This window comes from Flavobacterium sp. HJJ, assembly GCF_015351475.1.
GTDB classification, from domain to species: Bacteria; Bacteroidota; Bacteroidia; order Flavobacteriales; family Flavobacteriaceae; genus Flavobacterium; species Flavobacterium marginilacus.
Genome location: NZ_JADKPR010000013.1, coordinates 1 through 115,343 on the forward strand (window position 1 = coordinate 1; position 115,343 = coordinate 115,343).

105 protein-coding genes and 1 pseudogene are annotated in these 115,343 nt (G+C 34.3%); 56 read left to right on the plus strand and 50 right to left on the minus strand.

Annotated features, from left to right (window positions below; genetic code table 11):
* Positions 1-185 (minus strand): annotated as a pseudogene (locus tag IRZ80_RS21015) (hypothetical protein); the annotation flags it as partial.
* Positions 186-285: 100 nt separating this feature from the next.
* Between IRZ80_RS21015 and IRZ80_RS11490 the strand changes: the two are divergent.
* The 8 genes from IRZ80_RS11490 to IRZ80_RS11525 all read left to right on the plus strand — a co-directional run bounded on the left by IRZ80_RS11490 (position 286) and on the right by IRZ80_RS11525 (position 9,377).
* On the plus strand, positions 286-1,116 hold the full coding sequence (locus IRZ80_RS11490; protein WP_194641708.1) for a 1,4-dihydroxy-2-naphthoyl-CoA synthase: 831 nt from the start codon (positions 286-288) through the stop codon (positions 1,114-1,116).
* Positions 1,117-1,221: 105 nt separating this feature from the next.
* Positions 1,222-1,737: a PH domain-containing protein gene (locus IRZ80_RS11495; protein ID WP_194641709.1), complete on the plus strand. Its 516-nt coding sequence runs from the start codon at positions 1,222-1,224 to the stop codon at positions 1,735-1,737.
* Positions 1,737-3,254, plus strand: coding sequence for a PH domain-containing protein (locus tag IRZ80_RS11500; RefSeq protein ID WP_194641710.1), 1,518 nt, complete (start codon positions 1,737-1,739; stop codon positions 3,252-3,254). Before IRZ80_RS11495 ends, IRZ80_RS11500 begins: the two co-directional genes overlap by 1 nt.
* 74 nt (positions 3,255-3,328) lie before the next feature.
* Positions 3,329-4,291 carry a 1,4-dihydroxy-2-naphthoate octaprenyltransferase gene (menA, locus tag IRZ80_RS11505; RefSeq protein ID WP_194641711.1) on the plus strand — a complete coding sequence of 321 codons (963 nt, stop codon included), beginning with the start codon at positions 3,329-3,331 and terminating at the stop codon, positions 4,289-4,291.
* 72 nt (positions 4,292-4,363) lie between these two features.
* Positions 4,364-5,041, plus strand: a complete 678-nt coding sequence (locus tag IRZ80_RS11510) for a metal-dependent hydrolase (RefSeq protein WP_194641712.1) — start codon at positions 4,364-4,366, stop codon at positions 5,039-5,041.
* A gap of 145 nt (positions 5,042-5,186) precedes the next feature.
* Positions 5,187-6,389, plus strand: a complete 1,203-nt coding sequence (locus tag IRZ80_RS11515) for a tetratricopeptide repeat protein (protein WP_194641713.1) — start codon at positions 5,187-5,189, stop codon at positions 6,387-6,389.
* A 37-nt stretch (positions 6,390-6,426) separates the two neighbouring features.
* Entirely contained in the window at positions 6,427-8,229 is a 1,803-nt protein-coding gene (locus IRZ80_RS11520; protein WP_194641714.1) for a DUF4365 domain-containing protein, read from the plus strand.
* Positions 8,230-8,324: 95 nt separating this feature from the next.
* Complete coding sequence (locus tag IRZ80_RS11525; RefSeq protein WP_194641715.1) at positions 8,325-9,377, plus strand: o-succinylbenzoate synthase; 1,053 nt, start codon at positions 8,325-8,327, stop codon at positions 9,375-9,377.
* Between the two features lie 75 nt (positions 9,378-9,452).
* Here IRZ80_RS11525 and IRZ80_RS11530 read toward each other — a convergent pair whose 3' ends face one another.
* Together IRZ80_RS11530 and IRZ80_RS11535 are read right to left on the minus strand one after the other, a co-directional pair.
* Positions 9,453-10,010 carry an acetate uptake transporter gene (locus IRZ80_RS11530; protein WP_194641716.1) on the minus strand — a complete coding sequence of 186 codons (558 nt, stop codon included), beginning with the start codon at positions 10,008-10,010 and terminating at the stop codon, positions 9,453-9,455.
* A gap of 121 nt (positions 10,011-10,131) precedes the next feature.
* Positions 10,132-10,584 carry a DNA polymerase III subunit gamma/tau gene (locus IRZ80_RS11535; protein WP_228520888.1) on the minus strand — a complete coding sequence of 151 codons (453 nt, stop codon included), beginning with the start codon at positions 10,582-10,584 and terminating at the stop codon, positions 10,132-10,134.
* On the opposite strand from IRZ80_RS11535, the gene IRZ80_RS11540 reads away from it, so the two are divergent.
* Complete coding sequence (locus IRZ80_RS11540; RefSeq protein WP_194641717.1) at positions 10,559-10,711, plus strand: hypothetical protein; 153 nt, start codon at positions 10,559-10,561, stop codon at positions 10,709-10,711. The two genes, IRZ80_RS11535 and IRZ80_RS11540, sit on opposite strands and share 26 nt — an antisense overlap.
* Positions 10,712-10,790: 79 nt before the next feature.
* Here IRZ80_RS11540 and dnaX read toward each other — a convergent pair whose 3' ends face one another.
* On the minus strand, positions 10,791-11,876 hold the full coding sequence (gene dnaX, locus IRZ80_RS11545) for a DNA polymerase III subunit gamma/tau (RefSeq protein ID WP_194641718.1): 1,086 nt from the start codon (positions 11,874-11,876) through the stop codon (positions 10,791-10,793).
* Between the two features lie 177 nt (positions 11,877-12,053).
* Here dnaX and IRZ80_RS11550 point away from each other — a divergent pair, with 177 nt between their 5' ends.
* The 7 genes from IRZ80_RS11550 to IRZ80_RS11580 all read left to right on the plus strand — a co-directional run bounded on the left by IRZ80_RS11550 (position 12,054) and on the right by IRZ80_RS11580 (position 17,768).
* Positions 12,054-13,187 (plus strand): NAD(P)/FAD-dependent oxidoreductase, encoded by a 1,134-nt coding sequence (locus IRZ80_RS11550; protein WP_194641719.1) that lies wholly within the window; start codon positions 12,054-12,056, stop codon positions 13,185-13,187.
* 46 nt (positions 13,188-13,233) lie between these two features.
* Positions 13,234-13,944 carry a methyltransferase domain-containing protein gene (locus IRZ80_RS11555; protein WP_194641720.1) on the plus strand — a complete coding sequence of 237 codons (711 nt, stop codon included), beginning with the start codon at positions 13,234-13,236 and terminating at the stop codon, positions 13,942-13,944.
* A gap of 35 nt (positions 13,945-13,979) precedes the next feature.
* Entirely contained in the window at positions 13,980-15,032 is a 1,053-nt protein-coding gene (locus IRZ80_RS11560; protein WP_194641721.1) for a type III polyketide synthase, read from the plus strand.
* A 44-nt stretch (positions 15,033-15,076) separates the two neighbouring features.
* On the plus strand, positions 15,077-15,514 hold the full coding sequence (locus tag IRZ80_RS11565) for a 3-hydroxyacyl-ACP dehydratase FabZ family protein (protein WP_194641722.1): 438 nt from the start codon (positions 15,077-15,079) through the stop codon (positions 15,512-15,514).
* A 199-nt stretch (positions 15,515-15,713) separates the two neighbouring features.
* Complete coding sequence (locus IRZ80_RS11570; RefSeq protein WP_194641723.1) at positions 15,714-16,988, plus strand: beta-ketoacyl-[acyl-carrier-protein] synthase family protein; 1,275 nt, start codon at positions 15,714-15,716, stop codon at positions 16,986-16,988.
* Positions 16,989-17,031: 43 nt separating this feature from the next.
* On the plus strand, positions 17,032-17,286 hold the full coding sequence (locus tag IRZ80_RS11575; RefSeq protein WP_194641724.1) for an acyl carrier protein: 255 nt from the start codon (positions 17,032-17,034) through the stop codon (positions 17,284-17,286).
* The gene (locus IRZ80_RS11580; protein ID WP_194641725.1) at positions 17,283-17,768 is read left to right on the plus strand and encodes a 4'-phosphopantetheinyl transferase superfamily protein; all 486 of its coding nucleotides are present in this window, start codon (positions 17,283-17,285) and stop codon (positions 17,766-17,768) included. Before IRZ80_RS11575 ends, IRZ80_RS11580 begins: the two co-directional genes overlap by 4 nt.
* 13 nt (positions 17,769-17,781) lie before the next feature.
* Here the strand turns inward: IRZ80_RS11580 and IRZ80_RS11585 are convergent, their stop codons facing one another.
* Complete coding sequence (locus IRZ80_RS11585) at positions 17,782-18,378, minus strand: 3'-5' exonuclease (protein ID WP_194641726.1); 597 nt, start codon at positions 18,376-18,378, stop codon at positions 17,782-17,784.
* A 3-nt stretch (positions 18,379-18,381) separates the two neighbouring features.
* Positions 18,382-20,298, minus strand: a complete 1,917-nt coding sequence (locus tag IRZ80_RS11590) for a DUF294 nucleotidyltransferase-like domain-containing protein (protein ID WP_194641727.1) — start codon at positions 20,296-20,298, stop codon at positions 18,382-18,384.
* 176 nt (positions 20,299-20,474) lie between these two features.
* On the opposite strand from IRZ80_RS11590, the gene IRZ80_RS11595 reads away from it, so the two are divergent.
* Positions 20,475-20,981 (plus strand): DUF2911 domain-containing protein, encoded by a 507-nt coding sequence (locus tag IRZ80_RS11595; protein WP_194641728.1) that lies wholly within the window; start codon positions 20,475-20,477, stop codon positions 20,979-20,981.
* A 259-nt stretch (positions 20,982-21,240) separates the two neighbouring features.
* Here the strand turns inward: IRZ80_RS11595 and IRZ80_RS11600 are convergent, their stop codons facing one another.
* Positions 21,241-22,143 carry a carbohydrate kinase family protein gene (locus IRZ80_RS11600; RefSeq protein WP_194641729.1) on the minus strand — a complete coding sequence of 301 codons (903 nt, stop codon included), beginning with the start codon at positions 22,141-22,143 and terminating at the stop codon, positions 21,241-21,243.
* 146 nt (positions 22,144-22,289) lie between these two features.
* Between IRZ80_RS11600 and IRZ80_RS11605 the strand changes: the two genes are divergently transcribed.
* A complete protein-coding gene (locus IRZ80_RS11605) occupies positions 22,290-23,519 on the plus strand; it encodes a multidrug effflux MFS transporter (protein ID WP_194641730.1) in 1,230 nt (409 codons plus the stop codon).
* Positions 23,520-23,640: 121 nt separating this feature from the next.
* Positions 23,641-24,945: a rhamnogalacturonan acetylesterase gene (locus IRZ80_RS11610; RefSeq protein WP_194641731.1), complete on the plus strand. Its 1,305-nt coding sequence runs from the start codon at positions 23,641-23,643 to the stop codon at positions 24,943-24,945.
* Positions 24,946-25,363: 418 nt separating this feature from the next.
* Here IRZ80_RS11610 and IRZ80_RS11615 read toward each other — a convergent pair whose 3' ends face one another.
* The 15 genes from IRZ80_RS11615 to IRZ80_RS11685 form a co-directional block, all read right to left on the minus strand.
* Positions 25,364-26,044 (minus strand): ATP-binding cassette domain-containing protein, encoded by a 681-nt coding sequence (locus IRZ80_RS11615; RefSeq protein WP_194641732.1) that lies wholly within the window; start codon positions 26,042-26,044, stop codon positions 25,364-25,366.
* The gene (locus IRZ80_RS11620) at positions 26,041-26,958 is read right to left on the minus strand and encodes an ABC transporter permease (protein ID WP_194641733.1); all 918 of its coding nucleotides are present in this window, start codon (positions 26,956-26,958) and stop codon (positions 26,041-26,043) included. The genes IRZ80_RS11615 and IRZ80_RS11620 overlap by 4 nt, the downstream gene beginning before the upstream one ends.
* Before the next feature lie 44 nt (positions 26,959-27,002).
* A complete protein-coding gene (locus IRZ80_RS11625) occupies positions 27,003-28,133 on the minus strand; it encodes a hypothetical protein (RefSeq protein ID WP_194641734.1) in 1,131 nt (376 codons plus the stop codon).
* 157 nt (positions 28,134-28,290) lie between these two features.
* Positions 28,291-29,511, minus strand: coding sequence for an immunity 26/phosphotriesterase HocA family protein (locus IRZ80_RS11630; protein ID WP_194641735.1), 1,221 nt, complete (start codon positions 29,509-29,511; stop codon positions 28,291-28,293).
* Between the two features lie 697 nt (positions 29,512-30,208).
* Positions 30,209-31,270, minus strand: a complete 1,062-nt coding sequence (locus tag IRZ80_RS11635; protein ID WP_194641736.1) for a TIR domain-containing protein — start codon at positions 31,268-31,270, stop codon at positions 30,209-30,211.
* Between the two features lie 173 nt (positions 31,271-31,443).
* The gene (locus IRZ80_RS11640) at positions 31,444-32,775 is read right to left on the minus strand and encodes a hypothetical protein (RefSeq protein ID WP_194641737.1); all 1,332 of its coding nucleotides are present in this window, start codon (positions 32,773-32,775) and stop codon (positions 31,444-31,446) included.
* A gap of 211 nt (positions 32,776-32,986) precedes the next feature.
* Entirely contained in the window at positions 32,987-34,075 is a 1,089-nt protein-coding gene (locus IRZ80_RS11645; RefSeq protein ID WP_194641738.1) for a PIN domain-containing protein, read from the minus strand.
* Positions 34,076-34,111: 36 nt separating this feature from the next.
* Positions 34,112-34,264: a hypothetical protein gene (locus tag IRZ80_RS11650; RefSeq protein ID WP_194641739.1), complete on the minus strand. Its 153-nt coding sequence runs from the start codon at positions 34,262-34,264 to the stop codon at positions 34,112-34,114.
* Between the two features lie 464 nt (positions 34,265-34,728).
* Positions 34,729-35,499, minus strand: coding sequence for a hypothetical protein (locus IRZ80_RS11655; protein WP_194641740.1), 771 nt, complete (start codon positions 35,497-35,499; stop codon positions 34,729-34,731).
* 220 nt (positions 35,500-35,719) lie between these two features.
* The gene (locus tag IRZ80_RS11660) at positions 35,720-36,259 is read right to left on the minus strand and encodes a DUF3575 domain-containing protein (protein ID WP_194641741.1); all 540 of its coding nucleotides are present in this window, start codon (positions 36,257-36,259) and stop codon (positions 35,720-35,722) included.
* A 166-nt stretch (positions 36,260-36,425) separates the two neighbouring features.
* Positions 36,426-36,578 (minus strand): hypothetical protein, encoded by a 153-nt coding sequence (locus tag IRZ80_RS11665; protein ID WP_194641739.1) that lies wholly within the window; start codon positions 36,576-36,578, stop codon positions 36,426-36,428.
* A gap of 729 nt (positions 36,579-37,307) precedes the next feature.
* Positions 37,308-38,579, minus strand: a complete 1,272-nt coding sequence (locus IRZ80_RS11670) for an NAD(P)/FAD-dependent oxidoreductase (protein ID WP_194641742.1) — start codon at positions 38,577-38,579, stop codon at positions 37,308-37,310.
* Between the two features lie 165 nt (positions 38,580-38,744).
* Positions 38,745-40,079: a DEAD/DEAH box helicase gene (locus IRZ80_RS11675; RefSeq protein ID WP_194641743.1), complete on the minus strand. Its 1,335-nt coding sequence runs from the start codon at positions 40,077-40,079 to the stop codon at positions 38,745-38,747.
* Between the two features lie 90 nt (positions 40,080-40,169).
* Positions 40,170-41,708 carry a DEAD/DEAH box helicase gene (locus tag IRZ80_RS11680; RefSeq protein WP_194641744.1) on the minus strand — a complete coding sequence of 513 codons (1,539 nt, stop codon included), beginning with the start codon at positions 41,706-41,708 and terminating at the stop codon, positions 40,170-40,172.
* A 109-nt stretch (positions 41,709-41,817) separates the two neighbouring features.
* Positions 41,818-42,345, minus strand: coding sequence for a DUF6155 family protein (locus tag IRZ80_RS11685; RefSeq protein WP_194641745.1), 528 nt, complete (start codon positions 42,343-42,345; stop codon positions 41,818-41,820).
* Positions 42,346-42,458: 113 nt separating this feature from the next.
* On the opposite strand from IRZ80_RS11685, the gene IRZ80_RS11690 reads away from it, so the two are divergent.
* Positions 42,459-42,743, plus strand: a complete 285-nt coding sequence (locus tag IRZ80_RS11690; RefSeq protein ID WP_194641746.1) for a DUF3817 domain-containing protein — start codon at positions 42,459-42,461, stop codon at positions 42,741-42,743.
* Between the two features lie 300 nt (positions 42,744-43,043).
* Positions 43,044-44,306, plus strand: a complete 1,263-nt coding sequence (locus IRZ80_RS11695) for a mechanosensitive ion channel family protein (RefSeq protein ID WP_194641747.1) — start codon at positions 43,044-43,046, stop codon at positions 44,304-44,306.
* 89 nt (positions 44,307-44,395) lie between these two features.
* Here IRZ80_RS11695 and IRZ80_RS11700 read toward each other — a convergent pair whose 3' ends face one another.
* On the minus strand, positions 44,396-44,785 hold the full coding sequence (locus tag IRZ80_RS11700; RefSeq protein WP_194641748.1) for an acyl-CoA thioesterase: 390 nt from the start codon (positions 44,783-44,785) through the stop codon (positions 44,396-44,398).
* A 70-nt stretch (positions 44,786-44,855) separates the two neighbouring features.
* Here IRZ80_RS11700 and IRZ80_RS11705 point away from each other — a divergent pair, with 70 nt between their 5' ends.
* From IRZ80_RS11705 to IRZ80_RS11755, 11 genes are all read left to right on the plus strand, one after another.
* Positions 44,856-45,254, plus strand: a complete 399-nt coding sequence (locus IRZ80_RS11705) for a glyoxalase (RefSeq protein WP_194641749.1) — start codon at positions 44,856-44,858, stop codon at positions 45,252-45,254.
* Between the two features lie 478 nt (positions 45,255-45,732).
* On the plus strand, positions 45,733-46,290 hold the full coding sequence (locus IRZ80_RS11710; RefSeq protein ID WP_194641750.1) for a gluconate 2-dehydrogenase subunit 3 family protein: 558 nt from the start codon (positions 45,733-45,735) through the stop codon (positions 46,288-46,290).
* A 47-nt stretch (positions 46,291-46,337) separates the two neighbouring features.
* Entirely contained in the window at positions 46,338-48,041 is a 1,704-nt protein-coding gene (locus tag IRZ80_RS11715) for a GMC oxidoreductase (RefSeq protein WP_194641751.1), read from the plus strand.
* A 19-nt stretch (positions 48,042-48,060) separates the two neighbouring features.
* Positions 48,061-49,215 (plus strand): Gfo/Idh/MocA family protein, encoded by a 1,155-nt coding sequence (locus tag IRZ80_RS11720; RefSeq protein WP_228520889.1) that lies wholly within the window; start codon positions 48,061-48,063, stop codon positions 49,213-49,215.
* 10 nt (positions 49,216-49,225) lie between these two features.
* Positions 49,226-50,278 (plus strand): sugar phosphate isomerase/epimerase family protein, encoded by a 1,053-nt coding sequence (locus IRZ80_RS11725; RefSeq protein ID WP_194641752.1) that lies wholly within the window; start codon positions 49,226-49,228, stop codon positions 50,276-50,278.
* A gap of 19 nt (positions 50,279-50,297) precedes the next feature.
* The gene (locus tag IRZ80_RS11730; protein ID WP_194641753.1) at positions 50,298-50,660 is read left to right on the plus strand and encodes a c-type cytochrome; all 363 of its coding nucleotides are present in this window, start codon (positions 50,298-50,300) and stop codon (positions 50,658-50,660) included.
* 17 nt (positions 50,661-50,677) lie between these two features.
* Complete coding sequence (locus tag IRZ80_RS11735; protein ID WP_194641754.1) at positions 50,678-52,141, plus strand: Gfo/Idh/MocA family protein; 1,464 nt, start codon at positions 50,678-50,680, stop codon at positions 52,139-52,141.
* A 27-nt stretch (positions 52,142-52,168) separates the two neighbouring features.
* Positions 52,169-52,879, plus strand: coding sequence for a DUF1080 domain-containing protein (locus IRZ80_RS11740; protein ID WP_194641755.1), 711 nt, complete (start codon positions 52,169-52,171; stop codon positions 52,877-52,879).
* Between the two features lie 36 nt (positions 52,880-52,915).
* Positions 52,916-54,145 (plus strand): nucleoside permease, encoded by a 1,230-nt coding sequence (locus tag IRZ80_RS11745; protein WP_194641756.1) that lies wholly within the window; start codon positions 52,916-52,918, stop codon positions 54,143-54,145.
* Positions 54,146-54,165: 20 nt separating this feature from the next.
* Positions 54,166-55,056: a hydroxypyruvate isomerase family protein gene (locus IRZ80_RS11750; RefSeq protein ID WP_194641757.1), complete on the plus strand. Its 891-nt coding sequence runs from the start codon at positions 54,166-54,168 to the stop codon at positions 55,054-55,056.
* A gap of 16 nt (positions 55,057-55,072) precedes the next feature.
* Complete coding sequence (locus IRZ80_RS11755) at positions 55,073-55,945, plus strand: sugar phosphate isomerase/epimerase family protein (RefSeq protein ID WP_194641758.1); 873 nt, start codon at positions 55,073-55,075, stop codon at positions 55,943-55,945.
* Between the two features lie 134 nt (positions 55,946-56,079).
* Here the strand turns inward: IRZ80_RS11755 and IRZ80_RS11760 are convergent, their stop codons facing one another.
* The 11 genes from IRZ80_RS11760 to pckA all read right to left on the minus strand — a co-directional run bounded on the left by IRZ80_RS11760 (position 56,080) and on the right by pckA (position 67,819).
* Entirely contained in the window at positions 56,080-57,732 is a 1,653-nt protein-coding gene (locus IRZ80_RS11760) for a M1 family metallopeptidase (protein ID WP_194641759.1), read from the minus strand.
* Between the two features lie 274 nt (positions 57,733-58,006).
* Positions 58,007-58,603, minus strand: coding sequence for a bifunctional phosphoribosyl-AMP cyclohydrolase/phosphoribosyl-ATP diphosphatase HisIE (gene hisIE / locus IRZ80_RS11765; protein ID WP_194641760.1), 597 nt, complete (start codon positions 58,601-58,603; stop codon positions 58,007-58,009).
* Positions 58,604-58,632: 29 nt separating this feature from the next.
* Positions 58,633-59,388: an imidazole glycerol phosphate synthase subunit HisF gene (gene hisF, locus IRZ80_RS11770; RefSeq protein ID WP_194641761.1), complete on the minus strand. Its 756-nt coding sequence runs from the start codon at positions 59,386-59,388 to the stop codon at positions 58,633-58,635.
* Positions 59,389-59,482: 94 nt separating this feature from the next.
* A complete protein-coding gene (gene hisA / locus IRZ80_RS11775; RefSeq protein WP_194641762.1) occupies positions 59,483-60,205 on the minus strand; it encodes a 1-(5-phosphoribosyl)-5-[(5-phosphoribosylamino)methylideneamino]imidazole-4-carboxamide isomerase in 723 nt (240 codons plus the stop codon).
* 77 nt (positions 60,206-60,282) lie between these two features.
* Complete coding sequence (gene hisH, locus IRZ80_RS11780) at positions 60,283-60,864, minus strand: imidazole glycerol phosphate synthase subunit HisH (RefSeq protein WP_194641763.1); 582 nt, start codon at positions 60,862-60,864, stop codon at positions 60,283-60,285.
* A 5-nt stretch (positions 60,865-60,869) separates the two neighbouring features.
* A complete protein-coding gene (locus tag IRZ80_RS11785; RefSeq protein ID WP_194641764.1) occupies positions 60,870-61,217 on the minus strand; it encodes a nuclear transport factor 2 family protein in 348 nt (115 codons plus the stop codon).
* An 11-nt stretch (positions 61,218-61,228) separates the two neighbouring features.
* Positions 61,229-62,365: a bifunctional histidinol-phosphatase/imidazoleglycerol-phosphate dehydratase HisB gene (hisB, locus tag IRZ80_RS11790; RefSeq protein WP_194641765.1), complete on the minus strand. Its 1,137-nt coding sequence runs from the start codon at positions 62,363-62,365 to the stop codon at positions 61,229-61,231.
* Between the two features lie 55 nt (positions 62,366-62,420).
* The gene (hisC, locus tag IRZ80_RS11795) at positions 62,421-63,461 is read right to left on the minus strand and encodes a histidinol-phosphate transaminase (RefSeq protein WP_194641766.1); all 1,041 of its coding nucleotides are present in this window, start codon (positions 63,459-63,461) and stop codon (positions 62,421-62,423) included.
* Positions 63,462-63,562: 101 nt separating this feature from the next.
* The gene (gene hisD / locus IRZ80_RS11800) at positions 63,563-64,846 is read right to left on the minus strand and encodes a histidinol dehydrogenase (protein ID WP_194641767.1); all 1,284 of its coding nucleotides are present in this window, start codon (positions 64,844-64,846) and stop codon (positions 63,563-63,565) included.
* A 96-nt stretch (positions 64,847-64,942) separates the two neighbouring features.
* A complete protein-coding gene (hisG, locus tag IRZ80_RS11805) occupies positions 64,943-65,800 on the minus strand; it encodes an ATP phosphoribosyltransferase (RefSeq protein WP_194641768.1) in 858 nt (285 codons plus the stop codon).
* 399 nt (positions 65,801-66,199) lie between these two features.
* Positions 66,200-67,819: a phosphoenolpyruvate carboxykinase (ATP) gene (pckA, locus tag IRZ80_RS11810; RefSeq protein WP_194641769.1), complete on the minus strand. Its 1,620-nt coding sequence runs from the start codon at positions 67,817-67,819 to the stop codon at positions 66,200-66,202.
* 280 nt (positions 67,820-68,099) lie between these two features.
* Here pckA and IRZ80_RS11815 point away from each other — a divergent pair, with 280 nt between their 5' ends.
* Positions 68,100-69,800, plus strand: coding sequence for a putative transporter (locus IRZ80_RS11815; RefSeq protein WP_194641770.1), 1,701 nt, complete (start codon positions 68,100-68,102; stop codon positions 69,798-69,800).
* 117 nt (positions 69,801-69,917) lie between these two features.
* Here the strand turns inward: IRZ80_RS11815 and IRZ80_RS11820 are convergent, their stop codons facing one another.
* Entirely contained in the window at positions 69,918-71,894 is a 1,977-nt protein-coding gene (locus IRZ80_RS11820) for a thiamine pyrophosphate-dependent enzyme (protein WP_194641771.1), read from the minus strand.
* Positions 71,895-72,066: 172 nt separating this feature from the next.
* Between IRZ80_RS11820 and IRZ80_RS11825 the strand changes: the two genes are divergently transcribed.
* From IRZ80_RS11825 to IRZ80_RS11850, 6 genes are all read left to right on the plus strand, one after another.
* Complete coding sequence (locus tag IRZ80_RS11825) at positions 72,067-73,017, plus strand: isopenicillin N synthase family dioxygenase (protein ID WP_194641772.1); 951 nt, start codon at positions 72,067-72,069, stop codon at positions 73,015-73,017.
* A gap of 76 nt (positions 73,018-73,093) precedes the next feature.
* Complete coding sequence (locus IRZ80_RS11830; RefSeq protein WP_194641773.1) at positions 73,094-73,423, plus strand: translation initiation factor; 330 nt, start codon at positions 73,094-73,096, stop codon at positions 73,421-73,423.
* A 136-nt stretch (positions 73,424-73,559) separates the two neighbouring features.
* Positions 73,560-74,432, plus strand: a complete 873-nt coding sequence (locus tag IRZ80_RS11835) for a nucleoside phosphorylase (protein ID WP_194641774.1) — start codon at positions 73,560-73,562, stop codon at positions 74,430-74,432.
* A gap of 3 nt (positions 74,433-74,435) precedes the next feature.
* The gene (locus tag IRZ80_RS11840) at positions 74,436-74,906 is read left to right on the plus strand and encodes a DUF4265 domain-containing protein (RefSeq protein WP_194641775.1); all 471 of its coding nucleotides are present in this window, start codon (positions 74,436-74,438) and stop codon (positions 74,904-74,906) included.
* A 122-nt stretch (positions 74,907-75,028) separates the two neighbouring features.
* Complete coding sequence (locus IRZ80_RS11845) at positions 75,029-76,153, plus strand: SDR family oxidoreductase (RefSeq protein ID WP_194641776.1); 1,125 nt, start codon at positions 75,029-75,031, stop codon at positions 76,151-76,153.
* A gap of 139 nt (positions 76,154-76,292) precedes the next feature.
* A complete protein-coding gene (locus tag IRZ80_RS11850; RefSeq protein ID WP_194641777.1) occupies positions 76,293-77,225 on the plus strand; it encodes a transglutaminase in 933 nt (310 codons plus the stop codon).
* A gap of 174 nt (positions 77,226-77,399) precedes the next feature.
* On the opposite strand, the gene ung is transcribed toward IRZ80_RS11850, so the two are convergent.
* From ung to IRZ80_RS11865, 3 genes are read right to left on the minus strand one after another with little or no spacing between them, the layout of a single operon-like run.
* Positions 77,400-78,071, minus strand: coding sequence for a uracil-DNA glycosylase (gene ung / locus IRZ80_RS11855; RefSeq protein WP_194641778.1), 672 nt, complete (start codon positions 78,069-78,071; stop codon positions 77,400-77,402).
* Between the two features lie 2 nt (positions 78,072-78,073).
* Entirely contained in the window at positions 78,074-78,439 is a 366-nt protein-coding gene (locus IRZ80_RS11860; protein WP_194641779.1) for a DUF86 domain-containing protein, read from the minus strand.
* The gene (locus IRZ80_RS11865; RefSeq protein ID WP_194641780.1) at positions 78,432-78,722 is read right to left on the minus strand and encodes a nucleotidyltransferase family protein; all 291 of its coding nucleotides are present in this window, start codon (positions 78,720-78,722) and stop codon (positions 78,432-78,434) included. Before IRZ80_RS11865 ends, IRZ80_RS11860 begins: the two co-directional genes overlap by 8 nt.
* Positions 78,723-78,807: 85 nt before the next feature.
* Here IRZ80_RS11865 and IRZ80_RS11870 point away from each other — a divergent pair, with 85 nt between their 5' ends.
* Both IRZ80_RS11870 and IRZ80_RS11875 read left to right on the plus strand, forming a co-directional pair.
* Complete coding sequence (locus IRZ80_RS11870) at positions 78,808-80,973, plus strand: endonuclease MutS2 (protein WP_194641781.1); 2,166 nt, start codon at positions 78,808-78,810, stop codon at positions 80,971-80,973.
* Positions 80,974-81,040: 67 nt separating this feature from the next.
* Entirely contained in the window at positions 81,041-81,457 is a 417-nt protein-coding gene (locus tag IRZ80_RS11875; protein WP_194641823.1) for a thiol-disulfide oxidoreductase DCC family protein, read from the plus strand.
* Positions 81,458-81,786: 329 nt separating this feature from the next.
* Here IRZ80_RS11875 and ettA read toward each other — a convergent pair whose 3' ends face one another.
* The 5 genes from ettA to holA form a co-directional block, all read right to left on the minus strand.
* A complete protein-coding gene (ettA, locus tag IRZ80_RS11880; RefSeq protein ID WP_194641782.1) occupies positions 81,787-83,478 on the minus strand; it encodes an energy-dependent translational throttle protein EttA in 1,692 nt (563 codons plus the stop codon).
* A gap of 179 nt (positions 83,479-83,657) precedes the next feature.
* On the minus strand, positions 83,658-85,454 hold the full coding sequence (locus IRZ80_RS11885; protein ID WP_194641783.1) for a cytochrome-c peroxidase: 1,797 nt from the start codon (positions 85,452-85,454) through the stop codon (positions 83,658-83,660).
* An 82-nt stretch (positions 85,455-85,536) separates the two neighbouring features.
* Complete coding sequence (locus tag IRZ80_RS11890; protein ID WP_194641784.1) at positions 85,537-87,021, minus strand: alkaline phosphatase PhoX; 1,485 nt, start codon at positions 87,019-87,021, stop codon at positions 85,537-85,539.
* Positions 87,022-87,267: 246 nt separating this feature from the next.
* Positions 87,268-87,450, minus strand: a complete 183-nt coding sequence (locus IRZ80_RS11895) for a CAL67264 family membrane protein (protein WP_194641785.1) — start codon at positions 87,448-87,450, stop codon at positions 87,268-87,270.
* 50 nt (positions 87,451-87,500) lie between these two features.
* Positions 87,501-88,505, minus strand: coding sequence for a DNA polymerase III subunit delta (holA, locus tag IRZ80_RS11900; protein WP_194641786.1), 1,005 nt, complete (start codon positions 88,503-88,505; stop codon positions 87,501-87,503).
* Between the two features lie 141 nt (positions 88,506-88,646).
* On the opposite strand from holA, the gene IRZ80_RS11905 reads away from it, so the two are divergent.
* The 3 genes from IRZ80_RS11905 (at position 88,647) to IRZ80_RS11915 (ending at position 91,129) form a co-directional block, all read left to right on the plus strand.
* The gene (locus IRZ80_RS11905) at positions 88,647-89,102 is read left to right on the plus strand and encodes a type I restriction enzyme HsdR N-terminal domain-containing protein (protein WP_194641787.1); all 456 of its coding nucleotides are present in this window, start codon (positions 88,647-88,649) and stop codon (positions 89,100-89,102) included.
* Between the two features lie 111 nt (positions 89,103-89,213).
* Positions 89,214-90,206: a glycosyltransferase family 2 protein gene (locus IRZ80_RS11910; RefSeq protein WP_194641788.1), complete on the plus strand. Its 993-nt coding sequence runs from the start codon at positions 89,214-89,216 to the stop codon at positions 90,204-90,206.
* Between the two features lie 71 nt (positions 90,207-90,277).
* Positions 90,278-91,129, plus strand: coding sequence for a flagellar motor protein MotB (locus tag IRZ80_RS11915; RefSeq protein ID WP_194641789.1), 852 nt, complete (start codon positions 90,278-90,280; stop codon positions 91,127-91,129).
* Between the two features lie 106 nt (positions 91,130-91,235).
* Here the strand turns inward: IRZ80_RS11915 and IRZ80_RS11920 are convergent, their stop codons facing one another.
* From IRZ80_RS11920 to IRZ80_RS11930, 3 genes are all read right to left on the minus strand, one after another.
* Positions 91,236-91,856, minus strand: coding sequence for an L-threonylcarbamoyladenylate synthase (locus IRZ80_RS11920; RefSeq protein ID WP_194641790.1), 621 nt, complete (start codon positions 91,854-91,856; stop codon positions 91,236-91,238).
* Between the two features lie 90 nt (positions 91,857-91,946).
* Positions 91,947-94,283: an ATP-dependent helicase gene (locus IRZ80_RS11925; protein WP_194641791.1), complete on the minus strand. Its 2,337-nt coding sequence runs from the start codon at positions 94,281-94,283 to the stop codon at positions 91,947-91,949.
* Positions 94,284-94,569: 286 nt separating this feature from the next.
* Positions 94,570-94,854: a DUF1801 domain-containing protein gene (locus IRZ80_RS11930; RefSeq protein ID WP_194641792.1), complete on the minus strand. Its 285-nt coding sequence runs from the start codon at positions 94,852-94,854 to the stop codon at positions 94,570-94,572.
* Positions 94,855-95,310: 456 nt separating this feature from the next.
* Between IRZ80_RS11930 and IRZ80_RS11935 the strand changes: the two genes are divergently transcribed.
* Both IRZ80_RS11935 and IRZ80_RS11940 read left to right on the plus strand, forming a co-directional pair.
* Positions 95,311-95,793: a hypothetical protein gene (locus tag IRZ80_RS11935; protein ID WP_194641793.1), complete on the plus strand. Its 483-nt coding sequence runs from the start codon at positions 95,311-95,313 to the stop codon at positions 95,791-95,793.
* Between the two features lie 197 nt (positions 95,794-95,990).
* Positions 95,991-96,680, plus strand: a complete 690-nt coding sequence (locus IRZ80_RS11940) for an HNH endonuclease signature motif containing protein (RefSeq protein ID WP_228520890.1) — start codon at positions 95,991-95,993, stop codon at positions 96,678-96,680.
* A 39-nt stretch (positions 96,681-96,719) separates the two neighbouring features.
* Here IRZ80_RS11940 and IRZ80_RS11945 read toward each other — a convergent pair whose 3' ends face one another.
* Positions 96,720-97,487 (minus strand): sulfite exporter TauE/SafE family protein, encoded by a 768-nt coding sequence (locus IRZ80_RS11945; RefSeq protein WP_194641795.1) that lies wholly within the window; start codon positions 97,485-97,487, stop codon positions 96,720-96,722.
* Positions 97,488-97,618: 131 nt separating this feature from the next.
* Here IRZ80_RS11945 and IRZ80_RS11950 point away from each other — a divergent pair, with 131 nt between their 5' ends.
* Positions 97,619-98,140, plus strand: a complete 522-nt coding sequence (locus IRZ80_RS11950) for a hypothetical protein (protein ID WP_194641796.1) — start codon at positions 97,619-97,621, stop codon at positions 98,138-98,140.
* Positions 98,141-98,220: 80 nt separating this feature from the next.
* Here IRZ80_RS11950 and IRZ80_RS11955 read toward each other — a convergent pair whose 3' ends face one another.
* Positions 98,221-100,284, minus strand: a complete 2,064-nt coding sequence (locus IRZ80_RS11955; RefSeq protein ID WP_194641797.1) for a M1 family metallopeptidase — start codon at positions 100,282-100,284, stop codon at positions 98,221-98,223.
* Between the two features lie 103 nt (positions 100,285-100,387).
* On the opposite strand from IRZ80_RS11955, the gene IRZ80_RS11960 reads away from it, so the two are divergent.
* Positions 100,388-101,119: a diphthine--ammonia ligase gene (locus IRZ80_RS11960; protein ID WP_194641798.1), complete on the plus strand. Its 732-nt coding sequence runs from the start codon at positions 100,388-100,390 to the stop codon at positions 101,117-101,119.
* 153 nt (positions 101,120-101,272) lie between these two features.
* On the opposite strand, the gene IRZ80_RS11965 is transcribed toward IRZ80_RS11960, so the two are convergent.
* Together IRZ80_RS11965 and IRZ80_RS11970 are read right to left on the minus strand one after the other, a co-directional pair.
* Positions 101,273-101,713: a hypothetical protein gene (locus IRZ80_RS11965; RefSeq protein WP_194641799.1), complete on the minus strand. Its 441-nt coding sequence runs from the start codon at positions 101,711-101,713 to the stop codon at positions 101,273-101,275.
* An 84-nt stretch (positions 101,714-101,797) separates the two neighbouring features.
* Entirely contained in the window at positions 101,798-102,343 is a 546-nt protein-coding gene (locus tag IRZ80_RS11970) for a DUF1697 domain-containing protein (RefSeq protein ID WP_194641800.1), read from the minus strand.
* A gap of 220 nt (positions 102,344-102,563) precedes the next feature.
* Between IRZ80_RS11970 and recG the strand changes: the two genes are divergently transcribed.
* From recG to IRZ80_RS12010, 8 genes are all read left to right on the plus strand, one after another.
* The gene (recG, locus tag IRZ80_RS11975; protein ID WP_194641801.1) at positions 102,564-104,672 is read left to right on the plus strand and encodes an ATP-dependent DNA helicase RecG; all 2,109 of its coding nucleotides are present in this window, start codon (positions 102,564-102,566) and stop codon (positions 104,670-104,672) included.
* A 416-nt stretch (positions 104,673-105,088) separates the two neighbouring features.
* The gene (locus IRZ80_RS11980) at positions 105,089-106,147 is read left to right on the plus strand and encodes an efflux RND transporter periplasmic adaptor subunit (RefSeq protein ID WP_194641802.1); all 1,059 of its coding nucleotides are present in this window, start codon (positions 105,089-105,091) and stop codon (positions 106,145-106,147) included.
* A 94-nt stretch (positions 106,148-106,241) separates the two neighbouring features.
* On the plus strand, positions 106,242-109,340 hold the full coding sequence (locus IRZ80_RS11985; protein ID WP_194641803.1) for an efflux RND transporter permease subunit: 3,099 nt from the start codon (positions 106,242-106,244) through the stop codon (positions 109,338-109,340).
* Between the two features lie 71 nt (positions 109,341-109,411).
* Positions 109,412-110,722 carry a TolC family protein gene (locus IRZ80_RS11990; RefSeq protein ID WP_194641804.1) on the plus strand — a complete coding sequence of 437 codons (1,311 nt, stop codon included), beginning with the start codon at positions 109,412-109,414 and terminating at the stop codon, positions 110,720-110,722.
* A gap of 24 nt (positions 110,723-110,746) precedes the next feature.
* Positions 110,747-111,610 carry a bestrophin family protein gene (locus IRZ80_RS11995; protein ID WP_194641805.1) on the plus strand — a complete coding sequence of 288 codons (864 nt, stop codon included), beginning with the start codon at positions 110,747-110,749 and terminating at the stop codon, positions 111,608-111,610.
* 190 nt (positions 111,611-111,800) lie between these two features.
* On the plus strand, positions 111,801-114,221 hold the full coding sequence (gene pheT / locus IRZ80_RS12000; RefSeq protein WP_194641806.1) for a phenylalanine--tRNA ligase subunit beta: 2,421 nt from the start codon (positions 111,801-111,803) through the stop codon (positions 114,219-114,221).
* A gap of 174 nt (positions 114,222-114,395) precedes the next feature.
* Positions 114,396-114,920 carry an ExbD/TolR family protein gene (locus tag IRZ80_RS12005; RefSeq protein ID WP_228520891.1) on the plus strand — a complete coding sequence of 175 codons (525 nt, stop codon included), beginning with the start codon at positions 114,396-114,398 and terminating at the stop codon, positions 114,918-114,920.
* Positions 114,921-115,014: 94 nt separating this feature from the next.
* Complete coding sequence (locus IRZ80_RS12010) at positions 115,015-115,218, plus strand: hypothetical protein (RefSeq protein ID WP_194641807.1); 204 nt, start codon at positions 115,015-115,017, stop codon at positions 115,216-115,218.
* Positions 115,219-115,343 lie beyond the last annotated feature (125 nt).

Below are 115,343 nucleotides of genomic sequence, written 5' to 3' on the forward strand. Positions count from 1 at the left end.
CCATTATCTGAAATTTGGATGAAGGTTCTTTTTTCTTTGATTTCTGCCGAAATTGTAATAATAATCTGAAGAGGAAGAAATCTATCTTTCTTAACTCCTCTAAACTGACTTCTAAATGCTTTTATTTTGGCATTAAAAGATTCTCGCTCAAATATTGTTTTTAGTATTTCAAATGATGAATGCATATAAAAATTTAGTTTAATAACGAGGAGTTGAGCGTGTTTTTGCTTTAAAATTGAAAAAAAATGCCTTATTTTTACACTAAATAATTAAAATATATACAGAATGGATTGGATAACCGCCAGAGAATTTGAAGATATAACTTATAAAAAATGCAATGGTGTTGCGCGAATTGCATTTAACAGACCTAATGTACGCAACGCTTTTAGACCAAAAACGACATCTGAATTATATCAAGCTTTTTATGATGCACAAGAGGATACTTCGATAGGAGTGGTTTTGCTTTCTGCTGAAGGACCTTCGACTAAGGATGGAGTGTACTCGTTTTGCAGCGGTGGGGATCAAAATGCCCGTGGACACCAAGGTTATGTGGGAGATGACGGGCAGCATCGTTTGAATATTCTTGAAGTTCAGCGATTGATTCGTTTTATGCCGAAAGTGGTTATTGCGGTCGTTCCTGGTTGGGCAGTTGGCGGAGGTCATAGTTTACATGTGGTTTGTGATATGACTTTGGCGAGTAAAGAGCATGCTGTTTTTAAACAGACAGATGCTGATGTTACAAGTTTTGACGGGGGATATGGATCTGCTTATCTTGCCAAAATGGTTGGACAGAAAAAAGCCCGTGAAATTTTCTTCTTGGGTCGCAATTATTCTGCTCAAGAGGCTTTTGAAATGGGTATGGTCAATGCCGTTATTCCTCACGATGAATTGGAAGAAACTGCTTATCAGTGGGCCCAGGAGGTATTGGCTAAATCGCCAACATCGATTAAAATGCTGAAATTTGCTATGAATCTTACTGATGATGGTATGGTAGGGCAACAAGTTTTTGCTGGTGAAGCGACGAGACTTGCATATATGACGGAAGAAGCCAAAGAAGGAAGAAACGCGTTTCTTGAAAAGCGTAAACCAAATTTTGAAAAAAAATGGCTGCCGTAAATAAAGCTTCTAAGTTACTGAGATTCTAAACTGCTAAGTTTTAAATGGTTTCAGGTTTTAAGTTAAATCTTAAACTTAAAACCTGAAATTTGAAATAATTATAAAATGGAAAATTTCACAAACGAAACAATAGATACGACCCAATTGCCAAAATATGAGGAAGTTGAATTCTCGGTTTTACATCCTGATTATTGGAAAGTGATTTTAATATCGCTTGCCACATTCTTCTTGATTGTTGGAATAGGAGGAGGGATTTTATTGTTTTTTGATAATGAATTAACTCCATTTATTCTTGAATTATGTATTCTTTACATGGTTTTATTGGTTATCGTGATTTTCTTTTCGAGATTGAGTTTTAAGAAAAAAGGTTTTGCTTTTAGAAATCACGATGTATTATTCAGACACGGAATAATTGCTACTAATACTCTTGTAATTCCTTATAACAGAGTGCAGCATGTATCTTTACATGAAGGCTTGATTTCTCGTTTTTTTGGTTTGGCTAAAGTCGAAATCTTTACTGCAGGAGGCAGTTCAAGTGATATAATGATACCTGGAATTGCAAAAGAACAGGCCGAGAACATCAAACAGCTGTTGATGGGTAAAATTCAAAAACAATTATAATGAGTGCCGATTTTAATCAGCCGCAACGACAGTCCATTGTGGGGATTTTGGTACTATTTTTCTATTCCCTTCAGGAATACGCCAAGGCTTTATGGCCGATTTTGGTCATTTGGATTTTTAAATTCAATGAAATTAACAAAGGCTATTTGTTTGGAGGTACTTTGGCTATTTTTATCATTATTGGAATCATTTCCTATTTAAAATATTTAAATTTTACTTTTTATATCGATCAGGATAGTGACGAATTTATTATTACCGAAGGTGTTTTTAATAAAACTAAAACAGCTATTCAGCTTTTTAAAATTCAGCAGGTAAATATTAACCAATCCTTGATCCAAAGATTGGCTGGTGTTTTTGAATTGGCAGTTGATACCGCTGGTTCCAATAAAAAGGAAGGAAATATAAAAGCCATTTCACATGCATTAGCTTTAGACTTAAAGGCTCGTTTATTAGAAAATGATAAAAAAAGCACAGTTAATGCAAACGCTCATATAGATTCTGATGAATTTTTTGCAGAAAAAATAGCTGATGCAGAAATTCCTTTTATGAAAATCAGTTTTTTGAGTTTGCTGAAAATCGGAATTACGTCTAATTATGTAAAAAGCTTTTTTATATTGTTGGCATTTTTTATTTCGCTTTTTGATCACATCAAGCAAATTACAGGAAGAGATATTTTACATGATGAAAATATAGAGGATTATGTTGATGCCAATCAAATTGCTGCAGTATTTTTGATTTTATTTATTCTTTTCTTTTTGACAGTTATCGTTATTAATTTAGTTAAAACCATTTTTACTTTTTTTGATTATAAAATTGCAAGACAAAAAGGTTCGTTGTTACTTTCTTATGGGCTGTTAAATACTAAAATAACGATCATAAAGCCTGAAAAAGTGCAGATTACAAGTGTTACTCAGAATTTTTTTCAAAAGAAAATGGATATTTTACATCTGAAAATAAAACAGGCCACGGGAGGGGAAAAAGAAGACCACAAACAGCATATTGAAATTCCAGGCTGTAATAAATTAGAGAAAGACGAAATTCTGAAATTATTATTTAAAAAAATCCCTGAAAAAGGAGTGATGCTAAAGCCTAATTTTAGAAAGCTTGGTTTTTCTGTTTTTCTGACGATCGGATTACCGTTGTTAGGTTACTATTTTGTTAGAGATTTGATAATAGAGGAATTGCCGAATATTGATTATTTTGTTATGCTATATGTTATTTTTGTTGGGATTATTCAGTTTTTTATATTCAGAAACAACCGGCTTTATATCAATGATGACTTTATAATCCATCAGAGCGGTGCATGGGATATTACCAATAAAATTATTTTACCTCATAAAATTCAGGCGATTACAACTTCACAGTTGTTTTGGCACAAAAATATCAATATAGGATCCTTAACTTTGCATACCGCAGGTGGAAATATTAGTTTTCATTTGGGTAATTTTACGGCAATAAAACAATACGTCAATCTTTGGCTTTACGAAATGGAAACTTCCGACAGTAATTGGATGTAAAAAGAAGAAGTTAGAAAATAGAAGTTAGAAAATGGTTTTAAATTTTTAAAACTCTTAACATTTAAACAACAAAAATGAAACACTGGATTGAAGCAGCAAGATTAAGAACATTACCATTATCCGTATCCGGAATTATAGTGGGAAGTATGTATGCACAGGCAAACCCAACTAATGAGATACTGACTCCAAGTGAAGTTTTCAACTGGAAAATATTTGCGTTTGCATTATTAACAACTTTGGGGCTGCAGGTGCTTTCCAATTTTGCTAATGACTACGGTGACGGTGTAAAAGGGACCGACAATGAAGACAGAGTAGGGCCAAAACGTGCTATTCAAAGCGGTGTAATCACTCCGCAGGCAATGAAAAAAGCTTTGGTGATTACTTCAGTGCTTACATTATTTTCGGCCATATTCTTGATTTACTTAGCTTTTGGAGAGAGTAATCTTGTGTATTCTTTGTTTTACTTGGTATTAGGAATTTTGGCTATAGCTTCTGCAATTCGTTATACTGTCGGAAGTTCTGCTTACGGATATCGTGGCTATGGAGATATATTTGTCTTTGTTTTCTTTGGTTTGGTAAGTACGCTTGGAGTTAATTTTTTGTATTCAAAACAATTAGACGCCATTTTAATTTTGCCTGCAATCGCTGTCGGATTGTTGAGCGTAGCAGTTTTGAATCTGAACAATATGCGTGATCAGGCATCGGATGCTAAATCAGGAAAAAACACAGTCGTGGTGAAAATTGGTTCTGAAAAAGCTAAAAAATACCATTATTTCTTAATCATTACCGCTATGGTTTCGGTAATTGCTTTTGCTGTTCTGAGTAATTTCCGTTTTGATCAATACTTGTTTTTATTGGCATATATTCCGCTGACAAAGCATTTAATCACAGTTTCTAAAAATCAAGACCCAAAACTGCTTGATCCAGAATTGAAAAAAGTAGCTTTGAGTACCTTTTTACTTTCTATATTATTGTCTTTATCAATGATTTCGCTGATTTCGGACATCATTGTGAATGTTTTCTTAGGAGGAAGATAAGAGACAATGTCAAAAATCAATTACAATTTCAAAAAAAGCACTCGTTAGTCTAACAATCATAAGCTAAAAAAAATGAAAATAACATTCTACGGTCACGCCTCTTTGGGAATTGAAGTAAGTGGCAGGAAAATTATCGTTGACCCTTATATTTCGGCAAATCCAAAAGCTTCACATATTGATATTAATACCCTGGAGGCCGATTTTATTCTGTTGACTCATGCACACGGCGATCATATACTCGACGTCGAAGCTATTGCCAAAAGAACCAATGCCGTAATTATTTCCAATGCTGAAATCGCAGGATATTACGGTAAAAAAGGATTTCAATCACACCCAATGAATCATGGCGGAAGCTGGAATTTCGATTTCGGAAAAGTAAAATATGTCAGCGCAATTCATTCCAGTTCATTTCCTGATGGAAGTAACGGTGGAAATCCTGGCGGTTTTGTAATCGAAGGCGAGCACAAAAACATCTATATTGCAGGCGATACAGCCTTAACTATGGACATGAAACTTATCCCAATGCGGACTAAACTTGATTTAGCAATTTTTCCTATCGGCGACAATTTCACTATGGATGTTGATGATGCCATAATCGCCTCCGATTTTGTAGACTGCGATAAGATCCTAGGTATTCATTATGATACCTTTGGCTATATCGAAATCAATCACGAAGAAGCTATCAAAAAGTTTTTTGACAAAGGAAAAGACTTGATGCTTCTTGAAATAGGCGATTTCATTGAATTGTAATTTAGAGCTATTTCCAGCTGTCCACTATATCTGTTGTCCCGAATCCCGGGACAACAGGATGCCGTTTCCATCTGGGCTAGGGCATTTCAGATTTCAAGAGCATTTTGAAATTGTTCAATTTTAAATCTTTCAATCATTTTTTATAATGACCAAAAAACTTCTTTTATTCATAACATTTCTTTCTGGAGTAAATATATTTGCGCAACAAGACGGTTATTGGGATAAAGACCGATCCACAACCAAGGAAATCAACGTTTCAGCAAGAGACCGAATCGTTATTAAAACCGAGGATTTGCCTTTGGGAACCACCGAAATTGTCTATAGAATAACACTTTTGGACGAAAATCAGCAGCTGGCCAGCAGTTTGGTTTCGGTGCTAAAATCAATTCCCGATCCAACAGGAATCAGTCAGGGGTCAGCGGGTGCTGTTTTTGTGCTGTCTAAAATATCAGGAGACGATAAATGTACTTACGCTATTTTTTCTACCGATAAATTGGCTGCAGATTACAAAGATTCTGGGAAAACACTAGAGTCATGCTTAGTTCAGGATGAACCCGTAAGCAAAGATGCCAAAAGACTTTCGATTGATAAATCAAGCTGTCTAAGTGATACTTCATCTGCTTTATGGTTTGGTTTCGAAAGTAAAAATTGGATTATGAAGCAAAAAATCGTTTTGGAAGTTGTGCCTTGGGTCGATAAAAAATTAAGCCGTGGATGGAGCGTAGATAATCGAAAAATGATTATCGACCAATGCAAAACCTCCAATATGGCTCAAAAAATGACCAATTCGGATAACTTTTGTGTATGTGTTTTAGATAAAATCCAATCCAAGTATAGATATCAGGAGTTTCAAAAATTATTGGCAGTAGAACGCTCCAAAGTTTTTAAAGATGCAGGGGATTCCTGTTTTGGCGAAAAAAGCACTTCCAGCGCTGTTTATTCTGATCTGCGTAAAGAAGCCTCGCTTTTGATAAAAAAGGGCAAATACGGTGATGCAATTGCGAAATTAAGTATAATTATCGATGATAGTAAAGGAATGGTTTTAGATTATAGCGCTATCGGAAATAGTTACCTGATGACCAAACAATACGGAAAAGCATTAAAATACCTGCTGGATGGCGAAAAACTGGACAATACTGAATTATTGGTTCAATTGAATCTTGCTCACGCATACCTGCTGAACGATAATTACAAAGAAGCTAAAAAAATCTACAAGAAATACCAAAGTCAAAACGTAACTGACAGCTTGAGCTGGATTCAAAAAACCGAAGACGATTTTAAGGCTTTCCAAAAAGCCGGAATTAAGAATGAGGATTTTGAGAGAGTTTTGAAGTTGATTAGAGAATAGTGGATGTTAGTCTTTGTAATTTAAAAAAAAATGTAAAATGAAAAACAGTAGACCTATTCAAACTGATTCACAAAGTCTGGGAGATATTGGTGAAACAACTGTACAATTAATTTTGCGAAAATATAAATGGACGGCAGATATAATTAAAAGTGATTTTGGAGAAGATATTGATTGTAATATCTTCATTGATAACTCACGTACAAATTATCATTTAAGATGTCAAGTTAAATCTACAAAAAAAGATAGTGAATATGTAAAGGAGTTAAAAAATGGAAATTATAGTGTTTCTATTGATTCAAATATTTTAAGAGCATGGCTAACAAGTTTTTTTCCTGTGTTTTTAATTGTATATGAAGAAGAATCTGATGAATGTTATTGGTGTAATCCTGTAAATCAAATTCTTCAAAAACCTTCCAAATTAGAAAAAGAAAAACCGTCAATTCACATATCAATAGAAAATAAATTTGATTTATCGTCAAAACAGTTAATATTGGATGAAGTTAAAAATTTCTATAGAAAAATTCAACGCTTAGATGAATCATATATTGAATGTGAAATTCTTCCAGTTTTAATGCCAAACTATAAAATAATTCCATTTCATAATTTTTCAAATTTTTTATATAAGGATACTGAATTAAAATCAAAAATATCAGGTAATTTAATTGAATTATTACCTTCATGGATCTCAGTTTTGAGAAAAATTGAACCTACCAATATTTTAACTTTTATAAAATTACAATCCTCAAATACTGATATTAATGATTTTTTAAATAAATTAAAATCAAAATTGTCAAAATTTGAATATGAGATTAGAGATAACGAATGGATTTCGTTTATTATAAGCCCAATAAAAATTCAGTCAACAAATTCTTCATGGTCGAATGAAATAACTTATTGGACTTCATATTCTAAAATCAATTCAAAAATTGTTAATGACTTTGAATTTAACTTTATAATGCCAGATAAATTTATATCACAAAATAGTAGAAGAGCGAGAAGTTGGGATTATTTTCATTTTGTATGTCCAAAAAAAGATATTTCTATGCAATTTTTTGGAACTCATGAAATTACTCAAACTATAAAAATGATGGATAAAATCCATGATAACAATATAAAAGGCCAAATTGTATTTTGGGAATGTTTTAATGAAGATATAAAACTGATATATGATTTAATCATTGATTTAGAATTGAAAATACAGATTATTGAAGAAAAAGAAAATAAAAGTATTATCGCAATAACAACAGTAATGTTTGAGCCTTTTATTGGAATGTACAGTATGCCAATGGATTGGGATAGTTTTGAAAGTGGAAGCGTTAAAAATAAATTAATCAAGAATGATTTAATCGAACTTTTACCCGGAGAAGAGTATAAAAAAGAAATTCCAGAATACATTAATAACGCATTAAATGTCTATTCAAAAAGAGATTATAAAAATGTAATGATAACTGAAATCGAATATATTTCTGGTTTTCCATTGATTTTAAGCGAAAGAATGATTCAAGTATCAAGATTCCAAATGATTCATCCAAGTAAAATTGAAAATATTGAAAAACGATTAAAAGATATTATTCCACTTAGTATAAAGGATTTTTATATTGAATTTGGGATTAAAGATGATTCTATGTGGAAAATTCCAATTTATGAATTAATAATTTCTTGGACTCCAGAAATATTTGAATCTTCAAAAGATTCTTATATAAGATATGAAAAGGATATTGTTGAAATTTTCAATTCGATTTTACCAACAAATAGAAAAGATAAAATGGATCTTAAAGACACCTATGAGATTTTACATATAGCAGGAGAAATTGGATTTGAAAATATTGAGAGTCAATAGCTATAAAGAATTGATTTGATACCTTTTGTATTTATGATGATTTAATAAATCCCAAAATTGGAACTAATTTGTTTACAATTACAAAAATCTAGATTATGATCGCATTCTACCACAAATACATCCTAAACTTCAAACGCCCATCAGGTACTTCCCGCGGTGTGTTAAACGAAAAAGAAACCTGGTTTATCGTTTTGGAAGAAAACGGCAAAAAAGGAATAGGCGAGTGCGGCATCCTAAGAGGTTTGAGTATTGACGACCGTCCCGATTATGAAGAAAAATTACGATGGGTTTGCAATAATATTCAACTTGGGAAAGATAAGCTTTGGGAAGCATTGTTAGAATTTCCATCAATACAGTTTGGAATCGAAATGGCGTTTCTGTCTTTGGAAAGTCAAAATCCTTTTTTACTATTTCCTTCAGACTTTACAAACGGTACAAAATCAATCGAAATAAACGGCTTGGTTTGGATGGGAGAAGAGGCTTTTATGAAGCAGCAGATTGAGGAAAAATTAGCAGATGGTTTTCGTTGTATAAAACTCAAAATTGGAGCCATAGATTTTGATAAAGAACTGCAGTTATTGCGGTATATTCGGGAGCATTTCACAATGGAACAAATCGAAATAAGAGTCGATGCAAACGGTGCTTTTGATTCAAATGAAGCTTTATTTAAATTGAATCAATTGTCTGGTTTTAAATTGCATAGTATTGAACAGCCGATTAAAAAAAACAACACTGACAGTATGTCAGAGCTGTGTAAATCTACTCCTTTTCCTATTGCTTTGGATGAAGAATTGATCGGCGTTTTTACGTTAGCCGAAAAAGAAGATTTACTGCTAAAAATCAAACCTCAATACATCATTTTAAAGCCTAGTTTTGTGGGTGGTTTTCGTGGTACGCAAGAATGGATTTTATTAGCTGAAAAACACAATATCGGCTGGTGGATTACATCGGCTTTGGAAAGTAATATTGGGTTGAATGCAATCGCGCAATGGACATTTACACTTAATAATCCGATGCCTCAGGGTTTAGGAACAGGAGCGTTGTACACTAATAATTTTGATTGTCCTCTGACGGTTTCTCAAGGGCAGTTGTGGTACAGTAATGAACTGGATTGGAATTTGGATATAAACAAAACTTTTGGTTCTTAAATTTGATCTGTATAAAACACAAAAGGCTCGAAACATATTTTAGTTTCGAGCCTTTTGTATGTAAAAAGATTGAAATTAATAAGGTAAAACTCTTTTGTTTTTAACTTCTTCCAAAAGTTCAGCAACAGCTAAGTAAAAAGCACTGCTTCCGCAGATTACACCAATTCCTCCAGCGATTGGAGCTAAGGATTCATTACCGGTGATTTTTTCTATGGCTAAAACAAAAAACAAAATGGTCAAAGATAAGAACACAAATTGCTGTACTTTACTGCCACCCCAAGTTCCCCACCACATAAAAGCGGTGAAAATCCCCCAAAGCGTTAGATAACAGCCAAAAAAAGGAGCAGGAGTTGTGCCTGCCATTTCAAATCCTGTATTTGGAAAAAGCCAAATGCCAACTAGAGTGAGCCAAAAGAAACCGTAAGAGGTGAAAGCGGTACCGGCAAAGGTTTTACCGTTTTTGTATGATAGTATTCCTGCAATTATTTGGGCTAGACCGCCATAAAAAATTCCCATTGAAATAATTACGGCACTTACTGGGAAAAATCCCAAATTGTGAATGTTTAATAAAATTGTGGTCATTCCGAAACCCAAAAGCCCTAAAGGCGCAGGATTAGCTAATTTGTTTTCCATTTTTTAGTTTTTTTAATAGTTAGAAAAGTCTAATATAACGTTATAGTGCGTTACATGCTACTACAAAAATAACATTTTATGGTATTAAATTTTCATTTGTGTAAGAAATACATATGTTTTTTTAGGCATCTAAATCCAGGCCAAAAGTAGTCCGTAATAATTCGATATTCGGGTTTATTTCCAAAAGACGGTTGTAGCGGTCCTGATCAGTAAAGCTTCTTTTTATCTCTATGCTTTCATTTACATTTACTTCGATAGTTATGTCGTGATTGTGTAAATGTCCCCGCAAATGCCCTAAAAGACCAATCATTTCTTTTTCAAAATCTAATTTAGATCCTTCATTGGGTAGTTCAAAGGTGATTTTTGTGCCGTTTAATTTTGGGTCGTTAATAAGTAATAACGATTCCATAATTTTATAGCCTTTGCTTCCAAGTCGTTCGGCATATTTTGTCCATTGCAGAAGCATTTCTGTTTCAGTAAATGACTCCGTAGGAAGTATGGTGTTGTCTTCCTTTACAAATCCTTTTAAGTTTTCTTCTAAAGCTTTTTTGGCTCGGATACTGGAAAGGGACAAAGCTGAAAATTTCGCTTCGTTATTTGAAGGAGCTGCAGCAGCAGGATTTGAAGTCTTAGGTTTTTCTTCTGTTGAAGTAACAGGTTTGGCAATTTCAGTATTTGAAACTGTTTTTGCACTTTCTTGAACAGCTGGAATCTGATTTTTGTTATTTGAAATTTCTGCTATCGAATAATCTGCAGTTTTTCTAAAATAAGCAGGCGGAATTATAAATTGCTCAACTTTTTTTTTTCTCCATCATAAGTGATAGAGGCAAGCTGCATCAAACAAAGTTCGACAAGTAATCGCTGATTTTGACTGGCTTTGTATTTTAAATCGCAGTCATTTGCAATATCGATTCCTTTTAACAAAAAGTCCTGACTGCATTTTTGAGCCTGAATTCCGTACATTTTCTGTGCCTGCTCACCAACTTCCAGCAAAATAAGAGTAGAAGGAGTTTTGCTTACCAATAAATCTCTAAAATGAGTGGCTAATCCAGAAACAAAATGATGTGCGTCAAAGCCTTTGGCAAGAATATCATTAAAAGCTATTAATAAATCTGGAATTTTATTTTCCAGAAGTAAATCGGTAATTGTAACGTAGGTTTCGTAATCTAAAACATTTAAATTCTCGGTTACGGCCTGACGGGTTAAATTGTTTCCGCAAAAAGAAACTACTCGGTCAAAAATGGACAAAGCATCACGCATCGCACCATCTGCCTTTTGTGCAATAATATGCAGTGCATCATCTTCAAAAGCTACACCTTGACTCGAAGCTACATCGGCAAGATGTTCCTTGGCGTCTTTTACGGTAATTCTTTTGAAATCAAATATTTGGCAGCGGGATAATATCGTTGGGATAATCTTGTGTTTTTCAGTGGTAGCCAATATAAAAATGGCATGTTTTGGCGGTTCTTCCAATGTTTTCAGGAAAGCATTAAAAGCCGCAGAAGATAACATGTGCACCTCGTCAATGATATATACTTTGTATTGTCCGGTTTGTGGCGGGATACGAACCTGATCGATCAAATTACGAATATCATCAACAGAATTGTTTGAAGCGGCATCGAGTTCGAACACATTAAATGCAAAATCTTCATTCGGATCATCATATCCTGGCTGATTTATTTTTCGAGCCAAAATACGGGCACAAGTTGTTTTTCCAACACCACGAGGTCCTGTGAATAAAAGGGCAGAAGCTAAGTGATTGCTTTCTATGGCATTGAGCAGCGTATTGGTAATCGCTTTTTGCCCCACTACATCTTTAAATGTCTGAGGACGGTATTTACGGGCCGATACTACAAATTGTTCCATGCTTTTCTTTATTCGAAAGCAAATATAGGATTTGAAAATTCAAAAAGCAAGTTCCAAAATTTTAATTTTCTACAGTTTTAATTTCTGCTTAAATGAGATGATTTATTCTTTATTTATGATCAGATTTGTGTATTTTCACAATACTTTATCATTATGATTTTATAAATCGTCTTATATATGGATGTATCCAAAGGAATAACAATTGTTGGAGGAGGATTGGCAGGGCTTACAGCTGCGATTCATTTGTCTAAAATTGGGCTGAAAGTTATTTTGATTGAAAAAAATGAATATCCAAAGCATAAAGTCTGCGGAGAGTATATCTCCAATGAAATCGTACCTTATTTAGATTGGCTTTCTCTGGATATATCCGAATTAAATCCTACACAGATTTCAAAATTAGAATTTTCAACTGCTGATGGTAAAATGATTCATTGTGATCTGCCTCTTGGCGGATTTGGTGTCAGCCGTTATGCTTTGGATGCTTTTCTGTATCAAAAAGCAGTTCAGAACGGCTGTGAAATTATTCAGGATAATGTAGATGCTATTGTTTTTGAGAATGATGTTTTTACTGTTTATACTTCGAATAACAGAAAATTTGTTTCAGGAATCGTAATTGGTGCTTATGGAAAACGATCCAATATTGATCAAAAATTGAAGCGTGAATTTGTTGGCAAAAAATCCGATTGGCTGGCCGTAAAAGCTCATTATTCGGTTGGGTTTCCAGATGATTTAGTCGGTCTGCACAATTTTGAAGGAGGGTATTGCGGAGTTTCAAAAGTAGAAAATAATGTTGTGAATATTTGTTATTTAGCCAGTTATGCTTCTTTTAAAAAATATAAAAATATAGAAGATTTTCAAAGTCAAATAGTTGTGAAAAATCCGCATTTAAAAGAGATTTTTGAAACAAGTAAAATGCTTTTCGAAACTCCGCTAACAATCAGTCAAGTATCATTTGATAAAAAAAAACTGATAGAGAGTCATATACTGATGATTGGAGATACTGCGGGCTTGATTCATCCTTTGTGCGGAAATGGTATGGCGATGGCGATTCATAGTGCTAAAATTCTTTCTGAATTGATAGAAAAAAGGTGTAATAATGAAATAAAATCCAGAGAAAAATTAGAAAATAGTTATTTGTGCGAATGGAATTCTAATTTTAAAAATAGATTAAGGATGGGGCGTTTTTTAGCATTTATTCTTCAAAAACATAAGGCGAGTGTTTTTTTGATGAAAATAATGATTAAATTCCCAAAGTTATTGCCAATTATAATAAAACGGACACATGGTCAGTTAGTAACTATGAATGATTAGTAAGATATGGTTTTCAAATTGTAATTCTGAATTAATAAAATGTCTCATGTTTGTAAAAACCAGATATAGAACAGATGATCCTGAAATAATGGATGATTTTAATTTGAAAGGTGATGTCTTGAAAGTGGCATTGGATAAAATTGCCCAGATAAATCAGCTTTTGGGAGGAAATTCACTGACTTTGAAAGGGGTTGTAAGATTGCTTGAAAAGACATCTGACTCAGATTTGATTACTATTATGGATGTTGGCTGCGGTAATGGTGACATGCTTCGGAAATTGGCAGATTTTGGTTTTGAAAACAATCTGAATTTAAAACTAATTGGTATTGATGCGAATGAGTTTACTGTAAATTATGCAGCTGATCTGTCTCGAAATTATTCAAATATCTCGTATAAAAAATTAGATGTTTTAGATGAATTTTTCAAAGAAATAAAGTGTGATATATTGCTGTGTACCTTAACATTACATCATTTTAAAAATAGTGAAATTGTTAAATTACTGATTTCTTTTTATGCAAATTCCAAGTTAGGTTTTGTTATTAATGATCTGCATAGAAGTTCTATGGCGTATCGATTGTTTCAGCTGATTTGTTTTGTGTTTAATCTGAGTGAAATGCCTCGAAAAGATGGTTTGACTTCTATTTTACGAGGATTTAAAAAGGATGAGCTGATTGCGTTTTCAGAAAATTTGAAATTTAAAAAATACAGTATTCAGTGGAAATGGGCGTTTAGATATCAGTGGATAGTTGAAAAATAGAATGTTTTAATTCGGTTATAATATTAAAAGAAATAATGAGTGTCAAAATAAAATGTGTTACCAAACAGTTACCGAAGTTTTCGAGGACTACTGAAGAAATTCTTCCATTTTTAGATGTTTGGTTAGATGGGCAGGAGGAGCGTTTTATTCGAAAAGTGAAGAAGATTTTTGAGGGAGCCGAAGTAGATAAACGATATTCTATAATGGATCCGACTGCGGTTTTTGAAAAAACTTCTTTTGAAGAAAAAAATGATGTTTATATCAGGGAAGTAATTGATTTAGGGGAAAAAGTTTTGGATAAAGCTTTGAAAAAAGCAAAATGGCAGCCCGAAGAACTGGATTTTATTATAACTGTGAGCTGTACAGGAATCATGATTCCGTCATTAGATGCTTATTTGATTAATAGTTTGAAATTACGGCAGGATATTGTGCGTCTGCCGGTTACCGAAATGGGTTGTGCCGCAGGTATTTCTGGAATTATTTATGCAAAGAATTTTCTCAAAGCGAATCCTGGTAAGAAAGCAGCGGTTATTGCAGTTGAAAGCCCAACAGCAACATTTCAATTGAATGATTTTTCAATGGCAAATATTGTAAGTGCTGCTATTTTTGGAGATGGTGCGGCCTGTGTACTGCTTTCTTCGGCTGAAGAGGATGAAGGAGTTGAAATTTTGGACGAGGAGATGTATCATTTTTATGATAAAATAGATATGATGGGATTTAAGCTTACTAATTCTGGGCTTCAGATGATTTTAGATATTGAAGTTCCAGAAACAATTGCTTCTCATTTTGATGCTATTGTGCATCCGTTTTTGCATAAAAATAATTTAAAAATCGAAGCAATTGATCATTTAATTTTTCATCCGGGAGGAAAAAAAATTATACAGATTGTTGAACAGCTGTTTTCTGGTCATGGAAAAAACATTGATGATACCAAAGAAGTTTTAAAGCTGTATGGAAACATGTCAAGTGCGACTGTATTGTATGTTTTAGAGCGCTTCATGGATAAAAAACCTGAAAAAGGCTCTAAAGGGTTGATGTTGAGTTTTGGACCCGGATTTTCGGCTCAAAGAGTGTTGCTGCAGTTTTAGAATCATAAAAGAGTTTTGATTTTTGATTTTTTAGGATGAAATTAATGGAAAAAAAAGATATAATCTCCAAGTTACCGTATTCCAAACCTTTTCTTTTTGTAGATGAAATCATAAGAATTGATGAAAATGGAGTAGAGGGTGAATTTACTTTTGATGAAAATCTTGATTTTTACAAAGGTCATTTTAAAGGTAAGCCGATCACACCAGGAGTGATTTTAACTGAGGTTATGGCGCAGATAGGGGTTGTTTGCCTGGGGATATTTTTGTTAAATAAAAACACGAGTAAAATATCGTCAATTGGTTTAACATCAGTTAATATTGATTTTATAAAGCCAGTTTTTCCTAATGAAAAAGTAACTGTCATTTCAGAAAAAATCTATTTCAGATTTGGAAAATTAAAATGTAAAGTCAGTATGAAGAATGTAAAAGGCGACATAGTCTGCAGTGGTGAAATAGCCGGTATGATAATTCAGCAGGAATAAAATAAAAAAATGACTAATCAGTCATTGGGTAATTCTTATTTAAAATTTTATGACTGTCCGCAAATAATACTATTTTCATTACTGTTTTTTTTTAAAAGTCTGTGTAAATCTTTTTAATCTGTGGCTAATTTGATTTGTTTGGTATTAGTTAAGGATAGTATAAAATTTTACAGATATTGTAATTGATATGTTGATTTAAATGAAAAAACGCGTTGTCATAACAGGTATGGGGGTGGCTGCTCCAAATGGAGTTGGTCTTGATGCGTTTCAGTATGCAGTAAAAAATGGAATTTCGGGAATAAAACATTTTGAAGAATTAGAGAGATTGAAATTTTCTTGTCAGATTGCTGGAATGCCGGACGTTTCTACAGAATTAGCATTACAGTATTTTACAGAACTGGAGCTTAAGAATTTTAATTCTTCTGGTATTTTATATGGGGTTATCGCTGGAATTGATGCTTGGAAAGATGCTGGTTTATCAATAGAAAGGCTTGACGAACCCGATTGGGACAGCGGAACAATTTTTGGATCAGGAACCTCCGGAATTGATAAATTCAGAGAAAGTATTTATAAAATTGATGATTTTAAAGTTAGAAATCTAGGAAGTACTTCTGTAATTCAAACTATGAATAGTGGCGTCAGTGCTTATTTAGCTGGAAAATTAGGTTTAGGAAACATTGTTACTACTAATTCTTCTGCTTGTACAACAGGAACCGAAAGTATTATTTTGGGATATGAACGTATACAGTCAGGACAGGCAAAACGGATTTTGGCAGGAAGTACAAGTGATTCTGGACCCTACATTTGGGGAGGATTTGACGCCATGCGGGTATGTACGTATAAACATAATAATTCTCCGGAAACAGGTTCAAGACCCATGTCTGCAAGTGCTTCGGGATTTGTTCCGGCAAGCGGTGCGGGGGCATTGATTTTGGAAGATATGGAAACTGCTTTAAAACGCGGCGCGAGAATATATGCTGAAGTGTTAGGCGGAGCACTCAATTCTGGAGGGCAAAGAGGTTTAGGGACATTAACTGCGCCAAATCCTGCTGCTGTTCAAAGATGTATTCAAAGTGCGATGTTAAGTGCAGGAATTACTGGGCAAGAGGTTGATGCTGTGAACGGTCACCTTACTGCAACAGCCAAAGACAGTCTGGAGATTTTAAATTGGAGTACGGCATTAAACAGAAAAGGAATTGATTTTCCTTATATAAATTCATTGAAATCAACTGTAGGACATTGTTTGTCAGCAGCCGGAAGTATTGAAAGTGTTGCCGCTGTTTTGCAATTGTATCAAGGATTTGTTTTTCCAAATCGGAATTGTGAAGACTTGCATCCTGAAATTGAAACAGTTATTGATGCTTCGAAAGTTCCTTTAAAACTGGTTGAAATCGATTTGAATGTTATTTTAAAGGCTAGTTTTGGTTTCGGAGATGTTAATGGATGCGTTGTTTTTAAAAAATATATATCTTAGTAGTCTTGATATTAAAAATTTAATGTTATAAAAAAGTAAATTTATGGATAGAGAAGAAACATTAGAAAAGTTGAAAAATATAATAAAGCCTTATGTTCAAGATCAAGAAGCTTTTGAATCTCTTTCTGAAGAAACAGATTTTATAAATGATTTAAAAATAAATTCGGCTAATCTGGTTGATGTCATTTTGGATATTGAAGAAAAATTTGATATCATAATTGATAACGAATCGATGAAACAAATGGTGAATGTAAAAGAAGCTATCGGTATTATTGAAATGGAGCTGTTAAAAGAATGATTGGGAATGACATAATAGATCTGGACTTAGCCCGGAAGGAAAGTAATTGGAAAAGAAAAGGTTTTTTGGAAAAAGTATTTTCTTTGGAAGAGCAGATTATGATTCATAATGATTCCAATCCAGAATTAATGGTTTGGAATTTATGGAGCAGAAAAGAAGCTGCATATAAAATTTATAACCGCTGTACGGGGATTAGAGGCTATTTTCCGTCGTTATTGCAGTGTTTTTATGAAAATCAGAATTCAGGAAAGGTTGTTATTGAGGATTTTGTTTTTTATACCCAAACAGAAATTACAGAAAACAGCATTTATTCTATTGCAGTTTCTGATACTGCCGATTTTGACAGAATAAAATCTTTGGAAACATTGGAAAATGTAAAAAAGGCTAATGGAATTCCTTATTTTATGGATATAACTGCAGAAACAAAACGGCCGGTTTCTATAACGCATCATGGCCGTTTCAAAAAGATAATTTCGCTGTAGGGTTTATTGGATATTATTTAATACCTAATCTTTTCTTCAATTTCAAAAACAATAAAGCAATAGTATAGGCATCTTCCGAAGGTGAATTGCGATAGTTTTTTGGCAGTTTAAAAATTTCTGACAATTCATCTAATGAAAACTGTTTGTCATTGATGTCAATTAATTTTCGATACATGACATCGATATCTAAGGCTTCGTTCTTTAATCGGCCACAGCCTGAACGAATCAATGCACTGTTAATCATGTCAACATCAAAATCAACATGATGGCCTATTAAAACAGCATTTCCGATGTAGTCAATAAAAGCATGAATCGCTTCAGGTTCGCTTAATTTTTTCATTTTACTTTCAAGAATAAATTCATTTGAAAGTCCGTTATCATGAAAAAATTTGTATTGAAGTAAAATAGATTCAAAGCTGTCGCCAATGTGGATTCTGTTATTAATTATAGCAAATGATCCAATAGACAGAATCACATCTTTTTCGGGGTTTAAACCTGAAGTTTCAGTAGTAAATACGACATACCGCTTTGATTTTTGGTTAAACTTTTCGAGATAAGTTTTCCAAAATTCAGGGTATTCTTTATTTATATTTTTTAGCCAGTCAAGCATCTTTTATGAAAATTGCGTTAGTTTGAAATTACTTTTAATTAATTCTTCGAGTTCTTTCATTGGGGCTAAAGCATTCTTTAATTTTTCTTTTTCTAGTTTCGTTAGTTCGCTAATATTGATATATTGACCTGAATTTTCATTTTTTAGGCCTTCATCAACTCTGAATTTTGACAGAACTAAAAATGCTTCTGCGCAATTGAGATAAATATCGGAGTTTTCGGGGTCAATGATTGCTAATTGTTTAAAACGAAGATAAGTATTGTTTAGTCCTTTGATATTAAAATGCAATGCAAACAATCTTGCACCATCAATCAAAGGCATTAAAGCTTTTGTTTTTATGTCGAACTTGTCTTTGTGAGGTTCGTCTTCTTCTAGAGCAAATTTCTTGAAAAAAGTAAGAGGCGAATTTTTTCTTAAGGCATCATTCCCCAGAAAGTCAAAAAATAAGGAGTTATGTTCCTGATTTTTATCGATTACATTTTCTATCGCTTCGAATATCTTTTTCTCACCAAAAATCAGTTCTAAATCAAAGAAAATACTGCTCAGATCGTTGCTGTTCTCACCTGGAGTATTCATCCAGCTGTCATATTGTTTAGTCCAGTCTGTTAATGATTTACACCAAAGCATATTGCTTGCCATATGGCCGTTTGGACACAATTCGTAGCCTACTTTTTCGAGTACAGCAGTTGTTTTTTTACTTAATTTCAAAAAGTAATCCCTAACGTCTCTGTATCTGTCTGGAGTGACATCTTCAAATATTAATATACTGTCTTGGTCTGTAAGTAATAATTGTTCTTTTCTTCCTTGGCTTCCTATGCTTAGCCATACAAATCGTGCCAGCGGAGAGCCTAATTCTAGGATAGATAATTCGACTGCCCTTTTTAAAATGGCTAAATTTATTTCGCTCGCAATATTGTTTATGTTGGAAAGAGGAATGTTCTTGTGAATTGAATTTTGAATTAGTTCAGTCAGTCGCTCTCTAATTTGTTTTAAATCCTTAGGATTTGAAGCACGCTTGATTTCTTTGATTAAAACACCAGGATTATTGGCTTGCGCAATAATTAAATCATGTTCTGAAATCATGCCTTTTACTGCTGATTTATCGGTTCCGTCCAAAGTAACACATAAATGCGTTACATTGTTTTTTAACATCACAAGCTGTGCTTCAGCGAGTGAGATATTTTCAACAACAGTTACTACTGGAGAGGACATAATTGCTCTCATAGTCACCGTCAGCGGAAATTGTCCTGTAGCAATTTTAGAACACATGTCGGTATGAGTAACAATTCCGATAGGTAAGCTGCTGTCACAAATAATAACGCTTGTTGACAGGTTTGCAGTCATTAAGAGCGCAACATCTTTAGCGATATCATGAATTGAAGCTATAAGCGGCGATCTGTTGTAAGTCAGCGACTGAAAATACTGCATTTCCGACTTTTGATCTATATAAAATACATTATCACTGGCCAGTTTACCTCTTAAGTTTTCTTTTTCTTTAGGATTCCAGGTATTGTTGGCAAAACTTTCCAAAAGGAAGTTCAGCACATCTGGATTATTTGCAACAAAAGGTCTAAATGCAGCAATAGGAATAGCGTATATGATACTTTCTTCACGAGATTTTGAAGTCATCATATAATTGTTCTTGGCAAAAAAAGGTCTCAATCCAAAAACATCTCCAACGTGACATTTATTTAGAAGTGTTTCTTCGGCATCTGCAATAACAGACAGATGAATTGTGCCTGAGGCTACAACATAGAAACAATCGTGCAGTTTGTCATTTATCTGGAATAAAGTTTCATTTTTTTCCAGATTTAAAACACGAATATTTGTTGCTATTACTGATAATTCCTGAAAAGTCAAGTTGTCAAAAGGAGGGTATTCCTTTAAAAAATCAGCTATATTTTCTGCAATTGTATTCATAGTTTCGTTCTAAAAGTAAGGCTTGTAAAAATAATAAAAAATGGCTTCAAAACGAAGATATAAAATTGTTAAGTGTTTAAATTTCAGAATTGTTAAATTTATCACAAAATACTATGCGATAGTATGGTATTGGCTGCAATTATTTAATTTTAAATTAAAATCATTAAAAAAGTATTATGAAAGCCTTAAAAAATCAATTTGTTGTATTAATTGCGTTATTTACTGCAGCATTTGCAAACGCACAAGAAAAGCCTAAAAGTCCGGCAGAAACTGTAACCGGAAAAATAAAAGAAGCCACAATTACCATCAATTATGGAAGTCCATCTGTGAGAGCAAGAAAAATATGGGGAGAATTAGTACCATTTGATGCTGTCTGGCGTGCTGGTGCAAATGATGCTACAACATTTGAAACAGATAAAGATATTACTATTGAAGGGGCAAAACTTCCAGCTGGAAAATATTCCTTTTTTGTAATTCCAAATGAAAAAGAATGTACAATCATTTTTAATAAAGAAGCTAAACAATGGGGAGCTTATAAATATGATGAAAAGAAAGATCAGCTTCGTGTAAAAGTGAAACCAAAAACAGCAAATTCAAGCGTTGAAAAATTAGTGTATACGATTAATTCAAATGACGTGGTATTGAGCTGGGATACATGGAATATTGGATTTAATGTGAAGTAATTTCTAAAATAAATTTTAAGAAAGTTTTATAATCATCGCTAGCAATGGCGATGTTTTTTTTTGAACTCTCATTAGTATTGTTCGGGAAAGAGGCAGAGTTTTATAAGGATTATAATTACAGTTTGTTTTTGAATCTAAATTAGAATTTGATGTAGGTCAAAGTATAAAGGCATGGGTTTATAAAAATTCTATTTTACATAATATAAATTATAGTTCAAAAATATATGCTGGTGATTTTGGCTAGAAATGGCTGTTAACCTTACTGTTTGGTGTTTTTGTGTAAAAAATCATTTATTTCAGACAGTGTTATTACAGGATTAGCTCCTTCGCTTTGTGCAGCAATAGATCCAACAGCACATGCAAAATCTACAGCATGCTGCGGATTATTTTCATTAAGCAGTTTAAAAATTAATGAAGCCAAAAATGAATCTCCTGAACCAACAGTATCGACAACATTTACTTTGAATCCATGATTACGGTAAAATTTATTTTCAAAATATAAAATTGCTCCATGAGCTCCCAAAGTCACGCAAACAGTTTTTGTATTGGTTTTTTCAGCAATAAATTTAATATTCTGTTCCAAAGAATTTTTATCTGAATTTAAAGCTGCGCAGATTTCATTTAATTCATCATCATTAAGTTTCAGTAAATCAGATTCAAGTGCTAAATTTATTATAGTTTTTATGTTATAATATGGCGCTCTTAAATTGACATCAAAAATTTTATATTTAGCAGCGTTTAAAAGCTGTTTTAGTGTATTTTCAGAAACGGAATCTCTCGAGGATAAACTTCCGTAGACAAAGAAATCCGCATTTTTGACCATGAGTATATTCTCAGCTGTTAATTCAATTTTGTCCCAGGAAGACGGATAATTGATATTGTAAGAAGCATTTCCTTTGTCATTTAAAATTACATCGACCAATCCTGTGGGATAATTGTTTTTTACCTGTATTGCTTCAGTATTAATGCCGGCATTTTTGAGATAATTAAGCAATGTTTTTCCATCTTCATCGTTTCCAATTCCGCTGATTACAGCAATATCTTCGCCCAAAGAGCTTAGTCTTGAGGCAGCATTCAGCGGTGCTCCGCCAATTTTTTTCTGGTGCGGAAAAACATCAAAAAGAATTTCTCCGAAACAAACACCTTTTAGTTTATTTTTCATTTTTTGAGTTAAAAGATTGAATCTGATCTGTTTAAATTTTAAAGTTAAAGATACTAAAGATACGCTGAATATTACAGTTCAAAGCAAAGTACAATTATTACATAAGAGATTTCAAAATACTATCTTTGCAAAAGACAAAAAAGATTATGACAAAAGGAAAATATATTCAGCTGATACTGATTTTGGGTTCTATGACGGCTCTTGGGCCATTTTCGATTGATATGTATTTGCCTAGTTTTTCGGGCATTGCCAAAGATCTTCACACTTCGGTAACTTTGGTTTCAGAATCACTTTCCAGTTATTTTATCGGAATTTCATTTGGACAGCTGCTTTATGGACCGTTATTGGATCGTTTTGGCCGAAAAAAACCTTTGTTTATAGGACTGTTGGTGTATATTCTGGCTTCTTTGGGCTGTGCTGTGGTGGCTGATATTCATGTGTTTATCGGGCTTCGCTTTATTCAGGCTGTTGGGAGCTGTGCGGCTACAGTTGCAGCGGTTGCCATGGTTCGGGATTTGTTTCCAGTAAAGGAAATACCAAATGTTTTGTCTAAATTAATGCTGGTTCTTGGGCTTTCGCCAATGCTGGCACCAACCATTGGAAGTTATGTAACCACTTATTATGGCTGGCATCCAATTTTTTATATCTTAATGTTCCTAGGAACTTTTGTACTGATTGCATCACAATTGGGTCTGCCGGACAGCCATAAACCAGATCCAGATATTTCGCTGAAACCCAAACCAATCATTGCTAATTTTGTATCAATCATCAAAGTGCCACAGTTTTATACATATGCATTGACGGGATCTATTGCATTCTCTGGATTGTTCACTTATGTTGCCGCTTCTCCAATTTTGTTTATGGATATTTTAAAAGTTGATGCCACGGTTTACGGATGGATTTTTGCTTTTATGTCGGTTAGTTTTATTGGTTCCAGCCAATTGAATTCCATATTACTGCGAAGATTTTCTAGTGAGCAGATGATTTTTGGAGCTTTGACCGTCCAAATAACGATCAGTGTTATCTTTTTGATTTTGGCAATAAATGATGATCTGGGATTGTATGGAACAATGACACTGCTGTTTCTATTTTTGGCCTGTTTGGGGATTTCTAATCCCAATACTGCAGGATTGACCCTCGCTCCTTTTGCCAAAAATACTGGAAGTGCTTCAGCATTGATGGGTGCGACTCAATTAGGAATTGGTGCTTTGTCATCGTTTGCAGTTGGGATTTTTGTAAAAGATTCTATGGTTCCGATGGTTGCAATTATGACCTGCACCACGATTCTTGCTTTTATTGTTTTAAATATTGGCAAAAGAAGAATTAAAGAAACCATTGTGAATACTGGTGATGATGAGATTGTGATTGGGCATTAAAATCCTATTAATATTTTTTCAGAACTTCGAAAAAAGGACTATCAAATTTCATAAAAATAACAGCAATCATTGTACATTAGCAATCAGTTTATATCGAATAATTTTTTAAGAAACACACATTATGAAACACTTTAAAAGCATTTTTTTATTTCTATGCATAACCCACTTTTTCATTGCTAATGCCCAAGAAAACGCCCCTATTAAAGAATTTAATTTTGGTGCAAATACTGATAAAAAAACTGGTACAGTCATAAATAAAACTGTTGCTTATACTAAAGCTGCTGGATACGGATTTGATTTACAAACTGATAAAAATGTGGTGTTTGACGAAAAATCAATATCGGCTAAGAGTCCGTTCTATTTTTCAATGAAACTGCCAGAAGGTAATTATAGTGTGGAGGTTGTTTTGGGTGGCAGTAACAGCGGTATTACAACTGTGAAGGCCGAGTCCAGAAGACTGATGCTGCGGGAAATTAAAACCGCTGCTAATGAAACTAAAACAATGCGTTTTATGGTCAATGTCCGAACTGCGAAATTTGATATAAACAATACCATTACTCTTAAACCTGCTGAAATTAAAGGACTGAACTGGGATGAGAAATTGACTTTGGAGTTTTTGGGGACATCCATTGTTCAAAGCATCAAAGTTACCCCAGTTTCCAAAATTACAACAATTTATATGGCCGGAGATTCTACTGTTATGGAACATGATCTGGAGCCGTGGGCATCCTGGCCGCAGTTTTTTCAAAATTACCTGACGACAGATGTCGTGATTGCTAATTATGCTTATTCAGGCTTGACGCTCAGGTCTTTTGAATCCACATATCGGTTAGAAAAAATTTTCTACTTAATGGAACCAGGTGATTATCTTTTTATTGAGTTTGGCCACAATGACGAAAAAGCAACTGGAGACGGAAAAGCAGCTTCGGGAGTGTATACCGCTTTATTAAAAGATATTATTGTAAAAACCAGAAATAAAGGAGGTTCTCCAATATTGGTAACTCCAATACAAAGACGTATTTTTAATCCAAATGGGACATTAAAGCCTACTCACGGTGAGTTTCCAGATGCAATGCGAAAAGTGGCTCAAGAGATGCAGGTTCCTTTGATAGATGTTACTAAAATGACAACTTCTTTATACCAAAGCTGGGGTAATGAACTTTCAAAAAAGGCCTTCGTTCATTATCCAGAGAACACCTTTCTCGGACAAATAAGTGCTTTGGCTGATAATACCCATTTTAATAGTTTTGGTGCCAATGAAGTGGCTCGATGTATCGTACAGAATATTAAAAATGCAGGTTTGGATCTTGCTAAAAAAATAAAACCTACAGTTCCTCATTATATTTTTAAAAACCCAGGCAAACCAAGTGATTGGACGGTGCCAATGAGCGCCCGAATTGGAATTGACAAGCCTGATGGGGAGTAAAAATTTAGGTTGCTAAGAATCGCTTTATTAGTTCTGTTATTACAGTGTATAATCCAATTAACAGAATAAATAAAATGCCATACAGTCTATAGTCAGTAAAGAAATTGAAATAATATTCACCATCTTCTTCTGCCTTTTTTTTGTTATAGATTATCCATTTTACTGTAAAGAAAAAGATAATTAAAAATACAATTACATAAATTACTAATGCTGCTGTACTTTCATTTTTAATATATATAGCCGATAGAATCAATTGATGTTTTTTGTATAAAATATTTTATAGAACGTTCCAGTGCTTAGCCTAGGTTGTGAGCTTCGGAACTGATTGTTTTCTGTTAAAGATAAAACTTATTGCAAAACTTAAACGTGAATTTACCACAAAATTAGCAATATTGCCAAGTCTTTTACCAGCCGTTTTTTATTTTAAGTTTAATTTTTCTATTTTATTTCCAATTGTAAATGCTTTCATTTCACTTTCTAAATTGCTAAATTCATCTTTTAAAACGCTCTTAATAATTTCCCCATTTTTCAATAAAAATATTTCATCGCAAGTGTCGTTTAGTGTCGAAAAAATATGAGAAGAAATTATAATTGATTTCCCCATTTCTTTCAATTTTTGAATTATTTCGGTAATTAATATATTACTATGAATATCAACACCATTAAAAGGCTCGTCTAAAATGAATAATTTATTTTCCTGCAATAATATTGCTGTAAATGCAAGTTTTTTTCTCATTCCCGTCGAGTATTTTACTACATATTCATTCAATGGTAAATCAAAAATATTTTTTTCATTTAAATCGGTATTTGTTACATTTCTAGCATTGCTTAATAATTGAATATACTCATTACCTGTTATTTTTGAAAAGAAATAAGGTTCTGTTTGTAAATAGCCCAGAAAATCTTTAGGTTTTCCATATTCACAATTGATTACTCCGTTATGTTTTTCTAATCCGGCAATGCATTTGAACAATGTAGTTTTTCCTGCCCCATTTTCGCCAACAATTCCATAAACTTTTCCTTTTTCAAAGTTTATGTTAATGTTTTTCAAGACTACTTTAGAACCGTATGATTTTGACAAGTTTTCAATGCTGATCATTGTAATATTTCTTTTAATTTTTTCGTTGTTTGAATGTATAAATAAGGAATAATTAGCAATAATAATGGAGGAAGCCACAATGTTAAAGCAAATATAATTCCAAATCTAATATTTAATTTTTCAGGAAAAACGGAATATTTTGCTAACATAGTTGTGAAAATAAATAAATATCCTAAAAATTGAAAACCTAATATTATATCAATTTTTGTATAGAAAAATAGAGATAAACTTATAATTATTGGTAAGCATAAAATGGTTGAATATTGGATGATGTTTTTTAATTTATACCTTATAAATTCTTTTGGAGTCAAAGAAAATATCCAAACATAAAATTCATTTTCTGAATTTGTATAATAATTAAGACAAGAAAGTAAAGTCAGAATTAATGAAAAAATACCCAAATTAAAATTATTAACACTAATTGACATAAATGTCAAAAAATAAGCAAAGAAATAGATGAAATAATTTGACCTAAATCCTACTATAAACTCAAACGGATACTTATAAAAAGGAGTTGGTAATGTAAAGCTTGATTTGTTTTTTAAATCTATTAGAGAAAAAAGACAAGTCGAAATAAAAAGCAAAATCGAGCTCAAATATTTTTCTTGAAATAACAAAAAGGCTATAAATACTATTGAAACAATTATGTTTTCGATTATTCTTATTTTAATATACTCTGTTTTAGAATAACAAAGTTTCAAGAAATTGTTTCTGTTTATTTCGTTCAATTTTAGTACTAAACTTAAAGCCAATACAATATAGATATATTCAGCAAATTGAGTTTTTTCAAATAATTTCAACGAAATACCAATACATGCAAAAAGACCAACAACATATCCAATTACTGGTTCAATTCCCCATTCGGTTAATTGCCTGTTTATCATTTTGAATTGTAAGATAAAATATTCTTTCATTATTTTGGTGCGCTAAAATGGTTTGGAGCGTTCTGGTGTCGTAGTTATTCTTTCCTCTGAATTACAGTTCCTCCAAACCTCGCTTCTTGTGCAAAATATTCTTTGCCGTCAATAATACATTCATATTCATTTTTAGTGTCGTCAACTAAATTTCCATTCTTATCTAATTTATCTTTCGTAGCACATTCTCTGCAAATATACTTAGGATATCGTCCGTAATAACTTACTTCTTTGTAGCAATTGTAACAATATTGTTTTAACTCTGTTCTTTTATATTCATTACTCCAAACGCTATTTTCCCACTCATTTATTTTGTTGTATTCTGCATAAGTAAAGCTATGGTCTTTACGCAAATTATTAAAAAAAGAAATGATATATTTCGCCAGAATAAGTGGTTTTTCTGAGATACTTTGATGATGTCTGTACTTTAAAAACCATTTTTCATTTTTCAAAAAGTCGTCCCAAAATGAGTCCATACTATGATATGTTTTACATAGATTGAATATGTGTGAAGACCAAGCACCATATTGATTAGGAAGTTTTCCGCCAACAAAAAGATTAAATACGTTGTTCTCAAAAGCTAATTTGTATGTATTGTTTTCGTCAAAATAACCAATTATTACATCATTGTCGTTCAATTTCTTCAACTCTTGTTCATAGAATTTCTCTAATGTAGGTTTCGCATCTAAAATTCTTTTCTGCTCATCTCTTTCTTTAATTTCGCGATACATACTTTCGAGTAAGTTTTCTCTTTTTTCTTGTCTAAAAGCAATTCCTGTTGAAGTACTTCTATGTCCTATTTCTAGATACTCGAGTTCTTCATAAATAGAATCTGTATTATTTTCAGGTTCGTGTATTCTTTGGGTTATAAGTCTAAATTTTTTATCGTCTGAAACAAAAATAACCTTTTCGTAACTAAAATATTTTTTCCAACTCATTGGCTTAAGAATTTCTAATTTCTTTAAGTCAACTACAAATTGTTTTGATGGTATGCTTCTTATACGTCCAAGGTCTTTCCAATTGTTTTTATCTTCGTCAATCACACTTACGATTAATAACCCTGATTCAAAGTCGATAAATTTTTGGGATAATTTCCATCCTTTTTCAGGTACTAATTCAAAATCTCCAAATTCACATTTTCTAGTTCGAAATAATTTACTTTTTATGATTTTCATTGTTCACTTTATATGGATAGCTCCAAAGGTGCGAAGAGCTAAAGGGTGATGATTTGCGAACTGTCGAGTACGTAATCTATATGTTCAGTGGTTTATGAGGTGTACTCCGTCCCTTTAGGAGCGGAGCCGTCTACTCGATTAGGTGGCGTTTTTTTATTTATTTTACTTTTTCTAATATTTTTACAGTTTCCTCTGTATCAGTTATTTTGCAATTTTCTTCGTAAGTTAAACTTGAATCTAATCCAAATTCAGCCATAATTTCTTTTCTCAACATGTCATTTTTTGGATTTCTTAAATCAAATTCAGTTTTGTAATATGGTTCTCGATTAAAGTCAAAAATATTATTATTTTTTATTGTTTCAACTATATCAACTTTCCAATAACTTGTGCTAAATCCACAAGAATAATAACCGTAAGGATTGTGCATAAATCTTGAAGTACTATTTTCTGGTAAAAATATATTTTCACCGCTTATGTATTTATTGAATTTAGCTATAGGAAGTTCTCTATTAATTAAACCCCATTGTAAAAAAACATTTGTATCGCCAAATCTTATGCTTCTGCCATAAGATATTGGATATTCGAATTCTTTTTCTTCTAGTTTTTTATGACCAATTATTTCATATTCTCCGTAATGTAAATGGTTGTCCATCATAAAATCTGAAGGCAAAGCCTTTAGATTTTCTAATAATTTTATGTCAATGTTCTTTTCTAACGATATGTAGGGGTATAATTTTACCAAAACAGGCATTCCCATTAATAAATTTAGACCGTGATTTTTCTCTAATAAGTTACTTTTTCTTAATTTATTGATGTCAAGTAAAATTCGTCCAAATCCATAATTTTTTCTGTCAATTTTGTATGCAAAAAAATCACCTGATTTATATTTTACGTTTTTCTTTTTAGCATTTTTAAACTTGCTGATTTCTTGCAAATGATTTTCATCAGAGTTTTTTATGAAATCTTCAACCCAAAAACTAAATTTATTTTCTTCTTTTTGCGTTTTGTCTTCCCAATTGCTAGAGTAAAAAGTTGTTTTTGTAGTATGATTTCCAATTAATAAATATCCAAAAGAGGTTAATGAAAAATATACTCCAATAGGTGTTTTTGATGATAGAACTGATGCAGTTAATTTTTGTTCTTTTCCTTTACTTGTTTTTGGCAATATGATTTCTCTATTCTTTGTTAGTTCATCATATTGGAATTCTACATATTGATTTTGGGTAGAAATTAGATGTTTCTTTATTGTATTATCCTCAAAATATAAAATACTCGGTTGACGGTAAGTATCGCCTTTTAATATTACTTTTTCCCAATTTGGTTTTACTTTATCAAGTCCTAAATATTCTCTTTCTGTATTTGATAATTCAAAATTCATTTATTTGTTTGTTTTTTTCTGTCAAAATTCTAACTAACGTTTTATTAATATTCAATAAATCAAATGTTTGCAAAACTTTTTTTCTTATTAATTCCTTTCATTTTTCCGCTTTTCCGCCGTTAGCTTACGGGGTCAGGGCGGGAGTCTAGGGGGAATACCACCTAACGTTTTGCTAGTAGGAGATGGTCGGGCTAAATAAAGTAATTATTTTCGGATTTGCCAAATCACTCCAAATACAAAACCATTTTTCCATTAAGCTTATTGCCCAAATCCGTTGTAGTAGCGGTGTGTGCCCTGCATAAGCAGGACACACGCTGTAGTGTTTGATAAAAATTCGAAAATACAAATTTTGGATTAGAAAACAAATCCTACAGCGTGTATTTTTCCAGAGGGTGCAAGTCCCTTGTGGGCGGATTGAAACCCCGAACCTGTGGCAACGAGTTGCGAATAGATACCGCACAGGTCTCACAAACAAGGAAGGACTGAACGCAAATCCCCTAGAAATTCGATTAGGAAAGTTTACTTAGCCTAATCTTAAAGTAAATTATGTATAGCCCAAAAGGTGTAAAGAGCTAAAGGGTGATGATTTGCGAACCGTCGAGTACGTAATCTATATGTTCAGTGGTGTATGAGGTGTACTCCGTTCCGTTTGGGGCGGAGCCGTCTACTCGATTACCAGCTGGCTTATATTCTTAATCTAACTGAAATATAAATTTAAGTCTAAAACATCTTTCCAAAATATTTTATTTGAAATGGATAAAGGTGCATCATAATCATCTTCATATTGTTCGTAGAATTCAGAAGATAAATCTTTTGATATGAATAATTCGAGTTTATTGAGTAATATTTCAATTTTCTGCATCTTTTGAGTTTTACTAAAAACAGCTTCTAATTCTTCATTTATATAATCGTTAGCTAATGCCTCGTCTACTTCTTCACTATATGCTAAAGCTTTAATAGTAATATCTTTATTTGAAAAAGTTTTGAAAATGATTCCTATTATGATTGGATGGAAGTCAGAAAGTGCATCACACACTTTTTGTGTTAAATCTTCAAACTCTTCGTATTCACTTGTGTTTGCATACTTTTTTACAATTTCTTTTACATCGCTTTTATCTTTAGCTTTTTTTAAATCTTCGATAAAACTTTCTAACTCATTTTTCTCTTCGATTAACTTTGTTAACGTAGTTTCCAATTCATTTTTCTCTTCGATTAAGTCATCAAATTCTGCCCTATCTAAAGGCTTTTTAAAAGGATTAGCTTTTAAAAAAGCCTTTGTTTTCAAAACAAATTCTTTTTTTTTGGCTGTCCATCTATCACTCTTTATTAAGCTGTTTGGTATTTCAAGAGTTTCTTGCAGTAAATCTTTAATTCTGTCTAAACTTTTTTCGTCTAACAATTTTTCAATTTGGATTGGTTCTTGGATTACTCCAACTGTCTTATAATTTATTGGTTCTATTATAAGAGGAATTACTTTGGCAGATGTGACCCATCCAGCTCCCATTTCATTCATACAGACTTCACTCTCTTTATAGTTAGGAGATATAAAGAGAAAATTAATTTTAGCATTCTGCAAAGCACTTAAAATTGAGTCTCTCCAATCTGTTCCTGATTTTATTTTAGTTCCATCACTACTTGAAGAAAAAATTCGATTAATCGGTACGCTTAATCCACCTACTAATATTAAGTCTATAAAATCATCAACTATTTGTTTATCTTTTCCCGAGTGGCTTATAAATATGTCTTGATTTTGTTGCATTTTCTATGATTTTTTTGGTGCTTGCTGGTAACGGATTGCGGCTTGGCGAAGTGGCGGATTTAAAAGCACAAAGTTTCAATTTAGCACAAATGTTGATTAGAAATCCGAATGTTCAATTTAGCACCGAACCCGCCATTTTGCCAAACCGATGTTACCTGCTGTGCTTCTTTCAATTAGTAAGGTAGATTAACTTTATAAATTACTCTCATTTTGTCTCCAACTGTTATAACATTGTCAAAACGAATTAAATTTCCGTAATTATTTTGTCCTATGATGTCGATAGTTTTAAAGTCTGCTGTTTGTGCTTGAATACGCCAAAATTTAGTGTCCTTCGGTAATTCAATAATTATATTTTTCTCGTATTCAATACAAATATCAGGTATTGTAATGTCTTCACTACCCACTTCTTTAAATTCTTGAATTGTCGCACCATAGTAATATGTACAAGGATAGCCCCACGCTTCAAATTTTGCTTTTAATAGTTTCCCATTTTCTAGAATATCAAGCGAATTGAAGTTTGTCCAAGGACATCCTTGTCCAGATGCACTCTGACTATTTGCCACTTTGGTAATAAATCTTTGGTTGTCAGGAAGTCTATGAGGTTGCTCATAGGTGTAGTGTATAATTGGTTTTTTTTCTTGATGATGATTTGGTGTTGTATAATTGTATTGAGAAAATGGAACTATCGTTACCCAGTCTAATTTTGGTGACGTGTAGCTCAAATGGACTGAACATATCTGTCTTGGTAGTATTGTTATTGTAATGGGTAAATTAAAGTCTTTCACTACCCAATTTTTGAATATTAACCCTTTTTTGGTTTTTGTTTCAATCGTGGCGATAACTTTAATCTGAGAATTTTTCCCATTTATGGTTTTGTTATTAATTGTCGAATAGGATATAACAATTTCGCTTTCACTTGCAGACAATTTGTTTTCAGAAAAATTAGTTATTATGTCCCCGTTTATTTTTAGTGTTTTTATTCTTGATTCATATTTGTCTGAATTGAAACCAAAGCCAATACCCATTACTTTCATTCGATAGTCTGCTTGCTCTTGTTTAAGTTGAGTGATGCCGTCAACCCGTTGAACAAAAAAACTACTCTTTGCCCAAGGTGCAATGTCTCCTACAATTTTTTTGACATCTATGACCATTGCATCTTTAAGTTCAAAGGTTGAATTAGTCATTTTTTCTGCTGTAAGCCTAAATGATTCAATTTGATTAAGAAGTTTTTGATTTTCGCTGCTCAATTTACTAAACGTCTTATCAAGGTCTTTTTCCAATAGAAGATTTAGATTTTTTGCTGTCACATCAAGCTCGTTGGCTGTCTTTGCAATTAAGGCATTGCCAGTATTATTAGCGTTGCTCATTAATTGGTTTGATGTAACTTCAAACTGTTTGAGTATATTCTTTACATACTCTCCACCAGCAATTACTCCGATAATTTCAGTCTGAGAATAGCTTGTCGTTGCTAATAGTAGCAGAAATGGTAAAATTATTTTTTTCATACTTTTTGCTATTTGTGTTGTTATTATTTGTTGATTGTCGTTCTTGTGTCGTTTGTTGTCCAGCATAGCAGGTAACGTTCCCTTGCTACAATAGGTTTGGGGTTAAATTAAGCATTATTTTCGGATTTGCCTAAACTTCCCAAATACAAGACCATTTTCAAATTAAGCCAATTGCCCAAATCTCTTGTAGCAAGTGTTAGCCGTAGTGATTTTATAAAGTAAACATTTCGTTTTCTGCTTCATCAGCAATGTCAGATTCAGTCGGAATACTTGTATAAGTACAATTTATCGAAACATCTGCGTCTTCAGGTTTTTCTCCATCTTCAAAATATGTTTCTAATGATATTTCTGCTGTTTGTGTACTTTGCATTTCAATCTCTCTTGTTGCTTTTTGAATGAAATAATATTTATCATCTTCTTTGTCATAACTACTAAATGTGTAATCATCATATGTAACTTGTGCTGTAAACGTTATATCATAATCTAATTGAAAAATATATTCTCCTGAAGATGAATTTTCTTCAACTAACAATGCATCATAAAGAATTGTTTCTTCTATTTTAACATCAGATATTTCAATTTCAAATCCGATTTCATCCGATATTTTTTCAATAAATGCGTCATTAATTTTCTCAATTATATTTTTGCTATTAATATCGAATATTTCAGTAATCCATAAGGTTTCATCAGTTTGGTATTGCTTATTAATCTTATCAAGCATTATTTTTATGTTTGGAATTGTAATAATCTCGCTTGAAACATAACTTTTAAAATCTGGGTCATCACTTATTAAATAAATTTGCTCATTTTCTTTTTTACACCAATTTTCAATAGCCGATAATACAATTGCATCTGGAAATTCATATTTCTTTTTCCCTAAACTAAAAGGAGGTTTTTGATTAAAGTAATTATTTACAACATCAGTTATATTAGCAAGTTCGAATGCTATAAACTTAACTTTTCCCTCTATTATAAAATTTTCTAATTCAATCGAAAGTTCATCAAAATTTAAATTAATTTCTAATTTTGGTAAATCGATATATGGTTTGAAATTTTGTAAATTTTTTAAAATCTTACCTTTATTAGAAATAGTTTTTTTGAAATTATTAATCTCTTGTTGAGCATTTAATAAATTTTCTTTAATGTTACTTTGAATTTCATTTTTTGTTATTTCAGTCAAATATATATTGACAGTTTCTGAATTTCCAAATTCAGCCAAACGCTGTAAATTTTTATTTTGAAAAAAGTTATTCGAAACAAAAACTTGCGTATCTATAAAAATATTTCTTGTTTTAAGCATTTTGTTTTTTTTATCATTACGGCTAACGTGTTGCTACTACAGCGGGTTTGGGATTAAATTAAGACCATTTTTCGGATTTGCCAAATCATTCAGATACAAAACCATTATTCCATTAAGCCGATTGCCCAAATCCGTTGTAGTAGCTGTTACAGGAGGGTTTTTCTTTAGCACGATTTTTCTCTTTAGCATTTTCTATTCCAATTTTTTAAGCTTCGGTTTTACGTTTTAGTTCGGAAGTTATGTTTGATAAATTCCAATTGTTGGGAAATAAGGAGCAGAGATTAATTTTTGGCTTTCAAGATTACGTTTCAAATGTCAGCGTTAGTTTGGCAGATTAAGTTTTTCACTCCTCAGTTTATCAATTCCTATTTTCACGTTTCTGCTTTTCGGCGTAAGTTTGGCAGATTCCAATTTTTCAAATTCGGCGTTCTGTCTGCGTTCTGTTTTTTACGTTTCTGCTTTGATTTCTATTGAAAATGAAAGCGTTAATTCGGCACGAATTGGCTGTAAACTCTCCTGTAACGTTTGGCTAGTAGGCGATGGGCGGGGTTAAGTAAGCGTAATCTTTAGGTTAATCACTATTTTCCAAGTACAAAACTATTTTTAAATTAAGCCTAATTCCCGACTATTGCTTACTAGCTGTTGTAAGCAGTTTATTTGAATTTTTCAATTCCTTCTTTACTTTTAGCTTTCAGATATTCTACCAAATCATAACACTCTTTTTTGAATTCAGACCATTCATAAACTCTATCTAGAACCTTAAGTTTAAATTTTAAATAAGTTGTGTTTTTTAATTCCTCTTCTGTTATTTCCATTTTTTTTTGATGCTCTTGCTTTATACATTCTTTAATAGCAATTTCACGATTTTCCTCCATTTGCTGTTCGTAATCCCTTTCATTATCTATCTCAAAAGTCATTTCTATCTTAAATGCACTGGGTATACTTACAATCTGAAAATTAGAAATATTCCTTTCTGATAGTTTGTTTTTTTCTAATTCTGATAATTTCAATCTTTCAAACAATTTGTTTTGTTTAGGAGGAATTGGAGTGAAAGTCGTTTCAGTATTAAAATAATTATTAATATTCCTTACTTCAATTAAATCAGGATGAAAATTCCCTTCTTTTTGATTTAAAGTTCTTATGGTATTTACAGATTTAGAAAACTCACTTTCTTTAAGGAAATTTTGAATTTCTAAATACCATTCTTCAAAATGAATATGTTTATTTTTAAAACATTTTTGCATAACAAAAGTTACACTTCTAATTGAATTTATAAATGCATTGAATTCATATTTGAAATGTTGTGAATTATTTTTTCTTTTACTTATATCACCATCTAATTCTTTCCAAAATTCTTCCATTCTTTTGAGATGATATACAGATTCCAACCATTTATCTAGAAGTAATATTTCTTGTTCACTCATTTTGTCTTTAAATTGCTTACAACGTTCCCTTGCTACAAGAGGTTTGTGGTTAAATTAAGCCTTATTTTCGGATTTGCCTAAACATCCCAAGTACAAGACCATTTTCAAATTAAGCCAAATGCCCAAATCTCTTGTAGCAAGTGTTAGCGGTTCGGCAGTTTATGTTTTATGTATGTCCATTCCAATTTATTCCAATTGTCTTTTCCAAGTTTAATTATTTTTAAAATCTATAACCCAAATTAAAACCTAATCTCACAACTTGCGTGTGGTCAGTCTTTTCAGCATTAAATAATAGTTTTCCCCAACCAGCGTTAACCTCAAATATAAATCCACTTTTAGTAACCCATTTACTTCCTAAACCTAAACCAAGGGAAAAATCAATTACATCAGAACCTTCAGTAAATTTTGAATTATCATTTGTATCATATATTTTTTTTCCGTCAATTGAGCTTAACATACCAAAACCTTCGGCAAAAAAACCAGAAGCAAATTTCTTTCCAAAATATCTTCTATAATATGGTGAGATAGAGTAATTTAAATCTTCTTCTGATTTATCGTTATCGAAGACAGTAAAAACTGAAACACCTAATGAAGACTTTTTATTTAAATTTCTTTCATAAGTTCCTTCAAGTGTGCCAGTTAGAGGTAGTAACACATTTAATTTTACTTCATTTTTTTTCTCATTTGTAGAGTTGCCATTTTGTGCATTAACAGCACAAACAGAAAATAACATTACAATTATTAAGTATTTTTTTTTCATAATATATATTTGATTGTTTAGGCAAACATATATTAATTTGGCTTAAAAATTGTTAATTAAATCTACGTTTCAAGTTAAAATTAATACAATTTTTCTGTGTAAAAATATTTTTTTTTAATTATGTTTTTTCTACGTTCCAACACTGCTGACCGCTAACGTGTTGCTACTACAGCGGGTTTGGGATTAAATTAAGACCATTTTTCGGATTTGCCAAATCATTCAGATACAAAACCATTATTCCATTAAGCCGATTGCCCAAATCCGTTGTAGTAGCTGTTACAGGAGGGTTTTTCTTTAGCACGATTTTTCTCTTTAGCATTTTCTATTCCAATTTTTTAAGCTTCGGTTTTACGTTTTAGTTCGGAAGTTATGTTTGATAAATTCCAATTGTTGGGAAATAAGGAGCAGAGATTAATTTTTGGCTTTCAAGATTACGTTTCAAATGTCAGCGTTAGTTTGGCAGATTAAGTTTTTCACTCCTCAGTTTATCAATTCCTATTTTCACGTTTCTGCTTTTCGGCGTAAGTTTGGCAGATTCCAATTTTTCAAATTCGGCGTTCTGTCTGCGTTCTGTTTTTTACGTTTCTGCTTTGATTTCTATTGAAAATGAAAGCGTTAATTCGGCACGAATTGGCTGTAAACTCTCCTGTAACTAGTTTATACAAGAAACAACCCATCGTAAATTAACCCAAATCGAAATGTTATACGAAGGTTTGTTTTTTCAAATGTATAGTTTTTTTATCAGAAATTATATCTTAATGAAAACTAAATAGATACACGTTATTTTCTTTTTTTATCAAAATAAAACCACTTTATATTTAGGCTAATCATAATCATCAAAATTATTCCGATTAAAATATAATCTTTCATTGGAAGATTTTTAAAAGCTGGTTTCTGAATTTTTTCCATTAAACCAATACAATAGGGTATAAATAGATAAATAGTTATAAATAAAAATATAAGTTTTGCTATAAATTTCATTTTGAATCGATTTTTCAATTGTGTCATTTTATAATCTAGATTATTCACAATATGATTTTTTCGTAAGCTACACCTCCTCTTTTACTCTCTTCTCAGGTCTGATAATCATTCTCAACGATTGATCTTTGGAGAAATAAGCAATCATCCAATGGTAGAAAGTATTGATTCGGTTGCGGTAGGTTATCAAGGACATCAGGTGGACAAATAACCATATCATCCAGGCAAAAAAACCTTTGAAATGCATTTTGGGTTTGGGCAAATCGACAACCGCTTTGTTTTTTCCAATGATTGCCATAGAACCTTTGTCATTGTATTTGAATGGTTTTAAGGCTTTGTTTTGAAGCATTAGTTTGAAATTTTCGGCTAAGTTTACACCCTGCTGGATTGCTACCTGCGCCACCTGTGGATGACCGCCGGGAAAATCGGCGTCACTCAGCTGTATGCAGGTATCGCCGATGGCATAGATGTTTTCGGTTCCGTTGACCTTGTTGAAGGCATCGGTTGCCATGCGCTTGCCGCGTCCGTAACTTTCTGCCGGAATTCCTTCAAATTCTTTGGCTGAAACTCCTGCTGCCCAGATTAAATTTTTGGTCTGAATGGTTTTTCCATCAGCAAAGAATACGGTATCATCTTTATAATCTACTACTCGGGTATTTAGTTTTACGACCACTCCGAGTTTGGTTACTGCATCCAAGGTGTCTTTTTGGGATTCTTCACTCATTGGCGACAGTAAGGCATCTCCTCCATCGACCAAATAAATATTACTGGCAGATGTTTGCAGTTCAGGATATTCTTTTAGCAATATGTTTTTTCGCATTTCGGCAAACATTCCCGATACTTCCACTCCAGTAGGACCTCCACCAGCAACAACTATCGTCAAAAGTTTTCTTCGCTTATGAATGTCCTTGCAAATGGCTGCTTTTTCCAGATTTTTCAATAATGTATTGCGCATTTCGATAGCATCATTGAGTGTTTTCATTGGAATGGCATTTTTTTTGACATTTTCCATTCCAAAATAACTCGTTTCGGCTCCCGTTGCAAAAACCAGGTAATCGTAATTTAATTCGCCGTTATTGAGGATGATTTTGTTCTCTGCTGGAATTACTTTTTCCAATTCGCCCAAACGAAACTGCAGATTTTTTTTGCCTGCAAAGAATTTTCGGAAAGGATAACTGATGCTTGAAGGCTCTAGAAAGGCTGTTGCTACTTGATAAATGAGCGGCGGAAAGAAATTATAATTGTTTTTATCTACAAGAGTTACCTCGATACCTTTTTGGTTGGTAAGTTCTTTGGCTAAATTGATTCCGGCGAAACCTCCGCCTATGATTACTATTTGCATATTGACTTTTATTAGTGATTAGAAACCTCGCCCCCAGTCCCTCTCCAGCGGAGAGGGAGGCTTGTTGGGACTCAATTAACTATGTGTTAGTAAAAACCTAACTAGATTATTACTGACGCTAATTGTTACTATTTATAAAAGTACAATATATATCTAGGAGTAAATTTAGTTTTTGAATTTTTTAACAGGCTTTTCCGCTATTTCAGTTTTATTCTGCAGCAGATAATTGGCTAGTAATTTTTCTATCAGTTCGTCTTTGGTTAGGTGATGAAAAATAGTTTTTATTTTTGTTTTTAATTCAGCATCCACGTCGTGATTGGGTTTGGTTTTGAAAATTTGTTTTGCCCATAACAGGGTATTATTCTCTTCAATACTAGCAACTGATGGTTTTTTGTATTTAGAAAACTGGATTCCCAATTCTCTTTCAAAATCAGCAATTTCAGTTTCTTCTTCGGGCTGTAAAACGGTCAAAGAAAGCCCTTTGGCTCCTGCCCTAGCCGTTCTTCCGCTGCGGTGAACATACACTTCATAAACGTCTGGCAAATGATAATTGACAACATAAGAGATTGCTGCCACGTCAATTCCCCGCGCAGCCAGATCGGTAGCCACCAGAATATTGATATGTCCTTCGCGAAACTGCTCCATGATTCGGTCACGGATTCCCTGCGACAGACTTCCGTGCAATGCTCCTGATGAAAATCTGTTTATGGCTAAGTTTTTTGCCAGTTTATTGACAGCTGCTTTGGTTTTGCAAAAAATAATACCTCTCTCCCCTTCTTTCGAATTCAGAAAATGCATTAAAACATCCAATTTCTCTATAGGTTCTACCACGATATAATTATGGTCGATCCCTTGATTGCCTACAGTTTCCATGCTGGCACTAACCTGAATCACATTTTTGTTTAAATAATTCTGGATTAACTGCTTAATGGTTCCAGGCATTGTTGCCGAAAACAAAAATGTTCTGTATTTTTTAGGAAATTCGGCAATGATTTCGTCCAAAGCTTCTTTAAGAATCGATATCATTTCATCGGCTTCATCGAGAACCAGGAATTTTGTTTCCTTTAAGCTGATAGCTTTGCGCTGCAATAAATCGATTAAACGGCCAGGTGTTGCTACAACAATATGTGCAGGCGATTTTAACCGCTCAATCTGCGGTTTTATTGGAATACCACCACAAACAGCAGCTATGGAAATTTCTGGAAGATATTTGGCAAAACTTTCAAGATTATCAAAAATCTGATGTCCTAATTCTCTGGTTGGAACCAGAATTACTGCCTGTACAGCAGCAGTATTTGTATCAATTAACTGCAGTAAAGGCAGTCCAAAAGCTGCGGTTTTCCCCGTTCCTGTTTTCGCAAGTCCCACGATATCTGCTGTGTCTGATATCAATAGCGGAATGGTTTTCTGCTGAATTTCGGTTGGGGTTACAATTCCCATTTCGGTAATTGCTTTTAGTATTCCTGCTGAAATTCCTAAATCTGAGAATTGTTTTGACATGCTTTTTCTTTTTAGACCTCACCTTCAGCCCCTCTCCAAAAGAAAGGGGAGCGTTGACGTTTGGTTTTATTGCTTATATCTGATACTATATTAATCCAGTTCGTTCATTACCTTTTCACGGTATTTTTTACCTATCAGCAACAGAAGTTTCTGCTTGTAATCATCTAACAGCCATTCTCTGTAATTTTTACTGCATTGGCTGAGACATTTTGAGAAACGTTTTACGCGGTCTTCAATATCTGCCTCCAATTCTTTTGAAAGCGCTTTGGCTTCCTGCAGTTCTTCGGTATTATCGACACACATTGCTGCGTGCTGATCTATCGATTTATCCAGAACTACTTTTGATCTTAAGTTCTGAGCTATAGCGAGTTTGTGTTCTTCATCTACATCAAAAGTTACATCGGCAGTTTTGCTGAATTTGGCCCGCAATTCAGGAGGCATTGCATATTTGAAATGCAGTTCGATTTCGCTGTCGTCTCTTAAATTTTCTAAGTAAAATTCAGGTGATTTAAAGATATGCTGCCAGTTTACAGGATCGCTCCATAGACCGAAACGGGCGGCGTTATTTCCTAAATCAATCACGGTAAATTCATCTTTTCCAGGTAATTTTCGGGAACCACGACCAATCATCTGGAAATAAAGCGTTAATGATTTGGTAGCTCTGTTCAAAATGATGGTTTCAACAGTCGGTTCGTCAAAACCGGTTGTAAGGATTCCGACAGAGGTTAAAATTGCATCCGGTGTATGCTTGAACCAATGAAGGATTTCTTTTCGCTCCTCGTTACTGCTGGTGTTGTCCAGGTGGCGGATGCCGTAGCCTGCTTCCCTGAACGTTTCATAAACATATAAGGAGGTGTTGATTCCGTTATTGAAAATCAGGGTCTTTTTGCCCAATGATTTTTCGGTGTAAGCATGCAGTAATTTTTCCTGCATGGCCATGTTTGTATATAAATCGTCTGAGGATTTTACGGTGTAATCTCCGTTGATACCTACTTTTAGCGATGTTAACCCAACGTCATAGCTGTAAGTTATTGCTCTTGCCAAGAAACCGTTGTCGATTAACGAGCTGATGGTATCTCCCACGATCAGTTCATCATAGCTTTGGTGCATTGGCAGTTTTATATTGGAACTCAATGGAGTTGCCGTTACTCCAAGGATAAATGCATTTTTGAATGATTTTAATAATTTTCGGAAAGAATTATAATGCGCCTCATCGATAATAACCAAACCGATGTTATCCAAATGCAGTTTTTCGTCATTGATACGGTTTTTCAAGGTTTCTACCATCGCAACAAAACAGGAATAATCGTTTTGGTCCGGAAGTTCCTTTACTTTACTGTTGATGATTTTATTTTTTACCTCAAAGCCTTTTAGCATTTTTGATGTTTGCTTGCACAGCTCGATACGGTGTGTTAATACCACAACTTTTTTGTCGTGCTGAGACAGATAACGGCGGACAATTTCAGAAAAAATTACAGTTTTTCCACCGCCTGTAGGCAATTGATACAGCAAATGATGCTGTGCCGGAGCATTATCTATACGGTCAAAGATGGCATCAATATCTCCCTGCTGATAAGCGTAAAGTTCTTTTCTCGATTCAATTTCAATTTCTAAATTCTCTTGGTGCATTGTGTATTTTTGGATTTTTGCAAAAATACGCCTAAAAAACAGTTATTAAGCCATGTTTTTTAAAAAAATATCCTTGGAATTAAATTAAAATGATTTTTTAAACAGCATTTTATTCTTCCAAAACAGCAATACCTGCTTTGAAATCAGGGAGATTGTGCCATTTTTGGTGTAAAACTTCTTCATAAATACCAGTCAGCCGTGAATTAAATTCGGTTATAATTCCATTTGAAATAATGAATTTTATGGCTTGTTCAAATGAATTAAACATGCTTTTGTAAAATAATTCCTGTTTTATGATGTTTTCTGAAGCAAATGTCTGTGCAATTTCGATGTTGTAAAGCATTACATCGGCAATGACAAACGGATCTACGCCCAATGTTAGAAAATGTTTGATGTATTTTTGAGCTACTGACCGTCTCATTTTTGGCTTTTTTCTTTTGCCTTTTGTCTGCAGCGGAAAATACTCATGAGAAATTTTGAGTTTGCATTCCTGTAATAGTCTGTCTTCTTTTGGGTTGAATACAAAATCATAATAAACTTTTACTGGACTGAATTTTTCATACAATTCAATAATCTGCTCTTCCAGCTGTTCTTTGTTGAGATCGTTCAGGTATTTTTTTAAATCGCGCTTGCTCATTGCTCATTATAAATGTTTAAGAATAACAAAAGTAATTTAGTTTTCTAATGTATACACCGATAATCATTGATATTGACTAATTTTGCCTTTTAATTCAAAAAAAACAAATACAAATGCTTAAGATTTTTAAGATTACCGCTATTTTAGAAGGAATTTCCTATTTGGTTTTATTTTCGAATATGCTCTTTATCAAACCATCAAATATCGAACTTTATAAAACATTATTGTACCCTATCGGGATGAGTCACGGTGTATTATTTATTGGTTATGTTATTTTAGCTTTCTTGCTGAAGAATTCACAAAATTGGAATGTCAAAGATTTCGGATTTATTCTGGTGGCTTCTTTGCTGCCGTTCGGGACTTTTTACATGGAGAAAAAATATTTGAAAGCAGTTTAATAACGCCTAAAACCACGGCATTCACTTTTAAAAGTTTCTGACACTAATTACACTAATTTGAACGAATTAAGGTTGCTTTCAATTACACAAAATATTCGAAACTATAAAATTTGTAAAATTTGGTTTCAATTTTGATAAGAATTAGTGCTAATTGGTGAAATTAGTGTTTATCTTTTTTTAATGCGAATGCCGTGGCTAAAACATGTTGTCTAAATTATGAAGATGTACCACAGTGTATCTCTTGGGTTAAATCTAATTCTTTATCAGCTTTGCGGTTAATTTCATTTAATAAGTATCAAAATGGATAAACTGGTACATTTTATTTTTAGTTTTCTCTACCCTATTTTCAGACATTGGGGCATGGGCAGGTCTTTGTCGACTTATACGAGTTTGGTACTCAATACCATTTTGCTCTGTTTTTTGGCTTATGCCTTGTACGTGATTTCCCGTTTTATACTGGTGACCCTTATGGCAGTTGTTGCCCAAAGAACCAAAAGCAGGTTTGACGATTTGCTGGTAAGTAATAAAACTGCAAAATACATCTCGTATTTGGTTCCGCTGTTTTTTGTATTCAAATCGGTTCCGGTGATTTTGGATAAGTTCGAATATTGGGAAGATATTTTCGGCAAGGCTGTTGCCACTTACATCGTTTTGCTGATTTTATGGATTATCCGTACCATTTTTAATTCACTTCGTGATTATTTAAAATTAATTCCGAGATATAGTGACAAACCCATCGATAGTTTCATTCAGGTTATTATGATTATACTGTGGATGCTGGGAATCACATTGATCATTTCAAAATTGTTTGATATTGACCAAAAGGAAATGCTGACTATCCTGGGAGCTGTTTCGGCAGTAATTATCTTAATTTTCAGAGATACTATTTTGGGTTTTGTTGCGAGTGTTCAGGTAGCTATAAACGATATGGTGCGCATTGGCGACTGGATTACGATGGATCGTTATGGCGCTGACGGCGATGTGATAGAAATTAATCTGGCCACGGTAAAAGTCCGAAATTTTGACAATACTACAACCACTATTCCAACGTACAGCCTGAGTTCGGATTCTTTCCAGAACTGGCGCGGAATGCTAAATTCTAACGGAAGAAGGATTAAAAGACATATAATAATAAAAACAAGCAGCATCCGGTTTCTGGAGGATAATGAGCTTAACGATTTGAAGAAAATCAGTCTCCTGCGTGCTTATATTGATACCCGAAAAACAGAAATTGATAATTATAATCTTGGCAATAAGATCGATAAAAGCTTGGCCATAAATGGCAGAAATCTAACTAATTTGGGATTGTTCCGAAAATATATAATTCAGTATCTGCAGCAGTATCCGGGCTTAAATCGTGATATGACGATGGTCTGCCGACAGCTGCAGTCTACTCCTTACGGTGTTCCTCTTGAAGTTTATACTTTTTCAAAAGACAAGCGTTTTGAGAATTACGAGTATATCATGGCCGATATATTTGACCACATTATTGCTTCTGTTCCTTATTTTGGTCTGGAAATTTTTTCAATGTCTTCTGATGATTCTAAGATTCCGAGCAGCTAAGTTTTTTAAGTGTCTAAGATTCTAAGTGTCTAAGATTCCAAGATTCCAAGTGTCTTTGGTACTTAGAATCTTAGTGTCTTAGAATCTTCTTAAAAACCTAATCTGTCTTTTACAAATTCAATTTCGGTTTTTCCATGTGCTTTGGGTTTTCCGTCTTCTCCTAAGTTTACCATAACGGTTTCGTCAATGGTAATAATGGTTTCTCTGGTCATCATATTTCGTGCTTCGCATTTTAACACTAACGAAGTATGGCCAAATTTTACCACATCGATCCCGATTTCAACGATATCACCTTGTCTAGCAGAGCTTCTAAAATTGATTTCCGACATGTGTTTTGTAACAATTCTGGGGTTTTCTAATTGTATAATAGAATATAGAGCCAGTTCTTCGTCCAGCCAAGCTAATAATTTACCTCCAAATAAAGAGCCATTTGGGTTTAAGTCTTCAGGTTTTACCCATTTTCTAGTATGAAATCGCATAAATTTTTATTTAATAATGCTAAAATAAGACATTGCTAACAGTAATTTTTATATTTTTAAAGAAAAAAAGATGGATCAGAGAGATAAATTAATCAAGGAACTTCGCGGAGAATCATTGGGAGAATCAAATATTGAGTCGTCTTCGGAAGAGCTGTTTCAAAATGAGGTTATTAGACCGATTTTAAAATTGCAGAACGATTTGTTTATTGCTTCTTTTCTAAATTATATCAGTAAATACAAAAGGGATTTTTACGCAAAATCGGTTGAAAGTAAATTGGCTGTCATCGAAAACGCCATTCAAAAAGACATCAAATTCCGAAATGCTTTGAAAGGAATGGTTATTGCCCTATTTACAACTGATGAGTATGCACTTTATATTCAAAATTCCTCTAGTCTCAACAAAAGAATGATGAACTTATTGATTGAAAGATTAAAAAGCCAGGTGCAGCTGTTTGATCAGGGAAATTAACTTCTTTATTTTTTTATGATTATCCTTAACTAATACTAAACTGTTCGAATTAGCAACAGATTAAAAAGGTTACGCAGAATTTTTTAAAAAATAGTAAAGAAATCTGTGAGAATCGGTGTAATCAGCGGCGAAAAAATACATGGCATTATTTGCGGACAGTCATATTTTCTTTTTTATATCCGATTGCACATTTCTTGGCTTAAATTTAAATATTTAACAAGAATTTTATTCATTAATAATTTCTTTTATTCTATTTTTAGTTGAAATAGATTGTCAAAACTTTGCATTTTTTTTTCAACTCATTACAGATTGCTATTTGTTTTTTTAAATAACACTAAAGCGTTTATTAAATGTGAAACATTATTTTTGTTATTAATTAACATTAAAAAGATTAATATATCTGTTTTTTGCCTATTATTGTAGTTAATTGATAATTGCATTATTTGTAAATAAAGTGTAATATTTTAAATAAAAATAAATGGAAAGACGTGAAGCTCTAAAAAAAATAGCATTTTTAATGGGAGGAGCAGTTTCTGCTACAACTATCGGGGTATTATTTGAAAGTTTTACTGTTTTACCTGAAAACAGCTCCCATCTTTATTCTGTATCTGATGAGGAAATTCTAGCTGAATTTTCGGAAATCATTTTGCCCTCTACTGCAAAATCCCCAGGCGCAAAAGCTGCGGGTGTTGGCACATTGATTCCATTAATTATAAAAGATTGTTACCCGGCAAATCTGCAGGCTGTTTTTAAAAAAGGTTTTGATGAGATGTTAGTTCTGTCTAAGACTAAATTTAATAAAGAATTTTTAAGCCTGAATGACGAAGAAAAAAAACAGCTTATGAATGAATTAAAACAGCAGTCAATTGATAATAATCACGAGCCTTCTTTCTTTTTGATTGCCAGAGATTTGACAATATTAGGTTATTTTTCTTCAGAGATTGGCTGTACAATGGCTAGAGAATATCTGCCAATTCCAGGTAAATATGATGGAAATGCAGATTACATTCCTGGACAGAAAGCATGGGCAACATAAGTGTCTGACCGTTTTAATTATTTTTATTAATTGATAAAAAGAGACAAGTGAATATCAATACCGATTTTAAAAAGCAAAATACCTATGACGCAATTGTCATAGGATCTGGAATAAGCGGCGGATGGGCAGCCAAGGAATTAACCGAAAAAGGATTAAAAGTACTATTGCTGGAGCGTGGAGAAAACATTGAGCATATAAAAGATTATGATTCGGCGATGAAAGCTCCTTGGGAAATAGCTTATTGCGGCAAATTAACCGAAGAGCAAAAGAGGACGCATCCTGTACAGACCAGAGATTATCCATACCAGCAGGCAAACGAAAAATGGTGGGTGAATGACTTAGAATGCCCGTATACCGAAGATAAACGTTTTGACTGGTACAGAGGCTTCCATGTTGGTGGAAAATCCTTGATGTGGGGACGCCAGAGTTATCGTTTCAGTGATCATAATTTTGAAGATAATCTTAAAGACGGCCACGGAAATGACTGGCCAATCCGTTATAAAGATATTGCACCCTGGTATGATTATGTTGAAAAATTTGCAGGTATCAGCGGTCAGACTGAAAGCTGGCCTTTACTACCTGATGGACAATTTTTACCCCCAATGGATATGAACTGTGTTGAAAAATCAGTGAAAGAACGCATCGAAAAGCATTATAACAAATCCAGAATAATGACTATTGGCCGTACAGCAAATCTGACTGTACCGCATTTAGGAAGAGGCAGCTGTCAATATAGAAATTTATGCAGCAGAGGATGTCCTTTTGGAGCTTATTTCAGTACGCAATCCTCAACTCTGCCGGCAGCCATGGCTACTAAAAAATTAACCGTCCGCCCCTACTCGATTGTCAATCATATAATTTATGATAAAGAAACAAAGAAAGCCAAAGGTGTTATGGTTATTGATGCACAGACAAATGAAAGCATGGAATTTTATGCCAAAATTGTTTTTGTAAACGGATCAACGCTAGGTTCCACTTTTGTTTTATTAAATTCAACTTCAGAAGCACATCCGAATGGTTTGGGTAATGGCAGCGGACAGCTTGGGCACAATTTAATGGATCATCATTTTAGATGCGGTGCCGAAGGAACTGTTGAAGGTTTCGAGGACAAATATACTTATGGACGAAGAGCCAACGGTATTTATATTCCAAGGTATCAGAATTTTAAAGATGACAAGAGAGATTATTTACGAGGATTTGGATATCAGGGTGCAGCAAGCAGAGGAAACTGGCATAAAGAAGTTGCCGAATTAGATTTTGGAGGAGATTTCAAAGAAATTTTATCACGACCGGCAGAATCATGGACAATGGGACTTGGCGGTTTTGGAGAAATGCTTCCTTATTTCGAAAATAAAGTGTACATCGATCATTCTAAAAAAGACAAATGGGGACAGCCTGTATTGGCAATTGACTGTGAATACAAGGAAAATGAAGCCAAAATGCGTGAGGATATGATGTATGACGCGGCCGAAATGCTGGAAGCGGCTGGTGTCAAGAATGTAAAAGCGTATGATAATGGCTGTTATCCGGGAATGACAATTCATGAAATGGGGACAGCCCGTATGGGGAACGATCCAAAAGAATCAGTATTGAACAAATGGAACCAGATGCATGAAGTGAGCAATGTATTTGTAACTGATGGTTCCTGCATGCCATCAAGTGCCTGCCAAAATCCTTCACTGACCTATATGGCCTTAACTGCTAGAGCTGTTGATTACGCTGTAAAAGAATTAAAGAAAAAAAATATCTAGATACAAGGATTATTCAATTATGAGAAAATTAAAAATGGGAATGATCGGCGGTGGCAAAAATGCTTTTATTGGAGCAGTTCACCGAATTTCGGCAAACATGGATGGATTAATCGAACTGCATTGTGGTGCTTTTAGTTCTAATCCTGATGTATCCCTTGAGTCTGGTAAAGAATTAGGTTTATCTCCGGATAAATGTTACGAATCCTATGCCAAAATGATTGAGACAGAGGCAAAATTACCTCAAAATGAGAGAATGGATTTTGTTTCGATAGTTACTCCAAATCATGCCCACTTTGCTCCTGCTATGTTAGCATTAGAAAATGGTTTTCATGTGGTATTGGACAAGCCGATGACTTTGACTTTGGCGGAAGCCAGATTATTGGAACAAAAAGTTAATGAAACTGGGCTTTATTTGTGTTTAACACATACTTATGCCGGTTATCCGATGGTAAAACAGGCAAAGAATATGGTTGCTGAAAATCATTTTGGAAATATTCGGAAAATAATGGTTGAATATCCGCAGGGCTGGCTGAGTACTGACTTTGAAAATGGCGGCAACAAACAGGCCGCTTGGAGAACTGATCCTTCCAAAAGCGGAATCAGCGGCTGTATGGGAGATATTGGAACTCACGCTGCACATTTGGCAGAATATATTTCAGGATTAAGAATCACACAAATCTGTGCGGACATTAATACTGTTGTTGATAATAGAAGACTCGATGATGATGGAAATGTACTGCTTAAATTTGATAATGGTGCCAACGGAATTCTGGTAGCCAGCCAAATTGCTGCCGGTGAAGAAAACAGCTTAAAAATTAAAGTCTATGGCGAAAAAGGAGGATTAGAATGGCATCAGATGGAACCAAATACTTTAGTTGTAAAATGGCTGGATGCTCCTGCTCAATTGTATCGCACTGGAAACGGGTATTTAGCTCCAATAGCAGCTTTTAATTCTAGAATCCCAAGCGGACATCCCGAAGGATATCTGGAGGCTTTTGCTAATTTATACAAAAATTTTGCTCTGACTTTGCAGTCAAAATTAGAAGGTAAAGAACCAACAGCAAATATGCTTGATTTTCCAACGGTAGAAGATGGTGTTAGAGGAATGGCTTTTATAGAAAATGTAATTGCTTCGGGTAAATCATCTCAAAAATGGACTGAATTTAAATTTTAAAGTATCACAAATGACCACAATACAAGGACCTGCGGTTTTTTTAGCACAATTTATATCTGATGAAGCCCCCTTTAATTCTTTGGAGGGAATTTGCCAATGGGCTGCCAATCTGGGTTTTAAAGGAATACAGATTCCAACTCTGGATTCTCGATTTATTGATCTGCAAAAAGCTGCTGAAAGCAAGACTTATGCTGATGAGCTAACTGGAATTGTTGGTTCATACGGCTTAAAAATATCTGAACTCTCTACTCATTTACAAGGTCAGCTGGTTGCTGTTCATCCTGCGTATGATGATTTTTTTGATGGATTTGCACCGCAGGCTTTGCGCGGAAATCCAAAAGCAAGACAAGAATGGGCAGTTCGGCAATTACATTATGCTGCAAAAGCTTCACAAAATTTAGGACTTAATGCACACGCTACTTTCAGTGGTTCGTTATTGTGGCAGTATTTTCATCCTTGGCCACAGCGTCCCCCAGGTTTAATTGAAGAGGGATTCAAAGAATTAGCAAATCGCTGGTTACCTATCCTTAATAAATTTGATAAAAACGGTGTAGATGTCTGCTATGAAATCCATCCGGGAGAAGATTTATTTGATGGCGAAACTTACGAAATGTTTCTCAAAGCGGTAAACAATCATCAGCGTGCCTGCCTGCTTTATGATCCTTCACATTTTGTGCTGCAGCAGTTAGATTATATTCAGTACATCGATTTTTATCATGAACGGATCAAAGCTTTCCATGTTAAAGATGCCGAATTTAATCCAACAGGAAAACAAGGCACTTTTGGCGGTTATCAAAGCTGGGTAAACCGCGCAGGCCGTTATCGCTCGCCTGGCGATGGTCAGATTGATTTTAAAACCATTTTCAGCAAATTAGCACAATATGATTATAAAGGCTGGGCAGTTATGGAATGGGAATGCTGTTTAAAAAATCAGGAAGACGGAGCCCGAGAGGGAGCCGAATTTATAAAAAAGCATATCATTAAAGTTACCGATAAAGCTTTTGATGATTTTGCCTCGGTAGAAACAAATACACAGCTTAACAGAAAAAATTTAGGTCTTTAAAAAACATAAACAGTAAATAATGAAAATTAAAATTTTAGCAGCAATACTAATGCTGGGCGCTTTGAGCTCTTTCTCTAAATACGAATCAATTCCAACGGGATATAGTGATACTGAAGAAGTCCAGCCTTCTGAAGGAGAGCTAATAATTAAAAAGTTAGATTGTGCAACTTGTCATAAAATAGACAAAAAGGTAATTGGTCCTTCTTATTTGGATATCGCCAAAAAATACCCAATGAATGACAAAAGTATCAGCTATTTATCAGATAAGATTATCAAAGGAGGTTCTGGAGTCTGGGGGGCTGTACCTATGGCTTCACATGGCACATTAAAGAAAGAGGATGCAAAAAAAATTGCAAAATACATTCTGTCATTGAACAAATAAAATTGTAAAATCTATTTATGGATCAAGATTTTAATCAAAAAAAAGAGCCAGAATCTGCTCTTCGCAGAGATTTTCTTAAAAAAGGTGTACTGGCAACAGCAGGATTAATGATTATTCCCAGACACGTTATGGGAAGGGGTTTTGTAGCTCCCAGTGATAAATTAGTAATTGCCAGTATTGGTGTTGGCGGAAAAGGCAAATCAGATATTTCTTCTTTTGAAAGAAGCGGTATCGCTAATATTGCTTATTTGTGTGATGTCGATACAAGAAGAGCTGCTGATAGTGTAAAAGCTTTTCCGAATGCTAAATTTTATAAAGACTGGCGGGAAATGCTGGATAAAGAACATAAAAATTTTGATGCAGTTTCAGTTTCTACTCCAGATCATAATCATGCTATTCAAGCTTTTTCGGCTATGCAGTTAGGCAAGCACGTGTATGTGCAAAAGCCAATGGCGCATGATATTTACGAAGCTCATATGATGACTCAGGCTGCTACTCGTTATAAAGTAGTTACGCAGATGGGAAATCAGGGATCTTCGAATGATGGCACACGAATTCTAAAAGAATGGTATGATGCTGATTTAATCGGCGATGTACATACTGTTTATGCATGGACAGACAGGCCTGTATGGCCCCAAGGAGTTCCCTGGCCAACATCTAAAACCGAAATACCTAAAGAATTAGACTGGGATTTATGGCTGGGAACCGCTCCTTATAAAAATTATGTAAATAAGTTAGTACCATTCAACTGGCGCGGCTGGTGGGATTATGGAACTGGTGCGTTGGGTGATATGGGCTGTCATTTGATGGAAGCACCATTTTCTGTATTGAATCTAAAATATGCAAAAGATGTGCAGTGCAGTGTTGGTTCAGTTTATGTTGATGAGTTCAGGAGAGGATATTTTCCAGAAAGCTGTCCGCCTTCGAGTCATGTAACATTAACGTTTCCAAAAACTAATAAAACAAAAGGCGATATTAAATTGCACTGGATGGACGGCGGTATTCAGCCGGATCGCCCTGAAGAATTAGGTGCAAACGAAATCTTTGGAGATGGCGGCAATGGCACATTATTCATTGGAACAAAGGGAAAAATGATTTGTGATACTTATAGTGAAAATCCAAGATTATTGCCTTTAAGCCGTAATGAAAACTTAAAAATTGCTCAAAAATACCCTCGTGTAAAAGATGGAGCCAATGGGCATCAAAAACAGTGGATAGAGGGCTGTATTGCTGGATATGGTAAGAAAGAGCTCAGTTCTCCTTTTGAAATTGCGGGTCCATTAACAGAAGCCTTATTAATGGCAAATCTTGCAGTAAGAGGTTATGATCTGCACAAAGAATATTTGGGAGAAGATGTATATCCAGGACGTTCAGTTAAAATGCTTTGGGATAACAATGCTAAGAAAGTAACCAATGTTGATGATGTAAATCAATTTGTAAAACGCAATTATAGAGAAGGCTGGAAAAACCTAAGTTTTTAAAAAATATTAAAATTAAAGATTATAACCATGAAAAAGATTATTACAGCAGTATTAGTATTCACTTTATTCCAAAACCTTCAGGCGCAAAAAGGATTTAAACCCATTTTTGACGGAAAAACGACAACAGGCTGGCATACTTATGGCAAAACTTCTGTTAGCGGCGGATGGAAGGTTGAAGACGGTGTTTTGCATTTTGATCCAGAAGCTGCAAAAAATGGTCAGGGAGGAGATTTAGTAACTGATGCCGAATATGAAAATTTTCATTTAAAATTGGACTGGAAAGTTGCTCCTAAAGCGAATAGCGGTATTATATTTTATGTAAATGAAAATGCACAGAAATATAAAAACACTTATGAGACGGGTTTAGAAATGCAGGTTTTGGACAATGACGGTCATCCTGATGGTAAAATTACTAAGCACCGAGCAGGAGATCTGTATGATTTAATTCAAAGCAAATCAGAACCAGTAAAACCTGTTGGAGAATGGAATACAGCTGAAGTTGTCTGCAAAAACGGTAAACTGACTTTTGTTTTAAACGGAGTTATTGTTATTGAGACGACACTTTGGGATGATAATTTTAAAGTATTGGTTGCAGGAAGCAAATTTGCCAGCTGGCCAGGTTTTGGAACTTTCAAAAAAGGAAAAATTGCTTTGCAGGATCATGGTAATAATGTATGGTACCGCAACATTATTATTAAGGAATGGAATACAATGGAAACTACAACAGGCTGTAAATAATAGATTCGAAACATTTTTTATAAATCAACCCACTTTATGAATACAACTATCCGCATTAAATTATCTGTAATGATGTTTCTCGAATTTTTTATCTGGGGGGCTTGGTTTGTCACTCTTGGTACATTTTTAGGAAACAATTTAAAGGCATCTGGTTCAGAAACGGCGGCTATTTTTTCTACCCAATCGTGGGGAGCCATCATCGCGCCTTTCATTATTGGTTTGATTGCAGACCGTTATTTTAATGCTGAGAAAATTTTGGGTATTTTGCATTTAGCAGGTGCATTTTTAATGTATCAAATGTACCAATCTGCAGACATAGGTATGTTTTATATTTATGTATTGAGTTATATGATTTTGTATATGCCGACATTAGCTTTGGTAAATTCAGTGGCATTCAATCAGATGAAAGATGCGGAGAAGGAATTTGCAAATATTAGAGTCTGGGGTACGATAGGCTGGATTTTGGCAGGATTATCCATTAGTTTCCTGTTTCATTGGGATGCTGCAGAAGCTGTTTCAAATGGATTGCTAAAAAACACATTTCTTTTAGCAGGAACTGCTGCTTTGGTTTTAGGCTTATTAAGTTTTAATCTGCCAAAAACGCCTCCAAAAGTTAATGAAGGGAATATTAAAATAGGAGATATTATTGGTCTTGATGCTTTAAAACTTTTGAAGGATAAAAATTTCTTTATATTTTTTATTTCATCAATTTTAATTTGTATCCCATTAGCTTTTTATTATCAGAATGCACATCCTTTTCTGACTGCTGCCGGAGTTGAAAATCCGACAGGAAAAATGGCTGTTGGTCAAATATCCGAAGCACTTTTTTTATTATTAATTCCTGTGTTTTTTGCCCGTTTTGGATTTAAAAAAACAATTTTGGTGGGAATGCTTGCTTGGGCAGTCCGTTATATTTTATTTGCTTATGGCAATGGCAGTGATTTGAGTTTTATGCTCATAATAGGAATTGCTCTGCACGGAATATGCTATGATTTTTTCTTTGTTTCAGGGCAGATTTATACTAATTCAAAAGCAGGCGAAAAATATAAAAGTGCCGCTCAAGGGCTGATTACGTTAGCTACTTATGGCATTGGAATGTTAATTGGGTTTGCAGTTGCAGGCTGGATTACGGATAATTATAAAACAGCTGAAGGAGCGGTCGATTGGCAGATGGTTTGGATAATTCCTGCGGGAATCGCTTTTGCTGTATTTTTGATTTTTGCTCTTTTATTTCAAGATAAAAATAAATTGGCTGATGAAATTTAAGCAATTTAAAAATAACGATTATGAGTGCGACAGATAGAAGAACTGCTATAAAAGGTATTCTTGCCGGAACTTTGACATTAGGAGTTCCAGCAGATTTATTAGCTTTGGCTGAAACTAAAGAAGAACTTAAATCAAATCCGAATATGCTGAAAGGAAAAATTAACCATTCTGTAGCCCGCTGGTGCTTTAAAGATTTTGATATAGAAACGCTTTGTGTGGAAGCAAAAAAGATTGGAATCACAGGAATTGATTTAGTAGGCCCGCAAGATTGGCCAATATTGAAAAAACACAATCTTACTTCTACAATGTGTAATGGTGCCGAATTAAATCTTGTGGATGGTTTTAATGATCCAAAATTTCATGAACAGCTGATTAAAAATTATACGGAAATGATTCCGTTCGTTGCCGAAGCAGGCTACATAAATCTGATTTGTTTTAGTGGAAACAGAAGAGGGAAAACAGATGAAGAAGGCTGGAATAATTGCGTGCTTGGACTGCAAAAATTAATACCATTGGCTGAAAAGTATCAGGTTACCTTGGTTATGGAATTACTAAATAGTAAAATTAACCATAAAGATTATCAATGCGACAAAACCTATTGGGGTGTCGAATTGGTGAAACGAATCAATTCTAAAAATTTCAAACTGCTTTATGATATTTACCATATGCAGATAGATGAAGGAGATGTCATTCGGACCATACAGGAAAACCATCAGCACATTGCTCATTACCACACAGGAGGAGTTCCGGGACGCAATGAAATTGATGAAACCCAAGAGCTTAATTACAGCGCCATCATGAAAGCTATTGCTCAAACTGGTTTTACGGGATTTGTGGGGCAAGAGTTTATCCCAAAACAAGAAGATAAAATTGCCTCTTTGAAAAAAGCAATAGCAATTTGTGATATTTAATTTAATAAAGTAAAAAATGATAAAGAGAAGAGATTTTATAATTAACAGTGGTTTGGCATTAGGCGCATTGGCAATTGCTCCTTCCCTTGCCTTTACTTCAAAACAAAAAAATATCGGTATTCAATTGTATACTTTGAGGGCAGCATTTTCTAACGATGTGAAAGGAGTTTTAGAACATGTGGCTAAGTCAGGTTATAAAGAAGTGGAAACCTATGGCTACTCCAGTGATAAAGGTTTTTTTGGCACTTCAGCGAAAGATTTCAAAAAAATACTTGCCGATAATGGTCTAAAAGCACCTAGCGGACATTATGATTTTAATTCTTTTATAAAAGACAATAACGCTGATTTTCTGAAAGCTTCTATTGAATGCGCTAATCAATTAGGAAGTGAATACATAACCGTTCCTTATTTAGATGAAAAATTAAGAAGTGATCTAGATGGTTTTAAACGAATTGCGCAAAAAGTAAATGAAGCAGCCGTTTTATGTAAACAATCCGGACTAAAATTAGCTTATCACAATCATGATTTTGAATTTAAAAAGTTTGGAAATCAAACAGGTTATGATATTTTACTGCAGGAAACGGATAAAAAGTTAGTTGATTTTGAATTGGATATATATTGGGCGGTCCGTTCAGGAAATGATCCTTTGCAGATGTTTAAAGCTAATCCCGGCCGATTTACAATGTGGCATGTAAAAGATATGGATAAGTCCAAAGCAGAATGGAATACCGAAATTGGAGAAGGAAGTATCAACTTCAAAACCATTTTTACTGAAGCTAAACTCTCAGGAATGCAGCACTTTTTTGTAGAGCAGGAAACCAATTATTCTCCAAACCCAGCTGATTCGATTAAAACAAGTTTTGAATATGTTTCCAAACATTTACTATAATTATTTTAATAGGTTCTTACTTAAAGACTGACTTCTGCTGCAATTTTGAAAGAAATTGAATAGCTATAAGTTTATAAAAAATAAAATACCAGCAATCCGCTGGTATTTTTGTTTTTTGAAGAATGTAAAATGATTTAATTCACATTTTTAGAGAGCACATAAAAATCTTTATTTACCTCGACTTTTTCAATTTTAGAATCATTGTTAAATTCACTCCAGTCTGCTTTTGGTTTTAAAGTGATTTCTTTTCCATTAAGAGAAACTTTTACAGGCATTTCAAAACCGGCAACAATATTTGTCCAGCGGTATTTCAAGGTATTGTCCTGAACAGTATATTCTAATGTCGGAATTCGAACATCTCGCAGATATTGGTTAAAAAATGGATTTAAATCCAAGCCGGACTGCTGGCTTAGGTAATCTTCAATCTGTTTGGTCGTTACCGTTTGATGGTAAAAAGTACTGTTCAGGCCTCTCAGGATATTTCTCCATTTTGCATCATCATTAACCAGCTGGCGCAGTATATTGAGCATATTACCGCCTTTGTAGTACATATCGCCGGAACCCTCACTGTTTACATCATAATGACCAATGATCGGGATATCATTTTGAATGTTTTTTCGGGTACCGCGGACATATTCAAGGCCTGCTTCTTTTCCATAGTAATATTCCAGAAAAAGACTTTCGGAATAATTAGTGAAACTCTCATGGATCCACATATCGGCGATATCTTTGTAGGTAATGTTATTGGCAAACCATTCATGTCCGGATTCATGAACAATGATAAAATCAAATTTTAATCCCCAGCCTGTTCCGCTCAAATCGCGTCCGAGATAACCGTTTTGGTATCCGTTTCCGTAGGTAACACAGCTTTGGTGCTCCATACCTAAATAAGGAGTTTCAACCAGTTTGTAGCTGTCTTCATAAAAAGGATACGGTCCAAACCAGTGTTCAAAAGCTTTCAGCATTCTAGAAACATCTTTGAATTGTTCTTTGGCTTTGGCCAGATTATCTTTCAAAACATAATAAGTACAGTCCAGATCTCCTTTTTCTCCTTTGTATTTTTCTGAAAAAGTAACGTAATCACCGATATTGATATTTACACCATAGTTGTTAATTGGATTTTTTACAGCCCAGGTATAGGTTTTAGTTCCGTCTTTTAATGTTTTTACATTTTGAAGACGGCCATTGGAAACATCAGTTAAATTTCCAGGAACGTTCACGCTGATTTTTATTCCTTCTGCTTCATCATACATGTGGTCTTTGTTCGGCCACCAGACACTAGCGCCTAATCCTTGGCAGGAAGACGCAATAAAATTATTTCCGTTTTTATCTTTTTTCCAGGTAATACCCCCATCCCAAGGCGGATTTACTGCTATTTTTGGTTTCCCTTGATAAAATATCGTTATTTCTTTTAGTTCTCCTTTATTTTGGGCTGAAACCAATGAAATATAAAATACATTTCCATCTCGTTTGTATTTCAAAGCCCCTCCGTCTTGGGTAACCTTCGTGATTTTCATAGGCTCCTGCAGGTCTATCTGCATTGTTTTATATGGCTGCAAAACTTTATACTGAATGGTATTAGACCCTGTAATTGTGCTGTCTGCTGGATTTACTTTTATTGTAAGGTCATAATGTTTTAGATCCCACCACGATCTTTCTTTAGTAATACTGCCCCTAAGAGAATCCTGTCGGCTAAAATGGGTCTCGGATTTACTAAGAAGTCCCTGTGCCTGAATTCCACTGGAAATTAAGAATACAATTAATAACGTTTTTAGGTGTTTCTTCATGGATTTATAAATTTTGTATCAAAATTACATACTTTTTTTGAGTTTTTCATAAATAAAAAAGAAATTGTATAGGCTACGAATTATACCAATTTCATCGATTTTCTTTCTCTTTAAAAACTAAAAAAATAACCGCAAGGTTCACAAAGAAAAGCTATGAACGCAACACTTTGCGGACTTTGCGATTTTCCTTCGCGAACCTTGCGGTTAAATTGGTACTTAGTATAGGGATAGATTAAAAAAATCTGTTTCATCCCCGTAATTCGTGGTCTAAAACTTACTTCTGACGCCCTTTCAAAACATTCACAACATCATTCAATTGATATCCTTTTGCCTGTAGCAAAATAAGGTAGTGAAAAAGTAAATCAGCACTTTCGCTTAAGAACAGATCATCATTATCATCTTTTGCCTCAATAACTACTTCGACTGCTTCCTCACCTACTTTCTGTGCAATTTTGTTAATTCCTTTTTCAAATAAAGAAGCCACATAACTTTTTTCAGAATCAGCATTTTCTCTTCTGGTTTTGATTGTATTTTCCAAATGTGAAATGAATCCATATTCCTGCGCATTAGGCTCTTGCCAGCAGGTGTCAGCTCCCGTGTGGCAAGTTGGTCCCACTGGTTTTGCCTGAATCAAAAGCGTATCGCCGTCACAATCATTTTTAATATCTACAAGTTCCAAGAAGTTACCGCTTTCCTCACCTTTTGTCCAAAGTCTTTGTTTGGAACGGCTGAAGAAAGTTACTTTTTGAGTTTCAATTGTTTTTTGAAGTGATTCTTCATTCATATACCCCAGCATCAAAACATTTTTTGTTTCCGAATCCTGAATAATTGCCGGAATTAATCCGTGTGCGCTTTTGATATCTATGTTCATATTTTTGGTCTAAAGTCTTAAAGATAAAACTATATTCTAACTTCTATATTATTGTTTTTTAATTCTTTTTTCAGGGTTTTGATTTCAATTTCTTTGAAATGAAATACACTCGCTGCCAATGCTGCGTCTGCTTTTCCATTGATAAAGGTATCTGTGAAATGCTGCATATTTCCAGCACCTCCAGAAGCGATTATTGGAATATTTACCAATTGCGATAATTTTGCCAAAGCTTCATTGGCAAAGCCGTTTTTGGTTCCGTCGTGATCCATCGAAGTGAAAAGGATTTCTCCCGCCCCTCTTTGTTCTACTTCTTTTGCCCAGTCAAACAATTTTATTTCCGTCGGAACTTTTCCTCCTACCAAATGTACAATCCATTCACCTTCAATTTGCTTAGCATCAATTGCAACTACTACACATTGGCTTCCGAATTTTTGTGCCAAATCATTAATCAACTGTGGGTTTTTCACCGCCGATGAATTGATAGAAACCTTGTCAGCTCCATTCTGAAGCAAAACTTCAACGTCACTCACTGCTGAAATTCCGCCGCCTACAGTAAACGGGATGTTAATTGTTGCCGCCACTTTCCGAACCAAATCAACTAGAGTTCTTCTTCTTTCTTCTGTTGCCGAAATATCCAGAAAAACCAATTCGTCAGCTCCTTCATCCGAATAGATTTTTGCCAATTCCACAGGATCACCTGCATCCCGCAAATCTACGAAATTAACGCCTTTTACGGTTCTTCCGTTTTTAATGTCCAGACAGGGTATTATTCTTTTTGTTAACATTTTTATTATTGTTACGGTAGAGACGTTGCACTGCAACGTCTAAACTATTCGGTGTTTTTATTTTGATTGGGTTAGACGTAGCACTGCAACGTCTCTACGATATGATATAATTTTCCAATTGTTTCAACGAAATTCTGCCTTCGTAAATGGCTTTTCCGATGATGGTTCCTTCACAACCCAATTCGGCCAGTTTAGGTAATTCATCAAAAGTAGAAATTCCACCAGAGGCGATTAATTTTACACCTTTCGCCTGATCTAAAATTTTGGCATACAAATCAAAACTTGGTCCTTCGAGCATCCCGTCTTTGGCAATATCGGTACAAATTACGTATTGAATCCCTTTTAACTGATAATTTTGTATAAACGGAACCAAATCTTCGTTTGAATCTTCCAGCCAACCGGAAACCGCTACTTTTTCATTAGTGGCATCGGCTCCTAGAATGATTTTGTCCGAACCATATTCTGCAATCCATTTTTCGAAAATTGGTCTGTTTTTTACGGCAATACTTCCGCCTGTGATTTGGTTCGCACCACTTTCAAAAGCGATTTTCAGATCAGAATCGGCTTTTAAACCTCCGCCAAAATCAATTTTCAATTTGGTTTGCGTGGCGATTTGTTCCAATATTTTATAATTGACAATCTTGCTTGATTTTGCCCCATCCAAATCTACCAAATGCAAATATTCTATTCCGTGCGCTTCGAATGATTTTGCTACTTCCAGCGGATTTTCGTTATATATGATTTTGGTATTGTAATCGCCTTTGGATAAGCGAACACATTTTCCTTCGATGATGTCTATTGCGGGTATTATTCTCATTTAATTTTTGATTGTAGATTAACGATTTTTGATTTCAGATTGCTATTGAAATTGATTTTTGAAATTGTCATTACCTTTTATAGCTTCAGAAAATTTCCAAGGATTTGCTCGCCAACATCACCGCTTTTTTCAGGGTGAAATTGCGTTCCGTAGAAATTGTTATTTTCCAGAGCCGAAGAATACTCAACGTCATAATCAGTGGTTGCAATGGTTTCTTTGCAAATAGGCGCATAAAAACTATGAACCAAATACATATATTCCTTTTCGGCCACATCTTTGAATAAATCCGATTTTAGGTTGTAAATGATATTCCAACCCATTTGAGGCACTTTTACTTTTGGCGAAAATTTAATAACATCTACATCAAAGATTCCCAAACCTTCTGTGTTTCCTTCTTCAGAACGGTTACACATCAACTGCATTCCTAAACAAATTCCCAAAACGGGTTGTTGTAGTGTCGGAATCAAAGTGTCTAATCCACTTTTTTTGAGCATCATCATAGCATAACTCGCCTCTCCCACTCCAGGGAAAATCACTTTGTCTGCCTTTTTTATTTCCTCAGGATCATTACTCAAAACGGCTTTGAATCCCAATCTCTCGATGGCAAACATAATGCTTTGGATATTTCCTGCTCCGTAATTTATGATTACTATTTTCATTTTTCTTAATTAGTATAATGCGCTATCATTTTATTTACCAATCCTTTATCATTGAAAAACATAACTTCAATTGCCATTTTTCCCATAATAGATTTGTAATATAAAGCGACTGAATTGACGCCAGATGTAACTTCAATCAGCTCAAAATGTAAATCAGGAAATTTAGTTAAAGCCTTATTCCAATAATCTTTAACCAAGGCTTTTCCAACAAGAGAACCGCTTTCAATTCCTCCAGCCAATTTTATCATTGGAGTAGTAATTTCGATATCCTCTGAATAATGATTTAAAATATCATCCAAATCGTGAGAATTCCAGGATTCAATCCATTCTGAAGCAAATTTTTGAGCATCCATAATTGGTAATATTAAAGCATTCCTTTTGTTGAAGGCAAAATCATTTTCTCGGTATCACGTTTTACGGCTACTTTTATCGCTTTCGCAAAAGCTTTAAAAATAGCTTCGATTTTGTGATGTTCGTTCGTACCCTCTGCTTTGATGTTGATATTGGCTTTGGCTCCGTCAGAAAAAGATTTAAAGAAATGATAGAACATTTCCGTTGGCATTTTACCTACCATTTCGCGTTTGAATTCGGTTTCCCAAACTAGCCAGTTTCTACCACCAAAATCAATTGCTACTTGAGATAAGCAGTCGTCCATTGGTAAACAGAAGCCATAACGTTCAATTCCTAATTTGTTTCCTAAAGCTTTCGCAAAAACTTCTCCCAAAGCAATTGCCGTGTCTTCGATCGTATGGTGTTCATCAACTTCAAGGTCGCCTTTTACCAAAATCTCCAAGTCCATTTGTCCGTGGCGTGCAATTTGGTCAAGCATGTGGTCAAAAAAGGCAATTCCCGTTTCGATTTTGCTTTTTCCTGTTCCGTCCAAGTTCAGGTTGATGTAAATATCTGTCTCGTTTGTTTTTCTTGAAATCGACGCCGAACGCGCTTCTAGTTTTAAAAACTCGTAAATCACTTTCCAATCGGTAGAATGCAAGACAATGATTTCGTCTAATTCTTCTTTTTTGCTTGAGATTTCAGCGATTCCCAAATCATCTTCCGATTTTAAGAAAATAGCTTTTGCGCCTAGGTTTTTAGCCAATTCCACATCGGTAATGCGATCGCCTAAAACAAATGAGTTAGCCAAATCGTATTCAGGATTATCAATGTATTTTTTCAACATTCCCGTTCTTGGTTTACGTGTTGGTGCATTGTCTTCAGGAAAAGAACGATCTATAAAAATATCATCAAAAAGGACTCCTTCGTTTTCAAAAGCTCTCAAAATGAAATTTTGTGTTGGCCAAAAAGTATCTTCCGGAAAACTATCAGTTCCCAAACCATCCTGATTGGTCACCATAACCAGTTCGTAATCCATTTCTTTGGCGATTTTTGCCAAATACTGAAATGCTTTTGGGTAAAATTCCAGTTTTTCTAAACTGTCTAATTGATATCCTTCCGGTTCCAATACAATCGTTCCATCACGATCTATAAAAAGTACTTTCTTCATAAGTTATTTTATTCTAGACCTAACAGGTTTCTAAAACCTGTTAGGTCTTAGTTGATTAATTTTGTAATGCTTCAATTAATTTTTTATTTTCTTCTTCAGTTCCAATAGTCAAACGCAAGGTATTTTCACACAGTGGCTGAGTCGTTCTATTGCGAATCACAATTCCTTTGGCAATTAACTCATCGTAACGTTTGTTGGCATCATCCACTTTTATTAGGATAAAATTAGCCTCTGTCGGATAGATTTTATCCACGAAAGATACTTTGTTTAAAACTGAAAGTAATTCGGTTCTTTGTGCTATAATTGAGGTTATTTCACTTGCAATTTTCACTTCATCACTTAAACGTTCCAAAGCACGAAGCTGTGTCAATTCGTTTACATTATAAGGCGGTTTGATTTTGTTTAAAACCGAAATTACTTCTGTAGAAGCATAGCAAACTCCTAAACGGATTCCTGCCAGACCATAAGCTTTAGATAAAGTCTGTGTAATAATTAAATTTGGATATTGATCTAATTTTTTCAACCAGCCTTCTTTATCTGAAAAATCAATATAAGCTTCGTCAATAACGACAAATCCATTGAAACTTTCCAATAATGTTCTAACACTTTCCTCTGAAAAAGAATTCCCAGTAGGATTATTTGGCGAACACAAAAAGATGATTTTAGAATTAGTATCAACTGCTTCTAAAATTTTCTCCACTTGTGGCTGAAAATCATTCGAAAGCAATACTTCTCTGTTTTCAACGGCATTGATGTTGGCCAATACACCGTACATACCGTAAGTTGGAGGTAACGAAATTACGTTGTCAACTTTTGGCTCACAGAAAGCTCTGAATAATAAGTCCAAAACCTCATCGCTTCCGTTTCCTAGCAGAATTTGTTTTGGGTTTACATTCTTCATTTTTCCCAAAACCACTTTTACATTGCCTTGCTGTGGGTCTGGATAGCGGTTTACGCCGTTTTGATATGGATTTTCATTGGCATCCAAAAAAATCATATCAGCTGTATCGAAATCTTCAAACTCATCACGAGCCGAAGAATAAGGCTTTAATTTCTTGACGTTTTCACGTACTATAGTGTTTATATCGAAAGTCATTTTTTATTTTTTTTGAGAAAAGAAAAAAGATGCAAGAAGAAAGACTTTGTGTTCAGTTCTGCAATTCTTTTAATCTTTGTCTTTGCTCTTGTTTCTTGTCTCTATTTTAAATTCTTCAATCTCAAGGTAACTGCATTCTTATGCGCCTGTAATCCCTCGGCTTCAGCCATTATTTCAATCGCTTTTCCAATGTTTTGAATACCTTTTTCGGATATTTTTTGGAAAGTCATCGATTTGGTAAAACTATCAAGGTTTACACCGCTGTAATTTTTGGCATAACCATTTGTTGGTAGCGTATGATTAGTTCCCGAAGCATAATCTCCTGCACTTTCCGGAGTGTAGTTTCCGATGAAAACTGAACCGGCATTGGCAATATTATCTACATAGAAAGCTTCGTCTTTGGTACAAATGATAAAATGTTCAGGTCCGTATTCATTGATTAATTCTAAAGCGATGGCATCATTTTCAACAAAAATCAATTTGGAATTGGCGATAGCTTTTTCTGCGATAGCTTTTCGAGGTAAAACATCCATTTGTGATTGGATTTCTTTTTCTACCTCATCGATCAATTGTTTTGAAGTGGAAACTAAAATCACCTGACTGTCTGTTCCGTGTTCGGCTTGAGAAAGTAAGTCGGATGCAACGAATGCAGGAACGGCATTATCATCGGCAACAATCAACAATTCTGATGGTCCCGCCGGCATATCAATTGCAACACCAAATTGAGTGGACAATTGCTTAGCAACAGTTACAAACTGATTTCCCGGTCCGAATATTTTATACACTTTTGGGATTGTATCAGTTCCAAAAGTCATTCCGGCAATAGCCTGAATCCCTCCTACTTTCAGAATTTTGGTCACACCGCATAAATAAGCGGCATATAAAATGGCAGGGTTAATATTACCATTTTTGTCAGGAGGCGAACATAGTACGATTTCGCTGCATCCTGCAAGATTTGCTGGAACTGCCAGCATTAGCACAGTCGAAAACAAAGGAGCGGTTCCGCCCGGAATATACAAACCGATTTTTTGAATAGGTCTTTTTTCCTGCCAGCAGTTTACGCCTTCGATGGTTTCAACTTCAATGCGATTTGTTTTTTGGGCTAAGTGGAATTTTTCAATATTTGATTTTGCCAATTGGATGGCTTCTTTTAATTCTTTTGAAATAGTTGCGATTGCCGTGGCTATTTCGGTTTGTGAAACTTCCAGTTCAGGAACTGAAGCTCCGTCAAAAAGTGAAGTGTATTTTGCTACTGCAAAATCTCCTTTTGACTGCACTTCTTTGAAAATTCCTTTCACCGTTGCTTCTATATCGTCAACTGTTTTAGTTGGTCTTTCTAAAATTGAGGACCAGGTTTCTGGTTTTGGATTGTATATTTTATTCATTTTTTTATGCTTTAAGCTTTAAGCGGTATACTATAAGTTAATTTACGATATGTTTTGAGGCTTAAAGCGTATTGCTTACAGCCTAAAGCGCGAAACTTAAAGTACCATTTTTTCAATAGGACAAACTAAAATTCCTTCGGCACCGGCATCCTTCAATTTGTCGATTACTTCCCAGAAAGTATCTTTGTCAATTACCGAGTGTACGCTGCTCCATCCTTCCTGCGCCAAAGGCAGAACAGTTAAGCTTCGTAACACTGGAAGAATCTTTCCAACTTCATCAATTTTGTCGTTTGGAACATTCATCAAAATATACCTCGATTTTCTGGCTCTCAAAACCGATTCGATTCGGAATTTCAGAGTGTCGATTAACTTTTGGTTTTCTGGGTTTATTTTTGGAGAAACTGCCAAAACCGCTTCACTTTTCAGGATAACTTCAACTTCTTTCAAGTTGTTTTTGAATAAAGTGCTTCCGCTTGAAACGATATCTACAATAGCATCGGCAAGGCCAATATTTGGTGCAATTTCAACTGACCCTGAAATTTGGTGAATATCAACCGTCATTCCAAAGGAAGCAAAATAGTCAACAACTGTATTAGGGTAAGATGTAGCGATTCTTAGTCCGTCTAAATCTTTTATAGAATTGTATTCGAAGGTTTTGGGAACTGCAACAGAGACTCTGCATTTTGAAAAACCTAATTTTTGGGCTACTTCAATCCCTTTTCCTTTTTCTACCAAAAGATTATCTCCCACGATAGCTGCATCAACAACACCGTCAATTAAGTATTGCGGGATGTCAGAATTTCTAAGAAATAAAACTTCTAAGGGGAAGTTAGTTGCTTCGGCTTTTAACTGGTCGTTTCCGTTGTCTATTGAAATACCGCAGTCTTTTAGGATTTGGATGCTTTCTTCGTTTAAACGTCCCGATTTTTGAATTGCAATTTTAAGTGTACTCATTTTAGTTTTTTTTAGTTTGTTGTTTTGAGTTAATGCCTGAGTACAAAGAAAGGGTAATAAAAAACCCGCTTGATGTACTCAAACGGGTTTAGATTATTGTGATTTACACGCATACCATTAACACATCGCTTGAGAGCAATTATGAGAATGATGATGATGTAATTGAATTGATAACATAACTTTATAAAATTAGATAACTCTTTGTTTCTTTTGCAAAGATAGGGTATAAATTAATAATAATCCAATTTTTATTTTAACGTTTCGTCAAGTATTTGTTAAATTAAAAAACACGGAAGATATTTAATTACTGAGAAACAGAAACACCTATTTGGAATTGCTTATCAGACAATACCAAACAGGTGTTTCAAAATCAACTTTAAAATAATTACTACTAAACGGTTAGCTTAATACTGGTTCCAAAGAAGGTCCGGCTGCGACTAAGCGTTTTCCTTCTTCGGTATCAGTGTACTGCTCAAAATTTTTGATATAACGTGCAGATAAGTCTTTTGCTTTAGTTTCCCATTCCTCAATATCTCTATAAGTGTCTCTTGGGTCTAAAATTCCTTCGCTTACATTTGTTAATGCTGTTGGAATTGTTAGGTTTAAAAATGGAACAGTGGCTGTTTCTGCGGTATCGATCTCACTGTTAATAATTGCATCAATAATTGCTCTTGTGTTTTTAAGAGAAATTCTTTTCCCTGTTCCATTCCAACCTGTATTAACTAAATATGCTTTTGCTCCGTGCTCTCTCATTTTTCCAATTAATGTTTTAGAATACATTGTTGGGTGTAATGTTAAGAAAGCTTCACCAAATGCTGGAGAGAAAGATGGCTCTGGAGTAGTAATTCCTCTTTCAGTTCCTGCTAATTTGGATGTATATCCGCATAAAAAGTGGTATTGTGCCTGATCATCATCAAGTATAGATACTGGAGGCAGTACTCCAAATGCATCAGCAGAAAGATAGATGATTTTCTTAGCGTGTCCAGCTTTTGACGGTAATACAATTTTATTAATATGATAAATTGGGTAAGATACTCTTGAGTTTTCGGTGATTGAATGGTCATAATAATCAATTTCTCCATACTCATCGACGATAACATTTTCTAATAATGCATCTCTTTTAATAGCTCTCCAAATATCTGGTTCATTTTCTTCTGATAAATCAATTACTTTAGCATAACAGCCTCCTTCATAGTTAAATACTCCGTTGTTATCCCATCCGTGTTCGTCATCACCAATTAAGTATCTTTTTGGATCTGCAGAAAGTGTTGTTTTTCCTGTTCCTGAAAGTCCGAAGAATACAGCAACATCTCCTTTTTCGCCTACGTTAGCAGAACAGTGCATTGAAGCCATTCCTTTCAAAGGCAAGTAGTAGTTCATCATCGCGAACATTCCTTTTTTCATTTCGCCTCCATACCAAGTACCTCCAATAAGCTGTATTCTTTCAGTAAGATTGAATACTACGAAGTTTTCTGAGTTCAATCCTTGTTCTCTCCAGTTTGGATTCACTGTTTTTGAACCGTTCATTACAATGAAATCAGGTTTTCCAAAGTTTTCCAATTCATAATTTGAAGGTCTGATAAACATATTAGTAACAAAGTGAGCTTGCCAGGCAACTTCCATTACGAAACGGACTTTAAGTCTTGTGTCTGCATTTGTTCCGCAGAAAGCATCTACTACATATAATTTTGGAGAAGTAGAAAGCTGTTTCAATACTAATCCTTTCAAATCATCATAAACTGATTGTGTTGTAGGGAAATTCACTTTATCATCCCAGTAGATAGTGTCTTTTGAAACGGCATCTTTAACGATATATCTGTCTTTTGGTGAACGGCCTGTAAAAACACCTGTTTTTACAGCAACGGCACCTGTATCTGTTAAAGCTCCTTTTTCATATCCTTTTCTTTTGTGTGAAATTTCTGCCTGATATAATTCTTCATAAGATGGATTGTATACTACTTCATGGTAGCCTGTAATTCCCAAGTTATGTAATTCCTGAATGATTTTAATGTTCTTCATAATGTGTGTATTTTATTATAGTTTTATGCGTTATTTTCTTTATCAAAATTACTCCAGTTAGTGACTAAAAAACCTGATTTTTATCATGTTTTGAAGAAAAATATGCGCAAACGTTTTCGATTTTAGCGCTGTTTTACAAAGAGATATGATTATCTTTTTTATTGAAGATGTATTTTGGTTTTATAGGAAAGAAATAAAAATTAAACCTGATTTTTGTCATATAAAATTACCAAAAAAAATAATTCATTTACGTTATATTTTCATTAAAAAAGCTACAATTATGTTTGAATGGTTTAACGTTTTGTTTACTCCGACAGATACGCCGGAAATGACACAGTCATTAATAGTATTGTTTATGGCTATAAGTATTGGTTTTTTTGCTGGTAAAATAAAAATTGGCAAAGTTTCGCTGGGAGTTTCCGCTGTAATGTTTGTGGGATTGTTTTTGGGGCATTTGGGATTTAGCATGGAACCAGAATTGATACAGTTTGTGAGAGAATTTGGTTTAATTCTGTTTGTCTATGGCATCGGAATTCAGGTTGGCCCTACATTCTTTTCTTCTTTCAAAAAAGAAGGTTTAATTTTCAATGCATTGGGAGTCGGAACCGTATTTTTAGGAGGAATTATTACTTGGCTGCTATATTTGGCTGCTAATGTAAAAATTGAAAATGCTGTTGGTTTAATGTCCGGTTCAGTGACAAATACTCCAGGGCTTGGTGCTGCAAAGTCAACTCTTATTGAAATCCAAAAACAATTGAATCTTCCTGCGGATCATTTTTCAGATCCAGCTATTGCTTATGCTATTACATATCCCATAGGTGTTTTTGGAATAATTCTGATTATAATTTTGGCCAAAAACTTCTTGAAAATTGATTTGTCAAATGAAGTTGTGCTTCTAAACAAAAAGAATAAAGATTCAGAAAATAAAATTGTGCGCCAAAAATGCAGAGTTACTCAGCCCGAAGTGATAGGGAAAACTATCCGTCAGGTATTCAGAGAGTTTGCTCTTGACGGTGTTATTATTTCCAGACAAAAGCAAAGCGGTACAAAAGTGGTGTTTTCGCCTTCATTGGACTCGGTTCTAAAAGAAAAAGACGTTCTAATGGTGGTTGCCAAACAAAAAAACATAAATAAGTTTATTGATATTGTTGGAAAAGTATCCACGGATTTATTTATTGAATCTGAAAATGATGTTACAGCCAAAGTTCTAAGTGTTACTAAAAAAACTGCCACACATAAAACACTGGCGCAATTGGATTTATACAATCAGTTTGGATTAAAAGTTACCCGTGTAGTCCGTTCGGGTCTGGAAATTCTGGCACAGCCCACATTAGAGCTTTTTTATGGTGATACTTTATTGATTGTTGGAAATAAAGAAGCTATTGAAGAAGCTGAAAAAATCATTGGAAACTCAAAAAAAATACTTTTAGAACCTGATTTTCTTTCTCTTTTCGGCGGTTTGATTTTTGGGGTTGTTATTGGTTCAATTCCAATAATGATTCCGTCATTACCGGTTCCGCTGAAATTAGGATTGGCTGCGGGACCGCTTCTGGCGGCTTTGTTTATCAGCAGATATGGCGGTGTTGGAGTAATTCATTCGTACATTAATAATGGAGCCATTCATTTTATGAAGGATTTCGGAATATGTATGTTCTTTGCTGCAGTTGGTATTAAAGCTGGACACGGTTTCTATGATAATTTTGTTTCAAATGACGGCTGGATGTGGATTTACTATGGATGCTATATTACGTTTATACCTTTGACTGTCTTGGTTTTAGTCAGTCGATTCGTATTTAAGCTTAATTTTTATCAAATGGTTGGTATTATGAGCGGTTCTTATACGGATCCTGCCGCATTGGCTTTTAGTACCAAATATTTAGATTCGGATATTCCTAATCAATCATATGCAACGGTATATCCTTTGGTAACCATCAGCCGAATTCTAGTTGCACAGCTGCTGATATTGCTATTAGCAAGCTGATGCAGTAATTTAATTTTAACCATTAAGATATTAAGAAAAATTAAGGTTTCTATATTTCAATTTCGAGTGTTTTCTTAATGAAACTTAATCTCTTAATGGTTCAAAAAAAAAATGTTATTAATATTTCAAAAGAGCCTTTAATTCCTTTTCGAATCGGCCTTTCGGCAAATATTGATCTTCCAGCGCTTTGGTGAACGGGATTGGAGAATCCAGACTCGCCACACGTTTTACAGGCGCATCAAGATATTCAAAACAGTTTTCCATAATCAACGCTGAAATATCGCTGGCAACACCTCCAAACATTGAATCTTCCTGATAAATAATAACTTTTCCTGTTTTTTTTACCGAAGCAAAAATCGTTTCAGTATCTAAAGGCTGTAAAGTTCTTAAATCCAAAAGATCTGCTTGCATTTCAGGGTTATTATCTAAAGTTTCCAAAGCCCAATGCACCGCTGCGCCAAAAGATATAATTGTAACATCGTTTCCTTCTCTCAGCAAAGCAGCTTTCCCCAGTGGAATAGTGTAATAATCGGTCGGTACATCTTGTGATAAACTTCTATATAATTGTTTATGTTCGAAGAAAAGTACAGGATTTGGATCGTTTATTGAAGCATTCAGCAAACCTTTTGCGTCAAGCGGAAAAGCAGGATAAACTACTTTTAGACCTGGAGTTTTGGTAAACCAGGCTTCATTGGTCTGAGAATGGAAAGGACCAGCCTGCGTTCCGCCGCCACAAGGCATTCGAACGACTACATCCGCTTTTTCTAACCAGCGGTAGTGTGATTTGGCTAATAGATTCACAATTGGGTTAAATCCTGTGGAAACAAAATCGGCAAACTGCATTTCGACAATTGCTTTGTAGCCGTTAATGGATAATCCCATGGCGGTAGAAACGACAGCGCTTTCACAAATAGGTGTATTGCGAATGCGTTCTTTACCAAACTGCTCCACAAAACCATCTGTGATTTTGAAAGCTCCGCCGTATTCGGCAATGTCCTGGCCCATAATAACGGATTTTTCATGCCTTTCCATTGATTGTTTCAAACCTGCTGAAATGGCATCTATAAAACGGATGTTTTCTGTTTCAGTATTTACAGGAAAGTCTTCGTAGCCATACGGTTTGTAAACATCATTTAATTCTCCTTCAAGAGTTGGCTCAATTTCAGGTTCTTCATTGGCTAAAGCCCAGCTTTGATCAATGTCTTTTTTTATTTCCTGCTGGACTTCGGCATCATATTCTGCGGTTAAGATATGATTTTGGTACAAAAAGCTTCTGTAGTTGTCTACAGGGTCTTTGGAAGCCCAAGAATTCATTAATTCCTGCGGGACATATTTGGTGCCGCTCGCCTCTTCATGACCGCGCATTCGGAACGTTTTGAATTCGAGCAAAATTGGTCTTGGTCTTTCAATCATCGAAGCTTTTAATTCAGTCAAAAGATTAAAAATCTCCAAAATATTGTTTCCGTCCACGATGTGGCTTTCAATTCCGTAACCTATTCCTTTGTCGGCAAGGTTTTCGCAGCGGTATTGCTCATTCGTTGGTGTTGATAAACCATAACCGTTATTTTCAATTATGAACAAAACTGGTAAATCCCAAACTGCAGCAATATTCAAGGCTTCGTGAAAATCGCCCTCGCTCGTTGCGCCTTCACCAGTAAAAACGGCTGTTATTTTTCCGTTTTTCTTTAATTTATTGGCTAATGCTATTCCATCGGCTACACCCAGCTGCGGTCCAAGATGCGAAATCATTCCAATGATTTTATAATCTTGTGTCCCAAAGTGAAAACTGCGGTCTCTTCCTTTGGTAAAACCATTGGCTTTGCCCTGCCATTGCGAAAAAAGACGCTGTAACGGAATATCTCTTCCTGTAAATACGCCTAAGTTGCGGTGCATCGGCAGAATGTATTCGTCAGTATCCAAAACTGCAGTCACTCCTGCAGCAATTGCTTCCTGTCCAATTCCGGAAAACCATTTGGATACTTTTCCCTGACGGATAAGGATTAACATTTTTTCTTCTACCAGCCTTGGTTTCAGAATTCTTTTGTAGAGATTTAATAATGTTTCGTTCGAGAGATTTTTTGGGTCAAAGTTCATTTTTTAGGGGTGTTTATTACGTATTTCAAATATAGATAAATATAACAGTATGAAAGCGAAATGTTGTATTTGTTGTAATTTTGAATAATTTTTAAAAAGAGTTAATTATTTTATTCTCTATATTTGTGGTTACGAAGTTTTAGGCTTCTAAAGTATTAAATACATTCATAATATGCAAAACATTCCTAGTGTTGACTTGCGTGATTTCCTTTCGGACGACCCGAAACGTAAACAAAAATTTGTAAATGAAATCGGAAGTGCATTCGAAGATATAGGCTTCGTAGCACTCAAAGGGCATTTTTTAAACGATCAATTAGTTGATGAATTGTATGGCGAAATTCGAAATTTCTTTTCACTGCCGTTAGAAACAAAACACAGCTATGAAATTCCTGGAATCGGCGGACAAAGAGGTTATGTTTCTTTTGGAAAAGAACACGCCAAAGGCCGTAAAGAAGGGGATTTGAAAGAATTTTGGCATTTTGGACAGTATGTTGATAAAGATTCAAAATACGCTTCAGAATATCCTGAAAATGTTGAGGTAAAAGAATTGCCCCGTTTTAATGAAGTGGGGAAAGAAGCCTACAAAATGCTTGAAAAAACGGGTGTTTATGTATTGAGAGCTTTGGCATTGCATCTTGGATTGGATGAATTCTATTTTGACGAATTTGCCAAAGACGGAAATTCAATCCTAAGACCTATTCACTACCCTCCTATTACAACTGAACCTGAGAATGCTATTCGTGCGGCTGCACATGGTGACATCAACTTAATTACTTTGTTGATGGGGGCTCAGGGCAAAGGATTGCAGGTTCAAAACCATAATGGCGATTGGATTGATGCTGTTGCAGAACCGGACGAACTGGTGATTAATGTTGGAGACATGTTATCCAGACACACCAATAATAAGCTGAAATCTACGATTCATCAAGTGGTAAATCCGCCAAGAGAATTATGGGGTACTTCACGTTATTCTATTCCGTTTTTTATGCATCCGGTAAGTGATATGAAATTAAACTGCCTTGAAAACTGCATCGATGCTGAAAATCCTAAGAAATTTGAAGATATTACCGCAGGCGATTATTTATATGAACGCCTCGTTGATTTAGGTTTAATAAAAAAATAAATAACAAATTTTAAAATCCAAATTCCAAAGCTTCACTTTTGGGATTTGGATTCTGTTTTTTATAATTTGAAAAAAAATGGATTTACAAGACCAATTAAAAAATCTTTTTCCAGACCATGAAATGGCTCCAGAAGAAGCAATCGAAAAAGAACCGCACCAATTATATGTTCAGAAAGAACCTATGATCTGCAAATTTGAAAAAAGAAAAGGAAAGGCAACCACCATAATTGAAGGCTACGAAGGATCTGATGAGGATTTTAAAATTCTTGCCAAAGAAATCAAAACAAAACTGAGTGTTGGCGGTACTTTCAAAGACGATTCCATTATTATTCAAGGCGATTATCGTGATAAAATAATGAACATTTTAAAAGAAAAAGGATTCAAGGTAAAACGTGTGGGAGGATAAGATTTTAGAATGCAGATTTTAGAATTTAGATTTCAGATTTATCTTCGAATTGAAATTCAAAATTCTTTTAAAATTAAAAACTTTGTGAGTCTCTCTGTGAATTCTTTGCGAATCTCTGTGAAATAAAAAAATAAAAATGGCTATACAGCAATCCGAATTAATACTCAATCCTGACGGGAGTGTGTATCATCTTAACCTGAAACCTGAAAATATTGCCCACGATATCATTTTTGTAGGCGATCAGGATAGGGTATCAAAAATCACCAAACATTTTGATTCGGTTGAGTTTTCTACTCAAAAACGAGAATTCAAAACTGAAACCGGAATTTATAAAGGCAAACGCATAACGGTAATGTCAACAGGAATTGGTCCGGATAATATTGATATTGTGGTTAACGAACTCGATGCACTTGTCAATATTGATTTGGAAACCCGAATACCAAAAGAAAATCTAACTTCATTAAACATTATCCGAATAGGAACTTCGGGCTCTTTGCACGCCGATATTCCCGTGGACAGTTTTGTGATGTCAAAATTTGGATTGGGACTTGACAATATGCTCCGCTCCTATTTGGCTGATTCCATTTCTAATATTGAAATCGAAGACGCTTTTATTGCTCATACCAATTGGGATTTGAGAAAAGGAAGGCCTATTGTTGTTGCTGGCTCTTCCATCTTGGAGAAAAAAATAGAAAGCGACAGAATTCATAAAGGAATCACGGCTACTGCGGGAGGTTTCTATGGACCTCAGGGAAGAATTTTGCGTTTGGGCATTCAAGATTATGATCTGAATTCCAAAATGGATAATTTCCTTTTTGAAGGAAACCGAATCACTAATCTTGAAATGGAAACTTCCGCTATTTATGGGCTTTCGGCTCTTTTAGGACATCAGGCTTTATCATTAAATGCTATTATTGCTAATCGTGCCAATGGTACTTTCAGCAGTGATCCGTACAAAGCTGTCGACGAATTAATTGAATATACTTTGAATAAATTGGCAGAAAATTAAACTATGACAGAAAATCAACAAAAAATCTTATTTCGATTCCACAGTGCTATTTTAGATGAAGAAATAACTGAAACTATGTGGTCGGATATAATTGATGCCGAAAAAGGAATATACAAATTAGACAACATTCCGTTTTTTGGACCGCTTATTGCAACAGATGACATTTTCTATGCAAAATTTGATGAAAAAGAAGGAAGTATTGTTTATAAAGAAACAATCGCCGCTTCTGGAAACTCCATAATTCAGATTGTCATTTTAAAAGACAATTTTGACAACGTAATCATTAGAGAAAAACTTAATGAAATGGATTGTGTTTCTGAAGTTTTGAATGAAAAGTATTTTGTTGCTGAAATAAAGAAAGCCTGCGATTATTCAGCGGTAAAGCAATTTTTAAATGAATATTCGGAATTAGGTTTATTAGATTTTGCTGAACCTTGCCTGTCTAAAAAACATAGTGACGATTTACTAAAATAACTTTATTACCATCTGCGAAAATCTGCTAAATCTGGGCGTCAATTTTTCACACAGATTTAGCAGATTTTTTTAGCTCTCTCATTCTTTTTTAAAACTATATTTGTGTTTTGAAAAATAAACCAATGAAAATAATTCTTACGGGAGCAACTGGAGTTTTGGGATCGCACATTATGTATGACCTTCTGGAGCTTTTTATCAAAAATAATAACAGCGGAAAACTTTTTATAATTGCCAGAAACAAAGGAAAAGTCAGTGCAGTCGAGCGTGTCAATGAACTTTTGACCAGTGATTACACTCCCGAAATTTTGCGTAAAAGCGGATTGAAAGAACTGCATAAATACATCGAAATCATAGATTCAGATTTAGCCAACCTTCAGGATACTTTTTCCGAAAAAATAAAAGGCGCTTACTTTATCCATTCGGCAGGTTATGTAAATCTTTCCACGGATGAAAAACTAAAAGGCAAAATTTTTGATGAAAATGCCAAAATCACTCAGGTACTTTTCAACACTTTTCATCCATTCATTAAGAAATTTATTTACATCGGGACGGCGTTTTCATCAGGAATACGAGCTGGATTGATAGGTAATGATTTTCATAATCTTGGTTTCAAACCAAAACACCGCAACGCCTATGAAAATGCCAAATTTCATTCGGAGAATTTCATTGCACAGGAATGTAAAGCTTTGGGATTACCTTTTCAAATTCTGCGCCCTAGCGTAATCGGAGGGAAAATGCTGGGAACCGAAAGCCCTTATTTCATTCCGAAATATATGGTTTTTTATCTTTTGGCCAAATTTTTCCACTTTACCTCCCAGCGAAAAGGAGAACAGGAAAATGTTCGTTTCATCATCAATGAGGAAACGGGCCTAAATATTATTCCGGTCGATTATGTTTCTAAAGTGATCGTAAACACCTTCGAACGTGACGATATTGAACAGTTGAATATTGTAAATGACAAAAGTTTCAATATCGTAAAAGGACTTCAGCTGATTATGAAAGAAGTGGGTTATACCAATTTTACCTTAATCAAGAATCCGCTTGATTTCAAATACAAAAACACTATCGAGAAACTGTATTACGAAAGTATCGGCAAGCATTTAAAACCTTATTTTATTACCAATCCAAACGAATACGATACCACTTTGCTGAATTCTATTCTTGAAATACCAAAATTGGATAATGAGGCATTTACCAATATGATCCGCTATGCCATTTCTAATGATTTTAAGGACATCAATGTGTAAAAAGCTGCTAAGTTTCTAAGATTCTAAGTCGCTAAGAGATTTAAAAAAAACTTTGAAACTTAAAAAAATTAGCATCTTAGAAACTTAGAAACTTAGTATCTTAGTGGCTTAAAAAAACAATTCCCTGCTTTTGGGTGTTATGGTACAAATTAACAAAACGAATTTTCATCTCGTAAAATCCAAGTTTCAGTTGAAAAAGCCTTGGGATCGTTTTGTTATCTTTTTATTGAGCACACTCATTACGATTCCTTTATTTATAGTGCTTCACCAAAATCTAATCGATCCGCAATGGTATTTTGGTTTGGACAGAGTGCTTCTTTTTATTCTTGTTTTGGGAGTTATTTACTTTGCGCTATATGCTTTACGAACTATAATTATCGTTTGTTTTGCGCTGTATTTGTTAGTTCTTGTTTATGGAAGCATGTTTGGAAATTTTAGTTTCAATTCTGTTTTTGAAGACTATAATACAATGCTCTACACAATGAATAACGATCCTTTTCCTCAGGATATTATCATTGCCAAATTACTGCCGTTCCCTAATAAATCTGAGATTTTAATGGCAATCGAATATAAAAATCCAAAAGTTAGGAATTTTGCCATAATGGCTACAACCAAGCATTTTAAAGGCATTCGAGGATATTCGGATTACAGGAATTTAATTCAGTGCTTTGCTGTTTTTAAGGAAATTAACAGCCGTTGGAACTATGTTAACGATCCTAAAAACGGAGATTATATCGCCACAGCACACGAATCACTGCTTTATTTTTCGGGAGACTGTGACGATCATTCTATTTTGATGGCGGCCTGCGTCCGCTCTATTGGAGGAACTCCCAGACTCATTCATACCAAAGGACATATCTATCCCGAAATTTTAATTGGAAGCAAAAGTGATCTTGAGAAAGCCAATTTTTTAATTAAGAATGTTTTGTTCGTCGAGGAGAGCAAAAATAAACAGCTTAATTATCACATTGACGAACATGGTCAAGTATGGCTGAACCTCGATTATACGGCCAAATATCCTGGAGGTCCTTTCTTGTCCGAAGAAATATTAGGGGCTTTGACATTGGAGTAATTCTAATGTGATTGAATTAGGATTTTCTTGCTATAGTTTCCCAAATATAATTCTCGCAGTGACGCGAAGACGCAAAGTTTAAATCTGATTTCTTTGCGTCTTCGCGCCTTTGCGTGAGTGAATTAAAAGGTTAACTAAATGAAACAGAATCTTCTGCATAGGAAGTTTAAAAAATCACAACCAATCAATTTTCTTCATGCTATTTTCTTCCAAATATAAATTTGCTTTGCTAAAATGTTTATTGCCAAACCATTTTCCCTGATTGGCGCTCATTGGCGAAGGATGCCCTGATTCTAAAACCAAATGTTTACTTCTGTCAATCTTTGCTCCTTTTTTTTGTGCAAAACTCCCCCAAAGCATAAAAACCACATTCTCCTTTTCGTCTGATATTTTTTGGATAACTGCATCAGTAAAAAGATTCCATTTAAGGTGTTTGTGGCTGTTTGGATTATCTCTTCTAACAGTCAAAGATGCATTAAGCAACAAAACGCCTTGTTTTGCCCATGATTCCAAATTTCCTGAACTTGGTATAAAAATAGAATCCAGATCGGTATTGATTTCCCTAAAAATATTGCGGAGTGAAGGTGGAATTTTAACCGAATCATTCACCGAAAAAGCCAAACCATTGGCTTCTCCATCCCCGTGATACGGATCCTGCCCGATGATAACAACTTTAATATCTTCAAATGAACAATTATTAAAAGCCGAAAAAATCAGTTCTTTTGGAGGAAAACAAATGAAGTTTTGATATTCTTCATTTACATCTTCCATCAATTTTACGAAATAAGGTTTTTCTATTTCATCTGCTAAAATAGTCTGCCAGCAAGGATTTAAATTGATTTGCATAATTATTTAAATTTGCCTAATTCAGTTTTTATTGCCAATTCTAGTTGTGGCAAATAATTCTTTCCAATTTCGTAAACAATTTCATAATCTAGCATCTCATAATGATGTGAAATAAAATCTCTAAAACGGATGATTTTATTCCATTCAATGTCAGGATAATTCTTTTGCAGTAAATTATTTTTTTGGGAATTACTTTTTATATTTTCTCCAATAGCTTGAAGCCTTGTAACTATGGCGTCTAATAATATTTTGCCATATTCGGATGAAATAAAATCGTTTGGCTGAGTAATTTGAGTAAATCGTTTGTTGCAAACTGTAATATGTTCCAAAATAGTTTCTAAAGAATACTGATAAACATCATCATACATAAATCAAGTCTTTTTTGATGTTTTTAAGAAAACGCTCAGACACATGTGGTCCTTTCCGAACTATTTCGATTTTAGAATTAAGCCTATTTTCTAAATAAGAATATAGTCCCATCAGCAAACTATAAGAAGGATTTTTGAATTCAACTAAAAAATCAACATCACTGTCTGGTTTTTCTACCCCCTTTGCGTAGGAACCAAATAAACCAATTGAAACAACGCCATAATTTTCTTTTAGGAATTGTTTATCCAATTGTAAAGTGTTGATTATTTCATCTTTTTTCATCTAACAAATATAAAAAATTAATACTTTCAAATTACTTTGGCTCTTAAACTTTGTAACTTTGAACTTTTTGAAACCAAATTTATAAATGATCTCCATTACCGAAAAAACATTACAGGACTTACAATTCCCAACGGTTCTTGAAACAATATCCGAAATTTGTAATACCGATATAGGAAAGCAGAAAGCCTTGGAAATAAATCCTTTTAGAGAAAAAGAATCTTTGATGAGTGCATTGATGCAGACATCAGAGTATGTTTCTTCTTTTCAAAATAATAATGCGATTCCTAACCATGGTTTTGATGCCATAACACATGAAATCAAGTTTTTGGCAATCGAAGACAGTTTTCTTGAAGTGGGCAGTTTCAGAAAAATTGCCACTATATCTGAAACTACCAATGTGCTTTTGGCATTTTTAAATAAATTCAATGATTATTATCCAAATCTTTGCGCCAAAAGCTCAGGTATCCAATTAACTAAAGAAATCATTACGCTGGTAGATGCCGTAGCCGATAAATATGGTGAAATAAAAGACAATGCCTCTCCCCGGCTTTTGGAAATCCGCCGTGAAATGAATCTCGTTCGCGGGAAAGTGAATCAGAGCTTTGGTTCAGCTTTGACGCAGTACAATGGTTTGGGTTATTTGGACGATATAAAAGAAAGTTTTGTACAAAACCGCCGTGTTTTGGCCGTTTTGGCCATGTACCGCCGAAAAGTGAAAGGTTCTATCCTTGGAAGTTCCAAGACCGGAAGCATTGCTTATATTGAACCCGAAAATACATTGAAATATTCCCGTGAACTTGCAAATTTGGAATATGAGGAAAAAGAGGAAATCACAAAGATTTTAAAACAGCTGACGAATGCTGTCCGTCCGTTTTTGCCTTTATTGATTCAGTATCAGGATTTTCTCAGCGATATTGATGTTATTGCCGCCAAGGCAAAATATGCGAACAAAATCAACGGAATTTTACCGGCAATTACAGACGAACGCCGTCTGTATTTTAGAGAAGCTTTCCACCCGATTTTGTATTTAAACAACAAACAGAAAAAGGAAGTTACGCATCCGCAGACAATAGAATTAAGTCAGGAAAACCGGATTATTGTAATTTCAGGACCAAATGCCGGCGGTAAAACCATTTCGATGAAAACCGTTGGTTTATTGCAACTGATGCTTCAGTCGGGTATGCTTATTCCGGTACATGAACGCAGCGAAACTTTCCTCTTTGATAGAATACTTACAGATATCGGAGATAATCAATCGATTGAAAATCATTTAAGTACGTATAGTTACCGCTTAAAGAACATGAACTACTTCCTGAAGAAGTGTAATAAAAGAACCATGTTCCTCATTGATGAATTCGGTACGGGCTCGGATCCGGAATTGGGAGGTGCTTTGGCTGAGATTTTCTTGGAAGAATTCTATCATCGTGAAGCTTTTGGATTGATTACTACGCATTATTCGAATCTTAAGATTTTGGCAAATGAACTGCCATATGCTACTAATGCGAATATGCTTTTTGACGAAAAATCATTGGAACCAATGTATAAACTGGTTTTGGGTCAGGCAGGAAGCTCTTTTACGTTTGAAGTAGCACTTAAAAACGGAATTCCTTTTGGCTTAATCAACCGAGCCAAAAAGAAGATTGAAATTGGTAAAGTACGTTTTGATAAAACCATTGCTAATCTCCAAAAAGAACGCTCGAAACTGGAAAAAACTTCGACAAATTTGAAAGAAGAAGAAACCAGAGCGCGGGAAGAAAGCAAAAAAATGGAGAATATAAATGTCAAAATCAAGCAAAAACTAGAAAGCTATCAGGAATTGTATGACAGCAATCAAAAGACGATTTACATTGGCCAGAAAATAGAAGATATTGCCGAGAAATATTTCAACAATAAAAACAAAAAAGACCTGATTGGAGAATTTTTGAAAATAGTTGAAATTGAAAATTCAAAACGCAAAAAAGCGACTCCAAAAGAAACGAAAGCCATTATTGCCAAGAAAAAAGAAATCATCAAGGAAGTTGAAATCAAGGTTGAAGAAATCCGAATTGAGAAAAAGGAAAAGAAACTCAAACCGGTGATCGAAAAACCAAAACCTATTCTAAAAGTCGGTGACCGAGTGCGGATGCTGGACGGAAAATCTATAGGAAGCATTGATAAAATTGAAAAAAACAAAGCAGTTGTGAATTACGGGCTGTTTACTTCGAAAGTAAGTTTAGAAGAATTGGAGTTTGTAGAAGCTGGGAAAAAGTAAATCAGAACTCAGTTTTATATAAAAGTTTCAGTCACTATCGGTTCATATCAAATGAAAAACAATGGAAATGCAAAATCTTCCTACTGATAAAAAAATAATTCTTTTTGACGGAGTTTGTAATCTTTGCAATTCGGCGGTGCAGTTTGTTATAAAGCACGACCAGAAAGATGTATTTAGATTCGTCGCTTTACAATCCGAATTGGGTCAGCAGATTCTAAAACACATTGGTGTAAATCCAGTAAATATTGACAGTATAGTTTTGTATGAACCTGGAAAAGCATATTACTATAAATCCTCGGCAGCAATTGAGATCGCCCGAAGTCTTGGAGGTTTTTGGCATTTTGGAACTGTTTTCAGAATTATCCCGACAGGAATCAGAAATCTGTTTTATGACTATATTGCCAAAAACAGATACGAATGGTATGGAAAAAAAGAAAGCTGTATGATACCAACGATGGAACTGAAAAAAAATTTTTTAGAATAATTTAATTACATGATAAATGTCATCTCTTAAGCAGGATTACTGTCGTAAATTTGACTAATCTTAAAAGTTAAATTTTATTAGAGAACGTTCATAAGAAACCGCATATTCATAGTTGTTTTCGAGTTGGTAATTATTGGTTTAAACGAAAACTGTGTTTTATAGGTTCCAATCTAATAAAATGAAATGATTAGTTTTTTTTGTCTAAAAAGAAAAGAGGATGCCTTTCTGTGAGCATCCTTTTTTTGTTTTGTGATATTTTTCAAACCGATACATAAAAAAAGCCTCAAATTATTATAGAATCTGAGGCTCCTTATTTTTGTAATCAATTATTATCTAATTAACTTTCTATATTTTAAACGTTTTGGAGTTAAATCACCGCCTAAACGTTTCTTTTTGTTTTCTTCATATTCAGTGAAACTTCCTTCGAAGAAATATACTTCAGAGTCACCTTCGAAAGCTAAAATGTGTGTACAGATTCTGTCAAGAAACCATCTGTCGTGCGAAATTACAACGGCACAACCTGCGAAATTCTCCAGACCTTCCTCTAATGCACGAAGCGTGTTTACGTCCAAGTCATTCGTTGGCTCATCCAGCAATAATACGTTTCCTTCTTCTTTCAAAGTCATTGCTAAGTGCAGACGGTTACGCTCACCACCGGAAAGCATAGATACTTTCTTATTCTGCTCACCTCCTCCAAAGTTGAAACGGGACAAATATGCTCTTGAATTTACTTGTTTTCCGCCCATCATGATCAATTCCTGACCGTCGGCAAAGTTTTCCCAGATGGATTTATTTGGGTCAATGTTTGAATGCGACTGATCTACGTAAGCAATTTTTACGGTTTCACCCACAGAAAATTCACCGCTGTCAGTTTTTTGCTCTCCCATAATCATTTTGAAAATGGTAGACTTACCAGCACCATTTGGCCCGATAATCCCAACAATTCCAGCCTGTGGCAAAGTGAAGTTCAAGTTGTCGTACAATAATTTATCACCAAAAGCTTTGGCAACACTTTTTGCTTCAATAACATTTGTTCCCAATCTTGGACCATTTGGAATGTAAATTTCTAATTTTTCATCCAATTGTTTTTGATCTTCGTTCAAAAGTTTATCGTAGTTCTGCAAACGTGCTTTTTGTTTTGTCTGACGTCCTTTTGCACCTTGACGAACCCAGTCCAGCTCACGCTCCAACGTTTTTCTGCGTTTTGAAGCTACTTTTTCTTCCTGTGCTAAACGGTTTGATTTTTGATCCAGCCAGGAAGAATAATTTCCTTTCCATGGGATACCTTCTCCTCTATCCAGTTCCAGAATCCAGCCAGCCACATTATCCAGGAAATAACGGTCGTGCGTCACGGCAATTACAGTTCCGGCATATTGCGCCAAGTGCTGTTCTAACCAAAGTACAGATTCGGCATCCAAGTGGTTGGTAGGCTCATCCAAAAGTAATACATCTGGCTGCTGCAGTAACAAACGACATAAAGCCACACGGCGGCGCTCTCCTCCTGAAAGGTTTTTGATTGGCGTGTCACCGTCCGGCGTGCGCAGAGCGTCCATTGCGATTTCTAATTTGGTGTCGATTTCCCAAGCCCCAAGAGCATCAATTTTATCCTGAAGTGCAGCCTGACGATCCATCAATTTGTCCATTTTATCAGGATCTGAATAGTTTTCTTCAAGACCAAATAAATCGTTGATTTGGTTGTATTCTTCAAGAACAGCCATTGTTTCGGCAGCACCTTCACGAACGATTTCGATTACGGTTTTCGAATCATCAAGAATTGGTTCCTGCTCTAGATAACCAACAGTGTAACCCGGCTGAAAAACAACATCTCCCTGATAGTTTTTATCAACTCCTGCAATAATTTTTAAAAGAGATGATTTACCTGAACCATTTAGACCCAAAATACCAATTTTAGCTCCGTAAAAGAAACTTAGATAAATATTCTTAAGTACTGGTTTATCTGCACCCTGATAGGTTTTACTCAATTTCTGCATTGAGAAAATTACCTTCTTATCGTCTGACATAGTATTATGATTTAATTTTTAAAGAATACAAATATAACATTATTGGAGAGATAATAAAAAGTCTAAAGTCCAAAGTCATAAAGTTTATAAAGCAGGAAAACACATACTGTGGGTCAGCTTATTTCTTTTGTTTCTCTCGAATGTTGAATCAAAAAAAACAGTTTAGCATATTAACTCTTTTAGTGTTTATCTGTCAAGGTTTTCATAAACGAAACCAATGCTTTTGCTTCTTTTGGTGTTAACTCTAATTTATCAGAAGGCAATGTTTGATTTTTAACCGAAATTCCTAATCCAGCTCCTCCGCCTTTATTGTAAAAATCAATAACTTCTTCCAGGGTGGAAAACACACCATTATGCATATACGGTGCGGTTATACCGACATTTCGCAGTGATGGGGTTTTGAAGGCGTTTTTTAATTGAGGCATTTCGTATTGCAGATATCTTCCCAAATCCGGACTGATTTTTTTTCCGTTTTTATCTGAAGGTGTTCCTATTACTTCCTGTTCTGTTTTTTGATAACTCGGAGGTACAGTGCCATTAAACAAAGGGATAAAATGACAGGTTGCACATTTTGCTTTTCCTGCAAAAATGTTAAATCCAAGTTTTTCTTCGGCCGTAAAATCATTTGAATCTCCCCTCATATACTCGTCAAATCGACTGTCGAATGCGTTTAAGGAACGGATGTAGCTGGCCAATGAATTTTGTACCTGCCATTCTTCTATTTTCTTTGAATCTGGAAATGCTTTCTTGAATAGCTTTTGGTATTCCTTGTCTTTATTTAAAATCTGAATTGCATTGGCAACATTTCCATGCATTTCATCTTTATTAGTAATTACATCAAGACTTTGTTTTTCCAAATCGAGCTGGCGCATATCCCAAAACTGTGCATTCTGCAGTGAAGCATAAGTCAGCGTAGGTGTATTTCTGCTCAAGTTGCCGCCTTTTAAGGATTGGTTTGTTTTCAATCCATCGGTAAATGCTTTTTCTGGAATATGACAAGAGGAACAGCTTCGGGTTTTATTATTAGAAAAGGAAGTTTCATAAAATAATTTTTTGCCTAATTCGGCTTTTTCTTTAGAGTATTGATATTCTTTTGAAGGAATAAAAGCATTCACATCAAAAGCATCTTTTTCGAAAATAGTCGCTGAATATGGATTTACAACAGTATTTCTGCTTGTCTTTTCTATTTTATTTATTTTTTGAAAAGCGACCAGCTTTTTGCTGATTGGGTTTAAAAAGCTTTTAATAAAATGAGTTCTGTCAAATGTTTTAAAATCAGTATTAGAATCACAATAATTTGCTGCTTGGTTAATTAAAGCTTTAATTTCCTTTTGACATTGAACGGATTCAGAACTTTTAAAATCCATTTTCGAAATTAAATTTCCTATTGAACCCAAACTGTTTTTTGCTTCTGGTATGGATTGAAAAGCTATTGGCGAATCGAATCCTGTTATTCCCAAAGCAAGAATTCTGTTAAGCTCCATTTTTGAAGCGTCCAGAATGTGTGCGTTTGAAATCGTAATAACACTCAAATGTTCTTTTATTTGTTTCAGGTTACCGCTCAATATTTTGGTTGTTCTAACTAATTCTTCTTTGTTTTTAATATCGTAATTCGGAAACATAATTTCTTCCATCACTTGGAAACCATTTGGCGGAATAAAAGTATTTTCGGCAACTTCCAACTCATCCAAAGCGGGGCCATTTATGAATCGTGCCGGATCGGGAGTAAAATATTCAACTGCCCATTCAATCTTTTTGTAGGATAATCGTGTGGAATTAAAAGCTTTCTGAATTTTTTTTTCGTCATTGCTTTCTTCTATTGTTTTTTCAAGTTCGATCACTTTTTGATTTAATTTTTCAATATCTGAGATTAATTCCTGTTGAATTGTTATCTCGCTATATTTTTTTTCACATCCAGATAATAGTATTACTAGCGCTAGATTCAGGGCAATTATTATTTTATTAGTAAAATTCATTTTAAGTAATCTCTTTTTAGGTAAATAAAACAAAAAACAACCCTGTAAAAAGGGCTGTTCTTTATGTATCCATTTCAAAAAATTATTTTTGAACATTTCTTATAATTACGGTTTGTCCGCCTTCCATATTGGTATTCACCTTACTTCCATCGGCATATTTGAAAGCTTCTTTTTGCCAAGTATGAGGATGAATATTCACAAGAAATGTATTTGGAACTCCAATAACATCTGAGATATCCTGCATAGCTCCGTATTCCCAGCTTCCTAATCTTAAGTCATTTATTGGATTATAAGTCGTATTCCAAGCCACATCGTCACGTTTATGATTCATTGTCAGCCAAGGTTTGTTGGTTTTTGCAGCAATGTTATACTGCCAGATATAAGAATCGTGTTTTGCAGCAGTATAATAAGAATCCCCATCTTCTTGGATGTAAACATAATTTTCAGTTACACAAAGGTTATCCGGATTGATAATTCCTGTACCTGGAGTTGAATCTCCTTCAACAATCAATTCCAATTTACCGGCTAATGGATTAGTATCATTTAATACTAATTTGTAAACTCTTCCCCACATCGTGTATCCACTTACAGGATTGGCTTTATCAGGAGATTGCCCTGTTGCTGTAAAATAGATTTCACGATTGTTTTTTGCAGATCCTTTTCTGTAATCAACATCTTCTACTCTTGAAAAACGGATAGCTCCTAAATTATTTACAGTTGTATTGATTTCTGCTCCAGTGATGTTTTTAGCATTTGGAATTTCAACAAATGACACGTCAAAAGAGTTTCCAATAGTCATTGAAGTTTCTACCTGATTTCCGTCATTTCTTTTCAAGGCATATAATTTGCCATTAGTCAAATCTCCAACAGTATTGCTTACATACATAATTACCTGACCCGCACTAGCGTGAGAAGTTGCATAAGACTGATCTTCACCGATCAAAATAACTGTTTTTCCTTCATAAGCTTCTTTTGTAAGCGGAACGGCATTTTCCATATTCGCTTTTCCTAAAGCTGGTAAAACTCTGTCTTTTCTGCTTTTTTCACTTGATAAACCAAGTGGATCAATACCGTGAACCATACTCTCTTCACTGCTTTCTCCAGCTGTTAAAAACATTGGTCCAAATCCGTTGATTGCTGGCGTAGCTAATGTTGCAGAACATAATCTGGTCATGCCTCCAATTCCGTCAACAATGTATTCTCCTTTGACAGCTTTTAATGTTTTATCGAAATACACTCTTGAAACTGACTGCAGAATTTCGTGATTGGTAATCATCATATAGCCATCACTGTTAGGGTCTTTCATAAAACCGGCACCGTCAGGCTGTGCTCCGTAAACAAAACTAGGAGATCCAGGCAATACATCCGAACTGCTGATCATTGATGTGATTTTCAAGTTTTCAAAACCTTCTTTTGCTACAACTAAAGCTGGAACAGAAGAAGTGTTGTTAAAATCAATCGTCGAATTTACTGGTTTTGCATTGTCGTTATTATCATTTTGACAGCCTAAGACAGCTAAGCTTAATGCAGACAGTACTCCTGCTCTTTTTAGATAATTAAATTTCATAGTTTTTGTTTTTTTTGTTTTTGACAAAACTATACTGTTAAAATCGTGAAGAGGTTAATTGATATTATTGAAATGATGACCATTAGGTTAAGGCTGTTTAACCCAAATATTAAGAAGTTAATTTTTTGTTAATAAAAAAAAATGGGGTTATTACAAGTTTTGAAAAAGTTGAAATTATTGAATAAAAAAACGACCATTGCCGAAAAAAAGCAACAGTCGTTATTTATAAGAAGTTTAGAAAAATATTTATACTCGCCCTTTCAAGGCACTAAAAACCCATGCATTTGCTAGAAAACCTACTCCTACAGCTGCAAATCCCCAGCCTGCAACATCATTATATCGAAATATTCCTAATCCTATCAGTAATAATCCCATGAGTATCATTATGAGCGTAGCCCATCCTAAAATACTGTTTTTATTCATTCCCATAATTGTAGTGGTATTTGTTTTTAATGAAAGTAAATATCGGTATTTTAATACTAATTAAAAATTTTATAAAGCATTTCTTTTAACAAATCGGCCTGAGATAAACTGTTGACTCCTACTCCTTTACTTTTAACATCAATATCTCTTAGGGAAGCAACAATCTGGCTCACTTTCTTCATTGGGTAATTTTTGACTGCCACATCATAATCTTTTAGAAAAAATGGATTGACTCCTAATACGGAAGCTACATTTTTAGGGTTTTTATCTTTTAACCCATGGTATTTTAATAACTGGATAAAAAAACCAAAGACTAAGCCGGTTGTCATAACCAGTGGATTATCTTTTGGGTTTTGGGCAAAATTCTCAGCAATTTTATAGGCTTTCAGCTGGTCGCGCTCACCGATTGCTTTTCGCAGTTCAAACACATTATAGTCTTTGCTGAATCCTATATTTTCTTCTATATCCTTGGCAGTAATTGTACTTCCTGCGGGCAGTATAATCTGCAGTTTTTCAAGTTCGTTATTGATTTTACTTAAATCGGTTCCCAAAAACTCTACCAGCATGGCAGAAGCTTTGGGCTCAATGCTGTATTTTTTTCCTGCCAAAACACGTTTAATCCAATCCCCTACTTGATTTTCATACAGTTTTTTACTTTCATAAACGATTCCGTTTTTTGCTAAAAGTTTGGTAACTTTTTTTCGTTTATCCAGCGTTTTGTATTTGTAGCAAAACACCAAAACTGTTGAAGGCATAGGATTTTCAGCATAACTTTCAATTTTATCGATAGTTCTTGATAATTCCTGAGCTTCTTTAATAATTACTACCTGACGGTCGGCCATCATTGGATAACGTTTGGCAGTAGAAACCACATCGTCTATGCTTACATCTCTTCCGTATAAAACGGTTTGATTAAATCCTTTTTCTTCTTCAGCTAAAACATTTGTTTCAATATATTCAGATAATTTATCAATATAATAGGGCTCTTCTCCCATCAAAAAATAAATGGGTTTGATGTTTCCTGCTTTTATGTCGTTTACAATCTTTACAACTTCGTCCATAGAGATTTATGATTTTTGATTAACGATTTTTGATTTCTGATTTTAAAAAATCTATCTCCATTTTTTGCTTTTCTATGTTCTTTTATCGCGTCTATCATCTTTTCTCTTTTTTCTATTTTCAAAAAATTATACTTTTGCCTCATGCAAAAACTCAATTTTCCTTCTTATGTTTTTCGTTTCAAAAATAGCGAAAATAAAGTGTCTATTTTCGACGAAATTAGGAAAAAATTCATCATTCTCACGCCCGAAGAATGGGTTCGCCAGCATGTAGTCCGCTTTTTATTGGAACAAAAAAAATATCCAAAATCGCTTATTAATGTTGAAAAAGTTTTAATGGTCAACGGTTTGCGAAAGCGTTATGATGTCGTTGTTTTTAATCCAAACGGAACAATTTTTATATTGATCGAATGCAAAGCTCCCGAAGTAAAAATATCTCAGGCGGTTTTTGATCAGATTGCAAGATATAATATGACCATGGAAGCCCAATTTTTGATGGTGACCAATGGACTAAATCATTATTTTTGTCTGATGGATTTCGAAAATGAGAAATATGAGTTTTTGAAAGAACTGCCAAATTATAAGGATTTGGAAGTTTAGATTATTGGATTCTTAGACTTTATAGATTGTTAGAGTCTAAAATCGATAGCGCAATAATCTAACAATTTAACAATCTAAAAGTCTAAAAGTCTAAGAATCTAAGAAGTCTAAATGAAAATAGCCGTAGTTATACTCAATTGGAATGGTGTGAAATTATTAGAACAATTTTTACCTTCCGTAATTCAATATTCGCCTGAAGCAGCTGTTTATGTTGCAGATAATGCCTCAACAGATGAATCGGTAGCATTTGTAAAAAATAATTATCCTTCTGTAAAAATTGTACAGAATAAAACCAATAAGGGTTTTGCAGGCGGCTATAATGAAGCTTTGGGACATATTGATGCAGAAATTTATGCTTTGGTAAATTCGGATATAGAAGTGACTGAGAATTGGCTGCAGCCGATATTAGAGACTTTTGAAGCAGAACCCAAAACGGCAATTATTCAGCCAAAAATATTAGATTTCAAAAAGAAAGATTATTTTGAATATGCGGGTGCAGGCGGCGGTTTTATTGATAAGTTTGGTTATCCGTTCTGCAGAGGACGTATTTTTGATACTTTGGAAAAGGATAATGGGCAGTACAATGATAAGACAGATATATTTTGGGCATCTGGAGCCTGTTTTTTTATCAGAAGTTCAGTTTATAAAGAGTTAAAAGGTTTTGACGAAGATTTTTTTGCGCATCAGGAAGAAATTGATTTATGCTGGAGGGCTGTTAATAGAGGGTACGATATTAAATACAATTCAGGGGCAGTAGTTTACCATGTTGGAGGAGCTACTTTGAAACAGGCAAATCCGCAGAAAACGTTCTTGAATTTTAGAAATTCGCTGTTGATGTTAACAAAAAATCTTCCTCAAAAACAACTCTTTCAAGTAATTTTTATCAGAATGCTTTTAGACGGTGTGGCTGGAGTTAAATTTGTATTTTCAAGTCAATTTATTCATTGCTGGGCAGTTATACGAGCACATTTTTCTTTTTACAGGCTGTTTTTTAAAAATTATAAAAAAAGAGAAAAAAATCAGACTGAAATATACTTTAAAACGGAAAGCGTCGTTTATGGATATTATGTTAAGGGTGGCACGATTTTTGCTGACCTAATTTAACAATAATTTATATTTAAAATTAACTTTTAAAAACTAACTTTGTAAAACACGTTTAATTAAACATGAGATCTATGAAAAAAATAATGATTACACTATCCGCTTTAGCACTCCTTACATCTTGTGTGTCTAAAAAAGAATACGCAGCTCTGGAAGCTAAAAACAAGGAAACACAAGATTTATTAAATTCTTGTACTGTAAAATTAAATTCTTGTTTAGAAGAAAAAGCAGGTCTTAAAGCGACTGTAGATGGATTAAAAGAAACGAATCAGCATTTGATTTCTACTTCAAAAGACATGACGATTCTGTCAACTAAAGGTGCTGAAAATATTGAAAAAGCATTAGAATCTATCAAAGAAAAAGATTTGAAAATCAGCAGAATGCAGGACGCTTTGACTAAAAAAGACAGTGTTACGCTTGCAGTTGTTACCAGCTTAAAATCTGTAGTAGGACTGGATGATCAGGACATTGAAATCAATGTTGACAAAGGAGTGGTTTTCATCTCTATCTCTGATAAAATGCTTTTTAAAAGCGGTAGTTATGAAGTAAGCGACAAAGCAAAAGGAGTTTTGACTAAAGTTGCAAAAGTTGTAAACGACAAACCTGATTTTGAATGTATGGTTGAAGGCCACACTGATACTGATGTACTTAAAGGAAATGCCTGTTTAATTGATAACTGGGATTTGAGTGTAAAACGTTCTACTGCTATTATCCGTATTTTATCTAATGATTTAAAGGTTAATCCAGCTCAATTAATTGCAGCAGGCAGAAGTTCATACGTTCCTTTGGTTCCAAATGATTCTCCTGAAAATAAATCTAAAAACAGAAGAACACGTATCTACGTTATGCCAAAAATAGACCAGTTCTATGATATGGTTGAAAAAGAAATGAAAAAACAGCCAGGAGCAGCACCAGTTCAAAAATAAGGTAGTTATAATTCATAAAAAAAAACGCTTCGAGATTTTCGAAGCGTTTTTTTTATGTTTTAATTTTTTGGTTCAATATAATTTGATTCCTGATTTTAAATAAAAGTTATATAATATCAATATCGCCTTTTCCTTCTCTCACAACGATTGGTTCATCGCCTGATAAATCAATTATAGTTGAGCCGATATTATCTCCATAACCTCCATCAATAACCATATCAACCAAATTCTGCCATTTTTCAAAAATAAGTTCTGGATCTGTGGTGTATTCAATTACTTCATCTTCATCTCTAATAGACGTTGAAACAATTGGATTTCCTAATTGGCGTACAATTTCTAAGGCAATGGAATTATCGGGAATACGGATACCGACTGTGGTTTTCTTTTTAAATTCTTTTGGCAGGTTATTATTTCCCGGAAGGATAAAAGTGTATGGGCCGGGTAATGCTCTTTTAAGAATTTTAAAAGTTGAGGTATCTATTTGCTTTACATAATCAGACAAATTGCTTAAATCGTGGCAGATGAACGAGAAATTTGCTTTTTCCAGTTTCACTCCTTTTATTTTTGCTATTTTTTCAAGGGCGCGGGAATTAGTGATATCACAGCCTAAACCGTAAACGGTATCGGTTGGATAAATCACTAATCCTCCATCCTGAAGTACTTTTACCACTTTGGCAATAGCTGCTTCATTTGGTTTATCGGGATATATTTTTATTATTTGTGCCATGTCATTTTTGGTTTAGAACTTAAAAAAAGTTTAATAGCTTAAAAGTTTAACTGTTTAAATCTGTTCGGAATGAAAACTGAAATAATATTTTTATCCAATGATCTCCAATTTTGCAAAACGCAGCAATAATTTCTTTAATCCTCCTACTTCAAATTTAATTTCTGCTTTTTTATCAGCACCAACACCTTCCAGGTTGATTACCTGACCTTTCCCAAAGCGTTCGTGCATTACAACATTTCCAGGAACCAAAGTATTGTCAAATAAATTGGCACTTCCATTCGCAGGGCTGTTTCCAGAAACTGGTTTCAGTTTTCGGATATTAGCATCTGGTTTAGGCTGATTATCAGTAATGTGTTTTGGCGGTGTACTTCCTATTGGTTTTGCAAGACGCAATTTGGATTTATCCACATCTCCAAAAATATCGCTGTCAATCATTGGTTTAAAACGGTAATTGCTTTCTGCCGGCGTAAGATATTCCAAATATTGCGGGTCTATTTCTTCAATAAAGCGAGAAGGCTCGCTATCAGTTAATTTTCCCCAGCGGTAACGCGATTGCGAATAAGTTAAGTACGCCTGATGCTCCGCACGGGTCAAAGCTACATAAAACAATCGGCGTTCTTCTTCCAGTTCGCTTCGGGTACTCATACTCATGGCGCTAGGGAACAAATCTTCCTCCATTCCCACTACAAATACATGTGGAAATTCAAGACCTTTGGCCAAGTGAATCGTCATCAAAGCCACACGGTCTTCATCGCTGGTGTCTTTATCTAAATCGGTTGCAAGAGCTACATCTTCCATGAATTCAGATAATGAGCCGACAGCCCCGTCAACTTCTTTTTGGCCTTCGATGAAATCTTTAACACCATTCAGCAATTGTTCGATATTTTCAATTCGGGCCATTCCTTCAGGAGTAGCGTCTTTTTTTAATTCCTGAATTAATCCTGTTTTTTTCGCAACATGTTCTACAACATAAAAAGCATCCTGATTTTCATTAATCACCTGAAAACTCTGAATCATTGTAACAAAATCCAAAAGCTTCTGTTTGGTTCCTGAATTCAGTTTTAAATCAATCCGTTCAATGTTCTGCATTACTTCAAAAATTGAACGCTTATAATGATTGGCAGCAATTGTCAGTTTCTCAATAGTTGTATTCCCGATTCCTCTGGCCGGATAGTTGATTACACGGATTAAAGCTTCCTCATCTTTCGGGTTAAGGACTAATCTTAAATAACACAGCGCATCTTTAACTTCTTTTCTTTGATAAAAAGACAAACCTCCGTAAATACGATATGGAATATCTCTTTTTCGTAATGCATCTTCCATAGCTTTGGACTGCGCATTAGTACGGTATAGAATTGCAAAAGCACCATTGTTGAGCTGATGATTCATTTTTTGTTCCCAAATGGTAGCAGCAACAAAACGTCCCTCTTCATTATCGGTAATACTTCGGTGTACTTTGATTTTTGGACCAAAATCATTGGCGGTCCAAACCACTTTATCCAGTTTAACTTTGTTCTTATCGATAATAGTATTGGCTGCTTCCACGATATTTCTGGTCGAACGGTAATTTTGTTCCAGCCTAAAAGTTTTTACACCCTCATAATCTTTCTGGAAGTTCAAAATGTTATTGATATTTGCTCCGCGAAAAGCATAAATACTCTGCGCATCATCCCCTACTACACAAATATTCTGAAATTTATCAGACAAAGCACGCACAATCAAATATTGTGAATGGTTGGTATCCTGGTACTCATCCACCAATAAGTAGCGAAAACGGTTCTGGTACTTAGCCAAAACTTCTGGAAAACGAGTCAGCAGTTCATTGGTTTTTAATAACAGATCATCAAAATCCATTGCGCCCGATTTGAAACAGCGATCTACATAATGCTGATAAATTTCGCCCATTCTAGGTTTTTTGCTCATCGCATCCGCTTCCTGTAAATCGGGGTCATTGTAATAGGCTTTTACGGTAATCAAGCTGTTTTTAAAGTTTGAAATCCTGCCCAAAACCTGTTTTGGTTTGTATACATCACGATCCAGCTGCAACTCTTTAATAATACCCGAAATAGCACGCAGAGAATCCTGTGAATCATAAATTGTAAAGTTTGACGGATAACCTAAATGCTCCGCTTCGGAACGCAGGATTCGCGCAAAAACAGAGTGAAACGTTCCCATCCAAAGATTTTTGGCTTCGCTGGTTCCCACAATATCCGAGATACGTTTTTTCATTTCCCTCGCCGCCTTATTGGTAAAAGTAAGGGACAAAATATTGAAAGGGTCAATACCCTGATGCATCAAATAAGCAATTCTAATGGTGAGTACACGAGTTTTTCCGGAGCCTGCACCCGCAATAATAATCATAGGACCATCTTTTTGCAATACAGGTTCGCGCTGAGCTTCGTTAAGCTGTTCTATATATTTTTGCATGAAATAACTACTGTTTGATGCAAAAATAAGGATTTATGAATGAATAAACGAGCCTTAACATAATTCTGCTGACCAAAATCAGCAATCTGCGGTTTAAAATCATTTGGGCGTGACCACAATAGAGAAAGGGGCTGATTTATGAATGTCTTTATTCGCCCCTTTCTCTATTGCGGTCGGGCAGTCCGCGTTACTTCGGTAACCTGCTTCCGTCCCTCACGCGGGATACTGCAGATCCGGAGGATTTAACTTTAATTGAGAAAAATTAATATTGAAGAAACAAAAAATATCAATTCGGGTATAATTCCTTAATGCGTGAAATTGATTTTTGCACTAATTCACCCAATATCATAATATCAATATCATCTAATTTTTGAATGTACAAACATGCTTTACTGGTTTTATATTTTCCAAATTGCGAAAGCAGTATTCCTTTCTCTTCAAAATCAGAAGCGAGATAAATTGTAATAGCATTTTTTCTTGAAGCAAGTCCTGCAAGCGGTGCATTTCCCTCATAACCGCTTTCATATTTATAATTGTAAATACCAAATCCAACAATGCCAGTTCCCCACATTTTGGGAGCAAAACCAGATTGTCTGTTTAATAAACCACTACAGACTGAAAGTCTACAAGGTTGGATTGCGAAAATTGATAAAATTTTGCCACAGATTCATAGATAAAAAATGATTTTAAAATCTGTGAATCTGTGGCAAAAACTTTTTTAGAAGCTAAAGCGGGATGCACTGAAAGCGCATAGTTTTAAACTCTATTTGAGACCAATAAATCAATAATTAGTCCGCAGTCTTCCTATCTCTTTACATTACTTATGGAAGCTAAAAAATCGGCAACGCTATTTTCAGTTTCAACTGTTTTATTTTTGAACATATCGTTTTTTATAAAGTTCTAATGGTGGTATTTTGTAGAGACAATTATTAGCTAAATATAAGATATTAATTAGTATTAATCAGGCTATTTATTACTATATTAGCAATGGCTATTGCCGTAATTATTAACTAAAAAGTTTATTACTATGAAAAATCTAGGTTTGTTTTTTTTGCTGTTAACTTGTATTGGATTCCAAAGCTGTAAAAATGATAAAAACCCAAAAGAAGCTGAAGCGTCCAAAGCACATGCTGAAAAAATAATAAGCACAGCTTGCTATAAATCATTGTATGAAAACGATACAATTAATTTGACAGTCAATACACTGAAGAATGGAAAGATAAATGGTGACATGGTAATGAAAATCGAGAATATGCCAGACAAAATTGGTAAAATAATCGGAGAATTCCGTGGTGATACATTGTTTGCCGATTATTCGTTTATTCAGGGAACAAATGAAAAAGTAACATTCAAAAATCCGATGGCATTCTTAAAGCACGGAAGTGTACTGATTCTAGGCAGTGGAAAAATCGAAACATATCTAGGACGTTCTTATTTTGCAAAAGATGAACCTATCGATTTTGCAAAAGTGAAATATAAATTTTCAAAGGTAGACTGTGCTAATAAATAAGTTGGCGGTCAGCCTGAAAAAAAAAACAAAAAATGACAGATTTCGATTGGAAAAAAGAAATATTAATTTGGACAGACAAAAAAAGGAAAATTAAGCCTTTTCAAACTGATCTTATTGACTTTTTTGAAAAATCATTTATTAACACATCTCATCCGGAAAAATCACTTTTTGGGACAAACGATTACAGTATTTCATTATTGACAGGTGGTATTTTCTTTATTGCTTATACGAAAGTAGGCGTAATTTGGTTGCTCTTGGACAAACAATTTACAGATATTCCAAACTCACAAAGTAGAATTGTTAAATCAACGAAGAATTTTTCAGAACCTCTTTTTTGGTTAGAAACAGAGGACTATAATAATATACAAATTTTAATAAACAGAGCTGAAATTTGGGAAAGTTTTAAAAATGCAACTGACAGGATTTTCGAAAATAAAATAGTAACTGCACACAAAGACCATATTGCTAAAAACAAAATTTTACTTTCAGATTTTTTTGGAATAGAAAAACACTTTATTCCTTTAAAATCGGCTTATGAAATTGAAACTGAATTTCAAGAAAAAGTTAAAAAAGCTAATGAAGTATCAAAAAAGAAAAGACAAGAAATATTAGCTAAATCTAATCCGAAACCAACAAAAACAGTTGTAACACAAACAGTATTTAATCGAAATCAATATGTAATTGTAGAAGTTTTAGAAAGAGCAAAAGGAGTTTGCGAAAAATGCAATAAAAACGCTCCGTTTTTAAAAGACTCTGACAATTTACCATATTTAGAAGTACATCACATTAAACCATTAGCTGAAGATGGAGAAGATACTGTTGAAAACACAATCGCACTTTGTCCAAACTGCCATAGAAAAGCACATTATGGAAAGACATCGCACTAAAAAAAGCCTTAACTTAACCCCCAAAAAGGTAATCTTTGATTATTTGAAAAAGACATCGTAGGCAAAGCGTATAAGTGTACCGATTACAACTGCCAAAAAGAAGATTCGGATAAATTTATTTCCTCTGTTAATGGCTAGTTTGGCACCCAGCCACCCACCTATCGCATTGCTGGCTGCCATGGGCAAGGCAATTGCCCAAATAATTTTTCCTTTGAGAAAAAATAAGCAGATAGAACCAAAATTGGTTGCCAGATTGACCATTTTGGCATTGGCAGAAGCGTGCAGAAAGTCAAATCCCATTATGGCGATGAAAGCAACAACAAGAAAGCTTCCCGTGCCGGGACCTATAAAACCGTCATAAAATCCAACTATGAAACTGATTCCTACTGCATTAAGAATTTGAGTCTTTGCCGAAATATTTCTGACCTGATACTGTCCAAAATTTTTCTTGGCATAGGTGTAAATAGCTAATAATGATAAGACTGCAAGTAATAGCGGCTTCATAAAATCATTACTCACATAAGTTAAGACTGTTGATCCCAAAAACGCTGCCGGAAATGCCAAAAGCATCATGATTATCAAAATCTTTTTATCGAGAGTAACTTTTTTTAAATACTGGTAAGCTGCAAATGAAGTTCCGCTGAAAGCTGGTATTTTTAAGGTTCCTATTATTGTTGATACCGGCAGATTAGGCAGAAGAATTAGACCTGCAGGTGTTTGTATAAGCCCGCCTCCGCCTACAATGGCATCAATAAATCCCGCAAAAAAAGCTGCTAAGCAAAGTAATACGATAATGTAGGTTTCCATTGATTTTTTATATTTTTTTATTCTAGTTTTTGAACTTGCAAAAATACTATTCCGCTTTTTATTATTGCGAAAATTTGCCTTTGATTTAGTTTCAAAAAGATTATTTTTGCTCTTTTTAAAACGAAAACAAAATGGATTTATCAAAAATGATCGAATTGCTTAGCTATACCCTGCCTGCCATTATCACTGGGGCGGTTGCCTATTACTTTTTTAATTTACATACAAAAAACGAGGAAGGAAGGCGCCGTTATTTATTAATGAAAGAAGGTCAGAAAAACTCCATGCCACTGCGTTTGCAGGCATATGAGCGTATGACTTTGTTTCTGGAACGCATCAGTCTTTCTAATTTATTGATTAGAATTTCGCCAATTTCTGCTGATAAAACTGATTACGCCAATTTTATTATAGCACAGATTGACCAAGAATTTGAACACAATCTGGCACAGCAGATCTATATGACAGATGAATGCTGGACGATTATAACAACTGCAAAAAATGCTACTATTCAGATGATTCGAAAAGGAGCTTTGAGTGAAGCTGTTACTAATGCGGATCAATTGAGAGAAGCACTATTAAATGATTTACTGGACAAACAGACTCCTAGTAATGCCGCTTTGGGGTATATTAAAAAAGAAGTGAGCCAGATGTGGTAGTTTTTGAATTTATAAGATTCTGAGAAGCTAAGTTGCTAAGATTTTGGTCTTAGAGACTTAGCTCTTTTTATTTTCATTTGCTATTCTTTGAGTAATCTATTCAATTGGAATTGTTCTTTTTCATTTAAATCAGGCAAGAGGGTCTGAAAAGCACCTCTGATTTCAGTGTTTTTTAATAATAATCGAATATTGTCTCTTCCAAATTTAGAAAATTGCCACATATGATGCGTGGTGGCATTCACTAAATTTTTTAAAATTTCTTCATTAATAATTTTGAAATTCAATAAGTATTCTAAAGCATTTTGTCTGGTTGTGGCTTCATATTTAGTTGAAGAATAATTTACTAATTCTTGAATACAGGTTTCTTTATTGGCATCATATTCTGGAGTAGAAACAGCCAAAGACAGCCATAGAATCCTTAAATTAAAATCGTTAAATCCTATCCAGTCTTTTGTTTTTGATAAATATTCGACTCTTTTGTCAGGAAAATTATTCCATAAATTAAACAGTGCCAATTCTTGAGTCTGGTACGATTTATCATCAAGCAATGTTTCATAATCAGTTCTGAACTCTTCTGGTATTTTTTGAAGTGTACTTGCCACTGCCTGTCTTATCTGTACGTTTTGGGTTTGCAGCGCCAATCGCAGCAGCTGTTTTTTATCTTCAAACTTCTCTTTGAAAAGCTGCCCGACAATTGCTTCTTTCACACTATGATATACATCAGATTTCAATGTTTTTTCGAAGAAATCATACTTTTCTATGATGGGTTTGCTTCTAAGTTTGTTTACTTCCAGCACAATTTTCATCGCGTTATTTTTAGCTAATAACTCATTAGCAATGGTACTGTTGAAATCAGATGATTCCAGCCATACTTTGCTAAAATTTATCAAATCATAGTTTGATACTTTTTTGATTTCATTAAAGAAATCTTGAGTTGTCACGTTTTGACAGGAATATTTCAGAATATAATTCTTTACTGCTTTTTTAAAAGCTTTCTCGCCTATTGCTTCGCGTAAAACATGCAGTGCCCAAGCTCCCTTTTGGTAAAAAGACAACGAACTCGCTTTAGGATTCAGCACCGGAATGGTATCGGTTTTGGAGGCTTGTTTTAATTGTAGTGATGACTCATATAACTTGGAATAAAAATAATCATCTCCATAGATTGATCGTTCTGCCAATAAAGCATAATAGGTTGCAAATCCTTCCTGAAGCCAATGATCTTTTCCGCTTTTGGCAGTAACTAAATCACCAAACCATTGATGTGCGAGTTCATGTGCATTGACATTAGTATAACTTCGGTCTTCAAAACCAATACTGTCTACTACGTATCGGGTTGCAAATAATGTTGAACTCGTATTTTCCATGCCAGCATACAGAAACTCTGAAACTGGAATTTGTCGATAGATTTTCCAAGGATACTTCACTCCTATTTCGTTTTCCAGAAAGTCAAATATTTCTTTGGAATAGCGGTAGGTTGGTTCTTGTCTGCTTATGTCTTTTGGATCAAGATACAATTCTAATGGAACTCCAGATTTTGCTTTCAGTGTGTTTTTTTCATATTTACCAATGGCTAGCATTAGTAAATAAGAACTCATTGGTTTTTGCATTTGGTATTTCCAATGTGTACTATTATTAGCTGTTTGGATGCTTTTTAAAATACCATTCGACACAACTTGATATTTTGAATCAAAAGCAATTTCCATATTAAAAATTACTTTTTCATTGACATCATCAAAGCTCGGAAACCAATGACTGGTATATTTTCCTTGTCCCTGCGTCCAAATCTGTAAATTATCTGTTGCTTCGGAACCTGTAAAATACATCGTTTGCTTTGGTTTTGCATCGTATGAAAACTGAACGAAATTTTTGCCTTTTTGGAACGGGTAAATCAAGAGCAGTTCTTTTCCGTTAGTTGTAAATGTAATGCTATGATGATTCAGTTCTACTCCCGAAAAAGTCATGTTCTGCGCATCAATTTTGATGGTATCAATAGGCTTTAATACTTCAAAAGTATAGGTTATAGTACCAGAAATACTTTTACTGTCTGGATTAATGGAAATGCTGCCATCAGCGGTTTTAAAATCTACCGATTTGGTTTGCTGTGCGAATGTAAATGCAGATAAAAACAGGAAAAGGTATTTCATTAAAATAAATTTGATGCTTAAGTTATCCAAAGTTACAAAGGTTTAAGAAACAAATCGGACATAAGTTGTAAGTTTACTTCCGAAATAAACCAATACAAGAACATTGAAAAAGAAAGCCCTATTTAATTGGAGCAGCGGAAAAGATTCTGCTTTAGCATTATACAAAACACTGCAAAATGATCAATACGAAATCAGTTGTTTATTAACCAGTGTCAATCAGCAGTTTCAGCGTATTTCGATGCATGGCGTTCGGGTTGAATTACTGAAATTACAAGCCGAGAGCATTGGATTACCGCTCGTAATTATGCAGATTCCAGAAATGCCAACGATGGAAGTATACGAAGCAGTAATGGAGACAACTCTTTCTAAATTGAAAGAACAAGGTGTTACTCACTCTATTTTTGGAGATATTTTTCTGGAAGATCTGCGTAAATACAGAGAAGATAAATTAGCTGAAATAGGTTTTGAAGGTGTGTTCCCGCTTTGGAAAATTCCAACTTCAGATTTAATTCAGGAATTTATTGCATTGGGATTCAAAACGATTGTGGTTTGTGTTAACGAACGATTTTTGGACAAAAGTTTTGTAGGCCGTGTAATTGATCAGGATTTTATCAATGATTTACCCGAAAATGTTGATGTTTGCGGTGAAAACGGGGAATTTCATACTTTTACTTTTGATGGACCAATTTTCAGTAAACCGATCGAATTTGAAGTTGGCGAAGTAGTTTACCGCAAATATGAAAAGTCAAAAGAAGAAGATTCCTCCGATACTGCTTGTGATACTTCAGCATCGGACGCTTTTGATTACGGATTTTGGTATTGTGATTTGGTTTAAATATCTCAAATCAAAATAGAATTTATTAGAAAAAGAAATGAAAAAAAGAGAACAATAAAGTCAATAAACTTTAGAGTTCTCTTTTCGAGTGTTTCATAATTGAAAATTAACCAAATGTTCAAATTATAAACAAAATGCTGATATAAGTATTAATTAGTATATTATAATCTTTTGATAATCTAATCCAGGGCCATCGCATATTCTCCATGTACTTGACAGAGTATTTTTATCAGAAAAATGAAGTTCTTCTTTTAAATTGCCATAACAGCTTCCGATAATTTCGCTGGAAGCTGAATATGTTAATTCTAAATACGTTCCTTCTTGAATATTTTTAACAATATATGTTCCTGCTGCCGTTGTCTGAACAGTATTTCTATTTCTAATTTTGGTAAATGTACCGTTATCGCTAAATACATAGAATTCTTGGTATTCCATTGCATTTCCGGTAGTTTCGGAATTAAACACAGTACCAGACATTTTTATCAATGTCCATTTACCAAGATAACTATCAGCTGTATTTGTGTTTTCATCATTATCTTTTGAACATGAAGTAAAAAAGAAAAACAAAGTAACTGCGATTATAAACTGTTTCATTTTTTTGGTTTTTTGCGTTACTTAATAGATTTACTTTTTTATAAATAGTTGCGTTCGATTGCAATTTTTTTTTTAAAGATAAATTTATCTTTCCTCATACAGTTTAAGCAATTGTGTGACAGTATTCCAATTTCTTATTGTAGCGGTTACATTTAGTTTTTTTTCGATGTATTTTTGGTCGAATCTGGTTTTTCCAGCACCTACGGCGTATTTAATGTAGATTCTGCTTTCATCTATGTGCGCTTCATCCGGTTTTACCTGACTCATCTTTAAGTCATTTATATGGTCGTTTCGCAGAGCAATGGAAACAAAAGCGACATAGAGTTTTTTTATATCTGCCTCTTTTTCTGTCAGGAAACGATTGTTTTTAAAACAGTTTTCTAAATCTGTTTTACTAATCACTACTACAGGTACTTCATGTCCAAAAGTTTTGAAAATTTCCTGCTTGATTTTGAAACCGACAGCTGCTCCGTTTTCTTCATCGGTATCCACAAAAACATTTCCGGATTGAATATAAGTCTGTACATTTTGAAAACCAATGTTTTCCAAAGCTGTTTTCAGAGCGTCCATTTTTATCAGGTTATGGCCTGATACGTTGATGCCACGAAGGAGTGCGAGATGGGTTGTCATTTTATTATTTTTTTCAAAGCTATAATTTTATAGTACAATTTCCTAAACAAACCCATTTCCAAATTTCCCAACAAAAAACTATCTTCGCTTTCTTAAAAAGAGAAAAGAAAATAGAATAAAGAAAATAGACCTAAAAACATGAAATTCAAATTCGGAAAATCTATTTTCTATATTCTTTACTCTATTTTCTAAAAATCTAAAATCTGCAATCTAAAATCAAATGTCCAATAATCTCCTAGAAACTCCCATAGAATACCTCAAAGGCGTTGGTCCCACTCGTGGCGCGCTTCTGCGTAAGGAATTGGGAATTTTCAAATATGGTGATTTGGTCAATTTTTTTCCGAATCGTTATATTGACCGAACTCGTTATTATAAGATTAATGAACTGCAGAATAATATTGCTGAAGTGCAGATTATTGGTAAAATCATTAATATTAAAACAGTTGAATTTGGTAAAAACCAAAAGCGATTGGTTGCCACATTCGTGGATGATACAGGGCAAATGGAGCTCAATTGGTTTCAGGGGCAGAAATGGATTAAAGAAAGTTTAAAGCTCAATGAAGTCTGTGTTATTTTTGGAAAATGCTCCCAATACGGCAGTAATTACAGCATGGCTCATCCCGAAATTGAACTATTAAGCGAACACCAAAAATGTCTCCGTTCGGCGATGCAGCCCGTTTATCCATCGACTGAAACACTGGCGAACCGAGGCATTACAAATCGGGTGGTGAATAAAATGATGCAGCAGCTGTTTATGGAAACTCAGGCTTTGTTCAGCGAAACTTTGCCCTCTTATCTGACAAATGAATTAAATCTGATTCCTAAAAATGCGGCTTTATTCAACATCCATTTTCCAAAAAGTGATGCGATTTTGGCGAAAGCTCAATTCCGTTTAAAATTTGAGGAACTGTTCTTTATTCAGCTGCAGCTGATAACGAAGAATCTAATTCAGAAGCATAAAATAAAAGGGCATCCTTTTTCGAAAGTGGGTGAATTTTTTAATGAATTTTATCAAAATCATCTTCCTTTCGAATTGACAAACGCACAAAAAAGGGTAATAAAAGAAATCCGTACCGACATGGGCAGCAATGCTCAAATGAACCGATTGCTGCAGGGAGATGTGGGTTCTGGAAAAACTATTGTTGCCTTTATGAGTATGCTGCTGGCAATGGATAACAGTTTTCAGGCCTGCTTGATGGCACCGACTGAGATATTGGCCAATCAGCATTTTATAGGTTTGTCTGAATTAGCAAAATCGTTAAATATTAATATAAAGATACTTACTGGTTCTACCAAAATTGCAGCAAGACGTATTATCCACGAAGAACTAGAAAACGGAACTTTGCAGATACTTATCGGCACGCACGCCTTATTGGAAGACAAAGTAAAATTCCAAAATTTGGGTTTGGCAGTAATTGACGAACAACATCGTTTTGGTGTAGAACAGCGATCCAAGCTGTGGAAGAAAAATACAATACCGCCTCATATTTTGGTAATGACAGCCACCCCTATTCCGCGAACTCTGGCGATGAGTTTATATGGTGATTTGGATATTTCAGTTATAGACGAACTGCCTCCAGGTAGAAAACCTATTCAGACCGTACATCGTTTTGATTCTAATCGATTGAAAGTCTGGAAATTTATTCGGGATGAAATTGCCAAAGGACGTCAAATATACATCGTTTATCCGCTGATTCAAGAGTCCGAAAAAATGGATTATAAGGATTTGATGGATGGTTATGAAAGTATTGCTCGTGATTTTCCGCTGCCTCAGTATTCTGTCTCGATTCTTCACGGAAAAATGAAAGCTGCCGACAAAGACGAAGAAATGAAACGCTTTTCTGAAGGAAAAACCAATATTATGGTTGCTACAACGGTTATAGAAGTCGGTGTAAATGTACCGAATGCAAGCGTGATGATTATTGAGAGTGCCGAACGTTTCGGATTATCGCAATTGCATCAGCTGCGCGGGCGTGTCGGTCGTGGTGCCGATCAGAGTTATTGCATTTTGATGACATCGTTCAAATTATCCAGCGACAGTAAAACTCGTATGGAAACAATGGTTAATACTAATGACGGTTTTGAAATTGCCGAAGTGGATCTCAAACTCCGCGGTCCTGGTGATTTGATGGGAACTCAGCAAAGTGGTGTACTTAATCTTCAAATTGCTGATATTGTGAAAGACAAAGAGATTTTGCTTTTGGCACGAAACTATGCAATAAAAATCCTTAAGGATGACGCTCCTTTGCAAAAACCTGAAAACGCTATCTTGAAAGCTGTTTTTATTGAATTGACCAAAAAGAAGAATATTTGGAATTACATTAGTTAAGTTGTTAAGTTTCTGAGATACTAAGTTACTGAGACACCAATAGAAAGTAAACAAACAAAGTTTTTTATAAATCTGTGTTAATCTGTTCAATTTGTTTTATCTGTGACCCAATATAGAATAGAATGTGCAGAATATTTCTATCGGCTAAGTTGAGAGCATTTTTTTTGAAATAAAAAAAAGTTGTTTATTAGATAGTCAGATGGTTGATTTCGAAGTGTTTAATGGTTTTTAAAACTCAATTAAACCTTATCATATTTCTTTAGTCTAATTCTTTTGATGGAACTTTTTGGCTAAATTTTAATACTTGTATGTACAAACGTTAAATAATAATTAACAATTCCACTTTTAACAATTCTAAAGCCTAAATTTGTTTTGCCTTTGCTAAAGATATATTAAATTACTTTTAAAATTATAAAATGAAAATTAAAAACCTTGTTTACGCCTTATTAATTATCCTATTTGGCAGTTTTATAGCATATAGGATTATCTCAAATAAAAGTAAAAATGAAGAACCTAAAAATAAAAACGGTAAAGATTCTCCAATAATAGTAATCGGGCAAGTAGTAAAAACGGCTACTTTTGATAATAATTTATCTTTATCAGGCTCTATTGAGGCTAATGAACAGGTCGAAATTCATAGTGAAGTTTCAGGAATTGTAGAAGCCATTTACTTCAATGAGGGTTCTGTCGTAAATAAAGGACAGGTTTTATTTAAAGTAAATGATATTGAATTAAAAGCACAGCTGCAACAAGCGGTAACCAAAGAAGGCTTAGCTGCTGAAAATGCCAGAAGAGCTAAATTACTTCTCGAAAAAGAAGCCATCAGTCAAGAAGAGTATGATATTTCAAGAGCCGATTATAAATCAGCTCAAGCCCAAACGCAGTTAATAAGAGCTCAAATTTCAAAAACGGCTGTTAAGGCTCCGTTTTCAGGAAAAATAGGATTACGTTCTATTTCGCCGGGAACTTATATTACTCCAGCAATTTTAGTCGCAAAATTGGTAAATACTGGAAAATTGAAAATTACATTTTCTATTCCAGAAAAATATGCTTCCCAAATAAAATCAGGATCTACTATAGATTTTAGTGTTTCAGGATCTGCAAAAAAATATACTGCAAAAATATACGCAATAGAACCAGAAGTTGAAGTAGCTACGCGCACCTTACAAGTTCGTGCCATTGCAGATAATATAGACGGCGGTCTTTTCCCAGGAACTTTTGCTGATATAAAATTACCGTTAGCTATTATTAAAGATGCTATTGTCGTCCCTTCGGAAGCGATTGTTCCAGTTCAGGAAGGTAAAAAAGTCTTTATCTCTGACATGGGCAAAGCCAAAGAAGTAATGGTTGAAGCAACTACTAGGACTGATGCCTCTATTTTAATTCTTTCAGGTTTGAAGGCTGGGGATACTTTAATTACCAGCGGAGTTATGTCTCTTAAAAATGATGCTCCAATAAAAGTTACAGTAAAGTAAGTTATAAGTTATGAGTTATGAATTATAAGTTTTTCAATCATTACTTTAATTCATAAATCATAATTCATAACTCATAATTTATAATTAAAAAGAGATGAGTTTATCAACTACAAGTATAAGAAGACCAGTTTTAACTATAGTACTAAATCTTCTTATTATATTATTCGGTTTTATCGGGTACAGCTTTTTGGGTGTTCGTGAATTTCCATCAATTGATCCGGCACAAGTTTCCATTAGGACAAACTATACCGGAGCTAATTCTGATATCATAGAATCTCAAATTACTGAGCCTCTTGAAAAAGCAGTAAATGCTATTGACGGAATTCGGAATATAACTTCTTCAAGTAATCAGGGAAGCAGTAATATTACAATCGAGTTTAATTTGGATAAAGATCTTGAAAGTGCTGCAAATGACGTTCGTGACAAAGTTTCACAAGCTGTCAGGAGTCTGCCTCAAGACATAGATGCCCCGCCAGTAGTGTCAAAGGCTGATGCAGATAGTGAATCTATTATTTCGATGACGGTTCAAAGTGATACCAGAAGTTCATTAGAACTAAGTGATTATGCCGAAAATGTTATTTCACAGCGTTTAGAAACGATTCCAGGAGTGAGCGGTGTTCAAATTTGGGGGCAAAAACGTTATGCGATGCGTTTATGGATTGATCCTTCAAAATTAGCATCTTACGGCTGTACAGTTGCCGAAGTCCGAGCTGCTTTGAATGCCCAAAATGTTGAATTGCCTTCTGGGAAATTGACAGGAAATAATACTGAGCTTACTGTAAAAACAATTGGTAATTTATCAAAACCCGAGGAATTTAACAATATCATTATTCGTACCGATGGTGATAAAATTGTTCGTTTCAGTGATGTTGGAAATGCTTCATTAGGACCAGAAAACATTGAGACACAGCTTACTCAATCGGGTCTGCCGTTAATTGGTTTAGCAATTGTTCCTATGCCAGGTGCCAATTATTTGGATATTTCCAAAGAGTTTTACAAAAAATATGCTGCTTTAAAAAAGGATTTACCCAAAGATATCAAACTTAATATTGCTTTGGATAATACTATTTTCGTAAAAAAGTCGGTACTTGAAGTGGCAGAAACTTTAGGTATTTCAATTCTTTTAGTAATCATTATTATTTATTTATTTTTTAGAGACTGGGCAATTGCATTCAGGCCTTTAATAGATATTCCAGTTTCGTTAATTGCTACTTTTTTCATTATGTGGCTTTTTGGATTTTCGATAAATGTATTAACGCTTTTGGCTATTGTTCTGGCAACTGGTTTGGTTGTTGATGATGGTATCGTTGTTACCGAAAATATTTTCAAAAAAGTCGAAGAAGGAATGTCGCCAATTGAAGCCGCTATCAAAGGCTCAAATGAAATTTTTTATGCTGTAATTTCGATTTCGGTGACTTTAGCAGCGGTATTTTTACCTGTAATCTTTTTAGAAGGTTTTGTCGGCCGTCTCTTTCGGGAGTTTGGTGTGGTAATTGGAGCGGCGGTATTAATTTCGGCTTTTGTGTCTTTGACTTTAACACCAATGCTGAATGCCTATCTGATGAAAGGCGGTGAACAGAAAAAATCAAAATTTTATATTAAAACGGAGCCGTTTTTTGAAAAGCTAAACAGTGGTTATGCTGAATCTTTAAAAAGTTTCATGAATAAAAAATGGATTAGTTTCCCAATTCTGATTGTTTGTTTTGGGCTGATTTATTTGTTTTTTACCATTCTTCCAAAAGAAACCGCACCTTATGATGATCGCAGTTCGGTAACAATGCGTATGACGACTCCTGAAGGTTCTTCTTATGAATATACGGATCGCTTCATGCAGGAAATATCAAAATTAGTTGATGATTCGATTCCGGAGAAAAAAGTAAGTTTGGTCATAACCGCTCCTGGATTTGGTGCTTCTGCAACGAATAGCGGTTTTGTGAGGCTTTCATTATCAGGACCTGACGAAAGAAAAAAATCTCAAAAAGATATTGCTGATGAACTGTCAAAATGGACAAAAAAATATCCCAATGCAAAAACCTCAGTCCTTCAGCAGGCTACAATTGCGGTAAACAGACGTGGCGGCTTGCCTATTCAGTATATTATTCAAGCTCCAAATTTTGAGAAACTTCGCCAAAAAATTCCATTGTTTATGGACGAAGTTGGCAAAAGTGATGTGTTTTCTGTTACCGATGTAAATTTAAAATTTAATAAGCCTGAAATAAATGTAAGTATTGACCGTGCAAAAGCAGAAAGTCTTGGGATTTCTATTATGGATATTGCTCAGACACTGCAGCTTTCGTTAAGCGGTCAGCGCTTTGGTTATTTTATTAAAAACGGAAAACAATACCAAGTCATAGGACAATTTGATCAAAAAGACCGTTCAAAACCATTGGATTTAACGTCAATGTTTGTAAAAAATAACAAAGGCGAACTGATTCAGATGGACAATGTCGTTACTATTGAAGAACAGAGCAATCCTCCGCAGCTGTATCATAATAATAGGTACATGTCGGCAACGGTTTCAGCTGGTTTGGCTCCAGGAAAAAGTATAAGTGACGGAATTGATGTGATGAACGAAATTAAAGACAAAGTGCTTGACGATTCATTTACCACAGATTTAGGCGGAGAATCACGTGACTTTGTTGAGAGCAGTTCGAATACTTCTTTCGCTTTTGGACTTGCATTATTATTGATTTTCTTGATTCTTGCAGCACAATTTGAAAGTTTTATAGATCCGTTCATTATTATTTTGACTGTACCAATGGCGGTTGCAGGAGCTTTATTTTCTCTTTGGCTGTTCAATCAGACTTGGAATATTTTCAGTCAGATTGGAACGGTAATGCTTATTGGACTGGTAACCAAAAATGGAATTTTGATAGTCGAGTTTGCTAATCAGTTACGAGAACAGGGAAAACCAAAATTAGAAGCCATTTTAGAAGCTTCGGAAGCACGTCTGCGTCCCATTTTAATGACTAGCTTAGCTATTGCTTTAGGAGCATTACCAATTGCAATGTCATTAGGAGCTGCTTCTACTAGCAGAATTGGAATGGGAGTTGTCATTGTGGGTGGAACCATTTTCTCTTTGGTATTGACTCTTTTTGTAATTCCTGCAATTTATCTGATGTGGTCCAAGGCCAGAAAACATTACCCAGAATTTGATCATATCGAAGAATATGAAAGAGAAAGCAAATCGTAGATCTTAAATTTTGAACGAAAGTTAAAGTTGTGAATTGTTCTGAAAAGAATTGACGACAAATGATTGAAAATATGAAAACTAAAAATATAGTAAAAAGTCTGGTTTTATTTTTGTTTTGCATTGCAAAAACGAGTGCGCAGCAAGTACTGACTCTTGAAGATGCGATAAAAATAGCTTTAGAAAATAATTTTGAAATTAAAATTGCTAAAAACAATCTGAAAATTAATGAAACCAATGTCGCTATTGGAAACGCCGGGATGCTGCCTAGTGCGACAGCTTCTGTTGTGGACGATAACAGTGTTAAAAATTCTTCTCAAACCCGTCAGGACGGTACTACTACCTCGCTGGATAATGCTAAGAATAATAGTTTGAATTATGGTGTTTCCTTGAATTGGACGATTTTTGACGGAATGCGGATGTTTGCCAGATATGATCAGTTAAAAGAATTGCAAAACCTCAGTGATGCACAGTTAAAGTGGACTATTGTCAACAAAATCAGCAGTGTAAATTCTGTGTATTATGATTTGATTCAGGAACAGCAGAAATTATCCGATTTGGATTCAACTATTGTTATTTCTCAAAAAAGACTTGAATTTACCAAAAACCGATACACTATTGGAAAAAATTCTAAACTTGATGTTTTAAATGCGCAGGTCGATTTAAATACAGACCTTGGAAATCTGGTAAAAGAAAAACAGGCTTATGCTAATGCAAAAACTCTTTTGAATCAGATTTTGGCTCGGGATCTGAAAACAGATTTTATAGTTTCAAATAAAATTAATGTAGACAGAAAATTACAGCTGGCCGATTTAATGGCATTGGCTGAAAAGCAAAATCCTGAATTGGAGATGCAGATAATCAATAAAAAAGTAGCCGAATTAGAATTAAAACAAATCAAAGGAGACCGCTACCCTACTATTAAATTAAATACGGGTTACAATTTCAGTGATTCGCATTCGAGTCTTGGTTTTACCTCTCAGTCTTCTGCACATGGTTTGAATTATGGTTTTTCTGCTTCTTTAAATCTATTTGACGGCGATGCCCAAAACCGAAATGAAAAAATTGCTAAAATGCAGATTGACAATTCAAAACTGGCAATAGATCAGCAGCTGATTCAATTGAGAAGTAATTTGGCTGTCGCATATCAAGTGTATTTGACTAATCTGGATTTAATCGATTTGGAAGAAAGCAATACTGCCATTGCAAAGCAGAATATTGAAATAACTGCCGAAAAATTCCGAATAGGAACTATTACTTCTGTTGAGTTTAGGGCTGCACAATTAAATTTTATTAATTCCAGAATACGTTTGAGCAGTGCCCAGTTTCAGGCAAAATTATCTGAAATAACATTGCGTGAATTAGCAGGAAATCTTAATTTTTAATTATTTTTGGCATAAAAAGTCAGAATGATATCCTATAATCCCAAAGTTTGGTTCGCTTATATTTTTCGTTTTCATAGATCAGATTCCTTTAGGGAGTTATTGCCAATACTATTTTTAATTGCAGGCTATTGTGGCGCAGTTGTTTATTTGGAGATTGAATATTTCAAACTTGATGAAACCAGCCATGTAAAAAACCTTTTTGTAATACACACCAGTTTAGGATTTGTGATTTCCTTATTATTAGCTTATCGTGTCAATTCGGCTTATGACCGCTGGTGGGAAGGCCGAAAATTATGGGGAGCTTTAGTCAATAACAGTCGAAATTTAGCGATAAAACTTTCCGTGATTCTGAAAGATGAAAAGGATTTGGTTTATTTCAGGAAACTGATTCCAAGTTATGCTTCGATGCTGAACAAGCATTTGAAAGACGAAGAAACGAGTATGCAATTGTTTGAACATGTAGATCTGGCTCTTGATCACCACAAACACAGACCCAATCAAATCGCTAAAATGCTTTTCCAAAAAATAAACGATTTGTATGTTACCCACAAAATTTCAGGTGATCAATTGATTATTCTGAACAGCGAAATTCAGTCGTTTACTGATATTTGCGGTGCTTGCGAGAGAATAAAAAACACCCCAATCCCCTATTCTTACAGTACATTTATCAAGAAATTTATTTTTCTGTTTGTTTTGACCCTGCCTTACGCTTATGCATTTACATTGGGATATTATGTGATTCCTGTGGTTTCTTTTATTTTTTATGTATTGGCAAGTATCGAAATAATTTCGGAAGAAATTGAAGAGCCTTTTGGTTATGATGATAATGACTTACCTACGAAAAAAATTGCAGAGAATATCAAAAAACACATTGAAGAGTTAATTTAGAAAGTCTTAAATTTTATTGAATTTGAATTAATTTTTGAGGCTTACTGACTTTGACCCTCAAGAAACATTGATTATATTTGCATTCTTGAAAAAACCGTAGAATGAAATGTGCATGACTTAAATTGGTTCCAAGTGCCAATGACGATTTTGCGAATTACATTTGACCGATAAAAATAATAAACAGCTACAAATGAAAATATCTTATAACTGGTTAAAACAGTTCATTAAAATAGATTGGAAATCCGAGGAAACATCAGCATTACTTACTGATTTGGGGCTTGAAGTCGAAATTGTTGAGAAATACCAATCCGTTAAAGGAGGATTAGAAGGTATTGTTGTTGGGTATGTATTAACTTGTGTACCGCACCCAGATGCCGATCGTTTAAAAATTACTACTGTTGATCTTGGAGACGGTATTCCATTACAGATTGTGTGCGGTGCTAGTAATGTCAGCGCTGGACAAAAAGTGCCGGTAGCGACCATTGGAACCGTTTTGTATGATAAAGAAGGAAATCCATTTACTATAAAAAAAGGAAAAATTCGAGGACAGGAAAGCCATGGGATGATTTGTGCCGAAGATGAATTAGGTTTAGGTGAAGGTCATGACGGAATTATGGTATTAGATGAATCAATTCCTGCAGGAACATTAGCTTCTACTGTTTTTAAAATAGAAAATGATGAAGTTTTTGAAATTGGCTTAACGCCAAACCGTGCTGATGCTATGAGTCATTTAGGTACAGCACGTGATTTGAGAGCTGGTTTAATTCAGACAGGAATTAATGTTGAATTGATTACTCCGGCTGTTAGTAATTTTAGAGTGGATAAAAGAACTTTGAAAATAGATGTTGATGTAAAAGATATTCAGCTTGCGCCAAGATATTGCGGTGTTACTATTTCAGGACTTACTGTAAAAGAATCTCCAGAATGGCTTAAAAACAGACTGAAAGCAATTGGAATTAATCCAAAAAATAATATTGTAGACGTAACCAATTATGTATTGCATGATTTAGGACAGCCTCTGCACGCTTTTGATGCGGCTAAGATTAATGGAAAGATTTTGGTGCAGACACTTCCAGCCGGAACTAAGTTCGTTACATTGGATGATATTGAAAGAACTTTACACGAAGAAGATTTAATGATTTGTGACGAAAAAGGGCCTTTGTGTATTGCTGGTGTTTTTGGAGGAAAAAAATCGGGTGTTACGGAGGTAACGACTTCTATTTTCTTGGAAAGTGCTTATTTTAATCCAGTAAGTATTCGTAAATCGGCCAAAAGACATCAATTGAATACTGATGCTTCTTTTAGATTTGAAAGAGGAATTGATCCTACAATTACTGAATATGCTTTAAAAAGAGCTGCTTTATTGATACAAGAAGTTGCTGGAGGAGAAATCACATCTGATATTGTAGATATTTATCAAAAGAAAATTGAAGATTTTCCTGTGTTTTTGAATTTCCAGAATGTTTCCAGAATTATAGGTCAGGAATTGCCAAAAGATACTATCAAGCAGATTTTGGCTTCTTTGGAAATTAAAGTCAATAGTGTTTCCGATGCTGGTTTGGGATTAACAATTCCTGCTTATCGTGTTGATGTGCAGAGAGAAATTGATGTAATCGAGGAAATTCTGAGAGTTTATGGATATAATAACATTGTATTCTCTAAAAAATTAAACGCTACAGTTTCTAATTCGCCAAGAAATGAGGATTATAAAGTACAAAATACTGTTGCGGGTCAATTGAATTCTCAAGGATTTAATGAAATGATGGCCAATTCCTTGACCACAGCTTCCTATGTGCAGCTTTCAGAGACTTTAAAAGAGGATTATAATGTAACGATGTTAAATCCGTTGAGCAGTGATTTGGCAACAATGCGCCAGTCGATGTTATTCTCTGGTTTGGAAGCTATATCCTACAATATTAATCGTAAGAATTCAGATTTAAAATTATTTGAGTTTGGAAAAACATATCATAAATTCCTTGCCGGATACGAGGAAATTAAGCATCTGACATTGTTTCAGACAGGAAACAGAAACCAAGAAAGTTGGACAAATGCTCAAAAACCGTCTGATTTCTTTTTGTTTAAAGGATATGTTGAAGCCATACTTTCGAGATTAGGAATTGCTAATGCAAAAAGTACGGCTGTTTCTTCAGATGTGTTTTCTGAAGGAATTGCTTTTGGGCAAGGAAGTTTGTCTTTAGTTGAATTTGGAGTTGTAAAGAAATCAGTTTTAAAACATTTTGGAATAAAACAGCAAGTTTTATATGCTGATTTTAATTGGGCAAATGTTTTGAAAGCCATGTCCAGCAAAATTAAATATACTGAAATACCAAAGTATCCTGAAGTACGCAGAGATTTGGCTCTCTTGGTAGATCAAGAAGTAACTTATGACACAATTTATACAATTGCCAGACAAACTGAAAAATCGTTATTGAAAAATATTAATTTATTTGATGTATACGAAGGCCAGAATTTACCTGAAGGCAAAAAATCATATGCATTGAGTTTTACCATTCAAGATACTACCAAAACACTTGAAGATGCTCAGATTGATAAAATTATGAATAAACTGCAGAAAAATTTTGAAACTGAGCTTGGAGCTAGTTTGAGATAAATTTTTACAGTTAAAAATATAAACTCCCAATTCTTAAAATCTAAGAATTTGGGAGTTTTTTTATTCCTTAATTTTAATTTGTTATCGTTATCTGAATTAATTAACAAAAAAAAAAGTATTAAATTTAAACTAAGGAAATTTGAATAATTTACTCATTCTAAAAAACATCAGATTATGGAAATCAACAGAAAAATTAGGAGTAAAAAATTAAGTACAAGAGTAGATTTAACAGCCATGGTCAGTGTTTCTTTTCTGCTGATTATATTTTTTATGCTTGTCGGTGAATTATCTAAGCCAAAAATTATGGATTTAACTTTGCCTAATAGTTGCGATATTTCATGTGGACCAATTGGATGTTTTAAAGCAAATCGTTTCTATACAATTTTATTGGATGATAATAATAAAATTATAACCTATTTTGGTTTATTGGAGTTACCAATTCAAAGCCCAAAGGAACTTCAATATGGAAAAAATGGAATACGTAAAGAACTGTTTTATATCAACAAAAAAGTGCGTGAATATTCTGCAAGTATAGGAAAGCCTAATAATGGTGTAATAGTAATTATTAAACCTAGCAAAAAATCTAATTATGCAAATTTGGTTGATATTCTCGATGAGATGAAAATAGCAAATATAGATTCTTATTCAATAGTTGATTATTATACTCCTGAAGAAACAAAATTACTTGCAATGAAATAATTATTGTTTTATGTATTTCTATTTCGTGATCTACTAGTTAACAGTTAACTGTAACTTAACTCGAAATTAGGAGAAATCAAACTTAAAATAATATGTGAAGAAAAACATTTTGATATTTTTAAGCCTATTTTTAATAGTTAGTTGTGCAAAACATAAAAGCGATTTTGAAAGGTTTGAAATGAGTTATAATGATGGTTGGGCAGAACGGTTTTCTGTCGTTATTTGGAATGACGGAATATTAGAAGTAAAATTATTTAATGGAAGTGGAGAGAAAGAAATAAGAGGGAAAAAAATTTGAAAATATTAAGAATCAAATAGACAAAATTAAAAACATTAATTATCAATGTGTTGATTGTGGTATTGCATCAATTGAAATAGAAAAAAATAATAAGATTTATAAAACACTTCAAAAAGGTAAATTAA

Coding starts and splice junctions, on each gene's coding strand:
- IRZ80_RS11490 (WP_194641708.1), top strand. CDS start 286: ATGGATTGGATAACCGCCAGAGAATTTGAAGATATAACTTATAAAAAA.
- IRZ80_RS11495 (WP_194641709.1), top strand. CDS start 1,222: ATGGAAAATTTCACAAACGAAACAATAGATACGACCCAATTGCCAAAA.
- IRZ80_RS11500 (WP_194641710.1), top strand. CDS start 1,737: ATGAGTGCCGATTTTAATCAGCCGCAACGACAGTCCATTGTGGGGATT.
- menA (WP_194641711.1), top strand. CDS start 3,329: ATGAAACACTGGATTGAAGCAGCAAGATTAAGAACATTACCATTATCC.
- IRZ80_RS11510 (WP_194641712.1), top strand. CDS start 4,364: ATGAAAATAACATTCTACGGTCACGCCTCTTTGGGAATTGAAGTAAGT.
- IRZ80_RS11515 (WP_194641713.1), top strand. CDS start 5,187: ATGACCAAAAAACTTCTTTTATTCATAACATTTCTTTCTGGAGTAAAT.
- IRZ80_RS11520 (WP_194641714.1), top strand. CDS start 6,427: ATGAAAAACAGTAGACCTATTCAAACTGATTCACAAAGTCTGGGAGAT.
- IRZ80_RS11525 (WP_194641715.1), top strand. CDS start 8,325: ATGATCGCATTCTACCACAAATACATCCTAAACTTCAAACGCCCATCA.
- IRZ80_RS11530 (WP_194641716.1), bottom strand. CDS start 10,010: ATGGAAAACAAATTAGCTAATCCTGCGCCTTTAGGGCTTTTGGGTTTC.
- dnaX (WP_194641718.1), bottom strand. CDS start 11,876: ATGGAACAATTTGTAGTATCGGCCCGTAAATACCGTCCTCAGACATTT.
- IRZ80_RS11550 (WP_194641719.1), top strand. CDS start 12,054: ATGGATGTATCCAAAGGAATAACAATTGTTGGAGGAGGATTGGCAGGG.
- IRZ80_RS11555 (WP_194641720.1), top strand. CDS start 13,234: ATGTTTGTAAAAACCAGATATAGAACAGATGATCCTGAAATAATGGAT.
- IRZ80_RS11560 (WP_194641721.1), top strand. CDS start 13,980: ATGAGTGTCAAAATAAAATGTGTTACCAAACAGTTACCGAAGTTTTCG.
- IRZ80_RS11565 (WP_194641722.1), top strand. CDS start 15,077: ATGGAAAAAAAAGATATAATCTCCAAGTTACCGTATTCCAAACCTTTT.
- IRZ80_RS11570 (WP_194641723.1), top strand. CDS start 15,714: ATGAAAAAACGCGTTGTCATAACAGGTATGGGGGTGGCTGCTCCAAAT.
- IRZ80_RS11575 (WP_194641724.1), top strand. CDS start 17,032: ATGGATAGAGAAGAAACATTAGAAAAGTTGAAAAATATAATAAAGCCT.
- IRZ80_RS11580 (WP_194641725.1), top strand. CDS start 17,283: ATGATTGGGAATGACATAATAGATCTGGACTTAGCCCGGAAGGAAAGT.
- IRZ80_RS11585 (WP_194641726.1), bottom strand. CDS start 18,378: ATGCTTGACTGGCTAAAAAATATAAATAAAGAATACCCTGAATTTTGG.
- IRZ80_RS11590 (WP_194641727.1), bottom strand. CDS start 20,298: ATGAATACAATTGCAGAAAATATAGCTGATTTTTTAAAGGAATACCCT.
- IRZ80_RS11595 (WP_194641728.1), top strand. CDS start 20,475: ATGAAAGCCTTAAAAAATCAATTTGTTGTATTAATTGCGTTATTTACT.
- IRZ80_RS11600 (WP_194641729.1), bottom strand. CDS start 22,143: ATGAAAAATAAACTAAAAGGTGTTTGTTTCGGAGAAATTCTTTTTGAT.
- IRZ80_RS11605 (WP_194641730.1), top strand. CDS start 22,290: ATGACAAAAGGAAAATATATTCAGCTGATACTGATTTTGGGTTCTATG.
- IRZ80_RS11610 (WP_194641731.1), top strand. CDS start 23,641: ATGAAACACTTTAAAAGCATTTTTTTATTTCTATGCATAACCCACTTT.
- IRZ80_RS11615 (WP_194641732.1), bottom strand. CDS start 26,044: ATGATCAGCATTGAAAACTTGTCAAAATCATACGGTTCTAAAGTAGTC.
- IRZ80_RS11620 (WP_194641733.1), bottom strand. CDS start 26,958: ATGAAAGAATATTTTATCTTACAATTCAAAATGATAAACAGGCAATTA.
- IRZ80_RS11625 (WP_194641734.1), bottom strand. CDS start 28,133: ATGAAAATCATAAAAAGTAAATTATTTCGAACTAGAAAATGTGAATTT.
- IRZ80_RS11630 (WP_194641735.1), bottom strand. CDS start 29,511: ATGAATTTTGAATTATCAAATACAGAAAGAGAATATTTAGGACTTGAT.
- IRZ80_RS11635 (WP_194641736.1), bottom strand. CDS start 31,270: ATGCAACAAAATCAAGACATATTTATAAGCCACTCGGGAAAAGATAAA.
- IRZ80_RS11640 (WP_194641737.1), bottom strand. CDS start 32,775: ATGAAAAAAATAATTTTACCATTTCTGCTACTATTAGCAACGACAAGC.
- IRZ80_RS11645 (WP_194641738.1), bottom strand. CDS start 34,075: ATGCTTAAAACAAGAAATATTTTTATAGATACGCAAGTTTTTGTTTCG.
- IRZ80_RS11650 (WP_194641739.1), bottom strand. CDS start 34,264: ATGCTAAAGAGAAAAATCGTGCTAAAGAAAAACCCTCCTGTAACAGCT.
- IRZ80_RS11655 (WP_194641740.1), bottom strand. CDS start 35,499: ATGAGTGAACAAGAAATATTACTTCTAGATAAATGGTTGGAATCTGTA.
- IRZ80_RS11660 (WP_194641741.1), bottom strand. CDS start 36,259: ATGAAAAAAAAATACTTAATAATTGTAATGTTATTTTCTGTTTGTGCT.
- IRZ80_RS11665 (WP_194641739.1), bottom strand. CDS start 36,578: ATGCTAAAGAGAAAAATCGTGCTAAAGAAAAACCCTCCTGTAACAGCT.
- IRZ80_RS11670 (WP_194641742.1), bottom strand. CDS start 38,579: ATGCAAATAGTAATCATAGGCGGAGGTTTCGCCGGAATCAATTTAGCC.
- IRZ80_RS11675 (WP_194641743.1), bottom strand. CDS start 40,079: ATGTCAAAACAATTCTCAGATTTAGGAATTTCAGCAGGAATACTAAAA.
- IRZ80_RS11680 (WP_194641744.1), bottom strand. CDS start 41,708: ATGCACCAAGAGAATTTAGAAATTGAAATTGAATCGAGAAAAGAACTT.
- IRZ80_RS11685 (WP_194641745.1), bottom strand. CDS start 42,345: ATGAGCAAGCGCGATTTAAAAAAATACCTGAACGATCTCAACAAAGAA.
- IRZ80_RS11690 (WP_194641746.1), top strand. CDS start 42,459: ATGCTTAAGATTTTTAAGATTACCGCTATTTTAGAAGGAATTTCCTAT.
- IRZ80_RS11695 (WP_194641747.1), top strand. CDS start 43,044: ATGGATAAACTGGTACATTTTATTTTTAGTTTTCTCTACCCTATTTTC.
- IRZ80_RS11700 (WP_194641748.1), bottom strand. CDS start 44,785: ATGCGATTTCATACTAGAAAATGGGTAAAACCTGAAGACTTAAACCCA.
- IRZ80_RS11705 (WP_194641749.1), top strand. CDS start 44,856: ATGGATCAGAGAGATAAATTAATCAAGGAACTTCGCGGAGAATCATTG.
- IRZ80_RS11710 (WP_194641750.1), top strand. CDS start 45,733: ATGGAAAGACGTGAAGCTCTAAAAAAAATAGCATTTTTAATGGGAGGA.
- IRZ80_RS11720 (WP_228520889.1), top strand. CDS start 48,061: ATGAGAAAATTAAAAATGGGAATGATCGGCGGTGGCAAAAATGCTTTT.
- IRZ80_RS11725 (WP_194641752.1), top strand. CDS start 49,226: ATGACCACAATACAAGGACCTGCGGTTTTTTTAGCACAATTTATATCT.
- IRZ80_RS11730 (WP_194641753.1), top strand. CDS start 50,298: ATGAAAATTAAAATTTTAGCAGCAATACTAATGCTGGGCGCTTTGAGC.
- IRZ80_RS11735 (WP_194641754.1), top strand. CDS start 50,678: ATGGATCAAGATTTTAATCAAAAAAAAGAGCCAGAATCTGCTCTTCGC.
- IRZ80_RS11740 (WP_194641755.1), top strand. CDS start 52,169: ATGAAAAAGATTATTACAGCAGTATTAGTATTCACTTTATTCCAAAAC.
- IRZ80_RS11745 (WP_194641756.1), top strand. CDS start 52,916: ATGAATACAACTATCCGCATTAAATTATCTGTAATGATGTTTCTCGAA.
- IRZ80_RS11750 (WP_194641757.1), top strand. CDS start 54,166: ATGAGTGCGACAGATAGAAGAACTGCTATAAAAGGTATTCTTGCCGGA.
- IRZ80_RS11755 (WP_194641758.1), top strand. CDS start 55,073: ATGATAAAGAGAAGAGATTTTATAATTAACAGTGGTTTGGCATTAGGC.
- IRZ80_RS11760 (WP_194641759.1), bottom strand. CDS start 57,732: ATGAAGAAACACCTAAAAACGTTATTAATTGTATTCTTAATTTCCAGT.
- hisIE (WP_194641760.1), bottom strand. CDS start 58,603: ATGAACATAGATATCAAAAGCGCACACGGATTAATTCCGGCAATTATT.
- hisF (WP_194641761.1), bottom strand. CDS start 59,388: ATGTTAACAAAAAGAATAATACCCTGTCTGGACATTAAAAACGGAAGA.
- hisA (WP_194641762.1), bottom strand. CDS start 60,205: ATGAGAATAATACCCGCAATAGACATCATCGAAGGAAAATGTGTTCGC.
- hisH (WP_194641763.1), bottom strand. CDS start 60,864: ATGAAAATAGTAATCATAAATTACGGAGCAGGAAATATCCAAAGCATT.
- IRZ80_RS11785 (WP_194641764.1), bottom strand. CDS start 61,217: ATGGATGCTCAAAAATTTGCTTCAGAATGGATTGAATCCTGGAATTCT.
- hisB (WP_194641765.1), bottom strand. CDS start 62,365: ATGAAGAAAGTACTTTTTATAGATCGTGATGGAACGATTGTATTGGAA.
- hisC (WP_194641766.1), bottom strand. CDS start 63,461: ATGACTTTCGATATAAACACTATAGTACGTGAAAACGTCAAGAAATTA.
- hisD (WP_194641767.1), bottom strand. CDS start 64,846: ATGAATAAAATATACAATCCAAAACCAGAAACCTGGTCCTCAATTTTA.
- hisG (WP_194641768.1), bottom strand. CDS start 65,800: ATGAGTACACTTAAAATTGCAATTCAAAAATCGGGACGTTTAAACGAA.
- pckA (WP_194641769.1), bottom strand. CDS start 67,819: ATGAAGAACATTAAAATCATTCAGGAATTACATAACTTGGGAATTACA.
- IRZ80_RS11815 (WP_194641770.1), top strand. CDS start 68,100: ATGTTTGAATGGTTTAACGTTTTGTTTACTCCGACAGATACGCCGGAA.
- IRZ80_RS11820 (WP_194641771.1), bottom strand. CDS start 71,894: ATGAACTTTGACCCAAAAAATCTCTCGAACGAAACATTATTAAATCTC.
- IRZ80_RS11825 (WP_194641772.1), top strand. CDS start 72,067: ATGCAAAACATTCCTAGTGTTGACTTGCGTGATTTCCTTTCGGACGAC.
- IRZ80_RS11830 (WP_194641773.1), top strand. CDS start 73,094: ATGGATTTACAAGACCAATTAAAAAATCTTTTTCCAGACCATGAAATG.
- IRZ80_RS11835 (WP_194641774.1), top strand. CDS start 73,560: ATGGCTATACAGCAATCCGAATTAATACTCAATCCTGACGGGAGTGTG.
- IRZ80_RS11840 (WP_194641775.1), top strand. CDS start 74,436: ATGACAGAAAATCAACAAAAAATCTTATTTCGATTCCACAGTGCTATT.
- IRZ80_RS11845 (WP_194641776.1), top strand. CDS start 75,029: ATGAAAATAATTCTTACGGGAGCAACTGGAGTTTTGGGATCGCACATT.
- IRZ80_RS11850 (WP_194641777.1), top strand. CDS start 76,293: ATGGTACAAATTAACAAAACGAATTTTCATCTCGTAAAATCCAAGTTT.
- ung (WP_194641778.1), bottom strand. CDS start 78,071: ATGCAAATCAATTTAAATCCTTGCTGGCAGACTATTTTAGCAGATGAA.
- IRZ80_RS11860 (WP_194641779.1), bottom strand. CDS start 78,439: ATGTATGATGATGTTTATCAGTATTCTTTAGAAACTATTTTGGAACAT.
- IRZ80_RS11865 (WP_194641780.1), bottom strand. CDS start 78,722: ATGAAAAAAGATGAAATAATCAACACTTTACAATTGGATAAACAATTC.
- IRZ80_RS11870 (WP_194641781.1), top strand. CDS start 78,808: ATGATCTCCATTACCGAAAAAACATTACAGGACTTACAATTCCCAACG.
- IRZ80_RS11875 (WP_194641823.1), top strand. CDS start 81,041: ATGCAAAATCTTCCTACTGATAAAAAAATAATTCTTTTTGACGGAGTT.
- ettA (WP_194641782.1), bottom strand. CDS start 83,478: ATGTCAGACGATAAGAAGGTAATTTTCTCAATGCAGAAATTGAGTAAA.
- IRZ80_RS11885 (WP_194641783.1), bottom strand. CDS start 85,454: ATGAATTTTACTAATAAAATAATAATTGCCCTGAATCTAGCGCTAGTA.
- IRZ80_RS11890 (WP_194641784.1), bottom strand. CDS start 87,021: ATGAAATTTAATTATCTAAAAAGAGCAGGAGTACTGTCTGCATTAAGC.
- IRZ80_RS11895 (WP_194641785.1), bottom strand. CDS start 87,450: ATGGGAATGAATAAAAACAGTATTTTAGGATGGGCTACGCTCATAATG.
- holA (WP_194641786.1), bottom strand. CDS start 88,505: ATGGACGAAGTTGTAAAGATTGTAAACGACATAAAAGCAGGAAACATC.
- IRZ80_RS11905 (WP_194641787.1), top strand. CDS start 88,647: ATGCAAAAACTCAATTTTCCTTCTTATGTTTTTCGTTTCAAAAATAGC.
- IRZ80_RS11910 (WP_194641788.1), top strand. CDS start 89,214: ATGAAAATAGCCGTAGTTATACTCAATTGGAATGGTGTGAAATTATTA.
- IRZ80_RS11915 (WP_194641789.1), top strand. CDS start 90,278: ATGAAAAAAATAATGATTACACTATCCGCTTTAGCACTCCTTACATCT.
- IRZ80_RS11920 (WP_194641790.1), bottom strand. CDS start 91,856: ATGGCACAAATAATAAAAATATATCCCGATAAACCAAATGAAGCAGCT.
- IRZ80_RS11925 (WP_194641791.1), bottom strand. CDS start 94,283: ATGCAAAAATATATAGAACAGCTTAACGAAGCTCAGCGCGAACCTGTA.
- IRZ80_RS11930 (WP_194641792.1), bottom strand. CDS start 94,854: ATGTGGGGAACTGGCATTGTTGGATTTGGTATTTACAATTATAAATAT.
- IRZ80_RS11935 (WP_194641793.1), top strand. CDS start 95,311: ATGAAAAATCTAGGTTTGTTTTTTTTGCTGTTAACTTGTATTGGATTC.
- IRZ80_RS11945 (WP_194641795.1), bottom strand. CDS start 97,487: ATGGAAACCTACATTATCGTATTACTTTGCTTAGCAGCTTTTTTTGCG.
- IRZ80_RS11950 (WP_194641796.1), top strand. CDS start 97,619: ATGGATTTATCAAAAATGATCGAATTGCTTAGCTATACCCTGCCTGCC.
- IRZ80_RS11955 (WP_194641797.1), bottom strand. CDS start 100,284: ATGAAATACCTTTTCCTGTTTTTATCTGCATTTACATTCGCACAGCAA.
- IRZ80_RS11965 (WP_194641799.1), bottom strand. CDS start 101,713: ATGAAACAGTTTATAATCGCAGTTACTTTGTTTTTCTTTTTTACTTCA.
- IRZ80_RS11970 (WP_194641800.1), bottom strand. CDS start 102,343: ATGACAACCCATCTCGCACTCCTTCGTGGCATCAACGTATCAGGCCAT.
- recG (WP_194641801.1), top strand. CDS start 102,564: ATGTCCAATAATCTCCTAGAAACTCCCATAGAATACCTCAAAGGCGTT.
- IRZ80_RS11980 (WP_194641802.1), top strand. CDS start 105,089: ATGAAAATTAAAAACCTTGTTTACGCCTTATTAATTATCCTATTTGGC.
- IRZ80_RS11985 (WP_194641803.1), top strand. CDS start 106,242: ATGAGTTTATCAACTACAAGTATAAGAAGACCAGTTTTAACTATAGTA.
- IRZ80_RS11990 (WP_194641804.1), top strand. CDS start 109,412: ATGAAAACTAAAAATATAGTAAAAAGTCTGGTTTTATTTTTGTTTTGC.
- IRZ80_RS11995 (WP_194641805.1), top strand. CDS start 110,747: ATGATATCCTATAATCCCAAAGTTTGGTTCGCTTATATTTTTCGTTTT.
- pheT (WP_194641806.1), top strand. CDS start 111,801: ATGAAAATATCTTATAACTGGTTAAAACAGTTCATTAAAATAGATTGG.
- IRZ80_RS12005 (WP_228520891.1), top strand. CDS start 114,396: ATGGAAATCAACAGAAAAATTAGGAGTAAAAAATTAAGTACAAGAGTA.